Source organism: Rhodocyclaceae bacterium, from assembly GCA_020248265.1.
Lineage (GTDB): Bacteria > Pseudomonadota > Gammaproteobacteria > Burkholderiales > CAIKXV01 > CAIKXV01.
The window spans coordinates 1-115,343 of the sequence record JADCHX010000022.1; the positions used below are offsets into that span (position 1 = coordinate 1).

At 68.4% G+C, this 115,343-nt stretch carries 98 protein-coding genes and 1 tRNA gene (1 of these 99 running past the window's edge); 54 read left to right on the plus strand and 45 right to left on the minus strand.

All coding sequences use genetic code 11. The features are described 5' to 3' along the window. The coding region (locus tag ING98_17705) for an AAA family ATPase (GenBank protein ID MCA3103707.1) at positions 1-1,871 on the minus strand (1,871 nt) is incomplete at its 3' end. 115 nt (positions 1,872-1,986) lie between these two features. Here ING98_17705 and ING98_17710 point away from each other — a divergent pair. Next, positions 1,987-2,235 (plus strand): DUF2970 domain-containing protein, encoded by a 249-nt coding sequence (locus ING98_17710; protein MCA3103708.1) that lies wholly within the window; start codon positions 1,987-1,989, stop codon positions 2,233-2,235. Between the two features lie 39 nt (positions 2,236-2,274). On the opposite strand, the gene ING98_17715 is transcribed toward ING98_17710, so the two are convergent. Further along, entirely contained in the window at positions 2,275-3,777 is a 1,503-nt protein-coding gene (locus tag ING98_17715) for an FMN-binding glutamate synthase family protein (protein ID MCA3103709.1), read from the minus strand. A 136-nt stretch (positions 3,778-3,913) separates the two neighbouring features. Here ING98_17715 and ING98_17720 point away from each other — a divergent pair, with 136 nt between their 5' ends. The 6 genes from ING98_17720 to ING98_17745 all read left to right on the plus strand — a co-directional run bounded on the left by ING98_17720 (position 3,914) and on the right by ING98_17745 (position 10,811). Beyond that, positions 3,914-4,759, plus strand: a complete 846-nt coding sequence (locus ING98_17720; GenBank protein MCA3103710.1) for a carboxylating nicotinate-nucleotide diphosphorylase — start codon at positions 3,914-3,916, stop codon at positions 4,757-4,759. An 84-nt stretch (positions 4,760-4,843) separates the two neighbouring features. Further along, complete coding sequence (locus tag ING98_17725) at positions 4,844-5,893, plus strand: tripartite tricarboxylate transporter substrate binding protein (protein ID MCA3103711.1); 1,050 nt, start codon at positions 4,844-4,846, stop codon at positions 5,891-5,893. Between the two features lie 79 nt (positions 5,894-5,972). Beyond that, positions 5,973-6,989, plus strand: a complete 1,017-nt coding sequence (locus ING98_17730) for a tripartite tricarboxylate transporter substrate binding protein (GenBank protein MCA3103712.1) — start codon at positions 5,973-5,975, stop codon at positions 6,987-6,989. A 13-nt stretch (positions 6,990-7,002) separates the two neighbouring features. After that, positions 7,003-7,908, plus strand: coding sequence for an FAD binding domain-containing protein (locus tag ING98_17735; protein MCA3103713.1), 906 nt, complete (start codon positions 7,003-7,005; stop codon positions 7,906-7,908). Beyond that, positions 7,896-8,408 carry a (2Fe-2S)-binding protein gene (locus tag ING98_17740; GenBank protein MCA3103714.1) on the plus strand — a complete coding sequence of 171 codons (513 nt, stop codon included), beginning with the start codon at positions 7,896-7,898 and terminating at the stop codon, positions 8,406-8,408. Before ING98_17735 ends, ING98_17740 begins: the two co-directional genes overlap by 13 nt. Positions 8,409-8,411: 3 nt before the next feature. Next, positions 8,412-10,811: a xanthine dehydrogenase family protein molybdopterin-binding subunit gene (locus ING98_17745; GenBank protein ID MCA3103715.1), complete on the plus strand. Its 2,400-nt coding sequence runs from the start codon at positions 8,412-8,414 to the stop codon at positions 10,809-10,811. A 211-nt stretch (positions 10,812-11,022) separates the two neighbouring features. Here ING98_17745 and ING98_17750 read toward each other — a convergent pair whose 3' ends face one another. The 5 genes from ING98_17750 to ING98_17770 all read right to left on the minus strand — a co-directional run bounded on the left by ING98_17750 (position 11,023) and on the right by ING98_17770 (position 18,662). After that, a complete protein-coding gene (locus ING98_17750; GenBank protein MCA3103716.1) occupies positions 11,023-11,799 on the minus strand; it encodes a sulfite exporter TauE/SafE family protein in 777 nt (258 codons plus the stop codon). Positions 11,800-11,869: 70 nt separating this feature from the next. Beyond that, positions 11,870-13,294 (minus strand): metalloprotease TldD, encoded by a 1,425-nt coding sequence (tldD, locus tag ING98_17755; protein ID MCA3103717.1) that lies wholly within the window; start codon positions 13,292-13,294, stop codon positions 11,870-11,872. A 77-nt stretch (positions 13,295-13,371) separates the two neighbouring features. After that, positions 13,372-14,247, minus strand: a complete 876-nt coding sequence (locus ING98_17760; GenBank protein MCA3103718.1) for a carbon-nitrogen hydrolase family protein — start codon at positions 14,245-14,247, stop codon at positions 13,372-13,374. A gap of 28 nt (positions 14,248-14,275) precedes the next feature. Further along, a complete protein-coding gene (locus tag ING98_17765) occupies positions 14,276-14,692 on the minus strand; it encodes a hypothetical protein (GenBank protein ID MCA3103719.1) in 417 nt (138 codons plus the stop codon). Between the two features lie 10 nt (positions 14,693-14,702). Further along, positions 14,703-18,662, minus strand: a complete 3,960-nt coding sequence (locus ING98_17770; GenBank protein ID MCA3103720.1) for a TIGR02099 family protein — start codon at positions 18,660-18,662, stop codon at positions 14,703-14,705. Positions 18,663-18,859: 197 nt separating this feature from the next. Here ING98_17770 and glnE point away from each other — a divergent pair, with 197 nt between their 5' ends. Continuing rightward, the gene (gene glnE, locus ING98_17775; GenBank protein MCA3103721.1) at positions 18,860-21,655 is read left to right on the plus strand and encodes a bifunctional [glutamate--ammonia ligase]-adenylyl-L-tyrosine phosphorylase/[glutamate--ammonia-ligase] adenylyltransferase; all 2,796 of its coding nucleotides are present in this window, start codon (positions 18,860-18,862) and stop codon (positions 21,653-21,655) included. A gap of 19 nt (positions 21,656-21,674) precedes the next feature. Here the strand turns inward: glnE and ING98_17780 are convergent, their stop codons facing one another. Beyond that, positions 21,675-22,067 carry a methylated-DNA--[protein]-cysteine S-methyltransferase gene (locus tag ING98_17780; protein MCA3103722.1) on the minus strand — a complete coding sequence of 131 codons (393 nt, stop codon included), beginning with the start codon at positions 22,065-22,067 and terminating at the stop codon, positions 21,675-21,677. 119 nt (positions 22,068-22,186) lie between these two features. Continuing rightward, positions 22,187-23,353: an adenylate/guanylate cyclase domain-containing protein gene (locus ING98_17785; protein ID MCA3103723.1), complete on the minus strand. Its 1,167-nt coding sequence runs from the start codon at positions 23,351-23,353 to the stop codon at positions 22,187-22,189. 326 nt (positions 23,354-23,679) lie between these two features. Between ING98_17785 and ING98_17790 the strand changes: the two genes are divergently transcribed. The 6 genes from ING98_17790 to ING98_17815 all read left to right on the plus strand — a co-directional run bounded on the left by ING98_17790 (position 23,680) and on the right by ING98_17815 (position 28,842). Further along, on the plus strand, positions 23,680-24,600 hold the full coding sequence (locus ING98_17790; protein MCA3103724.1) for a branched-chain amino acid transaminase: 921 nt from the start codon (positions 23,680-23,682) through the stop codon (positions 24,598-24,600). Between the two features lie 8 nt (positions 24,601-24,608). Further along, positions 24,609-24,836 (plus strand): zinc-finger domain-containing protein, encoded by a 228-nt coding sequence (locus tag ING98_17795; GenBank protein MCA3103725.1) that lies wholly within the window; start codon positions 24,609-24,611, stop codon positions 24,834-24,836. A 28-nt stretch (positions 24,837-24,864) separates the two neighbouring features. Further along, complete coding sequence (waaF, locus tag ING98_17800) at positions 24,865-25,911, plus strand: lipopolysaccharide heptosyltransferase II (protein ID MCA3103726.1); 1,047 nt, start codon at positions 24,865-24,867, stop codon at positions 25,909-25,911. Then, the gene (locus tag ING98_17805) at positions 25,908-26,348 is read left to right on the plus strand and encodes a nuclear transport factor 2 family protein (GenBank protein MCA3103727.1); all 441 of its coding nucleotides are present in this window, start codon (positions 25,908-25,910) and stop codon (positions 26,346-26,348) included. The genes waaF and ING98_17805 overlap by 4 nt, the downstream gene beginning before the upstream one ends. Continuing rightward, complete coding sequence (locus ING98_17810) at positions 26,345-27,358, plus strand: alpha/beta fold hydrolase (GenBank protein ID MCA3103728.1); 1,014 nt, start codon at positions 26,345-26,347, stop codon at positions 27,356-27,358. Before ING98_17805 ends, ING98_17810 begins: the two co-directional genes overlap by 4 nt. Before the next feature lie 80 nt (positions 27,359-27,438). Then, positions 27,439-28,842, plus strand: coding sequence for a phosphomannomutase/phosphoglucomutase (locus ING98_17815; GenBank protein ID MCA3103729.1), 1,404 nt, complete (start codon positions 27,439-27,441; stop codon positions 28,840-28,842). A 66-nt stretch (positions 28,843-28,908) separates the two neighbouring features. On the opposite strand, the gene ING98_17820 is transcribed toward ING98_17815, so the two are convergent. The 3 genes from ING98_17820 to ING98_17830 are packed head-to-tail and all read right to left on the minus strand — an operon-like array spanning position 28,909 to position 32,792. Beyond that, entirely contained in the window at positions 28,909-29,841 is a 933-nt protein-coding gene (locus ING98_17820; protein ID MCA3103730.1) for a tripartite tricarboxylate transporter substrate binding protein, read from the minus strand. Positions 29,842-29,891: 50 nt separating this feature from the next. Further along, complete coding sequence (locus tag ING98_17825) at positions 29,892-30,287, minus strand: pyrimidine utilization protein C (protein ID MCA3103731.1); 396 nt, start codon at positions 30,285-30,287, stop codon at positions 29,892-29,894. A gap of 36 nt (positions 30,288-30,323) precedes the next feature. After that, positions 30,324-32,792, minus strand: coding sequence for a DNA internalization-related competence protein ComEC/Rec2 (locus tag ING98_17830; protein ID MCA3103732.1), 2,469 nt, complete (start codon positions 32,790-32,792; stop codon positions 30,324-30,326). A 77-nt stretch (positions 32,793-32,869) separates the two neighbouring features. On the opposite strand from ING98_17830, the gene ING98_17835 reads away from it, so the two are divergent. Genes ING98_17835 through ING98_17845 form a run of 3 tightly spaced genes read left to right on the plus strand, consistent with a single transcriptional unit; the run spans position 32,870 to position 34,462 of the window. Next, entirely contained in the window at positions 32,870-33,424 is a 555-nt protein-coding gene (locus ING98_17835; protein ID MCA3103733.1) for a DUF2062 domain-containing protein, read from the plus strand. Between the two features lie 9 nt (positions 33,425-33,433). Beyond that, entirely contained in the window at positions 33,434-34,075 is a 642-nt protein-coding gene (locus ING98_17840) for a DNA-3-methyladenine glycosylase 2 family protein (GenBank protein ID MCA3103734.1), read from the plus strand. A gap of 15 nt (positions 34,076-34,090) precedes the next feature. Next, complete coding sequence (locus ING98_17845) at positions 34,091-34,462, plus strand: hypothetical protein (GenBank protein MCA3103735.1); 372 nt, start codon at positions 34,091-34,093, stop codon at positions 34,460-34,462. A gap of 62 nt (positions 34,463-34,524) precedes the next feature. Here ING98_17845 and lolD read toward each other — a convergent pair whose 3' ends face one another. Together lolD and ING98_17855 are read right to left on the minus strand one after the other, a co-directional pair. After that, positions 34,525-35,220: a lipoprotein-releasing ABC transporter ATP-binding protein LolD gene (lolD, locus tag ING98_17850; GenBank protein MCA3103736.1), complete on the minus strand. Its 696-nt coding sequence runs from the start codon at positions 35,218-35,220 to the stop codon at positions 34,525-34,527. Next, on the minus strand, positions 35,213-36,457 hold the full coding sequence (locus tag ING98_17855; protein ID MCA3103737.1) for a lipoprotein-releasing ABC transporter permease subunit: 1,245 nt from the start codon (positions 36,455-36,457) through the stop codon (positions 35,213-35,215). The genes lolD and ING98_17855 overlap by 8 nt, the downstream gene beginning before the upstream one ends. 172 nt (positions 36,458-36,629) lie before the next feature. Here ING98_17855 and ING98_17860 point away from each other — a divergent pair, with 172 nt between their 5' ends. The 4 genes from ING98_17860 (at position 36,630) to lysS (ending at position 42,127) form a co-directional block, all read left to right on the plus strand. Then, complete coding sequence (locus ING98_17860; protein ID MCA3103738.1) at positions 36,630-37,721, plus strand: hypothetical protein; 1,092 nt, start codon at positions 36,630-36,632, stop codon at positions 37,719-37,721. Then, positions 37,714-39,429 (plus strand): single-stranded-DNA-specific exonuclease RecJ, encoded by a 1,716-nt coding sequence (recJ, locus tag ING98_17865; GenBank protein ID MCA3103739.1) that lies wholly within the window; start codon positions 37,714-37,716, stop codon positions 39,427-39,429. The genes ING98_17860 and recJ overlap by 8 nt, the downstream gene beginning before the upstream one ends. A gap of 78 nt (positions 39,430-39,507) precedes the next feature. Beyond that, positions 39,508-40,612 (plus strand): peptide chain release factor 2 gene (gene prfB, locus ING98_17870; GenBank protein ID MCA3103740.1). Its coding sequence is split into 2 segments (ribosomal slippage): positions 39,508-39,588 and positions 39,590-40,612, totalling 1,104 coding nucleotides; the frame shifts between segments, so codons are not numbered across the junction. Continuing rightward, on the plus strand, positions 40,613-42,127 hold the full coding sequence (gene lysS, locus ING98_17875) for a lysine--tRNA ligase (protein MCA3103741.1): 1,515 nt from the start codon (positions 40,613-40,615) through the stop codon (positions 42,125-42,127). Positions 42,128-42,190: 63 nt separating this feature from the next. Here lysS and ING98_17880 read toward each other — a convergent pair whose 3' ends face one another. The 4 genes from ING98_17880 to ING98_17895 form a co-directional block, all read right to left on the minus strand. After that, positions 42,191-42,709, minus strand: coding sequence for a hypothetical protein (locus ING98_17880; protein ID MCA3103742.1), 519 nt, complete (start codon positions 42,707-42,709; stop codon positions 42,191-42,193). Positions 42,710-42,726: 17 nt separating this feature from the next. After that, positions 42,727-43,452 (minus strand): phosphonatase-like hydrolase, encoded by a 726-nt coding sequence (locus ING98_17885; protein MCA3103743.1) that lies wholly within the window; start codon positions 43,450-43,452, stop codon positions 42,727-42,729. A gap of 193 nt (positions 43,453-43,645) precedes the next feature. Continuing rightward, positions 43,646-44,038, minus strand: coding sequence for a DUF2237 domain-containing protein (locus tag ING98_17890; GenBank protein MCA3103744.1), 393 nt, complete (start codon positions 44,036-44,038; stop codon positions 43,646-43,648). 11 nt (positions 44,039-44,049) lie between these two features. Continuing rightward, positions 44,050-44,859, minus strand: a complete 810-nt coding sequence (locus ING98_17895) for a mechanosensitive ion channel family protein (GenBank protein ID MCA3103745.1) — start codon at positions 44,857-44,859, stop codon at positions 44,050-44,052. 182 nt (positions 44,860-45,041) lie between these two features. Here ING98_17895 and ING98_17900 point away from each other — a divergent pair, with 182 nt between their 5' ends. Then, the gene (locus ING98_17900; protein ID MCA3103746.1) at positions 45,042-46,445 is read left to right on the plus strand and encodes an MmgE/PrpD family protein; all 1,404 of its coding nucleotides are present in this window, start codon (positions 45,042-45,044) and stop codon (positions 46,443-46,445) included. 12 nt (positions 46,446-46,457) lie between these two features. Here the strand turns inward: ING98_17900 and ING98_17905 are convergent, their stop codons facing one another. From ING98_17905 to ING98_17915, 3 genes are read right to left on the minus strand one after another with little or no spacing between them, the layout of a single operon-like run. Then, the gene (locus ING98_17905) at positions 46,458-47,606 is read right to left on the minus strand and encodes a PrpF family protein (protein ID MCA3103747.1); all 1,149 of its coding nucleotides are present in this window, start codon (positions 47,604-47,606) and stop codon (positions 46,458-46,460) included. 27 nt (positions 47,607-47,633) lie between these two features. Then, positions 47,634-48,797, minus strand: a complete 1,164-nt coding sequence (locus ING98_17910; GenBank protein MCA3103748.1) for a metal-dependent hydrolase — start codon at positions 48,795-48,797, stop codon at positions 47,634-47,636. A 22-nt stretch (positions 48,798-48,819) separates the two neighbouring features. Further along, positions 48,820-49,683, minus strand: coding sequence for a hypothetical protein (locus ING98_17915; protein MCA3103749.1), 864 nt, complete (start codon positions 49,681-49,683; stop codon positions 48,820-48,822). A 231-nt stretch (positions 49,684-49,914) separates the two neighbouring features. Here ING98_17915 and ING98_17920 point away from each other — a divergent pair, with 231 nt between their 5' ends. After that, on the plus strand, positions 49,915-50,538 hold the full coding sequence (locus ING98_17920; GenBank protein ID MCA3103750.1) for a C40 family peptidase: 624 nt from the start codon (positions 49,915-49,917) through the stop codon (positions 50,536-50,538). Here ING98_17920 and ING98_17925 read toward each other — a convergent pair. Continuing rightward, the gene (locus tag ING98_17925) at positions 50,510-51,367 is read right to left on the minus strand and encodes a patatin-like phospholipase family protein (protein ID MCA3103751.1); all 858 of its coding nucleotides are present in this window, start codon (positions 51,365-51,367) and stop codon (positions 50,510-50,512) included. The genes ING98_17920 and ING98_17925 overlap by 29 nt on opposite strands. Positions 51,368-51,648: 281 nt before the next feature. Here ING98_17925 and ING98_17930 point away from each other — a divergent pair, with 281 nt between their 5' ends. Both ING98_17930 and ING98_17935 read left to right on the plus strand, forming a co-directional pair. Further along, entirely contained in the window at positions 51,649-52,674 is a 1,026-nt protein-coding gene (locus tag ING98_17930; protein MCA3103752.1) for an extracellular solute-binding protein, read from the plus strand. Positions 52,675-52,899: 225 nt separating this feature from the next. After that, a complete protein-coding gene (locus ING98_17935) occupies positions 52,900-53,454 on the plus strand; it encodes a hypothetical protein (GenBank protein ID MCA3103753.1) in 555 nt (184 codons plus the stop codon). On the opposite strand, the gene ING98_17940 is transcribed toward ING98_17935, so the two are convergent. After that, complete coding sequence (locus ING98_17940; protein ID MCA3103754.1) at positions 53,408-55,090, minus strand: iron ABC transporter permease; 1,683 nt, start codon at positions 55,088-55,090, stop codon at positions 53,408-53,410. The genes ING98_17935 and ING98_17940 overlap by 47 nt on opposite strands. A gap of 132 nt (positions 55,091-55,222) precedes the next feature. Here ING98_17940 and ING98_17945 point away from each other — a divergent pair, with 132 nt between their 5' ends. Continuing rightward, positions 55,223-56,392: an ABC transporter ATP-binding protein gene (locus ING98_17945; GenBank protein ID MCA3103755.1), complete on the plus strand. Its 1,170-nt coding sequence runs from the start codon at positions 55,223-55,225 to the stop codon at positions 56,390-56,392. Positions 56,393-57,467: 1,075 nt separating this feature from the next. Here ING98_17945 and mltB read toward each other — a convergent pair. Further along, a complete protein-coding gene (gene mltB, locus ING98_17950; protein ID MCA3103756.1) occupies positions 57,468-58,475 on the minus strand; it encodes a lytic murein transglycosylase B in 1,008 nt (335 codons plus the stop codon). After that, positions 58,472-59,125, minus strand: coding sequence for a transcriptional repressor LexA (gene lexA / locus ING98_17955; GenBank protein ID MCA3103757.1), 654 nt, complete (start codon positions 59,123-59,125; stop codon positions 58,472-58,474). The genes mltB and lexA overlap by 4 nt, the downstream gene beginning before the upstream one ends. Before the next feature lie 115 nt (positions 59,126-59,240). On the opposite strand from lexA, the gene ING98_17960 reads away from it, so the two are divergent. The 14 genes from ING98_17960 to ING98_18025 all read left to right on the plus strand — a co-directional run bounded on the left by ING98_17960 (position 59,241) and on the right by ING98_18025 (position 77,849). Continuing rightward, positions 59,241-61,817, plus strand: a complete 2,577-nt coding sequence (locus ING98_17960) for a DEAD/DEAH box helicase (protein MCA3103758.1) — start codon at positions 59,241-59,243, stop codon at positions 61,815-61,817. Beyond that, complete coding sequence (locus tag ING98_17965) at positions 61,814-63,208, plus strand: ribonuclease H-like domain-containing protein (GenBank protein MCA3103759.1); 1,395 nt, start codon at positions 61,814-61,816, stop codon at positions 63,206-63,208. The genes ING98_17960 and ING98_17965 overlap by 4 nt, the downstream gene beginning before the upstream one ends. Positions 63,209-63,552: 344 nt before the next feature. After that, a complete protein-coding gene (locus ING98_17970; GenBank protein MCA3103760.1) occupies positions 63,553-64,539 on the plus strand; it encodes a tripartite tricarboxylate transporter substrate binding protein in 987 nt (328 codons plus the stop codon). 123 nt (positions 64,540-64,662) lie between these two features. Beyond that, positions 64,663-66,072: an MmgE/PrpD family protein gene (locus ING98_17975; protein MCA3103761.1), complete on the plus strand. Its 1,410-nt coding sequence runs from the start codon at positions 64,663-64,665 to the stop codon at positions 66,070-66,072. Positions 66,073-66,082: 10 nt separating this feature from the next. Beyond that, positions 66,083-67,432, plus strand: coding sequence for an amidase (locus ING98_17980; GenBank protein MCA3103762.1), 1,350 nt, complete (start codon positions 66,083-66,085; stop codon positions 67,430-67,432). Between the two features lie 35 nt (positions 67,433-67,467). Continuing rightward, complete coding sequence (locus ING98_17985) at positions 67,468-68,502, plus strand: tripartite tricarboxylate transporter substrate binding protein (protein ID MCA3103763.1); 1,035 nt, start codon at positions 67,468-67,470, stop codon at positions 68,500-68,502. A gap of 15 nt (positions 68,503-68,517) precedes the next feature. Continuing rightward, on the plus strand, positions 68,518-69,546 hold the full coding sequence (locus tag ING98_17990; GenBank protein MCA3103764.1) for a tripartite tricarboxylate transporter substrate binding protein: 1,029 nt from the start codon (positions 68,518-68,520) through the stop codon (positions 69,544-69,546). 36 nt (positions 69,547-69,582) lie between these two features. Further along, positions 69,583-71,016: an MmgE/PrpD family protein gene (locus ING98_17995; GenBank protein ID MCA3103765.1), complete on the plus strand. Its 1,434-nt coding sequence runs from the start codon at positions 69,583-69,585 to the stop codon at positions 71,014-71,016. Positions 71,017-71,044: 28 nt separating this feature from the next. After that, the gene (locus ING98_18000; protein ID MCA3103766.1) at positions 71,045-72,478 is read left to right on the plus strand and encodes an MmgE/PrpD family protein; all 1,434 of its coding nucleotides are present in this window, start codon (positions 71,045-71,047) and stop codon (positions 72,476-72,478) included. Between the two features lie 23 nt (positions 72,479-72,501). Further along, positions 72,502-73,443: a tripartite tricarboxylate transporter substrate binding protein gene (locus tag ING98_18005; GenBank protein ID MCA3103767.1), complete on the plus strand. Its 942-nt coding sequence runs from the start codon at positions 72,502-72,504 to the stop codon at positions 73,441-73,443. A gap of 171 nt (positions 73,444-73,614) precedes the next feature. After that, complete coding sequence (locus ING98_18010; protein ID MCA3103768.1) at positions 73,615-74,589, plus strand: tripartite tricarboxylate transporter substrate binding protein; 975 nt, start codon at positions 73,615-73,617, stop codon at positions 74,587-74,589. An 8-nt stretch (positions 74,590-74,597) separates the two neighbouring features. After that, positions 74,598-75,575, plus strand: a complete 978-nt coding sequence (locus tag ING98_18015) for a thiamine pyrophosphate-dependent dehydrogenase E1 component subunit alpha (protein MCA3103769.1) — start codon at positions 74,598-74,600, stop codon at positions 75,573-75,575. Beyond that, positions 75,566-76,546, plus strand: a complete 981-nt coding sequence (locus tag ING98_18020; GenBank protein MCA3103770.1) for an alpha-ketoacid dehydrogenase subunit beta — start codon at positions 75,566-75,568, stop codon at positions 76,544-76,546. Before ING98_18015 ends, ING98_18020 begins: the two co-directional genes overlap by 10 nt. A 10-nt stretch (positions 76,547-76,556) precedes the next feature. After that, entirely contained in the window at positions 76,557-77,849 is a 1,293-nt protein-coding gene (locus tag ING98_18025) for an amidase (protein ID MCA3103771.1), read from the plus strand. 37 nt (positions 77,850-77,886) lie between these two features. On the opposite strand, the gene ING98_18030 is transcribed toward ING98_18025, so the two are convergent. The 7 genes from ING98_18030 to ING98_18060 form a co-directional block, all read right to left on the minus strand. Next, the gene (locus tag ING98_18030) at positions 77,887-78,921 is read right to left on the minus strand and encodes a tripartite tricarboxylate transporter substrate binding protein (GenBank protein MCA3103772.1); all 1,035 of its coding nucleotides are present in this window, start codon (positions 78,919-78,921) and stop codon (positions 77,887-77,889) included. Next, entirely contained in the window at positions 78,921-79,331 is a 411-nt protein-coding gene (locus ING98_18035) for a Zn-ribbon domain-containing OB-fold protein (protein MCA3103773.1), read from the minus strand. Before ING98_18035 ends, ING98_18030 begins: the two co-directional genes overlap by 1 nt. Then, a complete protein-coding gene (locus ING98_18040; GenBank protein ID MCA3103774.1) occupies positions 79,328-80,494 on the minus strand; it encodes a thiolase family protein in 1,167 nt (388 codons plus the stop codon). Before ING98_18040 ends, ING98_18035 begins: the two co-directional genes overlap by 4 nt. Before the next feature lie 4 nt (positions 80,495-80,498). Next, positions 80,499-81,674: an acyl-CoA dehydrogenase family protein gene (locus tag ING98_18045; GenBank protein ID MCA3103775.1), complete on the minus strand. Its 1,176-nt coding sequence runs from the start codon at positions 81,672-81,674 to the stop codon at positions 80,499-80,501. Further along, positions 81,655-83,850: an acetate--CoA ligase family protein gene (locus ING98_18050; protein ID MCA3103776.1), complete on the minus strand. Its 2,196-nt coding sequence runs from the start codon at positions 83,848-83,850 to the stop codon at positions 81,655-81,657. Before ING98_18050 ends, ING98_18045 begins: the two co-directional genes overlap by 20 nt. Before the next feature lie 120 nt (positions 83,851-83,970). After that, positions 83,971-85,005, minus strand: a complete 1,035-nt coding sequence (locus tag ING98_18055) for a tripartite tricarboxylate transporter substrate binding protein (GenBank protein MCA3103777.1) — start codon at positions 85,003-85,005, stop codon at positions 83,971-83,973. Beyond that, the gene (locus ING98_18060) at positions 85,002-86,756 is read right to left on the minus strand and encodes a thiamine pyrophosphate-binding protein (GenBank protein MCA3103778.1); all 1,755 of its coding nucleotides are present in this window, start codon (positions 86,754-86,756) and stop codon (positions 85,002-85,004) included. The genes ING98_18055 and ING98_18060 overlap by 4 nt, the downstream gene beginning before the upstream one ends. 261 nt (positions 86,757-87,017) lie before the next feature. Between ING98_18060 and ING98_18065 the strand changes: the two genes are divergently transcribed. Beyond that, positions 87,018-87,821 (plus strand): SDR family oxidoreductase, encoded by an 804-nt coding sequence (locus tag ING98_18065; GenBank protein MCA3103779.1) that lies wholly within the window; start codon positions 87,018-87,020, stop codon positions 87,819-87,821. A gap of 16 nt (positions 87,822-87,837) precedes the next feature. Beyond that, complete coding sequence (locus ING98_18070; GenBank protein MCA3103780.1) at positions 87,838-89,493, plus strand: alpha/beta hydrolase; 1,656 nt, start codon at positions 87,838-87,840, stop codon at positions 89,491-89,493. 34 nt (positions 89,494-89,527) lie between these two features. Here ING98_18070 and ING98_18075 read toward each other — a convergent pair whose 3' ends face one another. Genes ING98_18075 through ING98_18090 form a run of 4 tightly spaced genes read right to left on the minus strand, consistent with a single transcriptional unit; the run spans position 89,528 to position 93,946 of the window. Continuing rightward, positions 89,528-91,147 (minus strand): thiamine pyrophosphate-binding protein, encoded by a 1,620-nt coding sequence (locus tag ING98_18075; protein ID MCA3103781.1) that lies wholly within the window; start codon positions 91,145-91,147, stop codon positions 89,528-89,530. A gap of 40 nt (positions 91,148-91,187) precedes the next feature. After that, entirely contained in the window at positions 91,188-92,687 is a 1,500-nt protein-coding gene (locus ING98_18080) for an aldehyde dehydrogenase (GenBank protein ID MCA3103782.1), read from the minus strand. Between the two features lie 59 nt (positions 92,688-92,746). Continuing rightward, positions 92,747-93,388 carry an aldehyde dehydrogenase gene (locus ING98_18085; GenBank protein MCA3103783.1) on the minus strand — a complete coding sequence of 214 codons (642 nt, stop codon included), beginning with the start codon at positions 93,386-93,388 and terminating at the stop codon, positions 92,747-92,749. Positions 93,389-93,421: 33 nt separating this feature from the next. Continuing rightward, positions 93,422-93,946, minus strand: a complete 525-nt coding sequence (locus ING98_18090; GenBank protein ID MCA3103784.1) for a phosphonopyruvate decarboxylase — start codon at positions 93,944-93,946, stop codon at positions 93,422-93,424. 236 nt (positions 93,947-94,182) lie between these two features. Between ING98_18090 and ING98_18095 the strand changes: the two genes are divergently transcribed. The 6 genes from ING98_18095 to ING98_18120 all read left to right on the plus strand — a co-directional run bounded on the left by ING98_18095 (position 94,183) and on the right by ING98_18120 (position 100,659). Continuing rightward, positions 94,183-95,349 (plus strand): acyl-CoA/acyl-ACP dehydrogenase, encoded by a 1,167-nt coding sequence (locus ING98_18095; protein ID MCA3103785.1) that lies wholly within the window; start codon positions 94,183-94,185, stop codon positions 95,347-95,349. Between the two features lie 13 nt (positions 95,350-95,362). Beyond that, positions 95,363-96,559 carry a CoA transferase gene (locus tag ING98_18100; protein MCA3103786.1) on the plus strand — a complete coding sequence of 399 codons (1,197 nt, stop codon included), beginning with the start codon at positions 95,363-95,365 and terminating at the stop codon, positions 96,557-96,559. A 75-nt stretch (positions 96,560-96,634) separates the two neighbouring features. Then, positions 96,635-98,026, plus strand: coding sequence for an MmgE/PrpD family protein (locus ING98_18105; protein MCA3103787.1), 1,392 nt, complete (start codon positions 96,635-96,637; stop codon positions 98,024-98,026). Between the two features lie 65 nt (positions 98,027-98,091). Continuing rightward, positions 98,092-99,090 (plus strand): tripartite tricarboxylate transporter substrate binding protein, encoded by a 999-nt coding sequence (locus ING98_18110; protein ID MCA3103788.1) that lies wholly within the window; start codon positions 98,092-98,094, stop codon positions 99,088-99,090. Between the two features lie 97 nt (positions 99,091-99,187). Next, positions 99,188-100,285 (plus strand): mandelate racemase/muconate lactonizing enzyme family protein, encoded by a 1,098-nt coding sequence (locus tag ING98_18115; GenBank protein MCA3103789.1) that lies wholly within the window; start codon positions 99,188-99,190, stop codon positions 100,283-100,285. Continuing rightward, positions 100,282-100,659 (plus strand): Mth938-like domain-containing protein, encoded by a 378-nt coding sequence (locus ING98_18120; protein ID MCA3103790.1) that lies wholly within the window; start codon positions 100,282-100,284, stop codon positions 100,657-100,659. The genes ING98_18115 and ING98_18120 overlap by 4 nt, the downstream gene beginning before the upstream one ends. Before the next feature lie 64 nt (positions 100,660-100,723). Here the strand turns inward: ING98_18120 and ING98_18125 are convergent, their stop codons facing one another. After that, entirely contained in the window at positions 100,724-101,659 is a 936-nt protein-coding gene (locus tag ING98_18125; GenBank protein ID MCA3103791.1) for a histone deacetylase family protein, read from the minus strand. Between the two features lie 143 nt (positions 101,660-101,802). Here ING98_18125 and ING98_18130 point away from each other — a divergent pair, with 143 nt between their 5' ends. The 4 genes from ING98_18130 to ING98_18145 are packed head-to-tail and all read left to right on the plus strand — an operon-like array spanning position 101,803 to position 106,732. After that, positions 101,803-102,735, plus strand: coding sequence for a MoxR family ATPase (locus ING98_18130; protein MCA3103792.1), 933 nt, complete (start codon positions 101,803-101,805; stop codon positions 102,733-102,735). 37 nt (positions 102,736-102,772) lie between these two features. Further along, positions 102,773-103,771 carry a DUF58 domain-containing protein gene (locus tag ING98_18135; GenBank protein ID MCA3103793.1) on the plus strand — a complete coding sequence of 333 codons (999 nt, stop codon included), beginning with the start codon at positions 102,773-102,775 and terminating at the stop codon, positions 103,769-103,771. Next, complete coding sequence (locus ING98_18140; protein ID MCA3103794.1) at positions 103,768-105,924, plus strand: DUF3488 domain-containing protein; 2,157 nt, start codon at positions 103,768-103,770, stop codon at positions 105,922-105,924. The genes ING98_18135 and ING98_18140 overlap by 4 nt, the downstream gene beginning before the upstream one ends. Positions 105,925-105,979: 55 nt before the next feature. Next, complete coding sequence (locus ING98_18145) at positions 105,980-106,732, plus strand: hypothetical protein (protein MCA3103795.1); 753 nt, start codon at positions 105,980-105,982, stop codon at positions 106,730-106,732. 24 nt (positions 106,733-106,756) lie between these two features. On the opposite strand, the gene ING98_18150 is transcribed toward ING98_18145, so the two are convergent. The 4 genes from ING98_18150 to surE all read right to left on the minus strand — a co-directional run bounded on the left by ING98_18150 (position 106,757) and on the right by surE (position 111,031). After that, positions 106,757-108,445 (minus strand): hypothetical protein, encoded by a 1,689-nt coding sequence (locus ING98_18150; GenBank protein ID MCA3103796.1) that lies wholly within the window; start codon positions 108,443-108,445, stop codon positions 106,757-106,759. 25 nt (positions 108,446-108,470) lie between these two features. Next, entirely contained in the window at positions 108,471-109,478 is a 1,008-nt protein-coding gene (locus ING98_18155) for a peptidoglycan DD-metalloendopeptidase family protein (protein MCA3103797.1), read from the minus strand. Beyond that, entirely contained in the window at positions 109,475-110,113 is a 639-nt protein-coding gene (locus ING98_18160) for a protein-L-isoaspartate(D-aspartate) O-methyltransferase (protein MCA3103798.1), read from the minus strand. The genes ING98_18155 and ING98_18160 overlap by 4 nt, the downstream gene beginning before the upstream one ends. Before the next feature lie 174 nt (positions 110,114-110,287). Further along, positions 110,288-111,031 (minus strand): 5'/3'-nucleotidase SurE, encoded by a 744-nt coding sequence (gene surE, locus ING98_18165; protein ID MCA3103799.1) that lies wholly within the window; start codon positions 111,029-111,031, stop codon positions 110,288-110,290. Positions 111,032-111,263: 232 nt separating this feature from the next. On the opposite strand from surE, the gene ING98_18170 reads away from it, so the two are divergent. Next, a complete protein-coding gene (locus ING98_18170) occupies positions 111,264-111,944 on the plus strand; it encodes an RraA family protein (protein MCA3103800.1) in 681 nt (226 codons plus the stop codon). A 73-nt stretch (positions 111,945-112,017) separates the two neighbouring features. Here the strand turns inward: ING98_18170 and pdxH are convergent, their stop codons facing one another. The 3 genes from pdxH to ING98_18185 form a co-directional block, all read right to left on the minus strand. Then, complete coding sequence (gene pdxH, locus ING98_18175; protein MCA3103801.1) at positions 112,018-112,671, minus strand: pyridoxamine 5'-phosphate oxidase; 654 nt, start codon at positions 112,669-112,671, stop codon at positions 112,018-112,020. Positions 112,672-113,062: 391 nt separating this feature from the next. Beyond that, positions 113,063-113,139, minus strand: a tRNA-Pro gene (locus tag ING98_18180). Between the two features lie 19 nt (positions 113,140-113,158). Next, on the minus strand, positions 113,159-113,605 hold the full coding sequence (locus ING98_18185; GenBank protein ID MCA3103802.1) for a response regulator: 447 nt from the start codon (positions 113,603-113,605) through the stop codon (positions 113,159-113,161). A gap of 84 nt (positions 113,606-113,689) precedes the next feature. Here ING98_18185 and ING98_18190 point away from each other — a divergent pair, with 84 nt between their 5' ends. Beyond that, the gene (locus ING98_18190; protein MCA3103803.1) at positions 113,690-114,616 is read left to right on the plus strand and encodes a LysR family transcriptional regulator; all 927 of its coding nucleotides are present in this window, start codon (positions 113,690-113,692) and stop codon (positions 114,614-114,616) included. 6 nt (positions 114,617-114,622) lie between these two features. On the opposite strand, the gene serA is transcribed toward ING98_18190, so the two are convergent. Then, positions 114,623-115,343, minus strand: the 3' portion of a protein-coding gene (serA, locus tag ING98_18195; GenBank protein ID MCA3103804.1) for a phosphoglycerate dehydrogenase. Its footprint extends 512 nt past the window's final position; only the last 721 of its 1,233 coding nucleotides appear in the window; the start codon falls outside the window, past its right edge; it ends in the stop codon at positions 114,623-114,625.

Here is a 115,343-nt window from a genome sequence, read left to right on the forward strand (position 1 = left end):
TCGGCCAGCGCCTTGCACAGCTCGGTCTTGCCCACGCCGGTCGGGCCGAGGAACAGGAACGAACCGTATGGCCGCTTCGGATCGGCCAGCCCGGAGCGCGAGCGCCGGATCGCGTCGGACACCAGGCGTACTGCCTCGTGCTGGCCGACCACACGCCGGTGCAGGGCGGCCTCCATCTGCAGCAGCTTCTCGCGCTCGCCCTGCATCATCTTCGATACCGGGATGCCGGTCGCACGCGACACCACCTCGGCGATCTCCTCCGCCCCGACCTGGGTGCGCAGCAGCTTCGGCTTTCCGGTGACCGCGACCTGTTCGCCCTCGGTCGCGTGCCTGAGCTGCGCCTCGAGCGCGGGCAACCGGCCGTACTGGATCTCGGCGACCTTCTCGAACTTGCCCTGGCGCTGCAGGTCATTCAACTCGGCACGCAGGCGGTCGATTTCTTCCTTCACATGCTGCGAGCCCTGCACCTGCGCCTTCTCCGCCTTCCACACCTCTTCGAGGTCGGCGTACTCGCGCTCGAGCCGCGCGATCTCGTCCTCGATCAGGCCGAAACGCTTCTGCGAGGCCTCGTCCTTCTCCTTGCGTACCGCCTCGCGCTCGATCTTCAGCTGGATCAGCCGCCGGTCGAGTCTGTCCATCGACTCGGGCTTGGAGTCGATCTCCATCTTGATCCGCGCCGCGGCCTCGTCGATCAGGTCGATCGCCTTGTCGGGCAGGAAGCGGTCGGTGATGTAGCGGTGAGACAGTTCGGCTGCGGCGACGATCGCCGGGTCGGTGATGTCGACCCCGTGGTGCAGTTCGTACTTCTCCTGCAGGCCGCGCAGGATCGCGATCGTGGACTCGACGCTCGGCTCGTCGACCAGCACCTTCTGGAAGCGGCGCTCCAGCGCGGCATCCTTCTCCACATACTTGCGGTACTCGTCGAGCGTGGTGGCGCCGATGCAATGCAGCTCGCCACGGGCGAGCGCCGGCTTGAGCATGTTGCCGGCGTCGATCGCGCCCTCGGCCTTGCCGGCGCCGACCATCGTGTGCAGTTCGTCGATGAAGACGATGGTGCGCCCCTCGTCCTGGGCGATTTCCTTCAGCACGGTCTTCAACCGCTCCTCGAACTCGCCGCGGTACTTTGCGCCGGCGAGCAGGGATGCCATGTCGAGCGACAGCACCCGCTTGTTGCGAAGGCTGTCCGGCACCTCGCCGTTGACGATGCGCTGGGCGAGACCCTCGACGATCGCGGTCTTGCCGACGCCGGGCTCGCCGATCAGCACCGGGTTGTTCTTCGTGCGTCGCTGCAGCACCTGGATCGCGCGGCGGATCTCGTCGTCGCGGCCGATCACCGGGTCGAGCTTGCCGGCGCGCGCCCGCTCGGTGAGGTCGACCGTGTACTTCTTCAGCGCCTCGCGGCTGCCTTCGGCCTCGGGCGAGGATACGCCTTCGCCACCGCGCACCTGGCTGATCGCCTTCTCGAGATCGGCACGGGCGACACCGTACTGCTTGAGCAGCCGCCCGGTCTCGCCCTTGTCGCCGGTGGCGGCAAGCAGGAACAGTTCGGAGGCGATGAACTGGTCGCCGCGCTTCTGCGCCTCGCGGTCGGTAAGGTTGAGCAGTGCCGCGAGGTCACGGCCCACCTGGACCTCGCCACCGTGGCCCTCCACTTTCGGCAGGCGCGCGATGGCCCCGCGCAGCGCCTCGCGCAGCCCGGTCACGTTGCCTCCGGCCTTGCCGAGCAGCGCCGCAGTGCCGCCCTCCTGCTGCTCGAGAAGTGCCAACAGCAGGTGTTGTGGCTCGATGAACTGACCATCGGCACCGACGGCGAGGCTCTGGGCGTCGGAGAATGCTTCCTGGAAGCGGGTGGTGAACTTGTCGAAGCGCATGGGGTTGGGCCCTCCGTTTTCTCGTCTTCGAGGGAGATTGGGGTTAGTCACCCGCTTTCAAGCCCGGGCGCCGCCGCATTGGCTCGCTGGCCCGAGGCTCTGCTATCCTGCCTCCATGGAAGATCGTGCCCAGGACACCCCTGCTGCAGCGGCCAAGGCCGCCACGCCAGCCCCGCAACGGGCCGGACCGCTGGCGGTGGCGCGCGCCGTGCTGGGCAGCTTCCTCGGCATCCGCAAGGCGCGCGACCTCGAATCCGATGCCAGCTCGATCACGCCGGCACAGGCGATCATCGGCGGCCTGATCGGTGCTGCGGTACTGGTCGCGTCCCTGCTCGGCCTGGTGTTCTTCATCGCCGGCGGCTGAACGCACAAGCCGGCAAGCGCATCGACTGACAGGGCCCGCTCAGGCGCGCAGTATCCCGCGGCCGCCTTCCCCGGCCTTCGGGTAGGGATGCATCATGCTGAGCGCGATGCTGCGGTTGGCGTCCTGCACGATGCGTACATGTTCGCGCCGCAGTTCCCGCGCATGCCTGAGGCCACACGAATGCGCGATCATGTCGATCTCCTTCGCCATGTTCCGCGCATAGTGCGCAACGCGCAGGTATTTTTCCTCGACCACCAGCCCGCGCTGCAGGCGGCGGTTATGGGTTGCCACGCCGCTCGGGCAGGTATTCGTGTGGCAGCGCAACGCCTGGATGCAGCCCAGCGCCAGCATGAAGCCGCGGGCGGTATTCACGAAATCGGCACCGGCGCACAATGCCCACGCCGCCTTCGCCGAGGTCACCAGCTTGCCCGAGGCGACCACCCGCACGCGGTCGCGCAGCCCTGCCTCGATCAACGCGTCCACGATACCGGGCAGGGCTTCGGCAATCGGCAGGGCCATATGGTCGGCGAGTACCTGCGGCGCGGCACCGCTGCCGCCCTCGCCGCCATCGATCACGAGGAAGTCCGGCGCCGCGTCCAGTCCCCGCCGCAGGACGGCCTCGCACAGTTCATTGATGAAGTCCCGGCCACCGACGGCGGTTTTCACGCCGCACGGGCGCCCGGTCAGGTCGCGGATCATCATGACCTGGTCGAGCAGCTGGTCGATGTCCGCGATGTCGAGATGGCGGTTCGGGCTGATCGAGTCTTCATGAGGCGGTATGCCGCGTATGCGCGCGATCTCCTCGGTCACCTTCATCGCGGGCAGCACCCCGCCCTTGCCCGGCTTGGCACCTTGCGACAGCTTGATCTCGAATGCACCCACCGTGTGGCCGAGCTCCCTCAACCGGCTGCGGTCGAGGCTGCCATCGAGGCTGCGCACGCCGTATTTGGCGGTACCGATCTGCATGATGACATCGCAGCCACCCTCGAGGTGGTAGGGCGACAGGCCGCCCTCTCCGGTGTCAATCCAGCAGCCGGCCTCCTTCGCTCCCATCGACAGTGCCCGCACCGCCGGTGCCGAGATCGCCCCGAAACTCATGCCGCTGACATTGACGACCGACCGCCCGGGCAGCGGATACCGGCAATGCCCTTCCCCGATGATCAGCGCTGGCGTGGGCAACCGGTCGGCCTCGAGCACCGGGAACGGCGCATTGACGAACAGGATCGATCCGGGCTGGCGCAGGTCGTAGGTAGAACCGAACCCGACGATGCCACCCTCGTTCTTCGCCAGCCGGTACACCCAGCCGCGCGTGGCGCGGTTGAACGGCATCTCGTCACGATCCCCGGCGAAGAAGTACTGGCGGAAGTACTCGCCGAGGTTCTCGAAAAAGTAGCGCAGGTGCCCGATCACCGGATAGTTGCGCAGGATCGTGTGCCGCTGCTGGGTGATGTCGCGCAGCAGCACGAACACCAGCGCGACCAGGACCGCAAACCCGGCGATGGTACCCAGCCCCCATGACACGACATGCGTGATGTCCGACATCGAGGATTCCCCCTGCGTGCAGTGTCGTCTGCCGTTATCGGCGCGGCCGGCGCACGCTGTTCGCGACCATCGCGCGATCATAAGGGCAATTGGCTAGAATCGACGCCTTCAGTGCCCGGACCCCTCCAGAGAACGCATGAGCTTCCCGCCAGAACTGATCGCCCGCCACGCCGAAGAGGACGCCCGCCGGACACTGGACGAAGACGTCGGCAGCGGTGACCTGACCGCGGCGCTGATTGCCGAAGAGACCCGGTTGCTTGCGCGGGTGGTCGCCCGCGAGGCGGCAGTGCTGTGCGGACGACCGTGGTTCGATGCAGTATTCAGGCTGGTCGATCCGTCGGCTTCCGTCCAGTGGCTGGTCGCCGAAGGCGAGCGCGTGGCCCCCGGGCAGGCACTGTGCCGGGTAAGCGGAGCGGCGCGCTCGCTGCTCACGGCCGAGCGTGCCGCCCTGAATTTCCTGCAGCTCCTTTCGGGCGTCGCCACGCGCACCCGTCAGTATGTCGATGCGATTGCAGGCGCACCGGCACGGATCCTCGACACGCGCAAGACGCTGCCCGGGCTGCGCTTCGCGCAGAAGTATGCAGTGGTCACCGGCGGCGGCGCCAACCACCGGATGGGCCTCTACGACATGGTGCTGGTCAAGGAGAACCACATCGCGGCCGCTGGCGGCATCACGGCGGCGATCCGGGCCGCCGCCCGTGTGGCGCCGGGCAAGCCGCTCCAGGTCGAGGTCGAGACCGAGGCGCAGCTCGCCGAGGCGCTCGACGCCGGCGCGACGCTGATCCTGCTGGACAACTTCTCGGTCGAACGGATGCATGCGGCGGTGGCATTCACCGCCGGCCGCGCACGCCTCGAGGCCTCGGGCGGCATCACCCTCGACACGGTGCGCGCGATCGCCGCAACCGGCGTCGATCGCATCTCGGTGGGCAACCTCACCAAGGATGTGCGCGCACTCGACCTGTCGATGCGCTTCGAGGCTTAGCACCCAGCCGACGGCGCGCCCGGGCTGCACGTCGCCTGTCCGCCAGCCGCCCCTTCCATTCCGTCCATCACAGGCACCGACACCATGCACGTTCGATTCCTTCCCGGCCACGCCGCCCAGCGCGTGGCTTCGCTCGCTGCCAGCGCCCTCTTTGCGGCCTTCGCCGCCGCGGCATTCAGCGCGCCCGCCCTTGCCCAGCCCGGCGCCGCCGCAGCTGCCGCCACGGCGCAGGCATGGCCGACACGACCGGTCCGCCTGGTGGCCACCTTCTCCCCCGGCGGTGGTGCAGACCTCACCGGACGCATCGTCGGTGCCCGGCTGGGCGAACTGTGGAAGCAGCCGGTCATGGTCGAGAACCGGCCTGGCGCCGGCGGCAGCCTCGGCGCCGAGCTGGTGTTCCGTGCAACACCCGACGGCCATACGCTGCTGGTCGTGGCTACCACCCACACGGTCAACGCCGCCCTGCTGGCGAAACTGCCGTTCGACCTGGTGCGTGATTTCAAGCCGGTGGCACTGGCCACCTCGGCACCGGTGGCACTGGTCGTGCATCCGCGGGTGAAGGCGACCACGCTGCAGGAATTCACCGGCCTGCTGCGCGCCCAGCCCGACAAGCTCGACTATGCAAGCTGCGGCATGGCCAGCACCCATCACTTCGCGATGGAGTCGTACAAGTTCGAGACGAAAACCGCCGCGCTGCATATCCCGACCAGTTGCGCGAACGCGGTCGCCATGGTCATGGGTGGACAGCTGGACATCGCCGCGGTCACCCTGGCCACGGCACTGCCGTTCGTGCAGCAGGGCAAGCTGCGCGCGATCGCGCTGGCCAGCCAGGCGCGCTCGCCGCTCGCCCCGGAGATCCCGACGTTCCGGGACTCCGGAATGCCCGAACTCAAGGCATACGCCGTCGACAACTACTACGGCTTCATTGCGCCGCTGGCAACGCCCGATCGCATCGTGTCGAAGATCGAAGCCGACGTCCGCACTTCGCTGCAGGACCCGGACCTGCAGAAGCGGATGGCGGCATCCGGCCTCGATCCGTTCTTCCGGTCGGCTGCCGATACCCGCAAACTGCTGGTCGCCGACATCGAGCGCAACCGGCGCATTGCCGCGGTCGCGAACATCAAGCCGGAGTAACCGCTACGGTCATGCAGACTGATCGGATGCGGGCTGGCGCGCCGGGGCATAATCGCGCCTCATTCAATGGACCGACCCCATGCCCTCCGATCCCCTGCGTCCTTCCTCACGGCAGCGCCCTGCCAGCCGCCTGAACGCGGCGCTGCTGTGTGCCTTGCTCGCAGCCCTGCCAGCCACGGCCGCCGCCCAGCCTTCCTTCCCCACCAAGCCGGTTCGGTTCGTGGCGACTTTCCCGCCGGGCGGCGGCGCCGACCTGACCGGCCGCATCCTGGGCGCACGGCTCGGCGAACTCTGGAAACAGCCGGTGGTGGTCGAGAACCGCACCGGGGCCGGCGGCAGTGTCGGCGCCGAACTCGTGTCGAGAGCGAACCCGGACGGCTACACCCTGCTGCTGGTCGCCGCCTCGCACGCGGTCAACGCGGCGTTGCTGCCGAAGCTGTCGTTCGACCTGCTGAAGGACTTCAAGCCGGTCGCGCTCGCCACCGCCGCGCCGATCGTGCTCGCGGTGAACCCGCGGGTAAAGGCGAACAACCTTCAGGAGTTCACCGGCCTGCTGCGCGCCCAGCCCGACAAGCTCGACTATGCGAGCTGCGGCATGGCCACGACGCATCACTTCACGATGGAACTCTACAAGTTCGAGACCCGGACATCGGCCTTGCACATCCCGCACAGCTGCGCGATCGCGGTCGCCAACGCGGTCGGCGGCCAGCTCGACGTGATCGCGGTCACGCTCGCCAGCGCACTGCCTTTCGTGCAGCAGGGCAAGCTGCGCGCGCTGGCCCTGAGCAGCCAGGACCGATCGCCGCTGGCACCCGACATTCCGACCTTCCGCGACTCTGGCATGCCCGAGCTGAAGAACTTCGCGGTCGAGAACTACTACGGCCTGCTCGCCCCGTCCGCGACACTCGATGACGTGGTGAGGAAGGTAGAGGCGGACGTGCGCGCCGTGCTGCAGGAAACCGACCTGCGCAAAAAGCTCGCGGGTGCCGGGCTCGATCCTTTCTTCCGCTCCGGTGCAGACACGGCGAAGCTGCTGCGCGCCGACGTCGAACGCTACCGGCGCATTGCCGCCGTCGCCGGCATCAAGCAGGAGTAGGCGCGCCAACCGGATGAAAGCCCCACCGTTCCGCTACCACGCGCCGCGTACGCTCGACGAGGCACTGTCGCTCGCCGCCACCCTGCCAGGCCCGCGCCTGCTGGCAGGCGGGCAGTCCCTGATGCCGATGCTCAACTTCAGGCTGGTCGGCCCGGAGAACCTGATCGACCTGAACCGCGTGGCAGCCCTGTCCGGCATCCGCGAAGAGGGCGAAGACATCGTGTTCGGCGCGATGACGCGCCAGCGCGAGATCGAGTTCTCTCAGCTGGTGAAGGCACGCCTGCCGCTGCTGGCAGAGGCCATACAGTGGGTAGGCCATCGGCAGACGCGAAACCGCGGCACGATCGGCGGCAGCCTCTGCCACCTCGATCCGTCTGCCGAACAGCCCACCGTCGCGATGGCAATGGACGCTAGCCTCGCGATCGTCAGCCCGGGCAGGCGCCGCGAGCTGGCGATGCGCGCGTTCGCCGTCGACCTGATGACGCCCGCGCTGGAAGACGGCGAGATCCTGGCAGAGGTGCGTTTCAGGCCGTGGGCACCGGGTCACGGCTGGGCCTTCATCGAGTTCGCACGGCGCCATGGCGATTACGCGATCGTCGCGGTCGCGGTGCTGCTCGAACTGGACGCCGCAGGCCGCGCCAGCCGCGTTTCCATCACCCTCGGTGGCGTCGGCTCGACGCCGATGCGCGTCCCGGACGCCGAAGCGAGGCTGCTGGGCAGCAGTGTCGGCGCGGATGACATCGCCGCGGCCGCCGACTGCTGCGGCAGGGTCGAGGCACTCGGGGACCCGCAGATACCCGCCTGGTACCGGCAGCGGCTGGCAAGCACCCTCGCCGCGCGCGCGATCCCGGTCGCGCTGTCGCGCAGCGCGGCGCATGCCGCCGCAGGACCCACCAGCGATGCAGGATGGACGCCATGAGCCGCGAAGAGCCCGTTCGCACCATCACGGTGATCGTCAATGGCAAGGCATACGTGCGCGACGTTGCCGACCGCAAGAACCTTGCCGACTTCCTGCGCCAGGACCTGCAATTGACGGGTACCCATGTCGGCTGCGAACACGGCGTCTGCGGCGCCTGTACGGTGCTGGTTGACGGCGTGTCGGCCCGCGGCTGCCTGATGCTCGCGGTACAGGCCGATGGCTGCTCTGTCGAAACCGTCGAATCGCTGGCCGGCGAAACGCCGGGCCCGTCCGGGCTCGGCCCGCTCCAGCAGGCGTTCCGCGACCGGCATGCGCTGCAGTGCGGCTTCTGCACCCCCGGCATCCTGATGTCGCTGACCGAACTGCTGCGCGACGATCCCTCGCCCGACGAGGAAGCCGTGCGCATCGTGCTGTCCGGGCACCTGTGCCGCTGCACCGGCTACCAGAACATCGTGGCCGCAGCACTGCAGGCGGCATCGAAAGCCCCCGGAGCGCGCTGATCCATGGACACGATCGTACCAGCCGGCCAGGTCATCGAGCCAGCAACCGCTGCACCTGCGGACGACTACACCGCGCGCCGCATGTTCGGTGCCCGCGCGCCGCGCATCGAGGATCGGGCACTGCTGCGCGGCGAGGGTCGCTACCTCGACGACATCCGCATGCCCGATCCATTGCATGCGGCCTTCCTGCGCAGCCCGCACGCCCATGCCAGGATCACCCGCCTTGACCTGTCGGCCGCCCGTGCACTGCCCGGCGTGGTCGCGGTGTTCGATGCCGAGATGATCTCGCGCGAGCTGACCAGCCTGCGCATGCCGCTGGGCTTCCCCTCGGCCACGCTGCAGAAGGACATCACGCCCTGGGTACTGTCCTGTACTGAAGTCGCCTTCGTCGGCGAGGCGATGGTGATGGTGGTCGCCGAGTCGCGCGCGATCGCCGAGGACGCGCTGGCGCTGATCGAGGTCGATTTCGAACCGTTGCCCGTGGTGCACGACTGCCACCAGGCGCTCGACGACGGCTCGCCGGTCGTGCGCAGCGACGCGGTGTCCAACATCGCCGAGCAACTGCAGGTCGGCTTCGGCGAGGTCGACGCCGCGTTCGACGGCGCCGCGCATGTCTTCACCGAATCGCTGTTCGTGCACCGGGGCGCAGCCCATCCGATGGAAGGCCGCGGCGTGCTGGCCCGCCACGATCCGGTCGAGGACGCGATCACCGTGTGGACTTCGACGCAGATGGCACACGAGGTGATGCACTCGATCGCCGCGATGCTCGGCATGGACCAGCACAACGTGCGCGTGATCGCACCGGATGTCGGCGGTGGCTTCGGCTGCAAGTACCTCACCTACCCCGAGGAAGTCGCCATCCCCGCAGCCGCCCGCTGCCTCGGTCGGCCGGTGAAGTGGGTGGAAGACCGCGCGGAACACTTCGTCAGCGCGATCCATGAACGCGACCAGTACTGGGATGTCGACATCGCGGTGGACGCGGACGGCCGCATCCGCGGGGTGCGCGGCCGGCTGCTGCACGACCAGGGCGCGTACACGCCGCAGGGCATCAACCTGCCGTACAACGCGGCCACCTCGGTGACCGGCCCGTATCGCGTTCCAGCCTACCGGATGGACGTGATCATCTGCCAGACCAACAAGACCCCTGTGATCCCGGTGCGCGGCGCCGGCTACCCACAGGCTGCCTTCGTGATGGAACGGCTGCTGGACCGGGTCGCACGAGAGCTGGCGATCGACCGCGCAGCGTTGCGCCTGCGCAACCTGATCCCGCCGGAGAAGATGCCCTACGACAAGGGGCTGACCAACCGCGCGGGCGTACGCTCCATCGTCGACAGCGGCGACTACCCGGCGACGCAGGCCGCCGCACTGGAGCACATCGACTATGCCGGCTTCCCGGCGCGGCAGCGCGAGGCCCGCGCCCGGGGCCGCTACCTGGGCCTCGGGCTGGCCAATGCCGTGAAGGCCACGTCGCGCGGGCCGTTCGAGTCGGCCGCGATCCGCGTATCGCCTCTGGGCCGCATCGATCTGTACACCGGTGCGCTCGCGATGGGACAGGGGCTTGCGACCGCGCTGGCGCAGATCGCCGCCGAGCAGCTCGACGTGCCGCTCGAGTCGATCCACGTGACCTGCGGCGACACCGGCCGCATTTCCCTCGGCATGGGCGGCTTCGCCAGCCGGCAGACCGTGATGGCGGGGTCGTCGGTCCACCTGGCTGCGGTCGAGGTCCGGAACAAGGCGCTGAAGGTCGGCGAGCAGTTGCTCGGCGTACCGATGGATGCGCTGCGGCTGCGCGACGGTCGCGTCGAGGTGATCGCGGCGCCAGACCGCTTCGTCACGCTCGGCGACATCGCGCGCAAGCTCAAGGGCGCGCCGGGCTACTCGCTGCCGCCCGGCATCACTCCCGGCCTCGAATCGACCGGACTGTTCCAGACCAACAGCCAGGCCCATGCCAATGCCTGCCATGCCTGCGAAGTCGAGGTCGATCCCGGCACCGGTGCGGTGCGTATCCTGCGCTACGTCGCCGTGCACGACAGCGGGCGCCTGGTGAACCCGACCATGGCCGAGGGACAGATCCACGGCGGCATCGTGCACGGTATCGGCAACGCGCTGTTCGAGAAGATGGGCTACGACGATGAGGCGCAACCGGTGACCGGCACCTTCGCCGACTACCTCCTGCCGACCTCGACCGAGATACCGCCCATCGAAGTCGTGTTCCTCGAGACACCCTCCCCGACCAATCCGATTGGCGTCAAAGGCATCGGCGAAGCAGGCACGATCCCGGTCGCGCCAGCCATCGTGGCTGCGATCGAGGACGCGCTGTCGCCCTGGAACATCCGGCTCGCCGAAGCCCCGGTATCGCCGGTACGCCTGCTCGAACTGATCGACGCATCGACGAAGGCCTGACGGCTTCCGGCGTGCCCGGTGCAGTGGCCGGGTGCCCGCTGGAGGCGGGCTCGCTGCTGCGGGGTACCCCGCTCAGCGAGGTAAAGGAGGAGGCTTCGGTCTCGTCTTCGAGACTGAAGCCGGAGGACACGAGCGGAGCGGGGTACCCCGCAGCAGCGAGCGAGCACGGCGCGAGACGCCGCGTGCCGATGCGCTGCCGCCGCGCAGGCGCCTAGCCTGCGGCCGCGAGCAGGTGCCAGGTACTCTGCACCGCCAGCCCGATCGCCATCGCCCACAGGAAGACCTTCAGCAGCTTCTTGTAGGTCTTCGCATCGATGCGGTCCTGGATGCGCCAGCCGAGCCACATCGTCAGCAGCGCCAGCGCCGTCAGCGGAAACGAGATCAGGATCGCGGCTCGATCGATCTGGCCCGCCAGTGCCAGGCCGGTCGTCTGCACCATGCGCGCAGAGACGAAGCACAGGTTCATCACCTGGGTCATCACCAGCATCGGCAGCCCGAGCGCCGAGAAATAGATCAGCAGCGGCGGCAGCGCGACGTTGACCGAGCCGGACAGGAAGCCACCGAGGAAACCAGCCACCGCGCCGGCACGTCCGGGATGCGCGCGTACCGTCGACCAGTCGATCCGGTTCAATGCCTCCTGCCTCAGGTAGACGAACAGCGCGACCGCGAGAAACAGCTTCAACCAGTCCTGGGGGGCGAAGATCAATATCTTCGTGCCCAGCAGCGCGCCAGGCAGCGTCCAGAGGGCGACCGGCCAGTAGCGCCCGAGGCTGCTGCGCCAGTTGCCGCCGCGCAGGATGGCGACCACGCCGGTGACGATGTTCGGAACCACCGTGACGACGATAGCGGTCCGGATGTCCATCAGCATCGCGAGCATCGGCGTGGCGATCACCGGGAAACCGAAGCCGATGGCCCCCTGCAGCAGTCCGGCGAGCGCGACCACCGCGAACACCGCAGCCCACAGTTCAAGCGAAAGTTCGATGCTCAAGGCAGCCATCCCCCGGCGCAAGGCGCCGGCATCCCGGCACTGGCGCGGACGACCGGCACCTGCCGCGGCTTCAAGCGGTGCCGCCGACCGTCAGCCCGTCGATGCGCAGCGTGGGCTGACCGACGCCCACCGGGACGCTCTGACCTTCCTTGCCGCACGATCCGACGCCCGCATCGAGTTTCATGTCGTTGCCGATCATCGTGACCCGGGTCAGCGCATCGGGACCGTTGCCGATCAGCGTCGCTCCCTTGACCGGATGCACCAGCTTGCCGTCCTCCACCAGCCACGCCTCGGACGCCGAGAACACGAACTTGCCGCTGACGATATCCACCTGGCCACCGCCGAAGTTGACCGCGTACAGCCCTCGCTTCACCGAGCGGATGATCTCCTCGGGATCCTTGTCGCCGTTGAGCATGTAGGTGTTGGTCATGCGCGGCATCGGCAGGTGCGCGAACGACTCGCGCCGGCCGTTACCGGTCACCGGCATGCTCATCAGGCGCGCGTTGAGCGAATCCTGGATGTAGCCCTGCAGCACGCCGTTCTCGATCAGCACGGTGCGCTGCGTCGGGTTGCCCTCGTCGTCGACGTTGAGCGAACCGCGCCGCTCGGGCAGTGTACCGTCGTCGACGACCGTGACCCCGGGCGCAGCGACCCGCTCTCCGATGCGGCCGGTGAATGCCGAAGTGCCCTTGCGGTTGAAGTCGCCCTCGAGCCCGTGGCCGATCGCCTCGTGGAGCAGCACGCCGGGCCAGCCCGGCCCGAGCACGACCGTCATCGACCCCGCCGGCGCGGGACGCGCCTCGAGGTTGAGCAACGCGGTATCGACCGCTTCCTTTGCGTAGCGGCCGATCACCTCGTCGGTGAAGTACGAATAATCGAAGCGTCCGCCACCGCCCGAACTGCCCTGCTCGCGCCGCCCGTCCTGCTCGACGATCACCTGTACCGACATGCGCACCAGCGGGCGCACGTCGGCGCTCTGCAGGCCGTCGTGGCGCGCGATCATCACGACTTCATATTGCCCGGCCAGCGAAGCCATGACCTGGATAACGCGGGGATCGCACGCGCGCGCCGCCCGCTCGATACGCTCGAGCAGGTCGACCTTCCGGCCTTCGTCCAGGCTGAGCAGCGGATCCTTCGGGGCGTACAGTTCGCGCGCCGCACCGGTACGCACCAGCGGCGCACTCCCCTGCTGGCCGGCGCGGGCGATCGCGCGGGTCGCGGCTGCAGCCGCCTCGAGTGCCGGCAGGCTGATGTCGTCCGAATACGCGAAGGCCGTCTTCTCGCCAGTGACGGCGCGCACGCCGACGCCCTGCTCGATCGAGAAACTGCCGGACTTGACCATCCCCTCCTCGAGACTCCAGCCCTCGGAACGCGTGTACTGGAAATAGAGGTCTGCGTAGTCGACCTGGTGGCTCAGGATGCTGCCGAACACCTTGCCCAGCGCACCGTTGTCGAGCGCGTACGGTGCGAGGAGGCACTGGCCGGCGGTATTCATCAACCGGTCTGCGAGGCCGCGCGCCGCGGCGGGGGAAGCGGCGGCAGGCGCCGGAGTGTTGGCGTTCATCGGTTCCTTCATACGGAATGCAGGGTACGGTGGGTCAGCGCGGGCAGCATGGTACGCACTTCGCGCTGGCTGGCGGGATCGATGTCGGCCAGCACCACGCCAGGGGCCTTCGCGCGCTGTGCAAGGATGCGCCCCCAGGGGTCTATCACCATCGAATGGCCATGGGTCTCGCGGCCGTTCGGATGCACGCCGCCCTGCGCGGGGGCAACCACGTAGGCGAGGTTTTCGATCGCACGCGCACGCAGCAGCGGCTCCCAGTGCGCGGCGCCAGTGGTCTCGGTGAATGCCGAAGGTACGAAGATCAGGTCGACGTCGCCCAAGGCACGGTACAGTTCCGGAAACCGCAGGTCGTAGCAGATCGACAGGCCGATGCGACCGAACGGAGAGTCGACGGCGACCACCCGCGAACCATGCGCGATCGTCCGTTCCTCGGAATATTTCTCGCGCCCGTTGTCGAACCCGAAAAGGTGGATCTTGTCGTAGCGGGCAACCGCATTGCCGCGGTCGTCGTAGACGAGGCTTGCGTTCCAGACCTTGTCCGGATCGTCGCACGCAAGGGGGACCGAACCGCCGATCAGCCAGACCCCGTGGCGCCGTGCGGTATCGGCGAGGAACTGCTGGATCGGTCCGTCCCCGGGAATCTCGCGCGCAGCCACCTTGTCCCGATCGCGCATGCCGATGATCGCGAAGTATTCCGGCAGTCCGACCAGCCGTGCACCACCATCGACTGCCTCGGCAATCAGCGCTGCACAGTCGGCGAGGTTACTGGCGACATCCGGACCGGATACCGTCTGCACTGCCGCTACCCGGAACGGTCCGGACGGCAACTGGCGCAGCGGCGCATCGCGACTGGCGAGCGCGCCTGGCAGGGGTTCGATCGGCATCGATTGCATGACTGGCCTTCCGTTGCGTTCAGCGCGCCAGTTCCAGCACCATCGAGCCCCGCGGCAGCCCTTCGATGACGGCAGCGGTGGCGGGCGCAATCTCCAGCCGCCCGGGCTCGACGGCAAGCGCGACCAGCCAGTGGCGCAGTTCCTCCGCACGTAATCCACTATTCTGCCCGCCCGCGTGTCGAATAACCAGTGATCCGCGCGCTGTCCCGGCGAGCGCCGCGACGGCGGCGCGCACCGCTGGCAGCGTGCGGATCACATCCGCGCTGCGCGGCCGGTCCCATACCTCATCGCCGATCGTCCACGGCCCGGATGCGTTCACCGGGAGCGCCGCAGGGACGCCGGCAATGGCTGGGGCCGGAGCGGCTGCCGGAGCGACGGCGGGTGCCAGCACGGCCATCAGGCCCGCCAGCGCGACCATGAACCGGAACACATGCATCGACACCGCCTCAGCCCGGCGCCGGCGCAATCGCCGACGGTGCGTTGCCAGGGGTGTTGCCGGGCGCGATGCCCGGTTCCGGTCGCACCGTCCGGGAAACCGTCGGCTCCGCCCAGGTGCCGGTCACCGCGTAGTCGAAGGTCGCCAGTTGCGCCAGCGGGTCCTTGAAGGCCCGCTGCACCAGGAAGCTCGCAATCCCTGCCACCGGGCCCCCGAGCAATGCGCCAGCCAGTGCGAGGCTGTCCCCGAGCGCCGGCGTGACCCTGACATGGAGGTTCTGCGTCTCCTTGGCGAGGTTGAGCTCCCCGCTCATCAGCACCCGTGCCGCCGGACCCTGGATGCGGAAGCCATCGAGCCTGCCCGTACCCCGGCTGATCCGCATCGTGCCGACGATCTCGTCAAAGGCGAAGCCCTCACTGAACACATCGCGGAAATCCAGTGCGATGCGACGCGGCAGGCTCTGCAGGTTGAACACGCCGAGCAGCCGGCCGACGCCGGGTTCCAGCGTGAGGAACTGGCCCTTCGACACCTCCGCCAGCAGCGTGCCGCCGAGCGTGGCCACATCGAGCTCCTGCGGACTGCCCGCCCACGACAGCGCACCTTCGATCCTGCCTGCTCCACCGCGCACGCCCTCGGGGTAGCCGAGGCGCGCAAGCAGCCTGCCGCTGTCGACGATGTCCAGCCGCACATTGACCTGGGTGCGCGGCTGTGCCATCCAGCTCTGCCAGAGCCCTTCCATCTGGAACGTCGCATCCGGATTGAGGATGCGCAGGCGATCGATTCGCCAGTCGCGGCCCTCGGGCTGCGCCAGCAGTTCGAGCCGGCCGAGCGCCATGTCGGCGAACAGGAAACTGTCGACCGCAATGTCGAGGGCAGGCAGTTCGGCATCGTCGAACTTCGCCTGCTGCAGCACGGCCTGGGTCGCCCGGGCGGGCGGCAGATTGATCTGCCGCAGCCGGGCGACCAGCCGCCCCCGCCCCTGCGATCTCCACACCAGTTCGCCGGACACTTCCTTCGACGCGATGCTGCCGGCCCATCCGCCTGGCTGCGCCGTCGTCTTGACCACCACGTCGTTGAAGCGGCGACCGATCGCCTCGACCTGACCGATGCGCAGGTCCAGTTCGGCCAGTTCAGGGCCGCCCTGCCCGCCCCCGGGAGAGGCCAGGGCGGCGATGAGCGGCCGCCAGGCATCCACACTCACCTGCCTGAGCGCGCCGCCGACCGATACGCCGCGGCGCTCCGGCACCGGCGCCGGAGCGCCGCCGAGCACCACCGAGGCCCTTTCGACCGTGGCCTGTCCGGCGTCGATCCGGCGCAGCACTTGCGCCGACAGCGCGCTTCCCAGGCTGATGGCGATCCGGTCCCGATCCGTGCCACTGACCTGCTCGACCCGCAGCGGCAGAGTCTCCGCGGCGACCTTGCCAAACGGAGGTGGCAGTTCGATCGCCATGCCCGCCAGCGAGGACTCGACCACCAGGTCGCCGACCTTGCGCCGGTAGTTGACGGTTGCCCGCCAGTCGGTCGCTCCGCGCAAGGACTGCCCGAACGGGGCCGGCAGCTCGCGACGCAGCTGTTCCGCAGTCGCTCTGCCGCTGACCCCGACGCGGACCGATCCGTCGCGCTGCGATGCGACGTTGATCACGGTGGGCCCGCCCAGCATTTGCGCTGCCGCGCCATTGACCCGGAGCGCCGACTCGGTGAACTCGAGCCGGCCGTTGACCGAATCGAGCACCGGCAGGTCGCGGTCGAGCACCAGACGGTTACCGGCGAACTGGAAACTGCCCGTCACCGTACTGTCCACGAGGTGCCGCAGGGGCAGCACGAGTTTCAGGGAGAGCCGACCGCGTCCCTGCGCGTCCATCGAGCGGGTGGCACCGTCGAGCATCCCGTCGACCGGGCTCTGCGCGATGAAACGCAGGAAATCGGACGTCGCAGACTCCGCCTCGCCGACGATCTCGAGCACTTCATCGTGGTGAAGGATGTCGGGCACGAACGCGCGCACCCGCTGCAGCTTCACGCCGGCGATCGTGGCGTTGCGGGGAAGGATTTCCATGCGGTTGGCCCGGAACACGAGGTCGCCATCGATTCCAGTGATCTTCGGCCATCCTGCCGAGTAGTCGAGATCGACGCCCTGCGCCTTCACCGTGACCAGGAACTGTCCGCGGTCGTGCCCGGGCTCGCTGAACGGGAAGTGCTCGAGATCGCCCTTCAGGCGCAGGCGGACGTCTGTCGAGCGTCCGGAGAGCAGCGAGCGTCCCAGCCACCTGCGCGTATCTTCGCCCACCACCAGAGGCATGTAGCGGGCCACCGCCGTCGCCTGCACCCGGCTCAGGGCACCGGTCAGGTCGACCTCGCCACGCTTCGACGCCCACGGCCGGATCTCGCCGGACAGCGTGCCGGCGAGATCCGCATTCGTGAACGAAACGGCACCGAGCTGAATGGCCAGCCGCGGCCCCTGCCCGCTCCAGTTGGCCTGCCCTGTGAACGCATCGAATGCCATCGGGCGCGGAAACAGCGTCGGCAGCGCAAGGCGCAGGTCGCGCGAGTCGATGCGCAGCACGCCAGCCCGCTCGCTGCCATCGATCGATCCAGAGACCCCGTCGATGCCCGGCCAGGTGCCCCAGGGCTCGACCGAGAGCGCGTCGAAGCGCGCCCGCAGTTGCCAGGCCGTCGGGGTCTGGATCGAGCCCTCCCATGCGATCGAGACGTCCGACAGGCGGCCCCGTGGCGACAAGGCAGCCAGCCATTCACGCGCCTTCGTATCGAGCGGCAACTGGCCCGCAAGTGCAACCCATGGCGCGATCTCGAGCGCGCTTGCGGTGAGTTCGGTGCGCTCGGCGTGTCCACCGATCATCGCCGGCGGCATGCCGCCCGACGGCGCCGTGACGGGCTCGCGCCAGCGCAGGCGGGCAACGGTCGGCGCTGTCGTCGGGCGCCCGGCCTGGGACAGCGCAAGCTGGTTCGCGGTAACCTCGAAGCCGTCCGGCAGATGGCGCCAGGACAGCCGGCCACTCATCGTTTCGAAGGCAAGCGCCTCGAGATCCGGTGCCAGCGTGGCGCGGACCGATGTCAGCTCGACGTCGCTGATCAGGGAAGTCAGGCGCCCCCCCCGCCTCTCGGCCCAGAGTCGTACCGCGCCCGTGCCGCGCTGCACACCGCCGGGCAGGTCGATCCACGCCTCCCAGCCGGACAGGCTGGTGTCACGCAGTTCGACGAACACTCGCCCCTCCCAATCAGCGAAGCGCGAAAGGTCGCTGCCGCGCCATTCCGCACGCAGGTCGAGCGGTGCCGCCAGGCCGTCCGGCGGCACTGCGGTCACGCCAAGCCGGTGCTGGCGTCCGCTCGATTCGAGCCGGAGGTTCACCTTCTTCAGCCAGAGCTCCGGTGCGCCGCGCGCTTCATCGATCCAGACGACCGCCGCGTCGCGGATGACGACGCCGCGCTGCGCCAGGACCCAGCGCCCGAATCCGCCCTCATCGCCAGCGCCCGAAACAGGCAGGCCTGCGACCGACAGCCTGCCCGCTGCATCGCGGCGGATGGTCAGGCTCGGCCCGACGACCTCGAGTCTGTGCATGCGCGCGCCGCCGACCAGCATGGATCGCCAGGACAGGGTCGCCTCCACGCGCTGCAGTTCGAGCGCCGGCCGGCCGACCGCATCGTGCACCACCACCTCGCGCATGGACAGGTGCGGGCGGAGGCCATTCCAGTTCGCGGCGATGCTGCCGATCGTCACCTTCTGGCCGCTCGCCTCGCTGATCAGGCCGGCGATACGATCGCGATGCTGATCGATGGTGGGCAGCACGTAGAAGCGCAGGGACAGCACGACCACTGCGGTGCCGAAGCCGGCCAGCAGGACCAGCACCATCAGCAGCCGATAGGTGCCCAGCGATAGCCGCCCAAGAACGCGCAGCGAGCGCAGCTGCGCGAGGCGCTGGAGCGGCGATGCAGGGCGGGGAGCGGGATCGTTCAAGGGCGTTGCGCTAGACTGCCACACCGGTGATGGACATCAGAGCCACCGGAACGGAAATGATTGGGCCCACGCGTGCTCCGGACAAAGAACGTCGAGTGTACTGCCATCGTCAACCTGCGGCTGGGGGTGGCGCCGCTGACATGGCGGCGGACATGCGCGGCACGACCACACGACGGCAGGCGCCAGGAGGCATGGTGATGCCACCGATCCCGTCGTCCGCCGACCCGTACGAGGCTGCGCTCGCGCACAGCCGCTACGTGGCGCGCCTGGCCTCGACAGGCCTCACCGACCGCGAATCGTTCAACGCACTCGCCTCGGCACCGTTCGGCCGCGACCGGATGCGCACCGCGCTGCATCCGGTCGCACACGGCGACTGCACCAGCGCGCCGCTGCCGGTGCGCTTGCGGACGCTGCGCCGCGATTGCCTGCTGGCGCTGATCGGCCGCGACCTCGTCGGCCTCGCCACCCTGCACGAAGTGATGGCGACGATGACTGCGCTGGCAGAGGAGACGCTCTCGGCGGCCTGCGCCAGTGCCACCGACGAGCTCCGACAGGTGTACGGCAACCCGATCGGCGAGGAATCGGGCCGCCAGCAACCACTGCTGGTTATCGGGATGGGCAAGCTCGGTGGCGGCGAACTGAATGTCTCCTCCGACATCGACCTCGTCTTCGTCTATCCCGAGGAAGGCGAAACCCGCGGGGGCACGCGCTCGATCAGCAACCACGAGTATTTCGTCCGCTGCGGCCGACGTATCATCGCGTTGCTCAACGAACCCACCGGCGATGGCTTCGTGTTCAGGGTCGACATGCGCCTGCGCCCATACGGCGACAGCGGACCGCTTGCCTGCAGCCTCGCGATGCTCGAGGAGTACTTCATCGCGCAGGGCCGCGAATGGGAGCGCTATGCATGGATCAAGGGGCGCGTCGTCGCGCGCACGCCGCTGCCGGACACTGACGCAGGCTCACCGGGCTTCGAGGCCGGGCTGACCGGGACCGTACAGCCGTTCGTGTTCCGGCGCCACCTCGACTTCAGTGCGATCGCTTCGATGCGCGAACTGTCCGGACAGATCCGGCGCGAGGTGCGGCGCCGCGACATGCTGGGCAACATCAAGCTGGGCGCCGGCGGCATACGGCAGATCGAGTTCGTGGCCCAGGTCTTCCAGCTGATCCGCGGCGGCAGTGACCTGGCGCTGCGTGCACGACCGACGCTCGATGTACTCGATGCGCTGAAGATGCGGTCGATCCTGGAGGCCCCGGTCGTCGAGCGCCTGAAGCAGGGCTACGACCTGCTGCGCAGGCTGGAGCACCGTCTGCAGTACCTCGACGATGCACAGACGCATGCCCTGCCCGAGTCGGACGAAGACCGCCACCGCATCGCGCTGTCGATGGGACATGCCGACTGGCCGTCGTTCGCGACATCGCTCGACGCACTGCGGGAATCGGTCGGCGCGGTGTTCGAGCAGGCCTGCGCATTCTCCCCCGGCGCGCAAGCGGACCATCCGCTCTCCTCGCTATGGCAGGACGACCTGGAACCCTCTGAGGCGGCGGCCACCCTGGCCGGCATGGGCTACCGCGCGCCGGAGCGGCTGGCCGGACGCCTGCTCGAGCTGCGCGGCAGTGCACGCGTGAAGCGCATGGCCGCGAGCGGCCAGAGCCGCTTGTCGCAGCTCATCCCGCGCGCCCTCGAAGTCGCAGCCGCGCTGCAGGACCCGGACGCGGCGATCGCGCACCTTCTCGACATCATCGTGAGCATCGGACGCAGGGAGTCCTACCTCGCACTGCTGCTCGAGTACCCCCCGGTGCTGCAGCGGCTCGGCGAGCTGGCCTCGGCCAGCCCGTGGGCCAGCGACTATCTGGCGCTGCATCCGATCCTGCTCGATGAACTGATCGATGCGCGCACGCTGCACGCGCCGCCATCCTGGCCCAGGTTGATCGCGGAACTGCGCGACCACCTCGATTCGCACGCGGACAACGTCGAGCGGCTTCTGGACACCCTGCGCCACTTTCGCCACGCGCAGGTGTTCCGCATCGTCGCCCAGGACCTTGCCGGCGACCTGCCGCTCGAACGCGTGTCGGACCGGCTGAGCGAACTGGCCGAGGTGGTGCTCGCCGAAGCGCTCGAACGCTGCTGGAAGCACCTGAACGCCGGCCAGTCACCGGTTCCGGCGGCACGCTTCGGGATCATCGGATACGGCAAGCTGGGCGGGAAGGAGATGGGTTACGGCAGCGACCTCGACATCGCGTTCATTTTCGACGACGCACCGGTAGTCGACGACGCTGCCCGAGGGCCTGCACGCGCGCTCCCGGAGCCGGTACCACCGGAACGTTATGCACGCCTGGCGCTGCGCCTGAACTCGTGGCTCACCTCGATGACATCGGCGGGCGTGCTCTACGCGACCGACCTGCGCCTGCGGCCGGACGGCGAGTCCGGCCTGCTGGCGCCATCGATGACCGCATTCGAGCAGTACCAGCGCGAAAAGGCTTGGGTGTGGGAACACCAGGCCCTGACGCGCGCGCGTTTCGTGGCGGGCGATCCGGCGCTCGGTGCGCGCTTCGAGCGGCTGCGCATCGATATCCTGTGCCAGCCGCGCGACATCGAGCGCCTGCGCGGCGACATCGTGGACATGCGGCGCCGCATGCGCGAGTCGAAGCACAGCGACCACCCCGCCGGCACTTTCGACATCAAGCAAGGGGTCGGCGGGCTGGTCGACCTGGAGTTCATCGTCCAGTTCCTGGTGCTGGCGCACGCCGCACAGGTACCCGAACTCACCGGCAACATCGGCAACATAGCACTGCTCCAGGTGGCTGCTTCCCGCGGCCTGGTCGACCCGACGCTGGCGCAGGCCGCCCAGGTGGCCTACCGGACGCTCAGGCGCACCCAGCATGCGATGCAACTCGCGGGGCGCGACCCGGCCCGGGCACCGGTCGACGCGCTCGATAGCCACGCCGCCGCCGTCGACGCGCTCTGGCAGGCAGCGATCGGCGCGCGCTGAGGCCGGGGATCGCCGCTGCTCAGCCGCGCTCGCCGTCGAGCAGGCGCTGCTTGCGTTCTATGCCCCAGCGATAACCGCCCGCGCCGCCGTCCGCGCGTACCACCCGGTGGCACGGCACGAGCAGCGCGAGCCGGTTGCTGGCGCAGGCCCGGGCAACGGCCCGCGCCGCACCGGGACGACCGATGCGCGCAGCAACCTGACGGTAGCTCACGGTCGCCCCCGGCGGTATCGCGCGCAGTGCAGCCCATACCGACTGCTGGAATACCGTGCCGCGGATGTCCAGCGGCAGGTCGACCGAGGTACGCGGCCGCGCGATCGCATCCACTACCCTGTCGACCCACGTCGCGAGGATCGCGTCCGTCCCGGCAAGGATGGCCTCGGGAAACTGGCGCTGCAGCGACAAAGCGAGCATCCCCGTGCTGTCGCCGAGCTCGACCGTGCACACGCCGCGGTCGGTGGCAGCCACCAGCACATGGCCCAGCACGCATGCACGCACCGCATGGCGGATACGTTCGGTATCCCGCGGCCGACTCAAGCCTGTACCCGCTCGGGCACGGACAGCCGGCCGGCAAGGAAATAGGAGGTGATCTGCCCCTTGCCCTTGGCCGTCGTGAACATCGGCCCCTCGAAGCGATAGCGTCCACGCAGGCGCTTGTAGGTCACCTCGTCCACCGCGACCTGCCCGAGCTCCGCACTGGAGGCCAGGCGCGCGGCGACATTGACGGTATTGCCCCACAGATCGTACGCGAACTTGGTGCGCCCGATCACGCCCGCCCCGACCGGCCCGGTCGCGATGCCGATGTGCAGTCCGAGCGGCGAACCGTTCGGGGAGTGACGGTCGAGCATGAATCGCTGCATCTGCAGCGCAGCCTCGCCCAACGCCGCGGTGTAGTCAGGCGTCGCGGCGTTGAGCCCGCCCGCGGCCATGTAGGCGTCGCCGATCGTCTTGATCTTCTCGATCCCGTTGCGCGCGGCGATCTCGTCGAATCCGGTGAACAGTTCGTTCAGCATGAAGATCACGTCCCCGGGCGCGAGTTCCTCCGACAGCCCGGTGAAGTTGACGATGTCCGCGAACATCACGGTGACGTCGGCGTACCCGTCGGCCACCGTATCCTGCCGCTTGAGCCGCTCGGCCACCCGGGCAGGCAGCACGTTGAGCAGCAGGCGTTCCGACTTCTCCTGCGCGTCGGTCAACTGGTCGTGCGAACGCCTCAATTCGGTCGACAGTCGCTGGCGCTCGCGCACGAAGTAGCTGATCAGGAGATACACGATGGTCGAGATCGCAGCGAAGTTGAGCACGAAGAACACCGCGATCGTGTGCATCGGCAGGGCATACTCTGTGCCGTAGGAGATGAAGTAGTCGAAAAAGCCGGATACCGCGGTCAGCACGAGGTAGGCGATGAACCAGGGTATCGACTCGCGCGGCCCATGGAGAACCATCATCCCGATCGGCGCCAGGAGTGCCCACAGCATCACGGCGGATGCGGTGACGAAGTTGCCCATGCCCCACTGCATCATGAAGGGCACGAACAGGTAAAGGCTGGCCTGCGAGAAACGGAACGCGACGAAGTCGCCGGTCTTCAGGTAATGCACCAGCGTGCCGGCAGAAATCAGCTGGAAGGAGAGCGGCACCAGGATCTCGAAGCGGATGCCCAGCGCCGTGTAGATGACCATCCACAGGCCGGCTGCAAAGATCATCAGACCGCAGGCGAGAATTGCCAGCGTCTTCTGGAGCTTCAGTTCTTCGCTGTCGGTCTCGGAAATGACCGCGTCGCCGGCGCGCTGAAGCAGGTCTCCGAGTCCCTTCAACACATCTCCCCTGATGCTGCATCCATGACGATGGTTGCATCAACCCGAACGGGGGTCAAGGCGTGCCGGCCCGCGCCGGCTGCCGACGGTTCTTCGGGACCGGCAGTTCCGCTACAATCCGGAGTCCGGTCCGGCGGCACGCGCAGGGCCGGGTGCATTCGAGCGGTTGCCCGAAGCAGTTACCCGAATATCCAAAAGAATCCGAAGGAATGGCCATGTCGATGTCCGACCGCGATGGAGTGATCTGGTTCGATGGAAAGCTGGTGCCCTGGCGCGAGGCGAACATCCATGTCCTTACCCACTCCCTGCACTACGGGCTCGCCGTCTTCGAAGGCATCCGCGCCTACAAGACGGACAAGGGTACGGCGATCTTCCGGCTGCACGAGCACATGGAGCGGCTGGCCAACTCGGCCCACATCTACCAGATGCTGCTCCCCTACAGTCGGGAGCAGCTCGCCGAGGCGTGCCGCGAGGTCGTGCGCGAGAACAAGCTCGAGTCGTGCTACGTGCGTCCGATCGCCTTCTACGGCTCCGAGAAGATGGGCGTGTCGCCGAAGGGTGCCAGCGTGCATGTCGCGATCGCCGCCTGGCCGTGGGGTGCCTACCTCGGGCCCGAGGGCCTCGAAAAAGGTATTCGCGTCAAGACCTCGTCTTTCGCGCGGCACCATGTGAACGTGACGATGGCGCGAGCGAAGTTCGCCGCGACCTACGCGAACTCCATCCTCGCCAACCTCGAGGCGACGGCAGACGGCTACGACGAAGCGATGCTGCTCGACGTGGATGGCTTCGTCGCTGAAGGCTCGGGCGAGAACGTGTTCATCGTGAAGAACGGCAAGCTGTACGAACCCGAGCTGACGTCGGCCCTCATCGGCATCACCCGCGATGCAGTGATCCAGCTCGCCGGGGAACTCGGCATCCCGGTGATTTCCAAGCGCCTCACCCGCGACGATGTCTACATCGCCGACGAAGCGTTCTTCACCGGCACCGCCGCCGAGGTGACGCCGATCCGCGAACTCGACAATCGGCGCATCGGCAGCGGTTCCCGCGGCCCGATCACCCAGAAGATCCAGTCTCTGTACTTCGACTGCGTGCACGGGCGGGTCCCGCGCCGCCTCGAGTGGCTGACCCCGGTCTGAACAGCGCGATGTCGACCCGTCCAGCTCCCGCCGCCGAGACCGGCTCGGCCAATCGCGAACGGCTGATCGAGGTGACGGCGGCCGACCTGCCGCTGCATTGCCCGATGCCATCCATGCTGCTGTGGAACGCGCACCCGCGCGTGTTCCTGCCGATCGCGGTCAGCGGAGACGAACTTTGCCCCTACTGCGGCACACGCTACCGGCTGAAGGGCGGGCCGGTCTCGCACGGGCATTGAGCGCAGCCGCTCGCGCGCGGCGGCCATCATGACCCGAAGCGCACTGGTGGTGGCTCCCGCCTGGGTCGGAGACACGATCCTCGCGCAGCCGATGCTGCAACTGATCCGCTGCGCAGAGCCGGATCTGTCGATCGACGTGCTGGCCCCACCCTGGACCGCCGGACTCGCCGCTCGCCTGCCCGGCGTGCGCGACGTGATCGAAGCGCCGTTCCGGCACGGTCAGCTCGGCCTGGGCGCACGGCGCGCGGTCGCACGCACCGTCCGCGCGCGCGGTTACGCGAAGGCGTGGGTATTGCCGAACTCCTTCAAGTCGGCGCTGGTGCCCTGGTTCGCCGACATCCCCGAGCGGATCGGATACGTCGGCGAGTGGCGCCACTGGCTGCTGACCGACGCTCGACTGCTGGACGAGGTCCGGTTGCCCACGATGGCGGAGCGTTTCGCCGCGCTGGCGCTCGGAGCCGGTACGGCACTGCCGCCAGTCCCGCCGCCAGTCCTCGACATCGATGACGCGTCGCGTACGGCAGTACTGGCACGGCTCGGCCTGCACACCGCGCGGCCGGTCGCCGCGTTGTGTCCGGGTGCCGAGTACGGGCCTGCAAAGCGCTGGCCACCGAGCCAGTTCGCCAGCCTTGCCGACCGCCTGGTCGCTGACGGCTTCCAGGTCTGGCTGTTCGGCTCGTCGAAGGACCAGTCGATCACGGCCGAGATCCGTTCCATGTGCAGCGCCCGATCGCAGGATTTGCCGACGGACCTCGCAGGCAGGACCTCGCTCGCCGAGGCGATCGACCTGATGTCGCTTGCCGCACTGGTGGTCAGCAACGATTCCGGCCTGATGCATGTCTCAGCGGCGCTGGACCTCCCGACGGTCGCGCTTTACGGATCGAGCAGCCCGGGCTTCACCCCGCCGCTGTCGCCGCGCGCCGAGGTCGTCAGCCTCGGCCTGCCGTGCAGCCCCTGTTTCGCGCGCGAGTGTCCGTTGGGCCATTTCCACTGCATGCGGCAACTGACGCCGGAGCGGGTACTGGATACGATCGGGCGCATGCGCGCATCTTCCCTCACCCCGATCCGGCCATGAGCACGCTGATCTACGGCAACTCCCGCGACTGTGAAATCGCCTTCTACCGCGCGTTCGAGGCCGCGGATCTCTCCGCGATGATGGCCGTCTGGGCGGAAGAAGACGACATCGTCTGCGTGCATCCGGGCGGCCCGCGCCTGACCGGCATCGAAGCGGTACGGGAATCCTGGCGCAGCATCTTCGCTGGCGGCCCGCGCCTGCGGCTGCGCATGACCCAACCGCTGGTCACATCGACGCTGCAGACGGCCATCCATACCCTGCACGAGACCCTGTCGGCTCCGCACGAAGCACGCAGCCGGGTCTCCATGATCGCGACCAACATCTACCTGCGCACCCAGCGCGGCTGGCGGCTGCACCTGCACCATGCATCCGCGGTGCCCGAGCATCCCCAGGCGACCGAACCGGCCGAGGCCGGCCTGCCGCCGATCCTGCATTGAGCAGAGCACCGGAGTTCACCCCGCCGCGCTGGCTGGCCGGCGCGCACGCCCAGACGATCTATGCGTCGAAGTTGTGCCCGCAGCCGCGGGTCGTCTACCGACGCGAGCGCTGGGACACGCCGGACGGCGACTTCATCGAAGTCGACTTCATCCCGGCACCCGAGGCCGCAGGGCAGGCGCCGTGGCTGGTGCTGTTCCACGGACTGGAAGGCAGTTCACGCAGCCACTACGCGCGCACCCTGATGCAGTTGGCCGGCCACCTGGGCTGGAACGGCGCGGTACCGCATTTCCGCGGCTGCGGCGGGGAAGCGAACCGGCTGGCCCGCGCCTATCACTCGGGGGATACGCCGGAAGTGGACTGGATCCTGCGGCGTTTCGCGGCACGCGCCGGCAGCGCACCTGTCCATGCCGCGGGGATCTCGCTCGGTGGCAACGTGCTGATGAAATGGCTCGGGGAACAAGGCGCCGGCGCGGCCGGCGTCATCGACTCGGCGGTCAGCGTCTGCGCGCCGGTCGACCTGGCCGCGGCAGGTGCCGCACTCGAGCGCGGCTTCTCGCGCCTGTATGCGCTGAGCTTCCTTCAGACGCTCAAGGACAAGGCGCTGGAGAAGCACCGGCGCTTCCCCGGGCTGTTCGATGCAGGCGCGCTGGCACGGGCACGCACCATGCGCGCATTCGACGACCTGTTCACCGCCCCCCTCCACGGCTATCGCAATGTCGATGACTACTGGACACGCGCCAGTTGCAAGCCCGTGCTCGGAGCGGTCGCAGTGCGTTCGCTGATGATCAACGCGCTCGACGATCCGTTCCTTCCGCCGTCGGCGTTGCCGCGACAGGATGCAGTGTCGCCGAGCATCACCCTCGAATATCCGGCCTCCGGCGGACATGTCGGCTTCGTCGGCGGGCACCCGCCTGGCCATACCCGCTGGCTGGCGAGTCGCGTCGCGCATTTCCTCGATGCCCCGGCGATGCCCGGGGATGCGCGCGTATCGGATGCGCCTGTTGTTTGACACCCCGCCGGACCGGCGGTTCTAATCCCGCCGTCAGTCGGGCCGCTTCGGGCCCCGCCCGCTCCCAAGGACGCCACAGCATGCCCCCTGCTTCCAACGCCAGCCCCGCGCCGGCCCCCGCCGCCGAGATCTTCAAGGCCTACGACATCCGCGGCATCGTCGACCATACCCTCACCGTGGCGACGGTCGAGCAGGTCGGCCGCGCGATCGGCTCCGAGGCGCTTGCACGCAACGCACGCACGGTTGCGATCGGCCGTGATGGCCGGCTTTCGGGCCCCGCGCTCAGCGATGCGCTCGCCCGCGGCCTGCGCGCGGCGGGTGTGGATGTGATCGACGTCGGACGGGTCGCGACACCGATGGTCTACTACGCCGCATGGGAACAGGCCGGCGGCTCCGGAGTGATGGTCACCGGCAGCCACAATCCGCCCGACTACAACGGCCTGAAGATGCTGCTGGCCGGCACCACGCTGGCAGGCGAAGACATCCAGAAGCTGCGCGCGCGCATCGTGGCCGGGGACATGGCGAGCGGTGCCGGTGGCTACCGTACGGCCGAGGTCGGCGAGGCCTACCTCGCGCGCATCCTGTCCGACGTGAAGCTTGCGCGGCCGATGAAGATCGTGGTCGACTGCGGCAATGGCGTCGCCGGCGCCTTTGCGCCGGAGCTGTACCGGCGCCTCGGCTGCACCGTCGAAGAACTGTTCTGCGAGGTGGACGGCACCTTTCCCAACCACCATCCCGACCCGTCGCAACCGAAGAACCTGCAGGACCTGATCGCCGCGCTGAAGCGGGGCGATGCCGAACTGGGACTGGCCTTCGACGGCGACGGCGACCGCCTCGGCGTCGTCACCCGGGACGGAAACATCATCTACCCCGATCGCCAGCTGATGATGTTCGCGGAAGACGTACTGTTGCGGAATCCCGGTGCGCAGATCATCTACGACGTGAAGTCGACACGCAACCTCGCGCCCTGGATCACCGCCCGCAAGGGCGTTCCGGTGATGTCGAAGACCGGCCACTCGTTCATCAAGGCACGGATGAAGGAAACCGGCGCCCTGCTGGCGGGCGAAATGAGCGGCCATGTGTTCTTCAAGGAGCGCTGGTACGGTTTCGATGACGGGCTGTACGCGGGTGCCCGGCTGCTGGAGATCCTGTCGCGCACGGACAACCCGTCGGCGGCGCTCGACGGCCTGCCGGATGCGGTCAGTACGCCGGAGTTGAACATTCAGCTTGCCGAGGGCGAGAACCATACGCTGATCGCAGGGCTGCAGGGCTCTGCGACTTTCGAAGGCGCGCTTGACGTCATCACGATCGACGGGCTGAGGGTCGAGTATGCGGACGGCTTCGGCCTTGCGCGCGCATCCAATACCACGCCGGTCGTGGTGCTGCGCTTCGAGGCAGACAACGCGGCCGCACTGGAACGCATCCAGGCAGATTTCCGGCGGATGCTGTCCGCGGCCAGGCCAGGAATCACGCTCGGCTTCTGAACCGCGCCCCCTCCAGCAGCGCGGCGCGGGGTAACCGGGCCGCGGCCCGGTTACCCGCCGCCCAACTCATTCCACCCGGATCTTCGCGTCGGTCACCAGGCGGGCCCATTTGGCCAGGTCAGCCTGGATCTGTGCCGCGAACGCCTCCGGGGTGCCAGCTGCCGGTTCGAACCCCTGCGCGGCGAGCGATGCCCGCACCTCGTTCACCTGCAGCACCTTGGCCACGTCGCCATTGATCCGCATCACCACCGCCCGTGGCAGGGCCGCGGGGCCGAGGATGCCGAACCAGGTCATCGCGCCATACCCGGGCAGCGTCTCGGCGATCGTCGGCAGGGCTGGCATCGCAGCGACCCGCGACGGTCCGGTGGATGCAAGCAGCCGGAGCTTGCCCGATTGCGCATGCGCCAACGTGTTGGACAGCGTATCGAACAGCAACGCCACATGCCCGCCGAGCAGGTCGGTCATCGCGGCGGCGCCGCCCTTGTAGGGCACGTGCACCATGTCCACCTTCGCCATCACCTTGAACAGCTCCCCGGCGAGGTGGGAGCCGGTACCGGTGCCGAACGAGGCCATGTCGAGCTGCCCGGGCCGGGCGCGGAGGAGCGCGATCAACTCCTTCACCGAACGCACGGGCAGCGACGGATGCACGACCAGACCGAGGGGAGCGGCGGCGACATTCACCACCGGCGTGAAATCCTTCAGCGGATGGAAAGAGACCCTGCTGACCGCAGGATTGATCGCATGGGTGGACGCGGTGGCGAACAGCAGCGTGTAGCCGTCGCCGGGCTGCCTTGCCACATGCTCGGTCGCGATCGCGCCCGAGGCGCCGCCGCGGTTCTCGACCACCAGCGTCTGTCCCCAGCCGTCCCCCAGCCGCTGAGCCAGCTGCCGCGCCAGCAGGTCGGTTGCGCCGCCCGGCGGAAACGGTACGACGAGCCTCACCGGCCTGGCCGGCCACGACTGCGCGAGCGACGGCACCGGCAGCAGGACCAGCAGCATCGCAGCCAGCCTGGCGTACCGCCCCCACCTGTTCACATGATCGGCGGGCTTCATTCGGACAGATAGGCGGTGGCCGCCACCTCGACCAGGAACGCGGGCTTCACCAGGTCGGCGCGAATGCAGTAGCGTGCAGGCGGATTGACCGGGAAGTACTCCCGGTAGACTTCATTGAAGGCTGCGTAGTCGGCCAGGTCTTTCAGGAATATCTGGTTCATCGCGATGTCCGCGAGGCTGCCACCCGCCGCCTCGACTACCGAGCGAATCGCCTCGAGCACGCAGCGCGTCTGTGCACGCACGTCCCCGACGCCGACGACGGCGCCGTCGGCGTCCAGCGCGAGCATGCCGGACACATGCACGACACGGCGCGCGTTATCGACGCACACGCCCGGCGAATAGGGCGCCAGCGGGGGTGCGGAACCGGGCGGAATCACGGGCACATGAGTCATCGGATGTTCTCCTCATCGATCGTCTGGATTGCAAGTCTACTGTCCACTGGCCGCCGGCGGCGGCGCAGGCAGCGGTCCTTCCGGAGGCGGCGACCGCCAGTAGCGTCGGGAATGGGCGCGCTCCTGCCGCAGGCGCAGATCGCCAGCACCGAGCGTCAGGCGAACCGCCCCGGACTGGTCGGTGCGGATCACGCGCGCGTCGCGATCCACGTATCGCTCGACGACTTCCGGCCGCGGATGGCCGAACCGGTTGCGATAGCCAATCGCCATCAACGCGAGCCGCGGCGCGACCGCATCGATGAACACGGGTGTCGAAGACGTACGCGAGCCGTGGTGCGGTACGACCAGCACGTCGGCACGCAGCGCATCATCACCCCGCCCCTGCGCCGACCGGAGCAGGCGCGCCTCGCTCGCGGCACTGATATCGCCGGTGAGCAGCAGGCGTTCGGCGCCGGCCTCTATCTGAAGCACGCAGCTGCGATCGTTGTCCGGCAGCGCCATGGCATGGCTGCCCGCCGCCGGATGCAGCATACGGAAGTGCACGCCATCCCAGGTCCAGCCCTGCCCCGCTTCGCAGGCGCGATGGACGCGGGCGGCTGCGCGCGCGGGATGTGCCGCCGGCAGCGACGACAGGAAATCCGCGACAGGCAGCGCGCGCAGCAGCGATCGCGCACCGCCGGAGTGGTCGATGTCGTCATGGGAGACCACCAGCGCGTCGAGCCGGCGCAGGCCCTCGCCCCTGAGGTAGGGCAACACGATGCGTGAACCGGCGTCTGCCTCGCTGCTCCACGCCGGACCGGTGTCGTACACCAGCACATGACGGGCCGTGCGTACCACCAGCGAAAGTCCATGGCCCACGTCCAGCAGCGTCGCCTCGGCGGTGCCATTCTGCACCTCGGACGGCCGCGCGAGCAGCACCGGCAGCAGCGTGGCCAGCCCGAGCCAGCGCGCGGGCCAGCCCGCGGGCATCCGCCACCAGCAGATGCCCGCCAGCGCGAGCAGGCTGGCCCAGGCAGGTGGTGCCGGCTGGGCCCAGACCGCCCAGGGCAGGTCGGCAAGCCAGGCGATCGGGATCATCGTGACCTCGGTCAGCAGATGCGCTGCCTGGAGCAGTCCGGGCACTGGCAGCAGTGCCGCAACGACCGCGATCGGCACCACCACCGACCCGATCAGCGGGATCGCGATCGCATTGGCGATCGGCGACACCAGCGAGACCTGGGAGAACAGCGCCAGGGTCGCAGGGACCATGCCGATCGTGATCGCCCACTGGACACCTCCCCACTCGACGACGGAACGACACGGCCGGCAGCCCTGCGATGCCGGCGGGCGGCCGATACGGCCGGCCGAGACCGTCATCAGCACCGCGACTGCGCCGAACGAGAGCCAGAACCCGGTCGCCAGCACCGCCCAGGGATCGAGCACGATCACCAGCAGCAGCGCACCTGCGAGCACATTGGCGGCGGCGGCCCGACGCGCCCGCCACAGTGCTGCTGCGATCACGGCCAGCATGAACACCGTGCGCCGCGTCGGAACGGAAAAACCGGCTAGCAGCGCATAGCCACAGGCCGCCGCAAGCCCGGCGATGACCGCCGCCTTGCGCGACGGCAGGCGGCGCACGAGCAGACGGCTGCGCCGCCATCCGGCATCCACCAGCCAGAAGGCGAGCGCGGCAATCATCGTCACATGGAGCCCCGAAATGCTCATCAGGTGGCCGATGCCGGTACGGGTGAACAGTTCCCATTGCGCGGCCGGGATACCCTGCTGGTCGCCGATCGCGAGCGCCACCAGCACGCCGAGATATGCCTCGCCCGGCAGCGTCCGCTCGAAACGATCACGGATCGCCTCGCGTGCACGTTCGATCAGGTAGGCCGGCCGCTGCACGAGCGGCTCAAGCCGCTGCAAGCCCCGCCGCACGTACCCGGTCGCGCGCAGGTTGCGCTCGAGCAACCAGGCCTCGGCATCGAAGCCATGCGGGTTCACGCTGGCATGCGGACGGCGCAGCCTGACGACCAGTCGCCAGCGCTCGCCCGCAGCCGGCATCCGACTGGCGACGGCTTCCACCGGATCCTCTTCGGCGGACGCCGAGGTCCGACGACCGGGACGGTTAACGTACCAGGACAACAGCACGCGATCCGGCACCACGGCGCCTTCGGTCACGATCTGCTCGACGTCGAATGCAAAACGGCTGCCCCGCTCGGTACGCTGGACCAGTTCCGCGATCACGCCGACCACCTCGATGTCGCGCCGCTCCCAGGCGTGCGGCAGTGCATCGGACAGCCGGTCCGATGCCCAGCCACCGGACCACGCGAAACCGGCCAGTGCGGCTGCCGGCAGTGCCAGCCATGCCCTTGCGCTCGCCCGGCCGCGCAGGCAGGGGCAAAGCGCCAGGCAGGCCAGCGACAGCGCCGCAGAGAGGCCGATCCAGGCGGCCGACGGCAGCTCCGGCAGGCGCTGCAGACAGAGCGTACCGGCGAGCCAGCCGAGCGCGGCCGGAACCGGGCTCAAGGCCCGTGACAAGGTCGCTGGTACGGACCTTGTGGTTGAGTTAAAGTGCGCGCACTCATGCGTGGCAGGCGTTCGTCGTGCCAAGAAAACTCTTCAAGAAATACCTGCCGAGCCACTCGAGCATCATTGAAAACCGCTTCCTCGCGAAGTTCGGTTCGCTGCTCACCCACCATAATCTGTGGCACCTCCACCGTCGCTCGGTAGCAGGGGGGGTTGCGATCGGATTGTTCACCGGCCTGATACCCGGCCCGCTGCAGATCCTGACTGGCGCGGCGTTGGCGATCATCTTCCGGGTGAACCTCCCATCGATGGTGCTCGGCACCTTCTGGACGAACCCGCTGACGATCGTGCCGATCTACATCGCCGCCTACAACATCGGCAGCGTGGCGATGGGTCTCGGTACGGCAGCCGATGTGCCGCATCCTGAGCCGCTGCAGAACCAGGGATGGCTCGACATGCTGCCCGCGCTCTGGGACTGGTTCTCGGGAATGGGCAAGCCACTCGCGCTCGGGCTGCTGCTGCTGGGCCTGTTCATGGCGGTGGCCGGCTACTTCGCAGTCCGCGGCGCATGGCGCCTGTACGTGGTGCTCGCCTGGCAGCGGCGCGCCCGCAACAGGCGCGTGGCCAGCTGAGCGGGCCTGGTGACAGCCCCGACCGGGCGGCGGCCACGCTGGTGGAGTACCGCCTGCAGCGAACTGGGCGAGCGTGATCCGCTGCTCGCCACGTTGATCGACCGCCATCCTCCGATGCGTATCGGCAGCCGCGGCGATGCGTTCCAGACGCTCGCACGATCCATCGTCGGACAGCAGATTTCGGTGAAGGCAGCGCAGTCGGTGTGGGCGCGCTTCCAGGCGACCCTGGCCTGCCCAGAGGTGGCGCCAGCCGTCGTGCTCGTCGCGGATCCGTCAGTGCTGCGCGCTTGCGGGCTGTCCGGCCGCAAGGTCGAGTACCTGCGCGACCTCGCCGGCCACTTCATGGCCCGCCCGGCGGGCGTGGACGGCTGGACCGGCATGGCCGACGCCGAGATCATCGAGGAACTCACCGCGATACGCGGCATCGGCGTATGGACGGTGCAGATGTTCCTGATCTTCCATCTCGCACGGCCGGATGTGCTGCCGCTGGCCGACCTCGGACTGCGGCGGGCGATCGAACGCGGTTACGGCAACGGCCGGCCATCGGCACCGCGCCAGCTCGACCGGCTGTCCGGGCTCTGGCATCCCTGGCGCACCGCAGCGACCTGGTACCTGTGGCGCAGCCTCGATCCGGAACCCGTGCTTCACTGACGCGGCCTGCGCACCATGACCAGAGACGAGACGCTCGCAGACGGCAATCCGGGGCAGGTGGCCATGGACCATGCAGCGTATCGCGAGGCCTGGGCGCAGGGCGGCATCCGCGTCGACATCGATCCGAAGGGCGCCTATCGATACCTCGCAGCACAGATGCTGCTGCCACTGGTACAACTGGCGGCAATGGGTGCAGGGGTCGGCATCGCGTTGCTGCTGCACTGGTTTCCCGGTGTGCTGGTGATCATCGCCGCGTTCCTGCTGCCGCGGCTGTCGCGCGCGAGCGCGCCGGCGTTCATGCTCAAGCGCTCGCTCGAAGACCCTGCCGTATACGACGATCTCGTACGCCTCGGCATCCTGCGCGTGGTGGAACGAGATCAGCCGTGACGCTGCCGCAGGTTGTTTCCGCCGGGATGGGCGCCCGGCAGCCGGATACTGTGCGCAGCGCGTCAGTGCGACTGCAGCCGTCCGTCCTCGAGACGCAGCACGCGCTCAGCCTTTGCGGCCAGCCGCTCATCGTGCGTCACCATCACCAGGCTGGTACCGCGCACACGATTGAGTTCCAGCATGAGCTCGAACATCGCTTCTGCGTTGGTGCGATCGAGGTTGCCTGTCGGTTCATCGGCAAGCACGCACGCCGGCTCTGTCACCAGCGCCCGGGCGAGCGCGGCACGCTGGCGCTCGCCGCCGGAGAGCTCGCCCGGCCGGTGCGCGAGCCGATGCCCGAGCCCGACCGCCTGCAGACCTGCGGTGGCTCGCTGCAGGGCATGCGCGCTCGGCATCCGGCGGATCAGCAGCGGCATTGCAACGTTCTCGAGTGCGGAGAACTCGGGCAGGAGATGGTGGAACTGGTACAGGAAACCCAATGCGCGGTTGCGAAGGGCCGCCAGAGCCCCCTGTCCAAGCGTGTCGACCCGCTCTCCGCAAAGGCTGACCTGGCCCGCAGTGGGCGCGTCGAGCCCGCCGAGCAGGTGCAGCAACGTGCTCTTGCCCGATCCGGAACTGCCGACGATCGCGATGCGCTCGCCGGCATGCACCTGCAGGTCGACGCCGCGCAACACCGATACCTCCCCAAGCGCGGCACCCTCCCGGTATATCTTCGAAAGGTCCGTGCATTCGAGCACCAGCGGGCGCGCATCACTCATAGCGAAGGGCCTGCGCGGGATTGATGCGGGACGCCCGCCAGCTCGGGTAGAGCGTGGCGAGGAAAGACAGCGCCAGCGATATCGAGGCGACGAAGGTCACGTCGCCCATCCGGACTTCCGACGGCAGTTCGCTGATGAAATAGACGTCCTTGGCCAGGAACTGGACGCCGAACGTACGCTCGATGAACGGCACCACGACGTCGACGTTGGATGCCAGCAGCACGCCGCCGCCCACGCCGAGCAACGTGCCGAGGATGCCGATCAGAGCCCCCTGGATCACGAACACCGCCATGATGCTCGAAGGCGTCGACCCGAGCGTGCGCAGGATCGCGATATCCGCACGCTTCTCGGTCACCACCATCACCAGCGTAGACACGATGTTGAACGCGGCGACCGCGACGATCAGCGACAGGATGATGAACATCATCCGTTTCTCGATCTCCACCGCCCTGAACCAGCCGGCATTCAGCCTCGACCAGTCGGCCACCATCGTGTCGCTGGTCATCGTGCGGGCGATCTCGCGCGCGACCCGCGGTGCCTGGAACATGTCGGCAAGCTTCAGGCGCACGCCGGTCACGGCATTACCCATCCGGTACAGCTTCTGCGCGTCCTCGATATGCACCAGAGCAAGCCCGGAGTCGAACTCGAAGTGTCCGGCCTCGAAGATGCCCACTACCGTGAACTGTTTCAGCCGCGGGATCACCCCCGCTGGCGTGATCTGGCCCTGGGGGGCGATCAGCAGCACCTTGTCACCGACGCCTACGCCGAGCGCACGGGCAAGCTCGATGCCGAGCACGGTGGCGAAGCTGTCCGGCGCGAGCGCCTCGATCGAGCCGGCGCGCAGGAAGGTCGCGAAGTCGGCCACGCGCGCCTCGCGCTCCGGCAGGATGCCGCGGATGATCGCGCCGCGCACCACCTGGTCGTTGCCGAGCAGTCCCTGCGCAAGCACGTAGGGGGCGCTGCCACGCACGGCAGGGTTCGCTTCGGCAGTGGCAGCGACGGACTGCCAATCGGCGAGTCCGCCCTCGAGCCCTGAGATCTGCACATGCGCGAGCACGCCCAGAATGCGGTCGCGCACCTCCTTCTGGAAACCGTTCATCACCGATACCACGGTGATCAGGACGGCGATGCCCAGCGCCATGCCGAGCATCGACACGAACGAGATGAAGGAAATGAAGTTGTTGCTGCGTTTGGCGCGCGTGTAGCGCAGCCCGACGAACAGCTCGTATGGGGACACGTGTCGGTCTGTTTCCGGTGCAGCCGTTTGCGGCGCGCGAAGTGTGCCACAAGCTGAACCCCGCCAAGGAGAACCGGCAGTTGCACCGGACGGGACCGGTGCTAGACTGCGCTCGCCGTGCCGGCTGCGGCACTCGGCGCCCACCGCTCACTGCCCACCGCCGGACGCCCCCTTGCACCTGGAAGTCCTGATTCCCGACCTGTCCTGGCCAGGCCGCGACGCCGCCGAGACGATGCATGGGGCCGTCGCACCGACACTCGCTCGCTGGCTGTCGCGATCGACGCGCCAGCCGCCCATCGGCGCCTCGGCAGACGACTGGCTCTGGCGGCGGTTCACTGCGCCTGCGGCGGACGATGCCCGAGCCGTCCCTCGGGACGGCCCCGCCGCGAAAAGTGCCCTGCCGATCGCCGCGGTGACGCTCGCCTTCGACGGTCACGCGCCGGGCGAACGCTGGTGGATGCGCGCAGATCCGGTGCACTTCATCGTCGGGCGCACCGGCCTGCGCCTGGCGCCGCCCGCCCATCTGCAGTTGCTTGCCGAGGAGTCGGAGGCTCTGGCCGGGTCCGTGCGTGCGCACTTCCCTGCACTGGCCACGGATTTCCTGGCGCCGGGGCCGGCGCGCTGGTACCTGGGCGCAGACCGCCCGTTCGAGATCGACACGACCGATCCGGCCGATGCCATTGGCGACGACGTCGACCGCAATCTGCCGCGCGGGCCAGGACGCAAGCAGTGGCTCGGCTTCGTGAACGAGGTGCAGATGCTCTGGTTCGAACATCCGGTGAACCAGGCGCGCGAACAGCGCGGCGAGCCCACGGTCTCAGGACTCTGGCTGCATGGGCCTGGCCGCATGCCGGGCCCGGGGTTGCCGGGCTGCAGCGGTGCTGCCGGCGGCGGCGAACGGCTGGCAGGACTGGCCACCCTCGCCGGCTGCCGCTGGATCGACACCGACGCCGGCGCGCAGCACTGGCTCGGCCAGGCCATCGACGGCCACTGGCTGCTCAGCCTCGATGCGCTGACCGCGCATCGCCAGGCGGGCGACCCCTCCGGATGGCGCGCGGCCCTGGCCCGCCTCGACGCGGCCTGGCTGGCCCCGCTCGATCAGGCGCTCCACAGCGGTCGCATTGCCACCATCGACCTGCGCTGGCCGTCGCGGGGCGGGCTGTCGGCCGCGCACATCGTGCCGGCGGATCGCTTCCGATTCTGGCGCCGGCGCCTCCCCCTTGCTGCCTTGCTTGCCGATCCGCACGGCCGATCCGATGCCTGAACTGCTGACCCGCTCCGTGCCGGCCGACGCCCGTGCCGCCCTCGAACAGGCCGGCATCGCGCCGGTACTTGCGCGGGTATTCGCCGCGCGCGGGCTGCGTGCCGCGGACGAGTTGTCCGATGACTTTGCACGTCTGCTGACGCCCGAGCGGCTATCGTGCTGCGAGGCCGCCGCGTCGGCACTGGCCGATGCGATCGGGCGCAACGAACGCCTGCTGATCGTCGCGGACTACGACTGCGACGGCGCCACCGCCTGCGCGGTCGGCATCCGTGCGTTGCGCGCGTTCGGCGCCCGCGTCGACTTTCTCGTCCCGAACCGGTTCGAGTACGGCTACGGCCTGACGCCTGAGATCGTCGACCTCGCACATCAGCGCCGTCCGGACTGGCTCATCACCGTGGACAACGGTATCGCCAGCGTCGAGGGCGTGGACCGCGCGCGCGCGCTCGGCATGCGCGTGCTCGTGACCGACCACCACCTGCCCGGCAGCCAGTTGCCGGCCGCGGAGGTGATCGTCAATCCCAACCAGCCGGGCTGCGGCTTCCCGAGCAAGCACCTCGCCGGTGTCGGGGTGATGTTCTACGTGATGCTTGCGCTGCGCGCCGAACTGCGTCGGCGCGGCCGGCTGCCAGGCGGTAGCGGGCCGAACCTGGCCCAGTGGCTGGACCTGGTGGCGCTGGGTACGGTCGCCGACGTGGTACGGCTCGATGCGAACAACCGCATCCTGGTGGCGCAGGGACTGAAGCGGATCCGTGCCGGGCGCACGGTACCTGGCATCGCAGCGCTGCTGCGAGTCGCAGGCCGTGCGATCGAGCGCTGCACGACGTACGACCTCGGGTTCGTCGCGGGTCCGCGCCTGAACGCGGCAGGCCGTCTGCAGGACATGTCGCTCGGCATCGAATGCCTGGTGACCGACGACGTCGCCCGTGCCGGCGCCATCGCGGGCCAGCTTGACCAGCTGAACCGCCAGCGCCGCGAGATCGAAGCCACGATGCGCGAGCAGGCACTGGCGGCAATCGACGTCGATGCGGCCGGCGACGGATGGTCCGTCGCGCTGTTCGACCCGGCCTGGCACCAGGGCGTGATCGGAATCGTCGCGGCGCGCCTCAAGGACAGGCTGCACCGGCCGGCGTTCTGCTTCGCCCGCGGCGACGGCGGCATGCTGAAGGGTTCGGGACGTTCGATCGCAGCGTTGCACCTGCGCGATGCGCTCGACCTGGTTGCCAAGCGCGAACCCGGCCTGCTGGTGGCCTTCGGCGGCCATGCGGCGGCGGCCGGCCTGAGCCTGCGCGAACCTGACCTGCCCCGGTTCAGCGAAACGCTGGAAGCCGTAGTGCGCTCGCTGCTCACGCCGGCCGACCTTTCGCGCGTGATCGAGACCGACGGCAGCCTCGATGGCGAGACCCTCGACCTCGACCTGGCCCGCTCGATGGACGAAAGCGTCTGGGGCCCCGGCTTTCCGCGCCCGGAATTCATGGACCGCTTCGAGGTCACGGCGCAGAAGGTCGTGGGCGAGGCGCATTCGAAGCTGGAGCTGCGCGGCGGCTGCGGGCGCTTCGCGGCCATCCGGTTCAACTCGATAGAACACCTGCCATCGCGCATCGAGGCGGTGTACCGCGTGGACATGAACAGCTGGCAGGGACTGCAGAGCGTGCAACTCACGATCGAGCACTGGCGCGACGCCGGCGATCCGTCTTCGGCCTGGCGCTGATGCGCCGGCGCTTTTCGCGCCGGCACGGACTGCACTGCCGCGGACCGCTATAATCGACGGTTTACCGCGGGAATATCCATGGAAGCTGAACGCCTGAATTCGCTCTCCGACAGCCTGGCCGGTTTCGGCCGGCGTACGGACGAGCTGCGGAGGTATCTTTGACTTCGATACCAAGCTCACCCGCCTGAAGGAGGTCAGCCGCGACCTGGAAGACCCCTCGGTCTGGGCCGACACCAAGCGCGCACAGGAACTGGGGCGCGAGCGCAAGCAGCTCGAGGATATCGTCACCCGGATGCAGGACACCGAACAGATGATCGCGGACACGCGGGAACTGTTCGAGATGGCGCGCAGCGAAGACGATACCGGCACGCTCGAACAGCTCGCCGGGGATATCGAACAGATCGAGAAGGCCATCGCCCGGATGGAGTTCGAGCGGATGTTCGACGATCCGCTCGATCCCGCCAACTGTTTCATCGACATTCAGGCCGGCACCGGCGGCACCGAGGCGCAGGATTGGGCGCAGATGCTCGAGCGCATGTACCTGCGATTCTGCGAGCGGCGCGACTTCAAGGTCGAACTGCTGGAAGAATCGAGCGGTGACGTTGCCGGGATCAAGAGCGCGTCGATCAAGGTCAGCGGCCCCTATGCCTATGGCACGCTGCGTACCGAGGCCGGCGTGCATCGGCTGGTGCGCAAGTCGCCGTTCGACTCGAACGCGCGCCGGCATACGTCTTTCGCGAGCGTGTTCATCTATCCCGAGGTGGATGATTCGATCGAAGTGACGATCAATCCCGCCGACCTGCGTGTCGACACGTTCCGCGCATCGGGCGCGGGTGGCCAGCACATCAACAAGACCGACTCCGCGATCCGTATCACCCACCTGCCGACGAACATCGTCGTGCAGTGCCAGAGCGACCGCTCTCAGCACCGTAATCGGGCCGAGGCGATGGCGATGCTCAAGTCGCGTCTGTACGAGCTCGAACTGCGCAAGCGGAACGAGGAGAAGCAGGCGATGGAGGAGTCGAAGACCGACATCGCCTGGGGCCACCAGATCCGCTCCTATGTGCTCGACCAGTCGCGCATCAAGGACCTTCGCACCAACCACGAGGTTGGCGACACCCAGCGCGTGCTGGACGGCGACCTCGACGACTTCATCAACGCCAGCCTCAAGCAGGGTGTGTAAATGACCGACGCTTCCAGCCTCCCACCGGCCGCTCCGGTCGACGCCGACCATATCGTCGCCGAGCGGCGTGCCAAGCTGGCTGCGCTGCGCGCCTCCGGGGTGGCCTATCCGAACGACTTCGAACGCGTGCACCTCGCCGGCGACCTGCAGGCCGCCCATGCCGGCGACGACAAGGCCGCGCTCGAAGCGAACCCGGTCGAGGTGACGCTGGCCGGCCGTATCCTGCTCAAGCGGGTGATGGGCAAGGCAAGCTTTGCCAGCGTGCGCGACGGGTCGGGCATGATCCAGCTCTACGTGTCCGACGACGGGACAGGCGCCGAGGCGCACGAGGCTTTCAAGCACTATGATCTGGGCGACATCGTCGGCGCGACCGGCATACTGTTCCGCACCAAGACCAACGAACTCACGGTACGCGTATCGTCCATCCGGCTGCTGACCAAATCGCTGCGCCCGCTGCCGGAGAAGTTCCACGGCCTGACCGACCAGGAGCAGCGCTACCGGCAGCGCTACCTCGACCTGATGGTGAACGAGGATTCGCGCAGGACCTTCCTCGCCCGCTCGCGCACCGTGCAGGCCGTGCGGCAGTTCCTGCTCGACCGGGGCTACCTCGAGGTCGAGACGCCGATGATGCACCCGATCCCGGGAGGCGCGAACGCGCGGCCTTTCGCGACCCACCACAATGCCCTGGACATGGAGCTGTTCCTGCGTATCGCACCCGAGCTCTACCTGAAACGCCTGGTGGTGGGCGGCTTCGAACGGGTGTTCGAGATCAACCGCAATTTCCGCAACGAGGGCATCTCGACCCGGCACAATCCCGAGTTCACGATGCTCGAGTTCTACTCGGCCTACACCCGCTACCGCGAGCTGATGGCGCTGACCGAGCAGATGTTCGCGCAGGTCGCGCGCACCGTCACAGGCAGCGAGAAGATCACCTACCAGGGGCGCGAGCTCGACTTCGGCAAGCCGTTCGCGAAGCTCACGATCCTCGAGGCGATCGCGAAGTACGCGCCACAGTACACGCCGGCGCAATTGTCCGACCGGGGCTGGCTGGTTGGAGAGCTCGCGCGACTGGGCGAAACGGTGCACCCAGACGACGGTCTGGGTGGCATGCAGCTGTCGCTGTTCGACGCGACGGTCGAGACGCAGCTGTTCGAACCGACCTTCATCATCGACTACCCGACCGAAGTTTCGCCGCTGGCCCGACGCAACGATGCCGACCCGTCGATCACCGAGCGCTTCGAGCTGTTCATTGCCGGACGCGAGATCGCCAACGGCTTCTCCGAGCTGAACGATCCCGACGAACAGGCCTCGGTGTTCAGGCAGCAGGCCAACCGGAAGGAGTCCGGCGATGCCGAGGCGATGCACTACGACGCCGACTACGTGCGCGCGCTCGAATACGGCCTGCCGCCGTGCGGCGGCGAAGGCATCGGTATCGACCGGCTGGTGATGCTGCTGACCGACAGCAGCACGATCCGCGACGTGATCCTGTTCCCGCAGATGCGTCGCGAGGACTGACGTCACGATCCGCGCGGCCTGCTTCCGCGCGGACGCCGCCGACGCCTTGGGTGCGCGGTCGCGTTACGCGGCCACGCTGGTGTCGAAGCCGAGATCCCAGCGATACGGCTGCTCGGTCCCTTCGATGTCGGTCGCACCCGCGCGTCGCACCCGCCCGAGCAGGCGAGCGCCGACCCTGGCATCCCCGGCCAGCTCGATGCCGCCGTCCTTCACCCAGTCGCGGCTCTGGCGATTGAAGGTGACCGGCGTGCCGCCCATGTTCGCGAACAGCACGGAATAGCGCACCAGGTTGTCGAACCCGGCCTTGCCTGGCGCCTTCAGTCGCAGTTCCAGCACCAGGAAAGGCGCGGTGCGCCTGGCCAGCGCCTGCACGACCGAACGCATCCGGCGGACCTCTTCGATCGTCGCCGCCGGTAGCGGTTCGGGGAAGAATCCGACGGTCGCGAGCAAGCCATCGGGCGAGGTGAACGCAATGCCCGCGCCGAACGCGAAGTCGGCGCCGAGCCAGTGCGCGGTCGCCTCTACGCGATCGCCACGGCTGCAGCCGGGCAGCGCCAGCGCAGCGCCGGCAACCAGCAGCATCCCGCGTCGGCAGGCATTCAAGTGCCGCCGCCCGCGATGCGCTCGAGCAGTGCCGGCAGGTGCGACACATCCTCGATCAGGTGCGCGCCGGGCTCGCGTGCCAGGGTGTCCCTGCGGTGCGCGCCCGTCCACACCGCCACGTTCACGCCGCAGCCGGCGTTGCGGCCCGACTGGATGTCGAGCACCGTGTCGCCGATGTTGAGAACGCGAGCCACGTCGATGGTTCCGGTGCGTTCCATCGCGCGAAAGATCATGTACGGAGCAGGGCGGCCCTTCGGCACGTCGTCGCTGCACACCAGCGCGTCGGCGACGCCGCGCTCCCAGCCGACCGCAGCCAGCACCAGCGCCTGGGTATCGCGGTCGAAGCCGGTGTTCAGTACGATCGCGACCCCGCGGCTTCGCAGCCAGTCGAACACCTGCACGGCACCCTGCACCGCGAGTGCTCCCCCCGCACGGAAGCGTCGGTCGAGTTCTCCGCGGAAGGCCTCGTAGACCGCATCCGAATGGCGTTCGAGGTCGGCCACGCCGAGGCGTGCCTTCACCAGGTGGCGGATCGCCTCGCGCTTGCCCGCCCCCCGGATCGCGACGAGTTCGTCCGCCGTCGCGGACAGGCCATGGGACGCCAGCGCGGCATCGAAGGCCAGTGGCACGACGCCGGTGTCCTGGATGGTGGTACCAGCCATGTCGAACACGGCGAGGCTGATCGGCAGCGCCCTGGCTGCCCGGGGTGGGTCGATGCTCATCGGTACGTTCTGCACGGGTCGATCCCGATGGTATCCCGCCAGCATCCGGTGCATCCGGTTTGCGGCTGCATCCCAGCGCCAGCTGGAAAGCCCTTCCAGCCGCACGCCGCAAGGCATCGCCGTCGGTGAACGCGAGCCATCCTTCGACTGCTGGCGCCAGGGCGGACAGTCGCGCCTCGCAGCACCGGGCGGGTCATGCGTCGATCGCGTGCGCCATCAATTGCTCGAGCGTCACCACCGACAGCGCGGCCCGATGGGTCGCCGCGAGCACCACGCCCGGCGCCATGCCTGCATCGAACGCTTCCTTCCAGCGCGTCACGCACAGGCACCAGCGGTCGCCGGGCTTCAGCCCGTCGAAGCCGTAGGCCGGCATCGGCGTGCTGAGGTCGTTGCCGCGCGCCTTCGAGAATGCGAGGAACTCGGCAGTCACCCGGGCACACACGGTGTGGCTGCCGAAGTCTTCGACCGCGGTCTCGCAGCACCCGGAGCGGAAGTAGCCGGTCAACGGCTGCACCGAACAGGTTGCAAGGGGCGCGCCCAGCACGTTGAACTGGGACGATCCTCCACCGCCGTGTGATCCATCCATGGAGCCCCCCGTCAGCCCGCGTTGCGCAGCACGACCGGCATTTCGGGAACCGGGAAGCCAGCCTCGCCGAACGACTCGCGTATGGTGCGGTTCGTGTCGAAGTACACCTGCCAGTAGTGGTCATTGTTGCAGTAGGGCCGCACGGCCAGCACCGGCCCGCTCGGTGTGAATTCGAGGATCTCGACGTCGGGCGCAGGTGCCGCCAGCACATTGGGGATCTTCGCGATGCGGTCGCGCAGCAGCGCGATCGCAGCGGCATGGTCGGCACCCTGCGCAAGCTGCGCCTTGAGGTCGACCCTGCGATAGGCGTTCGCGGAATAGTTCTGGATGCTGTCGCCGAATATCCGGTTGTTGCCGACGATGGTCAGCACGTTGTCAGGCGTATTGATCGCAGTGCCGAACAGGCCGATCTCCTTCACCGTGCCGGTAACGCCGCCGGCGGTGACGAAGTCGCCCACCTTGAACGGCCGCAGCACGACCAGGAAAGCCCCGGCCGCGAAATTGGCGAGCAACCCGCCCCAGGCCGCACCGATCGCCACGCCGACGCCGGCGACCAGCGCCGCGAAGGTGGTCGTTTCCACACCGAAGTAGCCAAGGATGGCGACGACCAGTGCGATCTTCAGCACCACGGCGACGAACGAACCGATGTAGCGCAGGATCGTCGGCTCGACCTTCTGCCGCTCGAGCGCAGCGCTGAGCACGCGAACAGCCAGGTTGATCAGCCAGGTGCCCACGACCCAGAACGCGATCGCGGCAGCGACCTGGAATGCGCCATGGATCAGGATCGGCTGCGCCGTCGTCCAGAATTCACCGATGTTCATTTTTCCAAGCCCCGTCCCCGTTATCGAATCGCGAATGGTGCAGGATAGGAACGCGCAACTCAAGGACTGCACTCCGGCCCGGTCGCGCACGGCGCGGACGCCCCGGAACCGCGGTAGCATCCCGGCCCCGGCCCGGGCAACCCCGCGGCCGGCCTCCGGAACCCGTGACTGGAAGCCCGTTCATGAGCCAGAACAGCCCTGCCCCCGCCCTGCCCGACGTGTCGGTCGCCGAACGCCTCGTGGACCTCGCGCTGGCGATCGACCCGAAGACGCTACCCGCAGCCGTACGCGCCCAGGCCGAGTCGCTGCTGCTCGACGTCGCCGGCCTGTGCGTGGCGGCACGCGACACCGATTACATCCGGGCGCTCGTGGCCTCGGTCGACAGCGGCGGGACGGCGACGGCGATCGGACATGCCGGACGCTTCAATGCCGAGGATGCCGCGCTGATCAATGGCACTGCCGCGCATGGCGAGGACTTCGACGACACGTATGAAGGCGGCCCGGTGCACAGCGCCACGGTGATCGTGCCTGCCGTGCTCGCCGCATGCGAGCGCTTCGGACGCGACGGGCAGTCGGCGCTCGCCGGGATCGTGGCCGGCACCGAGGCGCTGTGCCGGATGAGTCGCGTCGTACCGAAGGCGATCCACCGCTCGGGTTTCCATCCCACGGCGATCCTGGGCACAATGGCCGCCACGCTGGCTGTATCGGTCGCGCTCGGGCTCACCCGCCGGCAGGCCGTCGACGCGCTGGGTACGGCCGGCAGCATGGCCAGCGGCATCATCGAGTACCTCGCCGAAGGCTCGTGGACCAAGCGCCTGCATGCCGGATGGGCGGCACAATGCGGCGTACGCGCCGCGCGCATCGGGCAGCAGGGGTTCTTCTCGCCGCGCACCGTGTTCGAGGGCACGCATGGCCTGTACAACGGCTTCGCGCACAGTGCCGAGGGCGACTATGCCGCGCTGCTGGACGGCTTCGGTACCGACTGGACGATGCTGTCGATCACCTTCAAGCCGTATGCAACCGGCACGATGAACCAGCCCTATATCGACTGCGCGCTGCGCCTGGCGCGCCGGGCGCAGGCCGAAGGATTCCGCGCGGAGGACGTTGTCGACGTGCTCTGCGAAACCGCCGAGGGCTACGTGCATCGGCTCTGGGAGCCGCTCGCCTCGAAGCACCGGCCGGCGACCGAATACGGCGCGAAGTTCAGCGCACCGTTCAACATCGCGGTCGGCTTCATCACCGGCGCAGCGGGCCTGGACGCCTTTACCCCGGCCACGGTGCGCGACGAGCGCATCCTCGCCCTCGCCTCGAAGGTACGCTACGTCGTCGACCCGGCGAATCCGTATCCGCGCGCCTACACCGGCCATGTCCGGTTCACGCTGGCCGACGGGCGCGTGGTCGAAGAACGCCAGCCCTTCATCCGAGGCGGCGTGCACGCCCCGCTGTCGCGCGAAGAACTGGAGTCCAAGTTCCGCGGCAATACCGCCTACGGGCAGTGGAGCGACAGTGCATCCGCGCGCCTGCTCGCGGCGACGCGCTCGCTGTACGACGGGCCGGTGGAACTGTCCGCCTTCCGCCCTGACTGAGGAAAACCAGGCTCAGTAGTACACCTTCCCGTCGAACAGCCGCCGCGCGGTTCGATAGAACGAGCCGCGACGCGCGGACCACTGTCCGGCCTCGCAATCCACCTCCGCACCCACGGTGAGCACGCCAGAGGGCATTGCAATGCGCAGTGCCCCGCCGGCAGCACCGTCGCTGCCATCGGTGCGCCGTGCGCGCCAGGCCGTCGTACCCTCGATGGACGCCGCCACCGCGATGCACAGCGATGCGGTCAGCGGCAGTGCACGGTGCGGCTGGCCGTTGGACAGCATGCGCGCCGTCAGGTCGACCGCATCGGCCATGATCGACTCGCCCGACAGCGTATGCGCAGCCTTCGGTGGCGCCACGAAGCCGACGAAAGGCACCACCGTACGGCTGCGCGCCTCGTCGATGGTGCGGGCGAGGCCCATCGCGACCGATGCCTGCAGGCGGATCGCGGACAAACGCTCCATCGCCACCGCATCGGCCTCGAGGTCTGCGGGCATCTCGAGCCCGGACAGCCCGAGCGACGACGCCGCCACCAGCACACAGGCATTGGCCGCATCGACCATCGACACCTCGACCGGCCCGAGGCCGGGAACGTCGATGCGGTCCACCACGTTGCCGGTCGGCAGCAGTCGGCCCGTGCTGGCGCCGCCGGGCGACAGGAAGTCGAGGCGGATCGGGGCACCGGTGCCGGCCACGCCAGGGATCGCCAGTTCGCCCGCCTCTACCGCCTGGCCACCCTGCACCGGGAACGTGGAATGGATGATCCTGTCGGTATTGGTATTGTAGATGCGCACCAGCGCCTGCCCATCGGCCGCCTCGACCAGTCCTTCGTCCACCGCGAAAGGCCCGACTGCCGACGACATGTTGCCGCAGTTGGCGCCGTAATCGACGTGCGCATCCTTCACCATCACCTGCGCGAAGGTGTAGTCGATGTCCGCATCGGCACGCGACGAGCGCGAGAGCACGCACACCTTCGACACCGACGAAAGGCCACCGCCCATGCCGTCGAGCTGGCGGCCGTTGGGGTCGGGCGATCCCATCGCGCGCAGGAATATCGGGGCCCAGTCGCCCCGCGCGGCGGGCAGGTCCTGCCGATGCAGAATCAGGGCCTTGCTGGTGCCGCCGCGCATGAATACGGCGGGCAGTCGATGACGGTTCATCTCGGGGTCTCCACGGATCGAGGGGGGCTATAGCAGGGGCAGCGGCCCTGGGGCACGCTGCACGCTCCATGTGCTGTCGTCCATGTGCTGGCAGGAACCGAAGCGGTAGGACGGCGCAACGCCGGGCCATGCAAACCGGGCGTCGTAGAACCACGCACAGACCTGGCGCACGTCGGCACGATACTCGATATGACTGAGCACGGTGTAGACGCTGAACCGGCGGAATCCGGCGAACTCCGGCCGGCTCCAGGCCGTGCGCGCGAACTCGGCCCGACCACCCTCGTCGCCAAAGCGGAATACCTGGATCCATCGGGCCTGCGCGGGCTCGGCATACGCTGCGCTCAGCCTCGCCAGCGCCGAGCGGGCAGACAGCGACTCGACGACGCTCGGGCCGCCCGGGATACCCGGGATGGCCGCGACATTCGTCGGCGTCTCGGGAACGCCGTCGCGCAGCTCGGCCGGGGCCGTCCCGAAGCGCGCGGACGGTCGTGGGCCGACCTTCAGCCAGGCGATGTCGAAGGCATCACCGTGGGCCACCAGCACCTGCCAGTTGCGTGGCGAGAATGGCTGCGGAAATGCATGGACATGCGCGTCACCGGATGGAAAGCGTGACGCGATCGCTGCACCGGCGTCCAGTGCCTCCGCACGCCACTGCCAGAGCAGCACGAGATAGCCGGTCGTGGCCGCGAAAGCCGCGATGGCGGCCCGCCGCCCGAGCATCGGCCAGCGCCACGCGACCATCACGAAACCGGTCGCCAGGGCAATGACCCACAGGTCCAGCGGGAACAGCAGAGGAATCGCGTAACGGCTTTCGGCAACCGGATGCCAGGGCCGGATGCCGGACGCCGTGACCAGGTCAAGGCAGAGGTGGACCAGCAGCGCGGGCCCGGTGACGAACAGGAACACCGGCCACTGCTCGGGCCGGCGGGCGATGCACGCGAACAGCGCAGCAAGCGCCAGCGCCAGCACCGGCAGCACCAGCACGGAATGCGTCCACAAGCCTGTGGACGCGAGGACGGCCTGAGGGTCACTGACGCGCGACAGGTACGCGAGGTCTGGCAACACGCCGGCCACAGCGCCGGCAGACAGCCACGACGGACGGCCGACGGCGGCTGCCCTGGCGCGCACCGGTTCGACCGCCAGCGCGACCAGCAGTCCGGCCAGCAGATGGGTCAGCGGATCCAGGGGCACTCGCCCCGCCCGACAAGGGCGTTCACCGCAGTTCCTCCACCCTTACCTGCACCCGTCGCTCTTCCGCGGTAGAAGACGTGGCACGGCCCAGCAGCACCGACTGACGGTCGCCCGAGGTCCGCACCGTCCCGCCGAGATCGATCCATTCGCCCAGGCGACCGCGTGCGGTCGTGGAGAGCTGCTGCGTATCGACCGTCCCGGGTCCGGCACCCTGCGCGATCGACTGCCGCTGCGGCAGGATGTCGAGCATCACCTCGTCGCCGGACAGGCGCACGACGACCTGGAAGCCGGTGGACGCCTCACGATACTCGACGGTGTCGATCGCCTGCAGGCCCGATGGCCCCCTTACGATCTGCCGTACCGGCACCGGGATCGACCGCCCAGCGTGGATCATGGCCGGCTGTCCTTCGAGAGCCTGCACCTGCTGCGTCGCCCGGTCGGTCCCGCTGCGTGTGGTGGAATAGGCCCGTACGCCTGCGGCCGCGCCGGGCGGCACGCTGCCCACTGCGATGTCCGCCTGCCCCACCCCGGCGCGTACGCCGGCGACGACTCCATCGGAACCGGACGCCTGGTCGACATCCTGGCGGACGCTGATCAGAAGGCGACGCGGCATTGTGTCGATGCGCTCGAGCACCGCGCGGATCTCGGCCAGGTTCTGCGGTGTGGTGTGCACGATCAGCTGGTTCTGGATGCCGCTCACCGTGCCAGGCGCAGGCACCAGCGGGCGGATCAGCGGCACCATCTGGTCTGCCGTGCGGTAACGCAGCGGCAGGATGCCCATCACCAGCGACTGGGCCAGCGCCAGGGGTTGTAGGGCCAGCAGCAGCAGCAGCGCCAGGATGGCGTACTGGCTGGAAATGAGACGACCGTACCTGAGCTTTCTCATCGCATCCTCCCTGCCGTGCCGTATCGGGCGCGGCCTGAACAGAAGGCCCGGTTCATCGGGGGCGGAATTGCCATCGACGACAGGCTGTGGCATCCTGCGCCGCGTTCGGAAATGCACGGAAGGCTGAACGGCAGGTGGGGGATGTCCCGGGGGCGCAAGTTCTATCCGATAGTGCCGTAAAAATCAGACTTCTGCTTGGTAATCAAGCATCTCTGAAAGGATCTTCAGAACATGCCTTATCTCCCCGCTCGATCCGCCAGGTCTGTTGCAGCACTGTCGACCGCCCTTGCCGCATCCCGATCGCTCGTACAGCGCAGCCTGATCCTTTCCATCGTCGCGGCCAGCGTCCTTCTGTCGCTGCAGGGTATCGACAGCGCGCGCGCGCAGGAATTGCGCCCTGATCCGATCGTCGCGGGCGGAACCGAACCAGCCGCTCCGTCGCCATCGGCCGTGCAGAGTCTCGCCGACCGCGCGCTGAACTCGGCACAGGAAATGGCCATGCAGGCCATGGGCATGATCGGCATCCGCTATACCTTCGGGGGGCGCAGTCCCGATACAGGGTTCGATTGCAGCGGCCTGGTACGCTACGTTTTCGACCGGGTGACCGGACGATCGCTGCCGCACAATTCGTACGAAATGGCCCGGATGGGTACCAGCGTCGGCCAGGGGGAACTGGAACCCGGCGATCTCGTGTTCTTCAATACCCGCGGCAGGCGGTTCTCGCACGTCGGCATCTATGTCGGCGACGGACGATTCATCCATGCACCCAGCCGTGGCGGCCGGGTGCATATCGTGAACATGGGCGAGCGGTACTGGGTCAGCCGCTTCAACGGAGCGCGTCGGCTGGCGGGCTGAGCCGCCGGGTGGCTGCCTCGATCCGGCGCCGGATCTCCGGCAGGGCGGAACGGGCGGCACGCTGCCCCTGCTCGATTGCCAGTTGCCGGCTTTCGAAATCGGTGGCGGAGATCTGCCCGATCGCGGGACGTATCACCACGTCAGCCTCGGCCAGTTCGGAAGCGCCCAGCGCGCGTCCCATGATCGTGAACGCCTGCAGCAGGATATCGATCGAACCGGCGATCCTGGAGTACTGCGGCTGGCTGGATATGTCGACCGCAATCACCAGTTCCGCGCCGAGAGCACGCGCAGCCCTGACCGGGATGGGATGGGTAAGGCCACCGTCCACCATCTGCCGGTCGCCGATCAGGACCGGACGGAATACTCCGGGTACCGCGCTCGACGCCCGCACCGACAGGCCGGTGTCGCCCCGGCGGTAGACGATACCCTCGCCGGACTGCAGGTCGGTGGCTACCGCGGCAAATGGAATGTTCAGCTTCTCGATCGGCCGGTCCTGCACCGCCCGGTTGATGAACGACTGGAGGCGCTCGCCGCGCACGAAGCCGCGGTCGGGCAGCGCAAGATCGCGTACGTCCGCTTCCGCCAATTGCCTGGCGATGCGCAGCAGGTCGGCCGATCGATAGCCGGCCGCGTAGATCGCGCCGACGACCGCACCGGCGCTGGTGCCCGTCACATAGTCGGGCACGATACCGGCCTGCTCGAGGGCCATGATCACGCCGACATGGGCGAAGCCGCGCGCCGCCCCGCCGCCCAGCGCGAGCCCGATCCGCGGCGCCGTGGCGACCGGTTCGGGTCGAGGCTGCTGTGGCAACCCGCCCGGCGGGCGCATGGCTGGTGCCACCGACGGGCCCGATACGGCAGCGTCCTGCGTCGGCGCAGGCGGACGATATGCACACCCGGTCGCCAGCAGACAGAGCGCCACGACGCAGGCGGAACACCGCCAGAACAGCCTTCCAATGCGAATATTTATCATTTACAAACGAGAATTCTTCTTGTTAAGATCCTGTCGTCCAGGCATCTGACCGACGCTGTTTCGCCCCTGCGTAGACCCGTCCACAGCCCGAGATCGAAAACGCCATGCAAGACAACTCACTCTACCGCCTGCTGACGATGCCTCTGGCAGGCGCCCTCTGCGCGGCAGCGGTCGTCCTGGCCACGGCGCCCGCCGCGGCCCAGACCGACAAGGTCCTGAACCTCTACACGGCTCGCCATTATCAGACAGACGAGGCGCTCTACACGGGCTTCACGCGCAAGACCGGGATCAAGATCAACCGCATCGAGGCGGGCGAGGATGCGCTGCTGGAACGCGTGCGCAGCGAGGGCCGCAACAGCCCGGCCGATGTGTTCATCACGGTGGACGCCGGGCGCCTGTGGCGCGCCGAACAGCTCGATCTGTTCCAGCCACTGGATTCGCCGGTGCTCAATGCGCGGATTCCCGCCCAGTTGCGCACGCCCGCAGCAACCTGGTTCGGATTCTCGACGCGGGCACGCGTGATCGCATACAACCGCAAGACGGTACGACCGGAAGAGGTCGCGAACTACGAGGATCTCGCACATCCCCGGTTCAAGGGTCGACTCTGCATCCGTGCCAGCAACCACGTCTACAACCTGTCGCTGATGGCCTCCATGATCGAACGCCTGGGCGAGGCGAAGGCCGAGGAATGGGCCCGCGGCGTGGTCGCCAACCTCGCCCGCCCGCCGCGCGGCGGGGATACCGACCAGTTGCTCGGTGTCGGCGCCGGGGAATGCGATATCGCGGTGGTCAACACGTACTACTATGTGCGGCTGATGAAATCGGCCCGTCCGCAGGACCGACAACTGATCGAACGGGTCGCCGTGTCGTTCCCGAACCAGGCATCTTCCGGTACACATGTAAACGTATCGGGCGCGGGAATGCTTCGTACCGCACCGAACCCGTCGGCCGCCCGGCTTTTCCTCGAATACCTCGCCAGCGATGAAGCGCAGATCTATTTCGCAGACGGCAACAACGAGTGGCCGGTGGTCTCTTCCGCCATCGCCCGGAATCCGGAGCTTGCCTCGCTCGGCAAGTTCAAGGCGGAGTCGTTCAACATCGGCGTGCTCGGCCGTAACCAGGCCCTGGCCCAGAAGATCCTCGACCGTGTCGGCTGGAAGTAGCCTGGCCGTCCTGCGGCAGTGACTGCGACCGGTCGCGGCGCCGCCCGGCCACGGCGCCGCGCCCTGCTCTGGGCGGCCGGCCTCGTCCTGCCAGCCTGCGTCGGCGCGATCGCCCCGAGAGCCGGCGCAGCGCGCGTACATTCAGCGACGGCGGCCGGCGACACGACGACGGGTCCTGCTGGCGCGCCGGCCCGCGCCCCCGAGATGATGGGGCTGGCGCTCGGCATGCCGATCGAAGCCGCAATCCGGATCGTCCAGTCGAATGCGCCAGCGGGCTACGTGACACTGCCGCCACTTCGCCGCGATCCGGTCAGCATCGTGCGCATCGAGGTGCCGTCGGCACTGGCCGCCCCAGCGGCTGAGGTCGCGAAGGACTCGAACTTCTACATCATGCTAAACAGCGCGCCCCGTATCCTGAAAACCCAGTCCTCGCGCTCCAGCCACGTGCCGTTCGTGACCCTGGTGGCCGGGGACCGCGACCGCCGGCTGGTACGGATCGTGTTCGAGCCAGCCTTCGTCCACTGGCCCGATGGTTACGATGCGGGCCGTCGCACTGCATGGAGCCTGGCCGAACTGCTGCGTGAACGCCATGGCGTCGACGTCGAACTGACGCCGGGTGACGCCGGGCGCCGCCCCCCTGCGGGAACCGGCAGCATCAGCCAGGCCACCGGCGCGCAGTCCGGCTGGGTGTTGCGGGTGAACGCCGCCCGCAGGTCGATCGTGCTGTCCGACGTCAGGCAGTTGCCGGACGCGATTGCGACCCGGCTGCAACTGGACTGATCGGGGCGATGCGGATGCGCATCGTGCGGGTCAGCAGCATCACCGGCAGCATGCCGACCGCCACGATGACCAGCGAGGCGACTGCCGCCTGCCCCAGCCTTTCATCCGAGGCGAAGGTGTAAGCCTGTGTAGCCAGCGTGTCGAAGTTGAACGGGCGTATCACCAGTGTCGCCGGCAGTTCCTTCATCACGTCGACGAACACCAACAGCGCGGCGGTGAGCACGCTGGTCCACATCAGCGGCCGATGCACCCGCCACAGCGTGGCCCCAGCTCCGAATCCGAGCGACCGCGCGGCATCGTCCATCGAGCGCGTGATCTTGCCCAGTCCCGCGTCGATGGCCTCCTGGGCCACGCCGAGGAAGCGAACCAGGTACGCATAGACCAATGCCGCGACCGTTCCGGTGAACAGAAGGCCGGTGGCGATACCGAACCGGTCGCGCATCAGGGCGTCGAGCCAGTTGTCGAGCGTCGCAAGCGGGATCAGGATGCCGACCGCGATCACCGCGCCGGGCACCGCATAGCCGAGCCCGACCACGCGGTTCGCCGCCAGGGTGAGCCGGCTGCGATGCAGGCGCAATGCGTACGCGAGGCTGGTTGCGATCGTGACCGCCAGCACGGCCGTGATTCCGGACAGCGTGAAGCTGTTGAACGCCAGGTGCGCGTACAGTTCGAACGAATGGTCGGCACGGGCATCGATCGCCAGGTGCAGCAGGGTCGCGGCGGGCAGCAGGAAACCGATGCTCACCGGCACCAGGCAGGCGGCGATGGCGAGCACTGCTGCGCCCCCGGACAGGCGCAACGCCATCACCGGCCGGCTCCGGCTGCCGACCGTCGCGTAGCTCGCGCGGCCCCGGGTCGATCGTTCGACCAGCAGCACGACCAGCACGAACGACAGCAGCGCGCATGCGAGCTGTGCGGCCGCCAGCCGGTCGCCCAGCGAAAGCCACGCGCGATAGATGCCGGTCGTGAATGTCTGCACGGAGAAGTACGACACGGTCCCGTAATCGGCCAGCGTCTCCATCGCAGTGAGCGCAACGCCGCCGGCGATCGCCGGCCGCGCCAGCGGCAGCGACAGCCGGAAGAACGTGGCCCAGGGACCGAAGCCGAGGCTGCGGCTCACCTCGAGCACGCTGGCCGAGCGTTCGGCAAACGCGGTGCGAGCGAGCAGGTAGACATAGGGATACAGCACGAACACGAACATCGCGGCGGCACCACCCAGCGAACGGATCTCGGGAAACCAGTAGTCCTGCCGTCCCCATCCGAAGGTCTCGCGCAGCAGGGTCTGCACGGGCCCGGTGAACTGGAGCAGGTCGGTGTACGCGTAGGCCATAACGTAGGCCGGCATCGCGAGCGGGAGCACCAGCAACCATTCGAACAGGCGCCGGCCCGGAAAATCGAGCATCGTCACCAGCCACGCCGTGCCTACCCCGATCGCCGCGACGCCAATGCCGACCGCGACCAGCAGCGCCAGCGTGTTCACGACGTAGTCGACCAGCACCGTGTCGATCAGGTGCCGCCACACGCCGGCGGTACCGCTGGCGGACAGGCTGGACACGACCGACAGCACGGGTATCGAGGCAACCAGCGCAAGCAGCAGGGCAAGCAGGACCAGCGGTGACTTCAGCGCGCGCGGCATCGGTGCGGCGGCCCGCCGATTGCAGCTGGCTGCGCGGCGGGGCGGCAAGTGGTTACTGGACGCGGATTCTGCCCCAGCTCGGCTATAATGAAAAGCGAATCGTTCTCATTCAAACTTGGTCATTGCCACCTGATGGATCCCGTCCTCCGCCTCGACAAGGTCAGCCATGCCTACGGCGCCGTCGGTGTGTTCGACGACCTGTCGTTCTCGCTCGCGCGAGGTCAGATCGGTTGCCTGCTCGGCGCCAGCGGCTGCGGCAAGACCACGGTCCTGCGCTGCATCGCGGGGTTCGAGCCGGTGGCGGCCGGGCGGATCCTGATCAACGGCATCGAGGTGGCCAGTGCCGGGCGCCAGGTGCCGCCCGAGAAACGCCAGGTCGGCATGGTATTCCAGGACTATGCGCTGTTCCCGCACCTGACGGTCGCCGGCAACATCGGCTTCGGGCTGCGCACGATGACGGCCGCGCAGCGAGCGGCACGCGTTGCGGAACTGCTGGAGGTGATCGGCCTCGCAGACTCCGGTGGGCGCTTCCCGCATGAACTGTCGGGCGGCCAGCAACAGCGGGTGGCGCTAGCCCGGGCCCTCGCCCCGCGGCCGGAACTGCTGCTCCTGGACGAACCGTTCTCCAACCTCGATGTCGAGATGCGCGAGCGGCTCGGCCAGGAGGTTCGCGAGATCCTCAAGCAGCAGGGAACGACCGCGATACTCGTCACCCACGACCAGTCCGAAGCTTTCGCAGTGGCAGACGAGATCGGCATCCTGCACCACGGTCGCCTCGCGCAATGGGACACTCCGTACAACCTGTACCATCGACCCGCCAACCACGTGGTAGCCGATTTCATCGGCAAGGGCGTGTTCCTGCCGGGCACGGTGCTCGAAGACCACCGGATCGACATCGGCATCGGCAAGCTCACCGGCGACCTGCCGAGTGAATGCGGCAAGGGCTGCGCGGGCTGCGTGAACGACTGCGACGTCGAAGTGCTGCTACGGCCCGATGACATCGTGCACGACGACGCCAGCCCGCTGAAGGCCCGCGTCGTCCACAAGGCGTTCAGGGGCGCGGACATCCTCTATACGCTGGCGCTGCCGGACGGGCGCGAGGCACTGTCGGTCGTGCCCAGCCACCACGACCATGCCATCGGCGAGCAGATCGGCATCCGGGTGGAGGCCGATCATGTGATCGTGTTCCGGCGCGAGGCACGCGACCGCGGGTCGTCCCAGCCTCGCACCATCGATTCGAGCGGACCGCGCCCCGCCCGGGCGAGCCAGACCGGGGCGAGCAGCACGGCGGCACCCCAGTAGGCAATCCCGAAGGCGAACAGTCCGACCGAACCGAAGGTTGGGCCGAGGGCACCGGCCGGCCCGGCGAACAACGCGGTGCAGGCCAGCGTGTGGGCGACGTAGAACGACATCGTCATGCGCCCGAGGGGCGCGAAGATGGCCAGTCGGCGCGCCCTGCCCGCATGCCATGCCCGCGCGAGCGCGCACACCACGCCCGCCGCAAGCAACGGCCCGGTGAACTGCGTCGCGAAGTCCACCGCCGATACGTCCCCGTCGGGATGCAGTGCGCCCCGCCAGACGGCCAGTGCAACGTTGAGCACGAGCCCCGTGGGCAGCAGCACCCGGGCACCGATCGACCACAGGCGGGCGCCGCAGCGCGCGCGCTCGAGCAGGCGCAGCCGGCCGGCGACCACGCCGGCGATACCGAGCGCGATCATCATCGGCAACTGCCACGGCAGCTGGTAGAAGTAGGACGCATAGCCGATCCGGTTGAGTTCGAACACCTCGGGCCAGCTGCCCGCGTGAGTGAGCCAGTGCGCGGTGACCGGCGATTGCGCGGGGGCGGGCAATGCCAGCATCAAGGCCAGCGTCGTGCCACCGACGACCAGCCAGAGGCCTGCCCACGCAGCACCGAGCAGGCACAACCGCCGCAACCGGCGCCTCGGCGTGGCCAGGAGCAGCAGCCCGAGCACGGCGAGCCAGGACAGGATGTCTCCGTAGTAGATGAACAGGCCGTGCAGGACGCCGATCACGCCCTGCCGCATCATCTGGCTGCGCCTGGAAGCGACCACGCCGGCGTCCGGCCTGCGCCCCTGGCGCCGCGTGCGCATCGCCCAGCCATAGCCGACGAGGAACATCAGGAGCGGGTAGCTCTTGGCCTGGAACAGCGCGATGCAGATGCCCTGGACCACCAGCGCAAGCATCGACTCCGACGGCTCGACCACGCCGACAGGCGAGGTGAACAGATGCGGGAACGACATCGTGTTGACGACCAGCACGCCGCACAGCGCCAGGCCGCGGATGCCGTCGATCAGCGTATCGCGTCCTGCGGCGCCTGTCTCCGGCGGTGGACCGGCGGGACCCGCCAGCGACGGCATCAGGGTGCCGCGGTCGAGCCAGGCCGCGCCGCGCGGATCTCGCGCGCGAGTTCGAACACCGCCATCGCGTAATGGATCGCGCGGTTGTAGCGGGTGATCACGAAGAAGTTGTCGAAGCCGAACCAGTACTCGGTGCCTTCCTTCGTGATCAGCGGGAACACCATCACCGGCAGCGAAGGATCGAGTTCGGAGGCGGGCACGAAGCCGAGCGCGGTCAGTGCGCCCACCGTGGTGTGCGGGCGGATGCCGAGCTTTGTCTGGGTCTCGGCGAGTTCTGCAGGCGCTGAAACCCGGACCGCCACGGGGCCGCCGGTGACCCAGCCGAACACCCGGTAGTAGTTCGCCACGCTGCCGATGGCGTCCGGCGCACTGCGGAACAGGTCGATGCGGCCGTCACCATCGAAGTCCACCGCCCACTTGCGATAGCTGGTCGGCATGAACTGCGGGATGCCCATCGCGCCGGCGAACGACCCCCGCGGCTGCGTGGGATCGATCGAAAGCTCACGCGCGAGCAGCAGGAACTGCTCGAGTTCGCCGCGGAAGAACTCGGCGCGCTTGGGGAAATCGAAGGCCAGCGTGGACAGCGAATCGAGCACCGGATGCGTACCCATCATCTTGCCGAACAGGGTCTCGGCGGCGATGGTCGCGACCACCAGTTCAGGCGGAACGCCGTACTGGGCCTGCGCACGCTCGAGCGCCGCGGCATTGTCCTGCCAGAAGCGCACGCCGCCGGCGATGCGAGGGCGGTTGACGAAGGCCGGCCGATACTCGAACCAGGGCCGTGGCCTGGACTGCGAATGCATTGCACCAAGCACCTGCTGCTGGACGCGAACCTGCGCGAAGGTGGCACGAAGGGCCTCACGGTCGAACTGGTGCCGCGCGACCATCTCTTCGATGAATGCCTCGGTCTCCGGCGAAAGGTTCCTCGGGCCGGGCGCGGGTTGCGCTGCCACCCTGCCCACCATCGCCGAATTGGCGATTGCTGCAATCAACGTTCGGCGATTCATCCGTACCTGCGTATGAGCCCTTTGACCACACCCCTGATCGTAACCCGTGCGGGTGCGAACACCAACGGCTGGAATGCCGGATTTGCCGGGTGCAGCACGACCTGGCCGGGACGCTGCTCGATCCGCTTCAGCGTCGCGGCCTCGCCATCGATCAGCGCCACCACGATCTCGCCATTGCGTGCCGAGGTACGGTGCTCGATCACCACCACGTCGCCATCGTGGATGCCTTCGTCGATCATGGAATCGCCGCGCACGGTGAGCGCGTAGTGGTCGGCGCGACCGGCCCAGCCAGCGCCGACTTCGATCACGGCATCTTCCTCGAGCGCATCGATCGGCTGTCCGGCGGCGACCCGACCCAGCAAGGGCAGCGTCTGGCCTTGCGCAAGCACCGGGACGACGGGTACGACCTGGTGCGGCGCAGGTTGTTCAGGGCACAGCACGATGCCGCGCTGCCTGCCGTTCATCGGCTCGACCAGCCCGGCTACGACCAGCGCATGTACATGCTTGTGCAGCGATCCGCGCGAACTCAGGCCGAGCGCCGCGCAGACCTCGTCTAGCGTCGGCGGATGATCAAGTTCGGGAAGCGTGTCGCGCAGCCATGCCAGGATCTGTGCCTGCCGGCGTGTCAGGGAAGGCGGCGCGTTTGGCATCTGGTCTGCATGCTGGTTGATCGATCGGGCGCGGGTGGAGGTGGAGGAGGTGGACGCCGACCGCGCATATCCCATAGTATCGCAGGGAGAACGAATGGAGAACAGCGTGCCCGACATGACGATTCCCGCCCGGGCGCACGGCCCCGACACCCCGGGCTCGGCGCGCGCGCTGCGCCGCCGCTCGAAGGCGGACCACCGGACGCAGGTCGCGCCACGCGCGCAGGCGCTCGAGCCCCTGCTGTCCCGGCTCGAGCGCCGCTACGGCGACCGCATCACCGCGCACCGGGTCGCGCCGGCCCGAGCGGCGAAGTTCGCGCCATTCCCGGACGACCTCGACCCGGCGCTGCGCCAGGCCCTGGGCGCGCGCGGCATCGAATCGCTGTACACGCACCAGCGCGCGGCCTGGGACAGCGTGCGCGCCGGGGCCCACACGGTGGTCGTCACGCCGACGGCGTCGGGCAAGACGCTCTGCTACAACCTGCCGGTACTGCAGGCCGTGCGCGAAACCAGCGCGAAATCGCTCTACCTGTTCCCGACCAAGGCGCTGGCCCAGGACCAGGTAGCGGAGCTGCTGGCCCTCAACGAAGCGGGCGAACTCGGCGTACGCGCATTCACCTTCGATGGCGACACACCCGGCGATGCGCGCCAGGCGATCCGCACCCGCGGCGACATCGTGGTGTCGAACCCCGACATGCTGCACCAGGCCATCCTGCCCCACCACACGAAATGGGCGCAGCTGTTCGAGAACCTGAAGTACGTGGTGATCGACGAGATGCACAGCTACCGCGGCGTGTTCGGCTCCCATGTCGCGAACGTGATGCGCAGGCTGCGGCGAATCTGCCGCTTCCACGGATCCGACCCGGTGTTCATCCTCTGCTCGGCGACGATCGCCAATCCGGTCGAACTGGCGGCAGGGCTGGTCGGCGCACCGGTGCACGGCATCACCGACAATGGCGCGCCGGCCGGCGAAAAGCATGTGCTGCTGTGGAACCCGCCGGTCATCAATGCCGATCTGGGCCTGCGCGCGTCGAGCCGCTCCCAGGTCACCCGGCTCGCCCGGATCGCGTTGAAGCAATCGCTGTCGACGATCGTGTTCGCCAACAGCAGGCTGGCAGTCGAGGTGCTGACCAAGTACCTGAAGGACGTGTTCGATCCCGATCCAAGGCTCGCCCCGCGCGTCGCGGCCTACCGGGGCGGCTACCTGCCGACCGAACGGCGCGACATCGAACGCCGCCTGCGCGCAGGCACGCTCGACTGCGTCGTGTCCACGTCCGCGCTCGAACTCGGCGTGGACATCGGTGCGCTCGATGTCTGCCTGCTCAATGGCTATCCGGGCACCATCGCCGGCACCTGGCAGCGCCTCGGGCGCGCCGGCCGTCGCCAGCGCACCTCGCTCGGCGTGCTGGTCGCCAGCAGCGAGCCGCTCGACCAGTACATGGTGCGCCATCCCGAATTCTTCTTCGGCGCGTCGCCCGAACATGCGCGTATCGATCCGGACCAGCTCCTGATCCTGATGGAACACCTGCGCTGCGCCGCGTTCGAACTCCCGTTCCACGCCGGCGATGCGTTCGGCGCTCCACCCCTCGCGGAGATGCTCGATTACCTGGCCGGCGAGCGCGTCGTGCACAGGGAGGGCGACCGCTGGCACTGGATCGCCGACAGCTACCCGGCCAGCACCGTGAGCCTGCGTGCGATCGCGGAGGGCAACTTCGTCGTCATCGACACCACCGACGGCGCCCGCAACGTGATCGCCGAGGTCGACTGGTCGAGCGCGCCGCTGACACTGTACGAAGGGGCCATCTACATGGTGCAGAGTCGGCCATGGCAGGTCGAACGCCTCGACTGGGAAGGCCGCAAGGCCTTCGTCACCCGTACCGATGCCGACTACTACACCGATGCGATCGACTTCACCCGGCTGAAGGTGCTCGACGAGTTCGAACAGGAAGGCATCGCCGGCGCGCTGGCCGTGCGCGGAGAGGTCCACATCGTGCGCCGCGTCGCCGGCTACAAGAAGATCCGCTACTACACGCACGAGAACATCGGCTACGGCGAGGTGCGCCTGCCCGACAACGAGATGCACACGACCGCTGTCTGGTGGCGGCTGGAGCCGGGGTTGCTCGAGCGCGCATTCGAGCGCCGCTGGCAGGCGCTCGACGGGTTCCTCGGCGCTGCCCACGCGATGCACCACGTCGCCGCGCTGCTTTCCATGGCCGAGGTGCGCGACCTCGGGCGTGCCGTCGGCGATGCGGAAGGCCGATGGCATGCGACCGTCGACGCCGACGGCCGCGGAAGGCTGCGCGGCCCGGACGACCAGCCGCTCGACACCGGCGCGCTCGAGCAGGATGTCGACCATGCGTTCTCGCCGACCGTGTTCCTGTACGACAACCATCCCGGCGGGGTCGGCCTGTCCACGCCACTGTACGACCTGCGCGCGCAGGTGGTCCGGCAGGCGGCCGACATGATCCGCGGCTGTACCTGCCAGCAGGGCTGCCCGGCCTGCGTCGGCCCGATACTGCATTCCGACGAGAAACCGGGACGCGATCCGAAGCGGCATGCGCTGGTCGTGCTCGACCTGTTGGGCGCCGCGCAGCCGCGCACGCTGCAGCCGGACGACAGCGGCGACACGCTGCCTGCCGACCGCGCGGCGGCGGCGGACGCGTCGCTGATGCTGCAGGGCATCGACGGGCTGTGAGTGGCAGTCTGGCCAGCCGGCTCGCACTCCTGTCGCGCCAGGCCGGACGACTGCCCTCGGGCAGCAACGCGCGCCAGGCCCCCGGCCCGGCCCGGCCGGACGTCCCGCCAGGCGGCGCTGAAGTGCCGGCCGTGCACACGCAGGCAGCTGCAGCCGAAACCGTGGTGCAGCCCGATACCGGCGCATCGTTCACCGAACGGATGCAGCGGATCGCGACGCGCGCGGCGGCTTTCGCCCGCCCGACCGATGAAGAACTTGCCGAGCGCCTCGGTGGCCGGCCCTGCGTGCCGGGCCTGATCGAGATCGAGTATCGGCACCCACTGTCCGAGCCGCATGGCTGTCGCGCGTTCGAGGCGCTGGTAGCACCCGACCTCGACTGGCTCACCGGCCCACGCCCGGCCGGGGTCGGCCGCGCCCCCCTGGTCTTCATCGATACCGAGACGACTGGCCTTGCCGGTGGCACCGGCACCCTCGCCTTCCTCGTCGGCATCGCAAGGGTGAAGGGTCCGGCACTGGTCGTCACGCAATGGCTGATCACCCGATTCTCCGCAGAGCCAGCCCTGCTCGGCGCTTTGCTCACGGCGCTCGGGCACGACACAGCCGACAGCATGTCCGCACAGGATGCGGTGGAGCTGGTCAGCTACAACGGCAAGTCTTTCGACCTGCCGCTTCTGTGCACGCGCCTCAAGATGGCCCGGATGGGCGCCGGACTGGCCCGGCTGGCGCACCATGACCTGCTGCATCCGGTGCGCACGGCGTTCGCCCGGCGCTGGCCCGATTGCCGACTGCAGACTGCAGAGCGCCTGCTGCTCGGCATCGAGCGAAGCGATGATCTGCCGGGACACCGCATCCCGGCCGTATGGGCCGATTTCGTGCAGTTCGGTGAGACTCGCGAACTCGACGCGCTGGTGCTTCACAACCGCATCGACCTGCTGTCGCTGGCCGCCCTGCTGCCAGCGCTGGCCCAGGTGTTCGTCGATCCGGCGGCGCCCCTGTCCGCGTCTGTCGAGCACCCTTGGCAGGCGATGCCCGACTCGGCGGCGATCGCGCGCATGCAGCGGCGCCGGCGCAGGCCCGACTGCGCCCGTGCACACCTGCTGGCGGCACAGGCCGCGATGGATGATCGCGCCCTGCTGGAGCTTGCCGACCTGCATCGCGCACGCGGCGATTGGGGCCTCGCCCTGCCGATCTGGCAGGCGCTCGCCGACACCGGTTCGCTGGACGCTGCGGAATCGCTCGCGAAGTACCACGAGCACGTGAGCCGCGACCTCGCCGAGGCGCTTCGCTGGTGCGAAGTACTCTGCCGCGCGGCACCTGCAGACCCTGCACACGCCGGCCGCCTGCGAAGGCTGCAGCAGCGCCGCCAGCGCCATGGCGCCTTGTTCGGTTGAACCAGCTGCGACAGAAAAAAAACCGGACGGTAAGTCCGGTTTAAACCTCGTCGGAGAGATTCACACGCATCGGCCGGGGGAGGAGCCCGTCCGACCCGCCTATTAACGCACATTGTTTGCGCGCGTTGACATTTTTTTGTGTCATTTATTTCTTACACCTTGAACGCTCCGGTACGCGCTGCAGGCATTTCGCGGCCGCGAACCGATGGCGCGGCGCATACCGCTGCTTGCTCGAATTCACAGGAACGCGCGTTTCGATTACTTTCCGGGCTGCAAGGTCGTCCGTCCCGCATCCGGCGAGGCGACCGGATTGCCCTACAGGTTGCGCTACCGAGGAGAGTCCCATGCAACACCATCGCCGTCGCCTGATCGTCGCTGCCGCAGCAGCGCCGCTTGCGTACCTGCCAGCCGCGCAGGCCCAAGCCTTTCCTTCGAAAGCGATACGCATCGTGGTTCCTTTCCCTGCCGGCGGGACCACCGACGTCATCGCGCGACTGGTGGCGCAGCGCATGACCGAGTCGATGGGCCAGCCGGTGATCGTCGAGAACCGCAGCGGCGCAGGCGGCACGATCGGCGCGGAGGTGATGGCCCGGGCGAATCCCGACGGCTACACGATGATGATGCACAACCTCACCTTCCCGCTGGCCTCGACGGTGCAGGCACTGCAGGGCAAGCCTCTGTACAGCCTCGACAACGATTTCGCCGGCGTCTCGCTGTCGGCCAACGTCCCGTTCATGCTACTCGCACACCCGTCGGTGCCGGTGAAGAACCTCGCCCAGTTCGTCAAGCTGCTGCAGGGCAATCGCAAGCTGTCCTACAACTACGGTTCGACCGGGCCGGGTTCGGTGATGAACGTGCTGGGAGAAATCCTGAAGCAGGAAGCGCGCATCGACATGACCCACATTCCGTTCAAGGGTGCCAATCCGATGCGCCTGGAACTGCTGGCCGGCCGCCTGGACTTCGGCGGCGATCAGTTGTCCACCTGCCTCGAGAACATCCGCAAGGGCGAACTGCGCGCATTGGCCACCACCGCTCCGGTCCGGGTGAAGGCCCTGCCCGATGTGCCGACGGTGCGCGAACTTGGCTTTCCGCTGCTCGAGATCGAGGGCTGGAACGGGCTGTTCGCGCCGGCAAAGACCCCGCGCGACGTACTCGACCGGCTGTCGAAGGAATCCGCTGCGGCGGCACGGCACCCGGATGTCGTCAAGCGCCTGGTCGAGATCGCCGCCGAACCAGTCGGCTCGAACGGGCCTGAAATGACCGCCCTGCTGCGCCGGCAGGTCGAGCAGTTCACGCCCATCCTGCGCAAGCTGAAGCTGGTGGTCGAGTAGCGAATCGCGACTGCTGGACCGGCCTGAAGCCGACCGGGGGCGCTTCGGGCCGGGGGGCGGCTGGTGGCGCTTTGGTACACTCGGCATCTTCCATTTTCTTCGCCGCACCTTCAGGAGAGCCGAATGGCAGCCAGCCCCGCCCCCACCGATTCGCTGACCGGCTACGTCGCCGATTTCATCGTCGGTACGCGTTATGAAGACATCCCGGCGGACGTGCTGGCCGTCGGCAAGAAGTCGATCCTCGACGGACTGGGTCTGGCGCTGTCGGGTTCGGTTGCCCATTCTGGGGAGATCGTGCGCGACTACCTGGCGGCGCAGGGATTCTCCGGTGGCCCATGCTCGGCGATCGGCATGTCGCTCAAGCTGCCCCCCCGGTTCGCGGCGTTCGCCAACGGCGTCGGCATCCATGCCGACGACTACGACGACACCCAGCTCGCGGTAGCCAAGGACCGGGTCTACGGCCTGCTGACCCATCCGACCGCACCCTGCCTGCCCTCCGCGCTGGCGATCAGTGAGCGCGATGGCCGGAACGGCCGCGACCTGATGCTCGCGTACCATCTCGGCGTCGAGGTCGAGTGCAAGATCGCCGAGGCGATCAACCCGCGCCATTACCAGGAAGGCTTCCACGCCACGGCGACCTGCGGCACGTTCGCCTCCGCCACCGCCGCCTCGAAGCTCTATGGCCTGCCGAAGGAGGCCGTGCTGCGCGCGCTGTCGATCGCTGGTAGCCAGTCCGCCGGGCTGCGCGAGAACTTCGGCACGATGACCAAGCCGTTCCACGCCGGCAAGGCGGCCGAGTCGGGCGTGTTCGCCACCGACATGGCGAAGATGGGCTGGACCGCCGCGCCGAACATCCTCGAGGCCGGCCGCGGTTTCTTCAAGGCCGCAGGCGGCGGCTGGGACGACGGCTCGATCCGCGGCATCCTCGGCAAGCCATGGACGTTCGCGAACCCGGGCGTGTCGATCAAGCCGCATCCGTCCGGCTCCCTCACCCACCCCGGCATGACGAAGATGCTGGAACTGATCAGGGCGAACGATATTCGCGCCGACCAGGTGGAGCGCGTGAAGGTCGGCACCAACCACAACATGCCGAACGCACTGATCCACCATCGTCCGCGCAACGAACTCCAGGCCAAGTTCAGCATGGAGTTCTGCATGGCGATCCTGCTGCTCGACGGCCGTGCGAATCTCCCCGAGTTCACCGACGACGTGGTGCTGCGCGCGGACGTACAGGCGATGATCGAGAAAGTCGACTTCGGCGTGCATCCCGAGGCTGAAGCCGCCGGCTACGACAAGATGACCACCATCATCGAGATCCAGATGAAGGACGGGCGCGTGATCAAGGGCTCGGCCGACTTCGGCAAGGGCAGCCCGGCCAACCCGATGACCTACGAGGAAGTGGCCGACAAGTTCCACGGCTGCTGCGATTTCGCGAAATGGCCGACAGCGAAGGCCAGGCAGATCGTGGAAATGGTACGCAACCTCGAGCAACTGGACGACGTGCGCGAACTCACCGCCCTGCTGGTCAGGTAGGCGCGCGGCAATGCAGCGCTGGCGCAATCCGCAGTCCATTTCGTTCACTGCGGCGCGGTCGCATTTCCGCGACGGCAGCGATACGCCCCGGGATTTCCTCGAGCGATGCATCGACACGATCGAGGCCCGTGAGTCGGCGGTCAAAGCCTGGGTAGTGCTGGACCTCGAGGCTGCCCGCAGGGCGGCCGACGAATCGACCGCGCGCTATCGAGCGGGACGGCCGTTGTCGCCGGTGGACGGCTGCCCGATCGGCGTCAAGGACATCATCGCCACGCGCGACCTGCCGACGCAGATGAACAGCCCCGCATTCAAGGGCTGGCAATCGCCTTGCGATGCAGCTCCTGTGCATGCGATGCGCAAGGGTGGCGCGGTCATCGTGGGCAAGACGGTCACCACCGAGTTCGCGGTGGGCTATTCGGGCCCGACCACGAACGCATTCGATCCGGAGCGTACTCCGGGCGGATCGTCCAGCGGCTCGGCTGCGGCAGTCGGTGCCGGCATGGTGCCGCTCGCGTTCGGCACCCAGACGCAGGGCTCGACGATCCGGCCGGCGTCGTACAACGGCGCGGTCGGATACAAGCCCACGCTCGGCATGCTGCCGCTGGGCGGCGTGCATCCGCTGTCGCAGACGCTCGACCATCTCGGCGTGATCGGCGCGACGCTCGACGACGTATGGTGCGCGGCCTCGCAGGTGTCCACCGGGCTGGGCAGCCCCGGCCATCGGTCGCTGCCGGCAGCGGGCGAGCTTGCGCCACAGCCCGTACGCCCCCGGCGCATGGTCCACCTGCACACGAAAGGCTGGCCGGAGATCGATGCCGCGACGGCAGCGGCGTTCGGTTCGTTCACCGCCGCGCTCACCGACCAGAGCGTGGAACTGATCAGCCGGGACGACGATCGTCGGATCGCCCGACTCGAGCAGCAGCTCGACGCCTGGGTGGACGAAGGGCTGGACCTGCTCGCCTACGAGATGCGCTGGCCGTTCGAGGCCTACGTGCAGGCGCACGGCACGCTGATCGGCGAGCGCATTCGCGGCTTCATGCAGCGGGCCCAGGAAATCTCGCCCGCCCGCTACGACGAGATGCTCGCGACGCGCCTGCGCATGCAGGCGGAGGTACGCGCGGTCGCCGCGGGTACCGACGGCTTCGTCACGTTGCCCTGTTCCGGCATCGCGCCGCGCGGGTTCGAGTTCACCGGCAGCCGCACCTTCCTCGCGTACTGGTCATGCCTCGGTTTTCCGACGTTCAGCCTGCCTCTGCTGGCCGTCGATGCGATGCCGCTCGGGGTCCAGTGGATGGGCGTGGACGGCCAGGACGGCGCGCTGGCCGCCAGCGCCAGCTGGTGCATGCAGGCACTCGCCTGAAACCCCATTTCGCAGCGTCCCGGAAGGAGTTACCGATGTCCCTGCCCCAGATACTCGATACCGTGCGGCGCGCCGCGCCTCGATGCGTCCGCCTTCCGGTGCCCCCACTCGCGTTCGCGGCATTGCTCTGCCTGCCCGTAGCCTCCGGAGCGCAGCCGAAGGACCCGGCAGCGGGATGGCCCGATCGGCCGATCCGCCTGATCGTGCCGTTCGCACCGGGCGGCAGCACCGACGCCGCCGCCCGCATCATCGGGCTGAAGGTGACCGAACTATGGGGACAGCAGGTGCTGATCGACAACCGCCCGGGCGCGACCGGCATCATCGGCTCCGAGATGGCGGCCAAGGCGACACCCGACGGCTACACGGTGCTGTTCGGCACGATCGGCTCGCATTCGGTCAACGTCAGCCTGTTCAAGCTCAGCTACGACCCGCTGAAGGATTTCGAACCGGTGACGATGACCGCCGCAGTCGGCAACGTGCTCGTCGTCAACGCGAAGTCGCCGCTGAAGTCGGTCAAGGACCTGATCGCGCTCGCGCGGCAGAAACCCGGCGAGCCGACCTTCGCGTCGTCCGGTATAGGCGGCGCTCCGCACCTGACCGGCGAGTTCTTCGCGCTGCAGACCGGGACGAAGATGACGCATATCCCGTACAAGGGCGGCGGCCCGGCGATGGCCGACCTGGTCTCGGGCAACGTGACGATGAGCTTCGCGTCGATGACCTCGGCACTGCCGTTCATCAAGGACGGCCGCCTGCGGCCACTGGCCGTGTCCTCGCGCGCTCGTTCGGGGCAGTTACCCGACGTGCCGACGATGATCGAGGCGGGGCTGCCCGATTTCGAGGTGCGCGACTGGCAGGGCCTGTTCCTGCCGCGCGGGACGCCACGGCCGATCGTGGACAAGCTGGCCAGGGGAGTCACCTCGGTGCTCAGGCAACCGGATACGGTGGAGCGTTTCACCGCCCAGGGCATGGAGATCATCGCCAGTTCGCCGGACGAGTTCCGCAAGTCGATCGCAGCCGAGATTGCGCGCTGGGCAAAGGTGGTGAAAGAAGCGAACATCAAGGCCGAATAGCCCGGAAGGCACACGATGGCACGCAACAGTCCCGCAAGCTCGTTCATCGGTCGCGGCCCATCCGCGAGCAGTTGCCGGATAGCCGCCGCGTGCGCCCTCGGCGTCATTGCAGCCTGCGCCCACGCCACCGTGCAGGCGCAACCGCAGGACTATCCCTCGCGGCCGGTGCGCAGCGTCGTGCCGTTCGCGGCCGGCGGGCTGAACGACACGCTGTCGCGACTGTTCGCGCAGGCGTTGTCCGAACGCCTGAAGGCGACCTTCGTGATCGACAACCGCCCCGGTGCGGGCGGCACCACCGGTACTGCCATCGTCGCCCAGGCGGTCGCCGACGGCTATACCCTGTTGTTCAGTTCGTCGACGACCATCGCGGTCAGCCCGCACCTGTTCACCAAGCTGGCCTATGACCCGGTACGCGATTTCGCGCCGATCACCAGCCTGGCCACGGTCGAGAGCGTGCTGCTGGTCAACCCGGCGACCCCCGCGAAGACGGTGAAGGAAGTGGTCGCGCTCGCCCGCGCGCAGCCAGGTCAGATTCGCTACGGGTCGGTCGGCATCGGCTCCTCGCAGCATATTGCCGGCGCGCTGTTCGGCACGCTCGCCAGGGTCGAACTGCTGCATGTGCCCTACAAGGCTGCGGGCCAGGTGCTGGCAGACCTCCTCAATGGCTCGATCGCCCTCGACTTCGAACCGATGCCGACCGCCCTGCCACACATCCGGGCGGGCCGCCTGCGCCCGGTGGCGGTCACCTCGACGAAGCGTTCGCAGGTGCTGCCCGAGGTGCCGACGATCGCCGAGTCGCTTCCAGGATACGAGATGAGCCTGTGGACCGGCCTGCTCGCCCCGCGCGGCACGCCTCGCCCGATCGTCGATCGGCTCAACGGCGCAATCGCCGAAGTACTGACCTCGGCCGACATGAAAGAACGCCTGCTCGGACTGGGCGCCGCGCCGCTGGGTGACACGCCGGAACGCTTCGCAGCCTTCATACGGCGCGAAGTCGAACGGATGGGCGAGGTCGTCAAGGCCTCCGGCGCCACCGCGCAGTAGATCACCGACCCCATCCGACTCAGGAACCGCAACCCGATGCCCAGCCGCAAGACCTCCGCCGCGCCTGTTCCCGCCAAGGCGCCGCGTTCGCCCGCTGCCCGTGCCGTCAGCCCAGCGATCTCGCCGCTGACGGCACGCCTGTCCGGCTACATTGCCGCCGCCCGGCGCACGGCACTGCCGCCGGTCGTCGCCGAAAAGACGAAGCACCACCTGCTCGATACGCTGGCGGCGATGATCAGTGGCTCGCGCCTGGCGCCTGGCGAAATCGCGGTGTCCTACGTGCGCTCGCTCGGCGGTACACGCGAAGCCTGTGTACCCGGCACTGCGCTGGTCACTACCGCCTTCAATGCGGCACTGGCCGGCGGCATGCTCGCGCATGCGGACGAGACCGACGACTCCCACCAGCCGTCGTTCCATCATCCCGGCTGCTCCGTCGTGCCGGCAGCGCTGGCGATGGCCGAACGTGAAGGACGTGGCGGTCGCCAGCTGCTGCGCGCGATCGCGCTCGGCTACGACATCGGCGCGCGCGCGAACTTCGCGCTCGGCGCCATCCGGTTCCATCTCGCCGGACATTCGACCCACAGCTTCGGCGCCCACTTCGGCGCAGCCGCTGCCGCCAGTGCGATGGCCGGGCTGGACGCGACGCAGGTGCGCCATGCGTTGTCGTACGCGGCACAGCAGGCCTCCGGCATCTCCACCTGGATGCGCGACCCGGACCACATCGAGAAGGCCTTCGACTTCGGCGGCATGCCGTCCAGCCGGGGCCTGGCCGCCGCATCGATGGCCGCTCACGGCTTCACCGGCGTGCCGGATGTGTTCGCCGGCGAGCGCAACTTCTTCGTCGCGTTCTCCTCGCCGCATGTGCAGCCCGACCTGCTGGTGCATGAACTCGGCTCGACCTTCGAGATCATGAATTCGAACATCAAGAAGTGGTCGGTCGGTTCGCCGATCCAGGCCGCGCTCGATTCGACCGAGACGCTGGTGAAGGAACACGGCCTGAAGGCCGCAGACGTCGCGCGCGTAGTGGTGGAGATACAGGACCACGAAGCGGCGGTCGTGAACGACCGCGACATGCCCGACATCTGCCTGCAGCACCTGGTGGCGCTCGTGCTGCTCGACGGCACCGTCACCTTTGCATCCTCGCACGATACCGCGCGCATGAAGGACCGGCAGGTAATGGCCGTGCGCAGGCGCATCGAACTGAAACCGTCGCCAGAACTGACCGCTGCCGGCGGGCGCCAGGCCATCGTCACGCTGCACCTGGCTGGCGGCCGCACGCTGCAACACCACACCGAAGTGGTCAAGGGCACCTGGCAGAACCCGATGTCGCGCACGGAAGTCGAGGCGAAATGCCTGGACCTGCTGCAACCGATCCTCGGCCGCCGCCGCACCCGCAGCCTGATCGACCACGTCTGGAACATCGAAAAGATCGACGACGTGCGCGCGCTGCGTCCGCTGCTGCGCGCATGAACGAAAGAACGCAACCGGAGCATACCCGATGACGACCCGATACCCGACCACTGCCACCGCTGAAGCGGCCGCCTTCATCGAAGCGCTGACCCCGGCAATGATCCCGCGCGAAGCCGCCCGCATCGGGCGCCGCTGCGTGCTCGACGGCCTTTCGGTGATGATTGCCGGGCTGGCGGAAGAGACCTACGTGCTGCTGGCCGACGACGCACTGGAACAGGGCGGCCGCAAGGATGCCCTGCTGTTCGGGCGGGGCCGCACCAAGGTGCCAGCCCCGATCGCCGCGCGCGTGCTCGGTGGCGCAGGCCATGCGCACGACTGGGACGACACCCAGGTGTCGAACGACCCGCGCCACCAGTACGGCCTGCTCACGCATCCGACGGTACCGCCGCTCGCCGCAGCGCTGGCGGTGTCGCAGTTGCGGATCAGCCAGGGGCACAAGGTCAGCGGCGCCGAACTCTTCACTGCATTCATGGCCGGCTTCGAGGTCGAGAGCAAGCTGTCCGAATGGCTGCTGCCCTTCGTCTACAAGGAGCGCTCGTTCCATTCGAGCGGGGTCGTCGGCCTGTTCGGGGCGGCGGCGGCGAGCGCGAAGCTGCTCGGCCTGACCGGCGACAAGCTGCGCATCGCACTGTCGATCTGTGCCAGCATGGCCGCCGGCTGCCGCGTCAATTTCGGCACCATGAGCAAGCCGCTGCAGGTCGCACGCGCGGCAGAGAACGGCGTGACCGCCGCATTGCTCGCGCAGCGTGGCTTCACCGCCGACCTCAACGGTCTCGATGGCGAATGGGGTTTCTTCCGCGTCTATGGCGATGGCTGCTTCCCCGAGAAGCTCGCGCAGGGGTTCGGCGGCGAGAAGAAGCAGCAGTGGTCGATCGTCAGCCCCGGCGTCTCGGTCAAGCCCTACCCGTCGGGAATCCTCACCCACCAGACGATGGACGGCATGCTGGAACTGCTGCGCGGCGAGTCGATCCGTCCGGAGATGATCGAGCGCATCGACATCCATGCCGGCAGCAACGTGCTGAACCCGATCCGCTTCGCGGTCGCGAAGACCCACCTGCAGGCGAAGTTCTCGATGGCCGGCCTGCTGACGATGATCATCCTGCGCCACCGTGCCGGCCGACAGGAGTTCACCAACGAGTTCATCGGATCGCCGGCGGCACAGGAGATGCAGGGACGCATCCACACCCATGTCGATCCGCAGATCGAATCGCAGGGCATGGAGATCATCCGCTCCCGCATCGAACTCACGACGAAGGACGGACGCCGCTTCGTGCACTGGGCACCGGAGGCCTACCGCGGCGGGCCGCTCAATCCGCTGTCCGAGGACGACCTGGCGGCCAAGCTCGCCGCCTGCGCGGACGGTCTCCTCGACCGCGAGCGCCAGGACAAGCTGCTGCGCGCAGCCAGGCGCGTCGACAAGCTCGCCAATGCAGCGATGATCGCGAAGCTGATGCAGCCATGAGGTGCTTGCCTGCCGTTCGCGCCGTGGCCGCTGCCGTCCTGGCCGCAGCGGGTTCGGCGGTGCTCGCCCAGGCCTGGCCGGCCAAGCCGATCCGGATGATCATCCCGTTCCCGCCCGGCGGCGCGACCGACCTGATCGGCCGTTTGTCCGCGCAGCGCCTGACCGAGTCGCTCGGCCAGCCGGTGCTGGTCGAGAACCGCGGCGGGGCGGGCGGATCGATCGGCACCGAACTCGGTATGCGTTCGACGCCGGACGGCTACACGCTCACCTTCAGCGTGGCGAGCTATGCGGTGAACCCCAGCCTCTACAAGCTGTCGTTCGATCCGGTGAAGGACATCCAGCCGATCATCCAGCTGTCCCAGGGGCCGATCCTGCTCGCCGCCCATCCGACGCTGCCGGTGAAGTCCACCCGCGACCTGATCGCGCTGGCGCGCAAGAACCCGGGCGGCGCGAACTTCTCGACCACCGGCCAGGGCACCATCAGCCACCTTGCTGCCGAACACTTCATGTCGCTCGCCGGCGTACGTATGACGCACATCCCCTACAAGGGCACTGGTCCGGCGCTCGCCGACACCGTGGCCGGGCACGTGAGCCTGACCTTCGGCAACGTGTTCGCGACCCTTCCGCTCGCGCGTTCCGGCAAGCTGCGCGCGATCGCGCTCACCAGTGCGCAGCGCATCGCCGGCGACCCATCCATCCCGACACTCGCCGAGTCCGGCGTGCCCGGCTACGAGATCGTGCTCTGGCACGGTCTGCTCGGGCCGCGCGGGCTGCCGCGACCGATCGTCGACCGCCTGAACGGCGAACTTAACCGGTCGCTGAAGACGAAGGAGATGATCGAGCGCATGGAAGGCGACGGGCTGAGTCCTGCCGGCGGTACGCCGGAGATGTTCGGCGAGCGCATCGCAAAGGACATCGAGCTCTACCGCAGGATCGTCGCAAAGGCAGGGATCAAGGCGGATTGACCGGGTCCGGCGTGCGAGGACCACGCATCGACCCTGTCCCTGCCGGCGGCGGCGCCATCGTGAGCCCGGCCCGCGTTGACGTGCCCGGCCCCCATCGGTACAAGGTCATGCAGCCTGCCGGAACGCAGGACGGCAGGCAACGCCCCTGAAGACGCACCGGAGGATGAACCGATGACAAGCACACGCTCCCTCTTGCTGTCGCTCGCGGCGTTGCTGCTGCTGCCGGCAGCCGCGCCGGCCCAGGATGCCTGGCCGTCGCGTCCGCTGCGCATGGTGGCACCGTTTCCGCCGGGCGGCACCACCGACGTGCTTGCGCGGATCATCGCGCAGCGGCTCTCCGATGCACTCGGCAGGCAGGTGCTCGTCGAGAACCGGCCAGGCGTCGGTGGCAACCTGGGCAACGAGTTCGCCGCGCGCCTGCCACCGGATGGCTACAACATCCTGCTGAGCAGCAGTGCGCAACTGGTGACCAACGTGCACCTGTACAAGCGCCTCGGCTTCGATCCGCTGAACGACTTCTCGCCAGTTTCGCAGGTGGCCTCCTCCGGGCAGGTGCTGGTGGTGCACCCGTCCATACCGGTGAAGACGGTGCAGCAACTGGTGGCGATCGCACGGGCGAAGCCGGGCAGCCTCAACTTCGGCTCAGGCGGCCGCGGCACGCCGGCCCATGTCGCCGGCGAGGTGTTCCAGGTCGCCACCGGTACGAAGCTGGTGCACGTGCCCTACAAGGGCGGCGGCCTCGCGGTGGTCGACCTGGTCGCAGGCCAGATCGACATGGTGCTGTCCGACATGGCGCCAGCGGTGCCGCAGGTGAAGGCGGGCAAGCTGCGTGCCCTGGCGGTGACCAGCGAGCGCCGCTCGCCCGCGCTGCCCGACGTGCCGACGCTGGCCGAGGCAGGCATCAAGGGCAGCATCCGGGACGTCTGGTGGGTGCTGATGACTCCGCGCGGCACCGCGCCGGCCGTTGTCGCACGTCTCAACGCCGAGATCGGCGCGATGATGAAGAATCCCGAGCTGCAGGAGCGCTTCGCCCAGCTCGGCATCACGCCGCTGCACTCGACGCCGGAGCACGTGACCGAACTCATCCGCCTGGAGACGCCGGCCATCGGCAAGGCGCTCAAGGCCGCGGGCATCGAACCGGAATGAGCCTGCCGATGGGCCTTTCCGTGGAGCGCATCCACGCGATGTACCAGCGCATGCTGCTGATGCGCGCGTTCGACGAGCATGCCGGCACCGCGCGGCGCGACAACCGCCTGCGCGGTTCGGTGCACGAGTACACCGGGCAGGAGGCGATCGCTGCTGGCGTGTGCGCGGCGCTCACCGACCGCGACTACATCAGCAGCTACCACCGGGGACACGGGCACTGCATTGCCAAGGGCGCCGATCCGGTGGCGATGATGCTCGAGATCCACGGCAAGGCCGGAGGCGTCTGCGGCGGCAAGGGCGGGTCGATGCACGTGGCCGACTTCTCGCGCGGCATCCTCGGTGCCAACGGCGTGGTCGCCGATGGCGTGACCATCGCGGTCGGTGCGGCGCAGGCGGTACGGCTGCTCGGCGAGGACCGCATCGTGGTCGCCTTCTTCGGCGACGGCGCGCTCAACCGTGGACCGATGCTGGAAGCCCTGAACTGGGCGAAGGTCTACGACCTGCCGGTGCTGTTCGTCTGCGAGGACAACGGCTATTCCGACCATACGCGCACGCCGTCGGTGACCGCCGGCCCGGGCATCGTCGCCCGCGCCGAGGCGTTCGGCATACCGGCCGACAGCATCGACGGCAACGATCTGCTGGCCGTCGCCTGCTCGGCCGCGCTGATGGTCGGCGAGGTGCGCGCCGGCAAGGGACCCCGTTTCCTGCATGCGACCACCTGCCGCTGGCGCGGACACCTGGCGCTCGACCGCGGTCTGTACCGTGACCCGGCCGAAGTAGCGGGCTACGCGGCGCGCGACCCGCTGGTCTCGACCGCACGACTGCTGCTCGACAACGGCGTCGCGCAGGCCACGCTCGACGAGGACGCCCGATCCGCCCGCGAGCGCATCGCCGCCGCCGCCGCGATCGCCGAGGCAGCGCCCAGCCCGGGCCCGGGCGAACTGTTCACCGACGTGCAGGACACGGGAGCGCCGTCATGGCCCTGATCACCTATGCACAGGCGGCGCAGCTCGCGCTGAAGCAGGAGATGCTGCGCGATCCGCGCGTCTGGGCGCTGGGCGAGGACATCGGCCCGGAAGGCGGCGTCGCCGGCCAGTACCTCGACCTGCAGCGCGAGTTCGGCCGCCACCGCATCGTCGACACGCCGATTTCCGAATCCACGATCATGGGCTCGGCCATCGGCGCTGCGATCTGCGGCACGCGCCCCGTGGTCGAACTTCGCTATGCGGACTTCGGCCTGTGTGCCGCCGACGAGATCGTGAACCAGGCGGCGAAGGCGCGCTACATGCTGGGTGGGCAAGTGCGCGTTCCGGTCGTGATCCGACAGCCGATCGGTTTCCGGGAAGGCATGGCGGCACAGCACTCGCAGTCGACCGAGGCCTGGTGGATACACATCCCGGGCCTGGTCGTGGTGGCCCCAGCCACGCCGGCGGACAACCATGGTCTGCTGAAGGCGGCCATCCGTTCCGACGACCCGGTGGTCTACATGGAGCACAAGGAGCTGTGGACTTCCACCGGCGAAGTCGACGAAAGCGCCGGGCCAGCCGTGCTCGGCAAGGCCGCGATCCGGCGCGCGGGCAGCGACCTCACCCTGGTCACCTGGTCCGGGCAGCTCGGCGACTGCCTGCTGGCTGCGGAGGCGGCGCAGGCGTACGGCCTGTCGATCGAGGTGGTCGACCTGCGCACGCTGTGGCCCTGGGACCGCGACACCGTGTTCGACTCGGTCGCGCGTACCGGCCGGCTGCTGGTGGCCCACCAGGCAGTCACGGTCGGCGGCTTCGGCGCCGAGATCGTCGCCGAGGTCACCGAACACCTGTTCGCTGCCCTGCGCTGCCCCCCGCGCAGGCTCGGCGCGCCGCGCACGCCGGTTCCTTACGCGCAGCCGCTGGAGGCTCTCTGCCGGGTCGCACCGGCGCGGATCGTTTCGTGCGTGCGCCAGATGTGCGCGCAGGCCTGAAGGAAAGACCATGAAGGACCCGAACACACTGGGCGCGGTCGAGGCCGTCCGTGCAATGGCCGCAGGAACGCTCACCTCGGAACAGCTGGTGCTGGCCTGCCTCGAGCGCATCCATGCGCGCGACCCGGCGGTACTCGCCTGGGCGCACCTCGATCCGGCCCTGGCGCTGTCCGAGGCACGCGAGCGCGACCGCGAACGCAGCGAGGGTCGCCTGCGCGGCGCTTTGCACGGCCTGCCGATCGGCGTGAAGGACATCATCGAGACCGCGACGCTGCCTACCGAGTACGGCACGCCGATCTACCGCGGCCACCGCCCGGTGGTCGACGCTGCCTGCGTCGTCGCCGCGCGCGAACAGGGCGCCGTGGTGCTCGGCAAGACGGTGAGCACCGAGCTGGCGAACCGGCATCCGGCGATCACCCGGAATCCGCACGACCTCGCGCACACGCCCGGTGGCTCTTCGAGTGGCTCGGCGGCAGCCGTCGCCGACCACATGGTGCCGCTCGCCTTCGCCACCCAGACCGGCGGATCCCTGGTGCGGCCGGCGGCCTACTGCGGCGTGGCCGGCTTCAAGCCGACCTACAACTCGATCAACGGTGCCGGCATCAAGCTGCTGGCCCCGTCCCTCGACACCGTCGGCGTGTACGGACGGGACGTGCCCGACGCGGCGCTGTTTGCCGCCACGCTCATCGGCTTCGTGCCGCCGTCCTTCGATCGACCCGCGGCACCGCCACGCATCGCGCTCTACCGCACGCCGCAGTGGTCGCTGGCCGAACCGTCGATGGTCGAGGCCTTCGAAGCGATGCCGGCACGGCTGGCCGCCGCCGGGGCCTGCGTGCAGGAACTCACGCTGCCCGCAGCGATGGACGCGATCATCGATGCGTCGAACATCGTCAACGACTACGAGACACGCCGCTCGCTCGCCTACGAACGGGTGTACCACCTGCCCCAGCTGAGCCCGACGCTGGGCGGCAAGCTGGTACAGGCCGGACGCTGGACGCGCGACCAGTACCTCGAGGCGCTGCGTACCGTCGACGACTGCCGCCGGATGCTCGAGGACGGCCTGCGCGGCGTCGACGTGCTGGTCACGCCGAGCGCCGAGGGAGAGGCCCCGCGCGGCCTGGAGAACGTCGGCAAGACGGCGTTCCACCAGATGTGGACGATGCTGCACGTACCGTCGGTCGCGGTGCCGGTGTTCACCGGGCCATCCGGCCTGCCGATGGGCGTGCAGGTGATCGCCGCACGAGGCGGGGACGAGCGCGCGCTTCAGGCGGCGCACTGGATCCAGCAGGTGCTGCGCGGCTGACCCGGCCGCGTGCCGCCTGCGTGCGAGCCGGGCGGCGCTACTCCGGCCTCACACCCAGTTCCTTGATCAGCCGACCCCACTTCAGGATCTCGGACTGGATCAGGGCCGCGAACTGTTCCGGCGTGTTGCTCGCCGCCGGGTCGGCACCCTGGTCGGAGAACTTCGCGCGGATATCCGGCAGGGCGATCGCCTTCACGATCTCGGCATGCAACCGCGAGATCACTTCCTTCGGCGCGCCGGCCGGCGTGAGTACGCCCCACCAGGACACGACATCGAAATCGGGAAAGCCCGATTCGGCGACGGTGGGCAGGCCAGGCGACGACGGCGAACGCTTCAGGCTGGTCACCGCCACCTGCCGCAACCGGCCCGACCGGGTGAACGGCTGGGCCGAGATCGGCGAGGTGAAGTACAGGTGCACATGGCCGGCGACCAGGTCGGTCAGCGCGGGTGCCGCGCCCTTGTACGGGATGTGCACCATCTTTACGCCAGCGGCGCGGTTGAACAGTTCGCCGGCAAGGTGGCCAGCGGTGCCCGTGCCGGACGATGCATAGTTGAGCGCGCCCGGTTTCGCCTTCGCCAGCGCGACCAGGTCCTTCACCGTCTTCACCGGCAGCGACGGATGCACGACCAGCAGGTTGGGCGTGCTCGCGACCAGCGTCACCGGCGCCAGGTCCTTCACCGGGTCGTAGGGCATCTTCGCCATCAGGCTCACGTTGATCGTGAGGTTGCTCGCCTGCCCCATCAGCAGCGTGTAGCCGTCGGGCGCCGCACGCGCGACCAGTTCCGCGCCGAGGTTGCCGGCGGCACCGGCGCGGTTCTCGACCAGGAACGGCTGCCCCATCGTCTCGCCCAGCTTCTGCGCAAGGATGCGGGCCAGCACGTCGTTGGCACCGCCGGGCGGATAGGGCGACACGAAACGCACCGGCTTTACCGGCCAGGCCTGGGCCGCCGCCGGCAGCGGGATCGCCTGCAATACGGCAGCGGCAACCGCCATGACGAATGCCAGGGATGCCGGCGATGGATCGGGTGCGGCTGGTGCCCACGCGGAAGCAGACCGTTGCGATCTATTCATCATTCCTCCCCCGCCGGCTCGAACACCGGCAACGTGATCTCTGCGGACGCATCATCGAAGGCGACCCGGACTGCCATCCCGATACGTACAGCCTCCGGCGCGCAACCCCTGATGCGCGTCATCAAGTGCGGCCCTTCCTGCAGCTTCACGGTCGCCACCACATAGGGCACTTCCGCCGCGAAGGCTGGACCGGGCGCGCGATGCACGACCGTGTACGAGTAGACCTCGGCACGACCACTGCACGGGGTCCACTCGAGTTGCGCCGAGCTGCAGTGGGGACACAGCGTGCGCGGATAGAAGTGGAATGCCCCACAGTCGTTGCACTTCGGCATCACCAGCCGGTGCTCGTGGGCCGCATCCCAGTACGGCGCGGTCGCCGCGTCGGGCACCGGCAACGGACGCTCGCTCATGTCCTGCCCTCCTGGCCGAGGAGGAGCGTGCAATGCACGCTGATCACTCCACCATTGCCATGCACCAGCGCGACCTTCGCATCCGGCACCTGCCGCTCGCCGGCGTCGCCGCGCACCTGGCGAACCCCCTCCAGCACGTGGAAGAACCCGCCACCCAGGCCGGGATGGCCGCCCGACAGCAGGCCGCCGTGGGTGGTCACCGGCAGCGCCCCGCCCAGCCCGATGCGTCCGCCCTCGACGAATGCACCGCCCTCGCCCTTGGCGCAGAAGCCGAGGTCCTCGAGTTCTACGATCACCGTGATCGTGAAGCAGTCGTAGATCTGCGCAACATCGACATCCGATGGCGACAACCCGGCGGTGCGGAACGCATCGCGGCCGGAATCGACCGCGCCGGTGGTGGTGAGCGACGTATCCCCGATATGGCTGTGGCGCAGCCCGTAGCCCTGCCCCAGCAGGTGGGCGGGGCGCGAGCGCAGGTCGCGCGCACGTTCGGCACTGGTGACGATCGCCGCCGCCGCGCCGTCGGAGACGATCGCGCAGTCGAGGATGTGCAGCGGCGATGTGATCATCTTCGAGCCGAGCACGTCGGCCACGGTGATCGGCTCGCGCTTGTGCGCGTTGGGGTTCAACGACGCATGCCGGCGGATGGCCACCGCCACCTCGGCCAGTTGCTCGGCGGTAGTGCCGTACTCATGCATGTGCCGCTGCGCAACCAGCGCATAGAGCGAGGGCACCAGCGGCCCGTACGGCACCTCGAACTGCGGGTGCGCGCTGCCGCCCTCGGCCATCTTGCGCACCGCGGTCGACCGGGAGCCATGGCTCAGCAGGTTCTGGCCGGCCACGCACAGCACCGTCGTGCACTGCCCGGAAGCGATCGCCATCGCCGCCTGGTGGATCATCGCCGCGCCCGATGCCCCCGCGAGGTCGACCGTGGACAGGAAGGCCGGGCGGATGCCCAGGTGGTGCGCCACCACGCCGGCCGGCATGTTCCAGTGCTCCACCCGCACCGGGGTGGTGAGCAGTCCGTCGATGTCGGACATCGACAGCCCGGCGTCGGCGAGCGCGGCCTGCGCAGCGTCGGCCTGCAACTGCAGCGCCGAGCGGTCCGGTACCTTCCCGACCCGGCTCTCGCCGATGCCGACGATCGCAGCGTTCGTCTTCACGTCGTCAGTCCTCGATCTTCACGCCGCGCAGCAGGTCGCGCGCGATCACGATCCGCTGGATCTCGGAGGCGCCCTCGCCCACCCGGTAGTGCCGCACATCGCGATAGAAGCGCTCGACCGGGAAACCGCGGATCACGCCCATGCCGCCGTGGATCTGCACCGCGCGGTCGGCGACCCGGCCGACCATCTCGGAACAGAACAGCTTGCACATGCTGCCGGCCGAACCCACCTTCTCGCCCCGCTCGATCCGGCGCAGCACGTCGTAGCAGAGGGCGCGCGCGGCGGCGATGTCCACCGCAGAATCGACGAGCATCCACTGGATCGCCTGCCGTTCGGCAAGCAGCTTGCCGAAGGTGCGCCGGGTCTTCGCATGCTCGATCGAGCGCTCGACCAGCGATTCGGCCGCCCCGACGCAGGAACACGACACCGACATGCGACCGTCGTTCAGCGAACCCATCGCCACCTTGAAGCCGTTGCCGACCTCGCCGACCACCGCGCTGTCGGGCAGCACGCAATCCTCGAAGGTCAGCTCCGCCAGGCGGATTGCATCGGTCGCGATCGTGGTGTCCACCCGGGTCACCGAGAACCCCGGCATGCCCTTCTCGACCAGGAAGGCAGTGATGCCGCCGCGAGCGCGCTTCTCGGGATCGGTGACCGCCATCACCATGATCACGTCTGCGACATGGCCGCCGCTGATGTAGTGCTTGCGCCCGTTCAGTACCCAGCCGTCGCCACGCCGCTCGGCGCGGGTACGCATCGAGGCGGCGTCCGAGCCGGCCTCGGGTTCGGTCAGGGCGAACCCGGATTTCAACCTGCCAGCAGCGAAACCGCGCAGGAACTTCTCTTTCTGCGCCGGCGTACCGTGGCGGGCGATGGCCATCGGCGTCATGCCGCTGGTGTAGTTGGCCGCGATCGTGAAGGCCCGGTGCAGCCGGCTGAATTCCTCCAGTGCGATGCAGTACTGGAACAGCGACAGCCCGCCCCCGCCGTACTCGACCGGCAGGCGCATGCCGCAGTAGCCGTTGCGCTGCATCAGTTCGATCAGGCCATCGGGGATCTCGCCGCTGCGGTCGATCTCTTCTGCCCAGGGGCCGAGCTCACGGTCGACGAAGCGGCGCACCGCCTCGCGCATCGCACGCAACTCGTCGGTGAGTTCAACCTCAAGCGCCGGTGTTTCCATCGCTTCCTCTTCCCACGATCAGCGCATCGACGACCTTCGCGCCAGCGCCGCGCTCGTACAGCACGAGCGGATTGATATCGAGCTCCGCCAGCGAAGCCTGCTGTTCATGCGCCAGCCACGAGAGTCGGACCAGTGCGTCGCGCAACGCCTCGATGTCGCGCGGTGCGGCACCGCGTACGCCTTCCAGCAGGCGGTAGCCGCGCAGCTCGCGCAGCATGGCGTCGGCCTCTGCTTCCGAAACCGGAGCGACCCGGAACGCGATGTCGCGCAGCACTTCGACATGGATGCCGCCGAGCCCGGCCACCACCACCGGCCCGAACACCGGATCGGTGACGACACCGAGCATCATCTCGAGGCCCGGCGGCGCCATCTCCTGCACCAGCACACCGTCGATGCGCGCATCCGGACGGAACCGCTCCGCTGCGGCCATCACCTCGGCGAAGGCGATGCGTACTGCAGCCTCCCCCTGCACGCCAAGACGGATCGCGCCGGCTTCGGTCTTGTGCGGGATGTCGGCCGACTCGATCTTCATTGCCACCGTGCCACCGATGGCGGTGGCTGCCGCCACCGCCTCGTCCGCGTCGCGCGCGAGCCGCTCGGCAGTCACCGGCAGGCCGCAGGCGGCCAGCACTGCCTTGCTCGCGCGCTCGGTCATGTTGCCGCGCAACCCGTCGAGCAGGCGCCCCACCGTGTCCGGGTCGACGCCCGGAGGCCGCGCTGGCGCCGTCGAGCGACGTGCACTGCGCAGGAAGACCGCATAGTCCACCGATGCGCGCACCGCCTTCATGCACGACAACGTGTTGCGGTAGACCGCCACCCCTTCAGCCGCGAGCACTGCCGGCGTGAGCGACGGGTCATCGTTGCAGCCGCCGGTCCAGAGCAGCGCGACCGGCTTGTCGGTCTCGCGTGCCGCCTGCACCGCCTGCCGGATGTCGCTGGCCGCAGCCAGCGTGAAGATCGGAACCACCACGTCGATGTTGTGGTCGGCCGCGATCGTCGAGATGCAGCGATGAAACAGGCCAGGCTGGCCGAGCGCCGCATTGGTCACGTCGGTCGGGTTCGCGGTGGTCGCATGCTTGGGCAGCAGGGAGGCCAGCGCAGCCTCGGTGTCCGCGGTGTACGACGGGAACTCGATGCCCACCGAGGCACCGAGGTCGACCAGCAGTACGCCGTTGCCACCGGAGATGGTCGTGGCTGCCGCACGCCGGCCGCGCGGCAGCCGCCGCGTGCGCAGCAGCATCGCGGTCTCGTACAACTCGTTGCAGTCGTCGACGCGGATGATCCCGCACTGGCGCAGCGCTGCATCGCAGATATCGTCGGCCCCGGCCATCGCCCCGGTATGCGAGGCCGCTGCATGGCTGCCGGCAGCGGTGCGCCCGAGCTTGACCATCACGATCGGCTTTGCCTTCGCCGCCGCGCGGCCTGCGGCTTCGATCAGCCGCGCCCCATCGGGGATGTGCTCTGCCAGCACCATGATCACGTCGGTCGACTCGTCCTCGACCATGAAATCGATGAAGTCGATGATGTTCAGGTCGGCGGAATTGCCGCAACTCACCTCGTAGCTGATGCCGATGCCCGCTTCCTGGGCGCGCCACATCACGTTCACCTGGCCGGCGCCGCCGCTTTGCGCGACCACGGCAACGTTGCCTGCCGCCCGGCGCCTTGCCACGGTCGCCGAAGTGGTCATGGTGAACCCATCGACGAAGTTCACCATCCCGTTGCAGTTCGGTCCCATCACGCGCAGCCCGGTGCGCCGCGCAAGGGCGGTGATCTCCGCCTGCAGCGCCCGCCCCTCGGTCGTGCCGGTCTCGGCGAAGCCGCCGGAGTAGACGGTCGCGAAGCGCGCGCCGCGGGCCGCGCAGGCCTCCAGGATCGGCAGCACCTGCCCGGTCGGTACGACGATACCCACATGGTCCGGCGCCTCGGGCAGGTCCGCCACCGACGGATGGCAGCGCCGCCCGCCGACCTCGCTGAAGCGCGGGTTGACCGGGTACACCGTGCCGCCATAGCCGAAGTTGGCGAGCCGCATCAGCACCTTGCCGGCAAAGCGCGAGCGGTCGTCGGTGGCGCCGACAAGCGCGACCGAACGCGGCGCAAAGAAGTGCGCGAGGTCCGCACGCGGCGCCTGCGCGCCGGGTGCCGGCGCATCGGGTGCGACCTGCGTCTGCTTCGACATGAACGCTCATCCTCCGTCGGGCGGCCTGCCGGCGCATGTATTCTTGCGTCCCACGCCGTGCTCGACCCGCCTTGCCGAGCGTACCGCAGCGCGGGACCCGCCGCAAAGATGCTCCGCCGCTCAGCCTTCGGGCTTGATGCCCGCCCGCTTGACCACGCGGCCGAACACTTCCAGGTCGCCGCGGATCTGCTTCACGTAGTCCTCGGGCGAATTCGGGGCCACCGCCTCGAAGCCCTGGGATTCGAACCGCTGGCGGAAATCCGGAGATTTCAGTGCAGCGTTGACCTGCGCATTGAGACGCACCACGACATCACGCGGCAGGCCAGCCGGACCGACCAGCCCATAGCTGCCCTCCACCGGATGCACCTTGAGCCCCGCTTCGAGCAGGGTCGGCAGTGCCTTCGCACCTTCCGGCCGCGTCGCGCCGGTGGCAGCGAGCAGGCGCAGCCGGCCGGCCTTTGCCGAACTCTCAGCCTGTGGCAGCGTGAGGAAGGCAAGGTCGATCTCGCCGCCGATCAGGGCTGCGAGTGCCGGGGCGATGCCCTTGTAGGCGACATGCACCATCTCGATGCCCGGGGTCGCGCTCTGCAGCGCCTCGGCGATCAGGTGCGAGATCGATCCTACGCCGGATGAACCATAGTTCAGCTTGCCGCGGCGCTCGCGTGCGATTCGCACGAGGTCCTGCGCAGTCTTCGCCGGCACCGATGGATGCACAGCCAGCACGTAGTGGGTCACCGCGACCGAGGCGATCGGCGTGACATCCTTCAGCGGGTCGTAGCGCAGCTTCGGGTCGATCACCGGCGACAGCACCAGGCTGCCGAGGCTGCCCACGCCGAGCGTGTAGCCGTCGGGCACCGCGCGCACCATCACCTCCATGCCGATCGAGCCACCGGCTCCGCCCCGATTGTCGATCAGAACCGGCTGGCCCAGCCCTTCGGACAGCCGCTGACCGAGCGTGCGCCCGACGGCGTCGACCGGCCCGCCGGCCGCGAACGGAACCACGATGCGTACCGGCTTGGCCGGATAGGCAACCGGCTGGGCCAGCACCGCGCCGGCCGACCACGCCAGGCCGGCCGCGGCCGCGGCCAGCCCCAGCCGTGCCGCCGGGCGCCACGCCTGAACAGCGCGCGCGCCACCGACACCGCCGATCGTCATTCCGCGTCGTACCCGGGCAGCACCCGCATGTCGATCACGCACACCCCGCCTGCCTTGACATGCGCAAGCCCGCGCTCGATCGCAGGACGCATCTCGGCGAAGTCCTTGACCGGGCCGATGCCGAGCGCCCCCTGTGCGGTACCCATCGCGGCGAGATCGATGTCCGGATCGTCGATGCGCTGGCCGATCCAGCGGTTCTCCGGGGGGCGGCCGCGCTTGACCGCGATCGCCTCCTGGTGGCGTTCGTCGTTGAAGTACGACCGGTTGTTGCAGATCACGAACAGCGCCGGAATCTTGTAGTGGGTCGCGGTCCAGATGGCGGTGTTGCCCATCAGGAAGTCGCCGTCGCCCATGATGCCCAGAGCGATCCGGCCGCTGTCCTTGATCGCCAGCGCACCGCCGACGGTGATGCCGGGGCCGGCGCCCACGCCCGCGCCGCCGTCGACGCCGATGTAGTCGAGCGGATGCTTGAACGGCAGATACGAACCGTGCCAGCCCAGCGGCAAGCGGGTCACGCAATAGTCGACACCCTCGAGCGCCGCGCGCAGCGCATCACCCACGCCCTGCAGCGTGACGGCACTGGTCGATGCAACCTTGCCCGCTGCCGCCTTCGGCACCGGTACCGTCGACTTGCGCGGCTGCACCGCGTCCAGCAGCAGCGGCACGGCAGCGTCCGGCTCGCACATCAGCAGCAGGTCGACCGGAGGCAGCACGTGGTAGTCCATGCTCCAGCCGCGATGGTTGTGCTGGTCGCAGGACACCTGGATCACCTTGGCACCGACCGGCTTGTCGCCGAACGCCTGCTTGAAGGTGCCGCCGAGGTCGAGCCAGTCGAGCGACAGGATGACATCCGCGTCGCGCAGCGCCTCGGCCGCCTCGGGCCCGAGGCGGTTTCCAGGCGGGCCGACGTGCAGCGGATGATCGGTCGGGAACGACGCAGCCAGCTTGATGTGGCTGACCGATTCCATCTGCAGTTTCTCGGCCAGTGCGACCCGTGCGTTCCAACCGTCCAGGCTGCGCGACACGCGGCCGGCGAGCATGACCGGGCGCTTTGCGTTCGACAGCAGCGCCGCAGCCTGCTTCACGAGGTCCGGCGACGGATGCACGTCCTGCGGTGCCGCGAAGCGATCGAAGTCGGGCATCGGCGGCATCGCGGGGATCCTGTCTTCCTGCAGCGCCACGTCGAGGTTCACATAGACCGGACCACGCGGGGCCGTGAGCGCGATCTGGCGCGCGCGCAGCAGCGCCTCGACTGCAGCGGGCACCGAAGCCGGCTGGTTATCCCACTTGGTGAAGTCACGTACCAGCGAAGCCTGGTCGGCACAGGTGTGGATCCACTCGATCCACGGCCGGCGGCGGGCGGCATCCATCGGACCGTTGGCGCCGAGGATCAGCACCGGCGTGCGGTCGCACCAGGCGTTGAAGATCGGCATCGACGCATGCATCAGGCCGACGTTGGAATGCAGCGCAGAGGCCATCAGCCGGCCCGAGGCCTTCCAGTAGCCCTGGGCGATGTGCACCGCATGTTCGTCGTGCAGGCACAGGATCATCTGCGGCGTGCGGTTGCCCAGGTAATTGACGATGCTGTCGTGCAGGCCGCGGTAGCTCGCGCCCGGGTTGAGTGCGATGAACGGGATGTCGAGCCGCCGCAGCGTCTCGGCGACCGCATCACTGCCGAACAGGACGTCGCTGGGCGCACGCGCGACAGGTGCGTCGTGCACGATAAGGTCGTGGGGAATCGGGTCGTTCATCGGTGACGGGCCTCGGCTGTTGATCGGGTACTTTCATGCCGGCGCTTTCAGCGCGGGATACGAGATGATACCGATCATTCGAATCGCTGCAGCGGTCGCGGCAGCCATGCCGTGCTTGGCTGCGCCCCGGGCCTCGGCTGCGGCGCGCTCCTGCCGCAGCAGCACGAGATCCAGGGCAGGGGCGCCGGCCTGTCGGGGACACGCCCGGACTGATACCCTGCAACCTCGCGGGCAATCCGAAACAACTGCAGGAGCAAAGGCATGGACTTGGGCATCGCTGGCGAACACGCACTCGTGGTCGGCGGCTCGGAAGGCATCGGTTTTGCATCGGCACGCACCCTGCTCGAGAACGGTGCCAAGGTCACGATCGTGTCGCGCAACCCGGAAAAGCTCGCGCGCGCGGCCGACCAGCTCGAGACATCCGTCGGTCGGCCCGTGCGTCACTTCGCAGCCGATATCACCCAGACCTACGACGTGGCCAAGCTCACGGACTGGCTGCGCTCGGACGACAGCGATGGCGGCCCGCGCCTGGACATCCTGGTCTCGGCGGTCGGTGGCAGCCAGCGCGCCCTGTTCGAGGAACTCACCGATGATGCGTGGTTGGCCAACTACGAGTTCAACGTGCTGTCCGCGGTCCGCTCGATCCGGCTCGCATTGCCGATGCTCAAGGAGGCGGGCACCGGCAGCATCGTGCTGCTCGGCGCCGCCGGTGCCCGCATGCCGTACGAGCACCAGGTCGTGTCCAACGTGCACAAGGCCGGCCTGATCGCGCTCACCAAGACGCTTGCCGCCGAGCTGTCCCGCTTCGGCATCCGGGTGAACTCGGTGTCGCCCGGCCGCACCCGCACCGCGCTCTGGGCGAAGCGCGCCGCGCAGCTTGCAGCAGAGCGCGGCGTCGACGCGGAGGACGTGATCAGCGAGTTCGCGCGCGATATCCCGTTGCGGCGATTCGGCCGCCCGGAAGAGATTGCCTCGATGGTCGCGTTCCTCGCATCGCACCAGGCGAGCTACATCACGGGGCAGTCCGTGCTGGTCGATGGAGGCATCGCGCGCGGCCTGCTCTGACCGGACGCGCACTGTGATGCGTGGGCTGCCATCCACCATCGGGATGACCCTCGTTGCGTTGGCCGCGCTGCTGCTGGCAGGCCAGTCGCTGCGTACCCTCGAGTCCGCCCGGCGGGGACTCGAAGTCACCCGCAGCCACGTGGATGCCATCCCGGTCACGGTGTTCCGTCCGGCCGGCGGCCGGCCCGCTGACGACCGCGCCGTGGCACGGCCGGTAGTCGTCATCGCGCACGGCTTCGCCGGCTCGCAGCAACTGATGCAGGCCTTCGCGACGACCACCGCGCGCAATGGAATGATCGCCGTCACCTTCGACTTTCCGGGCCATGGCAGGCATCCGCAGCCTCTGCCCGGCAGCCTGCAGGAGCATGACGCGCTGCTCGCGGCACTGCTCGGAGCGCTCGATCGTATCGTCGGCTTCGCCCGCACGCTGCCCGGCGCAGACGGGCGGGTCGCCCTGCTCGGGCATTCGATGGCGTCCGACCTCGTGGTGCGGCAGGCACAGGCCGACCCGTCGATCGTCGCCACGGTGGGCGTTTCGCTGGTCTACGGCGGTGCGCGCATGGTCGCCCCACGCAACCTGCTGTCGGTCTACGGGTCGATCGAGCCGGCGATGGTGCAATCGTTCGGGCGCCGGCTGGTCGCCGGCCCGGACGCCACCGACGAGGACGCGCAAGGCGTGGTGCCGGGCCGGACCTACGGCCGCTTCGAGGACGGCAGCGCACGGCGCTTCATGCTGGCAAACGGCGCGGAGCATATCGGCGTGCTCTACCACGCGACCAGCCAGCGTGAGTCGCTCGAGTGGCTGCGCCAGGCCTTCGATGACCCCGGGCACACGGCGCCACCGTCAACGGACAGCAGGTTCATCGATGCCCGAGGCCCCGCGCTTGCCGGCCTGCTGGCAGGTGCCCTCCTGCTCGCATGGCCACTGTCGACGCTGCTCGGTCGGCGGGCGGCTGGCCACACGCGCAGCCAGCCTGCGCCGTGCGCACCGTCGGCGCAGGCGGCACCGGGCCTGCCGCTGCGCGCGCTCGCGCGGCGCGACTGGCTGTGGCTGACGGTCGGGCCCGCGCTCGCCACACCACTGCTGCTGCGGCTGGTGCCCTCGCATTTCCTGCCGATCCTGCTCGGCGACTACCTGCTGCTGCATTTCGGCCTCTACGGCCTGCTCACCGCGGTCGGCGGTGCATGGCTCGTGCACAGCGGCCGGCTGGCGCCCCCAGCGGTCTGCGTGCCTTCTCCGGCCACGGCGGCGATCGCGCTCGCGATGATCGCCTGGGCGACCCTGGCCGTCGGCATCCCGATAGACCGTTACGTGTTCAACCTCTGGCCCGCCGACGGGCGCGGCGCGCTGATCCTGGCGATGCTGGTCGGGACGCTCGTCTGGGCGCTGGCCGACGAAGGGCTGGCCCGGCATGCGCAGGCGCCGCGCTTCGCCTACCCGCTCACCAAGGCACTGTTCCTGGGGTCTCTGGTGCTGGCCGTGGCGCTCGACCTGTCGCGGCTGTTTTTCCTGGTGATCATCATCCCGGCGATCCTGCTCATGTTCATTGCCTACGGACTGCTCAGCCGATGGTGTTTCAGGGCTACCGGCCATCCTTGGGCCGGGGCGCTGGTGTCGGCACTGGCCTTCGCGTGGGGCATCGCCGTGACCTTCCCGGCAATCCAGCGCTGAGGCGGCCGGGACGGTGTATCGGCGGCGGCCGTCGTCAGAAGTGGCGCGCCGCCATCACCGGCGCGATCGAGGGATCGAACCTGAGTTCCAGCAGGGTCGATGCCTCGACGCGGCCACCCGACCTGAGCAGGAAGTCGGCCAGTTCGGCTTCGGAGTCGCAGCGGGAAAATGCCAGCCCGTGGAGCTTCGCGAGGCCGCTGAAGTCGAGCACTGGCGGCTCGAGCGAAAACAGGTCGATCGGCCCGTCGGCGAGCCGCCCGGCGGCCTCGTTGAGCGTGGCGTAGCGCCGGTTCGACAGCACCACCAGCAGCAGCCTCGCCCCGCGATGGACGGCAGTCCACAACGCTTCGGAGGCGTACAGCGAGGAGCCGTCGCCGACCACCGCAAGCACCTGCCGCTCCGGGCGGACGAGCGCACCGCCGACCGCAGCAGCCAGCGCCCAGCCGATACCGCCACTGCCGTTGATCAGGTACTCACCGGCGCGCGCGTCGATGAACTGACGCACATCGGACGTTGACAGCCCGGATTCGTCGAACACGATCGCATCGCCGAACGCGCGCAGCAGTGCGACGATCGCACGGGTCGGATGGAAAACGGCCGCAGCAGCCTCGGGGAGCGCGACCTCGGGCAGCCAGCGGCGCCGGGTGGCACCCTCGCCCGCGACCGAGGCTGCCACCAGCGCCGTACCGATCGCCAGGAGTGAGGAATCGAGATCGGCCAGCCGGGCCAGTTCGAATTCGCCGTCGGCCGCCAGCACCGCGGGATCGTGGCCCAGCCATGCCTTGGCCTGGCGCAGCGCGGGCTCGGCATACAGCGTCGTCCGGAAATTGCGAAAGCCCACGAACAGAAGGGCATCGTGCTCGCGCAGCCGTTCGCCGATCGCCCTGAAGCCTGGCGACAGGTATCCGGCATGGCTCGCAGATCGAGTATCGAGCGGCAGCACCGCCGTATAGGGGCCGCTGTACACCGGTGCACCGATGGACTCCGCGAGTTGCCGCAGGGCGCCCGACGCACCGGCCCAGTGGACATCCTCGCCGGCGATCAGTGCCGGGGAGCGTGCGCCCTGCAGGAACGCCGCGAAGGCTGCGGCGTCGCCCGCAGCGAGTCCGGCCAGCCGCGGTGGCTGCACCACCACCGGCTGGGCATCGATCTCGAGCTCCAGCAGGTCGGGCGCGCAGATCAGCGCCACCGGTCCGGTCGGCGGTGTCAGCGCCACACGGATCGCCTGTCGGACATGGAACGCGATGTCCCCGGGGGAAGCGAGCGTATACACCGCTTTCACCAGCGGCCGCACCATCTGCTCCAGCGGGCCATGCAGGATCGGCCCGGTATGCAGGAACCGGCTGTCCTGACTGCCGACCAGCACCAGCAACGGCGACTTCGCGATGCCAGCCGTGTAGAGGTTGCCCATGCCGTTGCCGAGGCCCGGAGCAACGTGCAGGTTCACCACGCCCAGTCCGCGCCGCAGCCGCGCCTGCGCATCGGCCATCGGCACCGCCGAGACCTCGGAAAGTGCGACGACGTAGGAAATCCCGTCCGGCCCGCGCCCCGCACAGGCCCGGACCAGCGGGATCTCGGTCGTACCGGGATTGCCGAAGATGTGCCGCACACCGACGGCCTCCAGCGACTGCAGCAGGAACTCGGCGACCTTCATTCGTATCGTGCTCCGATGGCGCGCACGGCGAACGATGCGCTCAGCGCATCACGAACGGGTTCGGCACTTCCGTCGCCGTGGAAATCCAGACGCTCTTGGTCTGCAGGTACTCGTGGATCATGTCCTGCCCGTTCTCGCGCCCCAGGCCGCTGCGCTTGTAGCCGCCGAACGGCGACAGGTAGGACACGGCCCGATAGGTGTTCACCCAGACGGTACCGGCGCGCAGCCGCTCGCTCATCGACAGCGCGCGGCGGATGTCCTGCGTCCACACGCCCGCAGCCAGCCCGAACCGCACGTCGTTGGCGATGCGCACCGCGTCGTCCTCGTCCTCGAACGGGATCACTGACAGGACGGGCCCGAACACTTCCTCCTGGGCGATGCGCATCTCGTTCTTCACGCCGACGAAGATGGTCGGCTCGACGAACCAGCCATCGCCGCATTCCGGCCGCACCGCCCTGCCGCCACCGAGCACCGGGACCGCCCCCTCGCCGCGGGCGATGTCGATGTACTCGAGGATCTTGCGGTACTGCGGCTGGTTGGTCACTGGCCCCACCTGCGTACTGGAGCTCATCGGATCGCCCATGCGCGCGGTCTTCGCGAAGTCGACGAGCCGCTGCACGAACGCGTCGTGGATCGATCGCTGGACCAGCAGCCGGGAACCCGCGATGCAGGTCTGGCCAGTCGCGGCGAAGATGCCGGAGATCACGCCCTTCACCGCATTGTCGATCTGCGCGTCGTCGAACACGATGTTCGGCGACTTTCCGCCGAGTTCCATGCTCACGGGCTTCAGCCCCTTCGCGGCACCCTCGTAAATCAGCTGGCCAGTGCGGTCGGAGCCGGTGAAGGCGACCTTCGCCACCTTCGGGTGCCCGGACAGCGGGGCCCCGACATCCGGCCCGAAGCCGGTGACCACGTTTACCACCCCGGGCGGGAATCCCGCCTGCTCGACCAGCGCCATGAACTCGAGGATGGATGCCGAGGTGTATTCGGACGGCTTGATCACCACCGTGTTGCCGGCAGCCAGCGCCGGCGCCAGCTTCCAGGCCGTGAGCAGCAGCGGCGAATTCCACGGCACGATGGCCGCGACCACGCCGAGCGGCTCGTGACGGGTGAAGTTGAGCACGTCCGCCTTGTCGGTGGGGATCACTGCCCCTTCGATCTTGTCGGCGAGGCCGCCGTAGTAGCGGTACCAGTTCGCCATGTACGCGGTCTGGCCAGCCATTTCGGAGAGCAGCTTGCCATTGTCGCGCACCTCGATCGCGGCAAGCCGTTGCGCCTCGGGCCCGATCAGATCGGCGAGCTTGAGCAGCAGCGCACCGCGCTGGGACGCATTCAACCTGGACCAGGGCCCGCTGGTGAATGCCCGATGGGCAGCCTCGACCGCGAGGTCGACATCGCGTGCGTCGCCCTGCGCGATCATCGCCCAGGGCTTAGCGGTGAAAGGGTTGTGGCTCTCGAAATGGCGGCCACCGGACGGCGCCGCCGGACGGCCGTCGATGTAGTGCTGGTAGACCTTCAGTGTCTCGCCGCTGGTATCCATCGTCTGCCTTCCTCCACCCGGGTCTGGCGCAGCGGCCGCCGCGTCCGATGCCGCTCGCGCTACGGCTGCTTCGATGCCGGGATCATCACCGGGTGCGCGACCGCCGGCCCGAGCAGCGCGTCGCGGAACCGGCTGCGGATGTAGGGGCCGTCGCGCATCGGCAGCGTCATCGGCGGCTGGGCGGGGTCTACCTTCAGGTTCATGAACACCGGGCCGGGCCCGTAGATCGCCTCGAGCGCAGCCGGGAAGGCGTCCTGCACGGTCACGCAGCCGGCGACCGGGAAACCGGCGGCGCGGGCGATTCCGGCGAGGTCGACGCCACGCCCGGTGTGGGTGCCCTGCATGCCGGTCTCGACGTAATGTTCATTGTCCATCACCACGATCGACAGGTTGGCCGGCTTCTCGCACGCGATCGTCGCGAGGCTGCCGAGCCCCATCAGCATCTCGCCGTCGCCAGTGATGCAGAGGACCCGCCGCTTCGGCTGCGCCAGCGCCAGGCCGCAGGCGACCATCGCCGCGCCACCCATGCCGGCCCAGTTGTAGAAGTTGAGCGGGTTGTCCCCGGCCGAGAACACGTCGTAGCAAGTCGTGCCCAGCCCGGTGATCACCAGCGCATCGGCGCGCCGCGCGAGGATCGCCTCGATCAGCGGCCGGCGCAGCATCGCCGCCGACGAATGGGAAGGAGGGTTCGCACTGGCCATGGAAGGAATCGTTCCTGCAGATGTCGGGGGCTGCTACTTGTTCCAGTTCTTTGCGCCGATGGCCCGCTGACCGATCAGCACGGCGACCGCGCGGCCGGTGTTGAAGGCCATCGTCGCGGCCGCACCGACGGTCGGCGCGATCTCCGCCGGCTGGTCGACCGGGTAGACCAGCGTGCCGACGCTCTCGAGCGCCGCGCGGGTACCCTGCCCCATCGGCAGCTGCCACGGATTGAATTCGGCCCACTCGCCGCGCATCGTCACCAGCATCAGCAGTGGCACCCGCAGCTCGATCGGCGCCGCGAGCATGTTGATCGTATTGCCGACCCCGGAGGACTGCATCAGCAGCACGTGGCGAACGCCACCGAGCCACGCGCCCAGCCCCATCGCGACGCCTTCCTCCTCGGTCGTCAGAGAAACCGTCCGCATCGCAGGGTTGGCCCGGCAGCGCTGGATCAGCCGGCTGTGGCCGGCATCCGGCACGTAGGACACCTGGCGGATACCGGCGGCTTCGAGCTCCGCGTACACATCGTCCGGCCAGCCGGAGGTCACTTCTGCCACGTTTTCTTTCCAGTATCTGGGCGTCTGCCGGGGGCGTGCCGCGCGGCTTGTGCGCGGGACTCGCGGGACGCAGGTTGACGGAGTGCTGGCGACGACGGACGTCGAACGCGGACGATCATAGGATTCGCTGTCCCCGGTGGTCAAGCATGCCTATAATCCGGCGCGCCCTGGATGCCGCCCGCCGACGACGCGCAGACGATCCTCGGCGACACTGCCCGGACCGGAGCCGACCGCCGATGAATGCCCCTCACTCGACCGACACCCACCAACCCCTGCGCCAGGCCGTACGTGACCTGTGCGGTGCCTTCGACGGCGAATACTGGCGCCGGATCGACGAAGAGCGCGGTTACCCGGAAGCATTCATCAAGGCACTCGAGGAGGCTGGCTGGCTCGGGGCGCTGATCCCGGAGGAGTACGGCGGATCGGGCGTGACCCTGACCGAGGCATCGATCATCCTCGAGGAGATCAACCACGCGGGCGGCAACTCCGGCTACGTGCATGCGCAGATGTACACGATGGGTACGGTGCTGCGCCACGGATCTGAAGAGCAGAAGCGCAAGTACCTGCCCGGCATCGCGTCCGGCAAGCTGCGCCTGCAGTCGTTCGGCGTCACCGAGCCCTCGACCGGCACCGACACGACCAACCTGAAGACGACCGCGGTGCGCAAGGGCGACCGCTACATCGTCAACGGCCAGAAGGTCTGGATCTCGCGGGTGCTCTACTCCGACCTGATGCTGCTGCTTGCGCGCACCACGCCGAAAGACCAGGTCAAGCGCAAGTCCGAAGGGCTGTCGGTGTTCATCGTCGACCTCAAGCAGTCGATCGGCAACGGGCTGACGGTCAAGCCGATCCGCAACATGATGAACCACCAGACGAACGAACTGTTCTTCGACAACCTCGAAGTGCCGGCCGAGAACCTGATCGGCGAGGAAGGACGCGGCTTCAAGTACATCCTCGACGGCATGAACGCCGAGCGCCTGCTGATCGCCGCCGAGTGCATCGGCGACGGCCACTGGTTCATCGAGAAGGCGACCCAGTACTCGAAGGACCGCGTCGTGTTCGACCGCCCGATCGGCCAGAACCAGGGCATCCAGTTCCCGATCGCGCGGGCGCACGTGAACGTCGAGGCCGCCGACCTGATGCGCTTCAAGGGCTGCCGGATGTTCGACGAAGGGCTGCCCTGCGGTGCCGAGGCGAACATGGCCAAGCTGCTCGCCGCCGACGCATCCTGGGAAGCGGCCAACGTCTGCGTCCAGACGCACGGCGGCTTCGGCTTCGCCGCCGAGTACGATGTCGAACGCAAGTTCCGCGAGACGAAGCTCTACCAGGTTGCGCCGATCTCCACCAACCTGATCCTCTCCTACATCGGCGAGCATGTCCTCGGCATGCCACGTTCGTTCTGACCGGCGGGCCGCGATGAACACTTCCGTGCAACGCCGGCCACTCGCAGGCATCACCGTCGTGTCGGTCGAGCAGGCCGTCGCAGCGCCGTTCGCCGCGCGCCAGCTCGGTGACCTGGGCGCACGCGTGATCAAGGTCGAACGGCCCGACGGCGGCGATTTCGCACGCGGCTACGACAAGGCGGTCGACGGACAGTCGGCCTATTTCGTCTGGCTCAACCGCAACAAGGAATCGCTGTCGCTCGACCTCAAGCAGGAGGCCGCACGCGAGGCGCTGCACCGGCTGGTGGAGCGGGCCGACGTGTTCATCCAGAACCTGGCACCGGGCGCGGTCGAACGGCTGGGCTTCGGTGCGGCAGCGCTGCGCGCGAAACATCCCCGGCTGATCACCTGCGATATCTCGGGATACGGCGCAACCGGCCCGTATGCCGACAAGAAGGCCTACGACCTGCTGATCCAGAGCGAATCCGGCGTGCTCTCGGTCACCGGCACCGCCGACACCCCGTGCAAGGTCGGCGTGTCGATCGCCGACATCGCCACCGGCATGCATGCCTATTCGGCGATCCTCGCAGCGCTCTATCGGCGCGAGCGCGACGGCTGCGGTGCGCACATCGAAGTGCCGATGTTCGACTGCCTGGTCGAGTGGAACAGCCACCCGGTGTACTACACCCACTACTCCGGCAATGCACCGCGGCGCAGCGGGCCCGACCACGCGACGATCGTTCCGTACGGCAAGTTCGACTGCGCCGACGGCCGCAGCGTGATGCTCGGCCTGCAGAACGAGCGCGAGTGGGCCGTGTTCTGCGACAAGGTGCTCGATCGCCCGGAACTTGCACGCGACGACCGCTACGACAGCAACACCAGACGCACCGAGCGGCGTACCGAGATGATGGCGATCTTCCAGTCCGTGTTCTCGCAGATCACCGCGGCGGAACTGGTCGCCCGGCTCGACGCGGCGGGTATCGCCAACGGACGCCTGAACACCCCCGCCGATGTGTGGGACCACCCGCAGCTGACGGCGCGCGAGCGCTGGCGCGAGGTCGAGCATCCCGGCGGCACCATGCGCGCCGTCCTGCCGCCGGCCTCGTTCGACGATTTCGAGGCGGCGATGGCGCCGGTGCCGACGCTGGCCGAGCATACCGACCGGATCCTTTCCGAACTCGGCTACAGCGCGGAATCCATCCGTTCGCTGCACGCGTCCTGCGCTGCCTGAGCGCGGCATCGGCCGGACTATCCCCGGATGCATCGGATCGCATACCGGGCCGGCACACTGGAGGAGCAACCGAAGATGACCAACCCGTCCACCCCACCGGCGGCAGGTGAGACTGCCGTACTCTCTGCATTCCTGGCTTCGCTGCGCTACGAGCAGATCCCGGCAGCCGTGGTCGCGCGCTGTGAAGACCTGTTCCTCGACTGGTTGGCGTGCACGATCGCCGGGCGTACGGCGCGCCCGGTGACGATCCTGGAATCTTTCGCGGCAACGATGGGGCCGGCCGGTGCAGGCTCTGCGACCGGGGCGCAGGTGCTGACCAACCGCACGTTCTCCTCACCCCTGTTCGCGGCGATGGTCAACGCGGCAGCTTCGCACGTCGTCGAGCAGGACGACCTGCACAACAGCTCGGTGCTGCATCCAGCGACCGTGGTGTTCCCGGCCGCTCTGGCGACCGCGCAGGCGATCGGCGCCTCGGGCCGTGACTTCATCGCCGCCTGCGTCGCAGGATACGAATGCGGCATCCGCGTCGGCGAGTTCCTCGGTCGTTCGCACTACCGCGTGTTCCACACCACCGGCACCGCGGGAACGCTGGCGGCCGCCGCGGCAGTCGGACACCTGCTGAAGCTCGACGCCGACCAGATGCAGCATGCGCTGGGGTCGGCCGGCACGCAGGCCGCCGGTCTGTGGGAGTTCCTGCGCGATGCAGCCGACTCCAAGCAGCTGCACACCGCCAAGGCGGCTTCCAATGGCCTGACTGCGGCCTGGCTGGCCCGTGACGGCTTCACCGGCGCGCGCCGCATCCTCGAGGGCCCGACCGGGATGGCGGCCGGCATGTCGACCGACGCCGACCCCGCTTTCCTCGTCGATCGGCTCGGCGAGCGCTGGGCGCTCGCCGAAACCTCGTTCAAGTTCCATGCATCGTGCCGCCATACCCATCCGGCGGCCGATGCGCTGCTCGAGCTGATGCAGTCGCACGCACTGCCCGCCGATGCGATCGCGTCGGTGCGCTGCCACGTGCACCAGGGCGCGATCGACGTGCTCGGCCCGGTGACCGATCCGCGCTCGATCCACCAGTCGAAGTTCTCGATGGGCTTCGTGCTCGCCCAGATCGCCCTGCACGGGCGCGCCGGCCTGGGCGAGTTCACCGACCCGGCGCTGCGCGACGCGAAGGTGCGCTCGTTCCTGGAGCGGGTCACGATGGTGCTCGACCCCGAGGTCGACGCCGCGTATCCAAAGCGCTGGCTGGGTCGGGTCGAAGTGACGACCACCGACGGGCGGCACTTCGAGCAGCGGATCGATACGCCGAAGGGCGATCCCGGCAACACGCTGTCGCGCCCGGAGCTCGAGGACAAGGCCCTGCGCCTCGCAGCCTATGCCGACGGTGCCTCGCCCGAGGAGATGCGTACGGTGATCTCGCGCTGCTGGCGACTGCACGATGAAGCCGGCGTCCGCGACTGGCTCGCCTGACCGGCATGCGCTGCCATGCTGACGCGCGGCACCTGTCTGACCGACTTTCCCGGGAGATCCCTTCGATGAACGATATGAACCGGCTGCCGAGCATGGTGGTCCTGGCCGCGATGGTGGTCATTGTCGGGCCGCTCGCCGCGCGGTCGCCGGCCGCGCTGGCCCAGCAGGCATGGCCGGTGAAGCCGGTGCGCATGCTGATTCCGTGGCCGCCAGGCGGCTCGAACGACGTCGCGGGGCGTATCGTCGCGCCCCGGCTGTCCGAGGCACTCGGCCAGCAGGTGACCATCGAGAACCGTGGCGGCGCGGCCGGCACCGTGGGTGCCGACGTGGTCGCCCGCGCCGAGCCGGACGGATACACGCTGATGCTCCACTCGGTCACGCATCTGTCGAACGCAGCGCTCTATCCGAAGCTCTCGTACGACACGGTGCGCGACTTCACCCCGATCGGCATGGTGTCGACGCAGCCGACGCTGCTGGTCGTGCATCCTTCCTTCCCCATCCGTTCGGTGAAGGACCTCATTGCCCTCGCGCGCGCGAAGCCGAAACAGGTGCTCTACGGCTCGGCCGGCAACGGCAGCGCGCCGCACCTGTCGATGACGCTGTTCTCCTCGATGGCCAAGGTCGAACTCGAGCACGTGCCCTACAAGGGTGGCGGCCCCGCCCTCGCAGGCCTGCTCGGCGGCGAAGTGCCTCTGATGCTCGCGACCGTGCCGTCGGTGATGGGCCAGGTCAAGGCGGGCAAGCTGCGCGCGGTGGCGACCACCTCCGCCCGGCGCCTGCCGATGCTGCCCGACATCCCGACCGTCTCGGAGTCCGGCCTGCCCGGCTACGAGATGAGCCCCTGGATGGGCATGTGGGGGCCGGCGCGGCTGCCGAGGCCGATCGTCGACCAGGTCAACCGCGCGCTTGCGAAGGTGCTGACCACCCCCGACGTGCGCGACCAGTTCCTGCAACAGGGGCTCGAGCCGATGGCGATGTCCGTTGACGACTTCGCCGCCCTGATCCCGCGCGAGATCGAACGCTATGCACGCCTGATCAAGCTGTCCGGCGCCCGCGTCGAGTAGCCCACCGGAGCCCGCCGTGCCGAAGATCGTCGCCATCCACCAGGGCACCGCCCCGATCGCCTCGGCGATCCGCAACGCCTACATCGACTTCACCAGGATGGATGCGAGCATCGTCGCGGTGGTCACCGACGTGATCCGCGACGGGCACCCGGTGATCGGCTACGGTTTCAATTCCAACGGCCGCTATGCACAGCAGGGCCTGTTGCGCGAGCGCTTCATCCCGCGCCTGCTGGAGGCCACCCCGGCCTCGCTGCTCGACGATACCGGCGACAACCTCGACCCGCACAAGGCGTGGGCATGCATGTTCGCCAATGAAAAGCCCGGTGGCCATGGCGAGCGTTCGGTGGCGATGGGCGTGCTCGACATGGCCCTGTGGGATGCGGTCGCGAAGATCGAGCGCAAGCCGTTGTGGCGGCTGCTGGCCGACCGGTACCGGGGCGGCGAGGCCGATCCACGCGTGTTCGTGTATGCGGCGGGCGGCTACTACCATCCGGGCAAGGACCTCGGGGCCCTGCAGGACGAGATGCGCGGTTACCTCGACCTCGGCTATTCGGTGGTCAAGATGAAGATCGGCGACGACCTCTCCGAGGACCTGCGGCGGATCGAGGCAGTCCTCGCGGTGGTCGGCAGCGGCGACCGGCTTGCGGTCGACGCCAACGGACGCTTCGACCTCGCCACCGCGGTGGCCTATGCGAAGGCGCTCGCCCCGTACGGCCTGTTCTGGTACGAGGAGGCCGGGGACCCGCTCGACTACGCGCTGCAGGCGGCGCTGGCGGAACACTATCCCCATCCGATGGCCACCGGGGAAAACCTGTTCTCGATGCAGGACGCGCGCAACCTGGTCCGCTACGGCGGCATGCGTGCCGACCGCGACTGGCTGCAGTTCGACTGTGCCCTTTCGTACGGCCTCGTCGAATACCTGCGCACGCTCACCATGCTGCGCGAGCATGGCTGGTCGCCGCGCCGCTGCATCCCGCACGGCGGCCACCAGATGTCGCTGAACATCGCGGCCGGTCTCGGCCTCGGCGGCAACGAGTCCTATCCCGGCGTGTTCCAGCCGTTCGGCGGCTTTGCCGACGGTATCCCGGTCGAGGACGGCCATGTCCGCCTGCCGGACGTCCCCGGCGTGGGCTTCGAAGCAAAATCGAAGCTGTTCGCGGTGCTGTCCGCACTCGGCGATCAGGGTCGGCGATGAAGTTCCATCTCGCCGATACCGCCGGGCTCAACACGATCACCGGCCACGGTCCGGATCACGTACTCGTCAACGGCGTACGCCATGATTCGCCGCTGCTGGTCGGACCCGACGTCGGACCGCTCCCCTGGAGCGTCCTCGACTTCCCGTCGCTGCAGGCTGCGCACTTCGAAGCACTGCTTGCGCACGAACCCGAACTGGTGCTGCTCGGCACCGGCCGGCGACTACGCTTCCCCTCCCCGGCGCTGACCCGGTGCCTCGCGTCGGCACGGGTGGGCATCGAGGTGATGGATACGCCAGCGGCCTGCCGCACCTACAACATCCTGGGCGGCGAAGGCCGCCGCGTGCTGGCCGCGCTGCTGTTCGATCCCGCCTGACCCCGGTCCGGCCTCCGGCCGCCGCCACCGGGATGGGTCCCGCCGCCCGAACCGGCGCGCAACGTCAGCCGGCGGCAACGCCTGCCAGGCGCCGTACATGCGCGAGGACGCTGCGCGACAATGCCGGAAGGCTGTAGCCACCCTCGAGCACCGAGACGATCCGCCCGGCACACAGGCGGTCGGCGACCTCCATCAGGCGCGCGGTGACCCAGTCGTAGTCGTCCTCCAACAGGGCCAGCGAGGCAAGCCGGTCGTCGCGGTGGGCGTCGAAGCCCGCCGAGATGAACAGCATGTCGGGGGCGAACCGTTCGAGCGCGGGGATCCACGCCTGCTCGACGGCGGCCCGGAACGCACGGCCGTCAGAATGCGCCGGCAACGGCACGTTGACCATGCGCTCGGAACGACCGTCGATGCCGCTGTACGGATACAGCGGATGCTGGAAGGTCGAGACCATCATCACGCGCGGATCGTCACGGAAGATGTCCTCGGTACCGTTGCCGTGGTGCACGTCGAAATCGACCACCGCGACACGGTCGAAGCCCTGTGCCTCGAGCGCATGCAACGCCCCGATCGACACGTTGTTGAACAGGCAGAAACCCATCGCACGCGCACGCTCGGCATGGTGACCCGGCGGGCGCACCGCACAGAACGCGTTGTCCACCTCGCCGGTGGCCACGAGGTCGGTCGCCCGGACTGCCGCACCCGCGGCATGCCGGATCGCCTCGAGCGTGTACGGATTCATCGCGGTATCGGGGTCGATCTGGCGCAGGCCGGTGGCCGGCGACGCGCGCTCGATCGCGTCGACCAGCCGCGAATCGTGGGCGCGCTCGATCTGTTCGCGCGTGGCTGCCGGCGCAATCTCTCGGCGCAGCAACGCACACAGCTCAGGATCGCGCGCAAGCCGGTCTTCGATCGCCGACAGACGGTCGGGACACTCGGGGTGGCCATCACCCATGTCGTGCAGAAGGCAGCCGGGATGGGTCAGCCAGACGGTGGTCATGGGAGTCGCCAGCGTTCGATGGGGCAGGAACGGTTAGTCTACCGCGTCGGTAGACGATGACGCTCCCGCGTTCCCGCGTTCCCGCGTCCCTGCGTTCGTGCCTCGGTCAAGATGGGGTACGCCTTGCCGTAAATGCCTAAGCCATGAACGACGCCTCCCTCCTCCCCGCCATCCACCGGGTCATCGACCAGGTGGGTACCGTCATCCTCGGCAAGCGATCGCAGGTCCGGCTGGCGATAGCCTGCCTGCTCGCGCGCGGCCACCTGCTGATCGAGGACGTACCCGGCGTCGGCAAGACCACGCTCGCACATGCAATCGCGAAATCTCTGGGCCTTGACTTTCACCGCATCCAGTTCACCAGCGACCTGCTGCCGAACGACATCCTCGGCGTGTCGGTGTTCGACATGAACGCGAAGACGTTCGCCTTCCATCCCGGCCCGATCTTCGCCCAGCTGATCCTGGCCGACGAAATCAACCGGGCCACGCCGAAGACGCAGAGCGCGCTGCTCGAAGCGATGGAGGAACATCAGGTGACGATCGAAGGTGCCACGCGTCGGCTGCCCGAACCGTTCTTCGTGATCGCTACCCAGAATCCGTCCCACCAGATCGGCACCTTCGACCTGCCGGAATCGCAGCTCGACCGGTTCCTGATGCGCATCCGGCTCGGATATCCCGATGCCGAGGCCGAACGCGCGCTGCTGGCCGGTGCCGAACGGCGCGCGATGATCGATGACCTGCCTGCGTGCATTGACGTCGCAGGACTGGTATCGCTGCAAGCCCGGGTGCGCAGCGTATTCGTGGCCGATGCACTCATCGACTACGTGCAAGCCCTGCTTGCGCATACCCGGCGCGCTGCCGATCTCGCTGGCGGACTGTCACCGCGCGCCGGCCTTGCGCTGCTCAACGGTGCGCGGGCCTGGGCACTGATCGACGGCCGCAACCATGTCGAACCAGAGGACGTACAGGCGATCCTGCCGTCAGTCGCCGGCCATCGCCTGCATGCACAGGTGCTCGCCGGCGCAGTCTCCGGGCAGGAACTGGCTGAACGGCTGATGGCCGAAGTCGCCGTGCCCTGAAGCCTGGCGTGCCCGGCCAGCGACGGAACCTGCACCGATGAACGCGACAGACGCGGCGCCAGCGGCCGCCAGCAGTAGCGGCCGGCCCTGGCGGAGGTTGTCGGACTGGCTGTTCAATCGCCGCGGCCGCGAGCCCGCGCCGGTCCGCCTGACCCAGCGCAGGATCTTCCTGCTGCCCACGCGCTACGGCCTGTTCTTCGCGCTCGTCCTGCTCGTGATGCTGGGCGGATCGATCAACTACGCCCTCAGCCTGGGCTTCGTGCTCACCTTCCTCCTCGCCTCGATGGCCGTCGTGTCGATGGTGCACGCGTTCCGCAACCTCGTCGGACTGGAGGTGTCGATCACCCCTGCCGGACGCGCATTCGCCGGCGACATCGCGCGCTTCGATGCCACGTTCGTCAACCCGCGCCGGCTGCCTCGATACTCGGTCGCGATCGCGCACCCGGCAGGCTCAGTACAGTCGACCGATTGTCCCGGATCGGGCGCAGGGGTATGCACGCTGCGCATCCCGGCACCCTCTCGCGGCCGTCTGTTCCCGGGGCGACTGACTGTCTTCACGAGGCATCCGCTGGGCCTGTTCTATGCCTGGTCATATGTCGAGCCGGACCGCGCCGCAGTCGTTTATCCGCGTCCTGAAGCCGTGGCCGCGCCGCTGCCCGCCGGCGGCGCGGGCGAAGACGGGCAGCGCACCGGCTTGGCGGACGGCCAGGACGACTTCGAAGGCCTGCGCCGTTGGAAACCCGGCGATGCTCCGCAGCGCATCGCCTGGAAGGCAGTGGCGCGTGGCCAGGGTCTGCTCACCAAGCGGTTCGTGGCAGATGCTGGCGCCCGCGCATGGTTCGACTGGAACGACACGCCGGCATCGCTGGGCGAGGAAGGCAGGCTGTCGAGGCTGGCCCGCTGGGTGATCGACGCGGACGCCGCCGGCATGACGTTCGGACTTCGGCTGCCCGGCCGGGTCCTGGCGCCAGCCAGCGGCGAGGCACAGCGCGAAGCCGCGCTTGAGGCGCTCGCGCTGCACGGGAGTCACCGGTGACCGCTGCGACGGCCTCGCCGCAGTCCCCCTGGCTGCGCGAGGCGCTGTGGTGTGCGGTGATCGTGCCGCTGGTCGCAGCACCGCTGCTCGCCGATGCGCCCCACGCACTACTGATCCTCGGCAGCGCCCTGGCCTTCTGGCGCGCCTTCGTGATCGGCCGTCGCTCCATCGGGGCGCGCCAGCACGACGCGGTGCTGCCGGTGTCGCTGCACAGCAACTGGATGCTGCTCGCGTCGCTTGCCGTAGTACTCGCACCGCACGCCTGGCGGCTGCCACCTTGGCTGACCCTGCTGGTCGCCCTGTTCGTCGGCTGGCGCATCGCCGTGATGCGGCGGCGGCTGCAGCCACCGCCGCGTGCGCTGCTGGTCGCGATGGTCAGCGCAGCCAGTGCAGGTATCTTCCTGCAGTATGGCACCCTGTTCGGGCGTGAACCGGGCGTCGCGCTGCTGTCGGTGATGATCGCGCTGAAGTTGCTCGAACTGAAATCCAGGCGCGATGCCACCGTGCTGGCGTTCCTCGCCTGTTTCCTGGTGATCACGAATTTTCTCTATTCGCAGACCCTGCCTACCGCACTGCTGATGCTGGTCGCCGTCGTGATGGTGACCGCGACGATGATCGGATTCCACCAGCGCCAGCCTGCGTTGCGGCAGACGACGGCGCTCGCCGCGCAACTGCTCGCGCAGTCCATACCGCTGATGGTGGTGCTGTTCGTATTCTTTCCGCGGCTGCCCGGCCCTCTCTGGGGCCTGCCGCGCGACAGCGGCCAGAGCGTCACCGGGCTATCGGATTCGATGAGCCCCGGCAGTTTCAGCCAGTTATCGGCCTCGGCCGATGTCGCGTTCCGGGTCGAATTCGCGGGTGCCGTGCCGCGCACCGCCGACCTGTACTGGCGCGGCCCGGTTTTCTGGCAGTTCGACGGGCGTACCTGGAGCCCGGGCAGCGCGTCGCCCGGGCCGACCGCAGCACCGGTCGTGCGGGCGATCTCCGAGCCGATCGCCTATACGGTCACGCTGGAGCCGCATTTCGAACGCTGGCTGCTGGCCCTCGACATGCCGAGCGCGCTACCTCCCGAGGCGCGTGCAACCAGCGACTTCGCCCTGCTCGCAAACGCTCCGGTGCGTACCCGCGTCCGATACGAAGGCCGGGCGGCGCTGGACTACCGGGCGAACGAGAACGAAACCGAGGCGAACCTGCGCCGCGCCCTGCAACTGCCGGCGGGGCTGAACCCGCGCAGTCTCGCGCTGGCGGCCGGTTTGCGCGATGCCGGCCTCGAACCGCAGCAGGTCATCGAGCGCTTGCTCGCCAGGTTCCGTAACGAACCGTTCTTCTACACGACCAATCCGCCGCTGCTCGGCTCCGAACACACGGTAGACCAGTTCCTGTTCGAGTCGCGACGTGGCTTCTGCGAACACTATGCTTCGGCGTTCACCTTCCTGATGCGCGCAGCGGGCGTGCCTGCGCGCGTGGTCACCGGCTACCAGGGCGGCGTGGTCAATCCGGTCGGCAACTACCTCGTCGTACGGCAGGCCGAGGCGCATGCGTGGAGCGAGGTTTGGCTGGCGGGGCGCGGCTGGGTGCGCATCGATCCGACGGCCGCCGTGTCGCCACTGCGGATCGAGTCCGGCATCGCAGCGTCCATCGCCAGCGACGATCCGCTCCCGATGCTGGTCCGCGGCTCGCTGCCGATGCTGTCACGGGCAGGCTTCGCGATGGATGCGGTCGCCAATGCATGGAACCAGTGGGTGCTATCGTACAACACGCAACGCCAGCAGCAGTTGCTGCGCAACCTGGGGATCGACGCTGCCGACTGGAAGGCAGTGTCCGTCATGCTGCTCGCCGCAGCCGCTGCGGCGACCCTGCTGGCCACGCTGCTGACGCTGCGCGGCATCCTTCCGGGCAGGCGCGATCCGTCGGTGGCCGCATGGGAACGGCTTTGCGGCAAGCTTGCCCGGGCAGGCCTCGTACGTTTGCCCTCCGAAGGACCGACCGCCTATGCCCGCCGTGTCGCCGACATGCGCCCCGACCTCGCGGAGCCTGTGCAGCAGATCGCCGACGCCTACGTGCGGCTGCGCTACCAGCCGCCGGATCCGCACCGGCCAGCCGCGGCGCTGGCCGCCGACCTGCGGCGCCGGGTACGGCAGCTAAAGACCTGAACAGACCTGCCGTTAAGAGATTCCACGTTCTCGGCCGGCGGCACCCTCCAATGCAATGACCGACAACCGTGCTTCACCCCACGCAGACGCGTCCGGTCCGACCGAAGACGCGGAGAGTGCACTCGCCGATGCCGTGGACCGGCCGGGTGAGCCGGACATGGCACCGACCGTCGATGCCTTCGACGCTCCGGCGCTGTTCGACACGCCCGTCGTCGGTGAGGTGGACCGTGACGACCGCATGCTGAGAGCCGCGGCTGGCGGCTGGCTTGCACGGCTGCCCGGCGAGCGGCGTTACTGGATCATGGGTAGCGTGCTGACCGGGGGAGTGCTGCTGGGCGGACTGCTCAGTGGAGGTATCGCCTGGAAAATGATCGGTAGCCGCGATGCCGAGGTGCTGGCCCGTGCCGCCCGCATCGACGCGCAATCGAGCCAGCTTGCGCAACAGGCCGATCTGATCAAGGTCCTCACGCGTGCAATCGATGAACGTCCGTTGCCCGACAATCTCGCCACGGATCCAGCCCCGGCGCCCGTGGCGGGATCGGCAATGCCTACTGCTGCACCCGCTCCCGCCATACCCGCTGCCCCCCCTGCCGCTGCAGCCGCCGACAGTGCGCCTGGGTCGTTCCGGGAAAGACCGGCTGCGGAAGTGGCGCCGGCAAGGACATTCCCAACGGCAGGCGTCTCGCCAGGCTATGCTGGCAGTGGCATCTGCGACATCCCCGGCGGCAGCGAAGGGCCAGCCCGGATGCGCAAGTGCATCGAATGGTTCGCGGGCCGGGATACGGGTGCTTCGCGTGCCGCACCCTGACAACGCTGAGGCCTTGCTGCGAGCTCAGCCGGGCGCGTCGGTCTCGACCTCGAAACGTACGTGCTCGAAGTTAAGGCCGCTTTCAAGCAGTTGCAGGAACTTGATGTTGGTTCGTTTGCCTTCGATGACCAGCCGGAAGCGTGCGTTTTCGATGTACACGCCGGGTTCGACCAGGACAGAATTGTCTTCCAGCAGGGCAATCGCATCGTAGTAGACAGATACTCCCGGATCGAGCGAACGCTCGAACACTGACACCTGCCGGCTGTCGAGCGCACCGATGCGTCCGCATTGACCGAAGCCCGGGAATCGCTGTATTCCGACGGTCGCCTGCCCTTTAGGGTCGCGCGACAGACGGCGCACGACGCCCGCGGTCCAGTCGTTGTCGCCGGGGCGGCGCAGGCCGAGCAGCAGGCCGACCTGCAGCCACTGCACAGGACCGTGCGCGAACACACCGCAGCCGAACTCGGAAATGTCGAAGAGCGTCCATTCGAGCATGACCTGCCGGTTCTGCGTCTCGATCATCGTGCGTATACGCGCGATCTCTTCGGCCGCGCTCTGCTCCGGATCGCGCGGCTCGCCGACGAACCCGTAGCGGCTCCATTCCTCGCGCTGCTGCTTGCTCAGGTCTTCCACCGACGAGGCTTCGATCATCCGAAGGTAGGCAACGCCGGCCATCATCCGGCGTATCTCGCGGTATCCATGGACGACCTCGAGCCGTTCCCGCAACGCGGCACGATCGTGCGCACGCCTAGGCGGCGTGCTGGACCAGTTCACCGCCAGCTTTCCGAGCAGGCTGATCGCGCTCTGAATCCCCTGTACCCGGTCCAGGATCAGGTAGTCAGGCAGTGCGCGCAGACGGCGAGCCTCGCGCACGAGACTGACGAGCTGAGGATAGACCTGGCCAGGCCCGAAGAAACGCTGCGTCAGGGTCCGCGCGGAGTCGGGACTCCAGCGCTGCGGCGGGCTGGTCATCGCGAGGTCGGCCACGAAGGGGGTATCGTCGTCCGGCGCTTCGCGCGTTGCGAAGAAACTGAGCAGTTCGCGCACCACGCGATCGAGGTACTCCATCTGCAGATGATCGAGGTTACCGATCGGTGCGAGTTCGAACCAGACCGCCACGAGGAATTCGCGATACACGCTGGTGTCGACGCTCGCGCCGGGCAGGCGTACCGGCTTGCGGGCGATACCCAGTTGCTCGGCGAGACGGTAGGTACCGTACAGATCGGCCCACATTGCGCCATCGACTGTCCGGTAGCGCATCCGGAGCAGCTTCTTGCGCTCGGTTATCGCTGCCATCGCGCGCGTGGCGAACAGCGTCGCGGCGGACTTGTCGTTCGCCATCGGCTGGTCGACGTCGAACAGATCGCGCAGCGCGCTCTGGCAGGCGCCGAACATGCTGCCGTGGTAGGTGGTCAGCGCGAACCAGAACTGCTCTGCGGTGTGATGGGTCGGCACGGCAGAAAGGTAATCGAGCATCACCTCGAAGGTGAACTTCGCGCCCTCCGCATCGAGCGTGCGGATGGCAGAGAGCCGATCGGCGGGACGCAGGTCCGACTCTCCGGTCAGCGAGAGCCAATCCGCAAGGTCTTGCAGCGACTTCATTGGCGTAGCGCGCGGGAGGTCGTCGATGATCTCGCGCAGCGACTCGGCGCTCGCAAGCGGGTTGGACGACTTCCTGCGACCGTCGCGTTTGCGTCGTAGCCACTCTAGCATGACCGTACCCTCTCGCCAGTGTCGATCACGAGGCCCCCTCGCCGGACAGGTACCGCAACGGGTCGACAGGACGACCCATGCGGCGGATTTCGAAATGCAGTTTCACCCGGTCGGCATCGGTACTGCCCATTTCTGCGATGCGTTGGCCGCGGGTGACCGCCTGACCTTCCTTGACCAGCAACTCGGCAGCGTGTGCATAAACGCTGACGTACAGGTCATTATGCTTGACAATCAACATCCTGCCATATCCCCGAATGGCAGATCCACTATATACCACGCGGCCATCGGCACTGGCGAGAATCGGCTGCCCTGCCTTGCCACCGATATCGATGCCGCGGTTGGTATCGGAAAAACGCTCGATCACGGTGCCCGACGCAGGCCATGCCCAGTTGATCGCCACCGGATCGACCGCGACCTCCGGGCGGGGTGGAAGGATCGGCTCCGGACCGGTAACCGCCGTCGGCTCGGTGCGCGCAACGGCCGCTTCTCCCGGCCGGCGCCCGGCGGCGATAGCCTCTGCCAGCGCCCGCTCCGAAAACGGCTGACGCAGGGCGCGCGGCTCGGTACGCACGCCTTCCGGATCGGCCAGCGGCACCGGCTTGGGCAGCCCGCCTCGTGGGCGAACCTCAACGGGGCGGGCGACGGCGCCTGCCGCCGGCACGCTGGGACCGGCATCGCCCGGTGCGCGCAGCCGGAGCGTCTGGCCGATCCGGATCAGGTTGATGTTCTCGATCCGGTTCCAGGTCGCGACATCGCGATAATCGAGCCCGTACTCCAGCGAGATGCTCACGAGGGTGTCACCCTTGCGGACCACGTGTACTTCGGGTCTGGTGTCACGCTCGGACACAGGCGCGCTGCCCGGCGAAGTATCGATCCGCGCCGGCGCGGTAGCCGAAGGCGCGCGCTGGGCAGACGCTTCCGCCGGCGGCGGTGGCCGCTGCGCCACCGGCGCAGGCGCGGGCGCCGCGCAGCCGACGATGGCCAGGACCACCGAGAGCACCACCAGCGCCCGATGGATCGAGCCGCAGCTCATGCCTTGCCCAGCAGCGCTGGCACGAAGCGGACCGGGTCGAACTCGGTCGGCCGGAAACGGTTGCCGATACGTTCGATCAGGCACAGGCGCTGGGCAGCGCCTGCGCTGCCCTTCGGCAGGACCAGCCGACCGCCGGGGGCGAGTTGGGCCAGCAACTCGTCGGGGATATGCGGAATCGCCGCCGAGATCACGATTGCGTCGAACGGGGCGGCTTCCGGCAGACCGCCGAGGCCGTCGGCATGGCGCAACCGTACATTACCCATCTTGAGTTCGCGTACGAGCAGGTGGCGTGCCTTGGCCGCCAGTTCGGCGATGCGCTCGAGGGCGAACACCTCCTTCGCCAGGTACGACAGGACGGCCGCCTGGTAGCCACTGCCGGCACCGATCTCGAGCACGCGCCCCATCGGTGCACCATTGCGCAGCAGTTCGGCAACCCGGGCCACCGTCATCGGCTGCGAAATGGTCTGGCTGAAGCCGATCGGCAGCGCGAGATCGTCGTACGCGCGGCTGGCGAGCGCCTCTTCGATGAACAGATGCCGGGGCACGGCCCCCATGGCACCCAGCACCACTTCGTCCTGGATGCCAGCCGACCGAAGACGTTCCACCATGCGCAACCGGGTACGGTCGGAGGTCATGCCGACGCCGCTCGCGCGCGGTTTGCGGATCACCGGCATCGGCAGGCGCTCCACGCTCGAGTGGGCCCACTGGCAGGCGCGGCGCCCCGATTCGTCACCCGAGATATCACGCCGCCCGGCCCCACGTCGCTCGCTGCATCGCTCGTCTTCCTGTCACCGCCATCCAGGCCGCGCTCAGTCGCGCAACCAATCGTTGAGCATCGGCAACTGATCGAAAAAGGTCAAGTCCATCTGCAGCGGCGTCACCGATACGCCGCCGTGCTCGACCACATGGAAATCGGTGCCTTCCCCCGCATCCTGGGCGCCGCCGGCCGCGCCCACCCAGTACACCGTCTCGCCGCGCGGATTTCGGGTCGGGATTGCGGGCTGGGCCTTGTGCCGCTTGCCCAGCCGGGTGACCTGGAGCCCGGCCAGCGCTTTGTATGGCCTGTCCGGTACGTTCACGTTGAGCAGCATCGGGCCTGTCGGCGGACGGCGCATGACCCGCTCGACCAGTTCGGCGGCCACGCGGGCGGCGGTGGCGAAATGCCCCTGGGAGCGGCTGACCATCGACACCGCGATCGAAGGCAATCCGAGCAGAAACCCTTCGGTCGCGGCTGCGACCGTACCGGAGTAGATGGTGTCGTCGCCCATGTTGGCGCCATCGTTCACGCCGGACACGACGATGTCCGGCAGATGTTCGAGCAACCCGGTCACGGCCAGATGCACGCAATCGGTCGGTGTGCCGTCCACGTAAAGAAAGCCGGTGTGCGACCGACGGACGCGCAGCGGGCGGTCGAGAGTCAGGGAGTTGCTGGCACCACTGCGGTCGCGCTCGGGCGCGACCACGGTGACATCGCCAACAGCGCGCATTGCATCGGCAAGCGCGGCAAGCCCGGGGGCGAAATAGCCGTCATCGTTACTCAGGAGGATGCGCATGGCGCTCCAAGATTGTTTGCCGATTATAACCGCCAGCGCTGCAAAGCTGCGCTGGCACCGGTGCCTCGCAAGGCTCCCATGACAGGGCCTCGACGACAGCGCCTCGCGCGCCGATGCTACGATGAACGGGTGCAAGGCGACGTTTCCATCCGCGCTGCTCCACACCGGCCGTACCGCCACTGCGGCGTATCGCACGGTGCCCATTCCCCGCCACCTTCCCGAAAGTCACTTCATGTCGATCGGCTTCTGTATCCATCCCCGCCCGTCCCGCCCGTCCCGCGCGCTGGTCTCGAAGTTCAAGGGCGTGGTCTGCGCACACCTGTCGGACAACATGTCCCGGCTCGCCGGCAGCGACGCGGCACTGCGCCCCTGGCACCGGAAGGGCCAGTTGCTCGGCGTCGCACTCACCGTGCGCGTGCCTGCGGGAGACAACCTCATGGTGCACAAGGCGATCGACATCGCCCAGCCCGGCGACGTGATCGTCGTCGATGCCGGGGGAGCCACCGCGCAGGCGATCATCGGAGAGATCATGTCTTCGATGGCGGCCGCGCGCGGTGCCGTAGGCATGGTGATCGACGGAGCGATCCGCGACGCAGGCGCGCTGGCCGCGGGCACCTTCCCGGTCTACGCCCGCGCGGCCACGCATCGCGGCCCGTACAAGAACGGCCCGGGCGAGATCCATGTCCCGGTATCGATCGGCGGCATGATCGTGTACCCGAACGACATCATCATCGGCGACGAGGATGGACTGGTCGCATTACGGCCTGAAGAAGCGCCGGCCCTTCTCGCAGCGGCACGCGCCTGGTGCGACAAGGAAGACAGAATGCTGAAGTCGATCCGCGCGCGCAAGCCGATCGACCGCACCTGGGTCGACGAAACCCTGCGCAACCGGGGCTGCAGCGGCGTCGACTGATCCGTGCCCGCATTGCCGGCACTGCCGTCGCGTGGCGGCAACATGCCCGCGCCGGCACCTCTGCCTCCGAGGGCTAGGGCGCGAGCCTGTCGATCAGCCAGGCCGACGAGCCGTCCGGTGCCGTTACACCGTCGCGCCGGTACCGGATCCGATCGTGCAAGCGGCTGGGCCTTCCCTGCCAGAACTCGAAGGCTGTCGGCACGAGCCGATAGCCCCCCCAGTGCTCCGGCCGGCCCGGCCGGTCGCCGTGCCGGTCGGCCGCCTCGGCGTAGCGTTGTTCGAGGACGCTCCGGTCGGCGATGACCTCGCTCTGTGGCGAAGCCCACGCACCGATCCGGCTCCCGAGCGGACGCTGTGCGAAATACGCATCGGATTCGGATGCCGGCAAGCGGTCTATCCGGCCTTCGATGCGCACCTGCCGCTCGAGTTCGACCCAGTGGAACAGCAGCGCGGCCCGCGGATTGACGGCCAGGTCAAGCCCCTTTCGGCTCAGGTAGTTGGTGAACAGACTGAAGCCGCGGGCATCTGCCCCCTTGAGCAGGACCACCCGTGCCGACGGCTGTCCGGACTGATCGACGGTAGCCAGCGTCATCGCTGTCGGCTCCGGCACCCCGGCATCGACGGCCTGCCTGAGCCAGAGATCGAACTGCCTGAACGGATCGCCATCGACGTCAGAGGCGTCGAGGCTGGCTTTCGTGTAATCCTTGCGCAGATTGGCTATGTCCATGGTCGCGACGATACCGCAACACCGCATGTACGGCGAGCAGGTCCGTATCGATCCGGGTACCGCTTGCGCATGGCGCCTGCCGGTGAGCGTTCAGGCTGTCCCGGGGGCACCCTGTGCCAGGGCTGTCCCAGGGCTGTGCCAGGGCCTCGGGCCGTTCGCTCGTGGCCCGGTTACCCTCCGCGGGGATGAACGCGATGTCACTGTTCCTGATGACGAAGCGCATCCCCTTTCGGATGAATTCGACCTGCCGTGCGAGATTGCGATCGCCGCCGACCGAACGACGGCCGACCGGCGGGAACCGGCAACGATCGACCGCGCGCCGTTCCGGGGGCGGCCGTCGTCATCGCGGGCCTACCCTTGCGGGCTTCCGGTCGGTGCCGGGTTCAACCGCTGGTCAGGGAGACAGGATTCGAACCTGCGACCTCGTGCGCCCAAGGCACGCGCTCTACCAGGCTGAGCTACACCCTGACGGTAGGCCGGAGTGTAATCAATTCGGAAGCCGGGCGGCATCCCCAGGCTGCGCGTAGCCCGAAATGGCTACCAGCAGCGGGACGCGAACCATGCGCCGCGCCGCCCGCGCCGCTTCGAACCCGTCAAGGCCCGGCAGTCCGATGTCGCACAGCACCACGTCGGGCCCGACCGATTCGATCAACGCGAGCCCTGCAGCCCCGTCGCAGGCGACCTGCACGGCGTGACCTTCCAGTTCAAGCAGCATCGACAGCGCATCGACCGAATCGACATTGTCGTCGATGAGGACCACGCGGAGGCCAGCGCCGCCCGCAGGCGCATCCAGGGATTCGTTCGCAGGGTCCACGATTTTCCGAATGAGTTCGACCAGCCACGACGACGCAGGAAATGCGCCTGTCCGTGCACCCTGCGCGTGTCCGGGCGCACACGCAACCGCGCAGGTGTTTCTCGCGGGGATTGCAGCCATTTATATAGCCATCACCTATGCCTGTTTTACTTTTGATTGATCTTGATTACGCTCACGACTTTGCCCGCCGGACGGTGCCTGCCGATGACCCTGACCGAACTGCGCTATATCGTCGCACTCGCCCGCGAGCGCCACTTCGCTCGTGCCGCTGCGGCATGCTTCGTATCGCAGCCGACCCTCAGCGTGGCGGTCAAGCGGCTGGAGGATGAACTGGGCCTGCCGCTGTTCGAGCGCGGCACCGGCGAGGTCACCACCACCCCGATCGGCGAGCAGATCATCGCCCAGGCGCAGCGCGTGCTGGAACAGGCGACGGTCATCCATGAACTGGCACGCTCGGGCAAGGACCCACTGTCCGGCCCGCTCCGCCTGGCAGCCATCCACACGATCGCGCCTTATCTGCTGCCGCTGCTGGTCCGGGTGCTGGTGCGGCGCGCGCCGCGCATGCCGCTGATCCTGGAGGAAGGCTACACGCACGAACTGCTCGAGCGGCTTCGCCATGGCGACATCGACGCCGCCGTCGTGGCGCTGCCGATCCATGAGTCGGGCCTCGTCCAGCGCGACCTGTACGACGAGCCTTTTCAGGTCGCCATGCCGGCAAGCCACTCGTGGGCCAAGCACAAGCGCATCGACGCCGCGCGTCTGAAGGAGGAAACCATGCTCCTGCTCGGCGCCGGACACTGCCTGCGCGACCAGGTTCTGGAGGTCTGCCCCGAGGCGGCTCGTTTCTCGAGCAGCGCCGAGGGCATCCGTCGAACGTTCGAAGGTACCTCCCTGGAAACCATCCGCCAGATGGTCGCCTCCGGGCTCGGCATCACCGTGATACCGGCGAGCGCGCTGCCGGCGCAGACGAGACGCGACGACCTCATCGTCTATCGTCCATTCCAAGCCCCTGCGCCCATGCGCCGGATCGTCATTGCGTGCAGGCGCAGCTATGCGCGCACGGCCGCGATCGATGCGGTGGCCAATGCCGTGCGCGAAACCGAACTGCCCGGCGTACGGATGCTGGCCTGACGGGGCTCAGTGCAGCAAGCGGCACCGGATGGTGCCAGGGATGGCCTGCAACTCCTCGAGCGCCACGTTGCTCGCTGCGATCTCGACGTCCATCACGCAGTAGCCGATGGCAGGCGTGGTCTGCAGGTACTGCCCGCTGATGTTCACCCCGCGTACCCCGAAGCGCTCGTTGATCCGCGCGAGCACGCCAGGTACGTTCCGGTGGACGTGCAGCAGCCGGCACATCCCCGGATGCTCGGGAAGGGTCACCTCGGGGAAGTTGACCGCCGTCAACGTGGAGCCATTATCGCTGTAGCGCACCAGCTTGTCGGTCACCTCGATGCCGATGTTGGCCTGGGCCTCCGAGGTGGAGCCGCCGATATGGGGGGTGAGAATGACGTTGTCGAAGCGCGTGAGCGGCGATACGAAACGGTCGTCGTTGCCCTTCGGCTCGACCGGAAACACATCGAGGGCGGCGCCGCCCAGATGGCCACTGTCGAGCGCAACCGCCAGCGCATCGATGTCCACCACGGTACCGCGCGAGGCATTGATCAGATGGCTTCCCTTGCGCATCGCCGCCAGTTGCGCGGCGCCGATCATGTTGAGGGTCTGGCTCGTCTCGGGCACATGAAGAGTGACGACATCGCTTTCGGCGAGCAGCCCATCGAGCGTCGCCACCTGGCGCGCGTTGCCCAGCGGGAGTTTCGCTTCCGTGTCGAAGAAGCACACACGCATGCCGAGATGCTCG

Bases quoted from the DNA above. Each gene is read 5' to 3' on its own strand.
- ING98_17710 (MCA3103708.1), top strand. From the start codon at position 1,987: ATGGAAGATCGTGCCCAGGACACCCCTGCTGCAGCGGCCAAGGCCGCC.
- ING98_17715 (MCA3103709.1), bottom strand. From the start codon at position 3,777: ATGTCGGACATCACGCATGTCGTGTCATGGGGGCTGGGTACCATCGCC.
- ING98_17720 (MCA3103710.1), top strand. From the start codon at position 3,914: ATGAGCTTCCCGCCAGAACTGATCGCCCGCCACGCCGAAGAGGACGCC.
- ING98_17725 (MCA3103711.1), top strand. From the start codon at position 4,844: ATGCACGTTCGATTCCTTCCCGGCCACGCCGCCCAGCGCGTGGCTTCG.
- ING98_17730 (MCA3103712.1), top strand. From the start codon at position 5,973: ATGCCCTCCGATCCCCTGCGTCCTTCCTCACGGCAGCGCCCTGCCAGC.
- ING98_17735 (MCA3103713.1), top strand. From the start codon at position 7,003: ATGAAAGCCCCACCGTTCCGCTACCACGCGCCGCGTACGCTCGACGAG.
- ING98_17740 (MCA3103714.1), top strand. From the start codon at position 7,896: ATGGACGCCATGAGCCGCGAAGAGCCCGTTCGCACCATCACGGTGATC.
- ING98_17745 (MCA3103715.1), top strand. From the start codon at position 8,412: ATGGACACGATCGTACCAGCCGGCCAGGTCATCGAGCCAGCAACCGCT.
- tldD (MCA3103717.1), bottom strand. From the start codon at position 13,294: ATGAATACCGCCGGCCAGTGCCTCCTCGCACCGTACGCGCTCGACAAC.
- ING98_17760 (MCA3103718.1), bottom strand. From the start codon at position 14,247: ATGCCGATCGAACCCCTGCCAGGCGCGCTCGCCAGTCGCGATGCGCCG.
- ING98_17765 (MCA3103719.1), bottom strand. From the start codon at position 14,692: ATGCATGTGTTCCGGTTCATGGTCGCGCTGGCGGGCCTGATGGCCGTG.
- glnE (MCA3103721.1), top strand. From the start codon at position 18,860: ATGCCACCGATCCCGTCGTCCGCCGACCCGTACGAGGCTGCGCTCGCG.
- ING98_17780 (MCA3103722.1), bottom strand. From the start codon at position 22,067: ATGCTCGCTTTGTCGCTGCAGCGCCAGTTTCCCGAGGCCATCCTTGCC.
- ING98_17785 (MCA3103723.1), bottom strand. From the start codon at position 23,353: ATGATCTTTGCAGCCGGCCTGTGGATGGTCATCTACACGGCGCTGGGC.
- ING98_17790 (MCA3103724.1), top strand. From the start codon at position 23,680: ATGTCGATGTCCGACCGCGATGGAGTGATCTGGTTCGATGGAAAGCTG.
- ING98_17795 (MCA3103725.1), top strand. From the start codon at position 24,609: ATGTCGACCCGTCCAGCTCCCGCCGCCGAGACCGGCTCGGCCAATCGC.
- waaF (MCA3103726.1), top strand. From the start codon at position 24,865: ATGACCCGAAGCGCACTGGTGGTGGCTCCCGCCTGGGTCGGAGACACG.
- ING98_17805 (MCA3103727.1), top strand. From the start codon at position 25,908: ATGAGCACGCTGATCTACGGCAACTCCCGCGACTGTGAAATCGCCTTC.
- ING98_17815 (MCA3103729.1), top strand. From the start codon at position 27,439: ATGCCCCCTGCTTCCAACGCCAGCCCCGCGCCGGCCCCCGCCGCCGAG.
- ING98_17820 (MCA3103730.1), bottom strand. From the start codon at position 29,841: ATGCTGCTGGTCCTGCTGCCGGTGCCGTCGCTCGCGCAGTCGTGGCCG.
- ING98_17825 (MCA3103731.1), bottom strand. From the start codon at position 30,287: ATGACTCATGTGCCCGTGATTCCGCCCGGTTCCGCACCCCCGCTGGCG.
- ING98_17845 (MCA3103735.1), top strand. From the start codon at position 34,091: ATGACCAGAGACGAGACGCTCGCAGACGGCAATCCGGGGCAGGTGGCC.
- lolD (MCA3103736.1), bottom strand. From the start codon at position 35,220: ATGAGTGATGCGCGCCCGCTGGTGCTCGAATGCACGGACCTTTCGAAG.
- recJ (MCA3103739.1), top strand. From the start codon at position 37,714: ATGCCTGAACTGCTGACCCGCTCCGTGCCGGCCGACGCCCGTGCCGCC.
- lysS (MCA3103741.1), top strand. From the start codon at position 40,613: ATGACCGACGCTTCCAGCCTCCCACCGGCCGCTCCGGTCGACGCCGAC.
- ING98_17880 (MCA3103742.1), bottom strand. From the start codon at position 42,709: ATGCTGCTGGTTGCCGGCGCTGCGCTGGCGCTGCCCGGCTGCAGCCGT.
- ING98_17885 (MCA3103743.1), bottom strand. From the start codon at position 43,452: ATGAGCATCGACCCACCCCGGGCAGCCAGGGCGCTGCCGATCAGCCTC.
- ING98_17890 (MCA3103744.1), bottom strand. From the start codon at position 44,038: ATGGATGGATCACACGGCGGTGGAGGATCGTCCCAGTTCAACGTGCTG.
- ING98_17895 (MCA3103745.1), bottom strand. From the start codon at position 44,859: ATGAACATCGGTGAATTCTGGACGACGGCGCAGCCGATCCTGATCCAT.
- ING98_17900 (MCA3103746.1), top strand. From the start codon at position 45,042: ATGAGCCAGAACAGCCCTGCCCCCGCCCTGCCCGACGTGTCGGTCGCC.
- ING98_17905 (MCA3103747.1), bottom strand. From the start codon at position 47,606: ATGAACCGTCATCGACTGCCCGCCGTATTCATGCGCGGCGGCACCAGC.
- ING98_17915 (MCA3103749.1), bottom strand. From the start codon at position 49,683: ATGAGAAAGCTCAGGTACGGTCGTCTCATTTCCAGCCAGTACGCCATC.
- ING98_17920 (MCA3103750.1), top strand. From the start codon at position 49,915: ATGCCTTATCTCCCCGCTCGATCCGCCAGGTCTGTTGCAGCACTGTCG.
- ING98_17925 (MCA3103751.1), bottom strand. From the start codon at position 51,367: ATGCGCCCGCCGGGCGGGTTGCCACAGCAGCCTCGACCCGAACCGGTC.
- ING98_17930 (MCA3103752.1), top strand. From the start codon at position 51,649: ATGCCTCTGGCAGGCGCCCTCTGCGCGGCAGCGGTCGTCCTGGCCACG.
- ING98_17935 (MCA3103753.1), top strand. From the start codon at position 52,900: ATGCCGATCGAAGCCGCAATCCGGATCGTCCAGTCGAATGCGCCAGCG.
- ING98_17940 (MCA3103754.1), bottom strand. From the start codon at position 55,090: ATGCCGCGCGCGCTGAAGTCACCGCTGGTCCTGCTTGCCCTGCTGCTT.
- ING98_17945 (MCA3103755.1), top strand. From the start codon at position 55,223: ATGGATCCCGTCCTCCGCCTCGACAAGGTCAGCCATGCCTACGGCGCC.
- mltB (MCA3103756.1), bottom strand. From the start codon at position 58,475: ATGAATCGCCGAACGTTGATTGCAGCAATCGCCAATTCGGCGATGGTG.
- lexA (MCA3103757.1), bottom strand. From the start codon at position 59,125: ATGCCAAACGCGCCGCCTTCCCTGACACGCCGGCAGGCACAGATCCTG.
- ING98_17960 (MCA3103758.1), top strand. From the start codon at position 59,241: ATGACGATTCCCGCCCGGGCGCACGGCCCCGACACCCCGGGCTCGGCG.
- ING98_17970 (MCA3103760.1), top strand. From the start codon at position 63,553: ATGCAACACCATCGCCGTCGCCTGATCGTCGCTGCCGCAGCAGCGCCG.
- ING98_17975 (MCA3103761.1), top strand. From the start codon at position 64,663: ATGGCAGCCAGCCCCGCCCCCACCGATTCGCTGACCGGCTACGTCGCC.
- ING98_17980 (MCA3103762.1), top strand. From the start codon at position 66,083: ATGCAGCGCTGGCGCAATCCGCAGTCCATTTCGTTCACTGCGGCGCGG.
- ING98_17985 (MCA3103763.1), top strand. From the start codon at position 67,468: ATGTCCCTGCCCCAGATACTCGATACCGTGCGGCGCGCCGCGCCTCGA.
- ING98_17990 (MCA3103764.1), top strand. From the start codon at position 68,518: ATGGCACGCAACAGTCCCGCAAGCTCGTTCATCGGTCGCGGCCCATCC.
- ING98_17995 (MCA3103765.1), top strand. From the start codon at position 69,583: ATGCCCAGCCGCAAGACCTCCGCCGCGCCTGTTCCCGCCAAGGCGCCG.
- ING98_18000 (MCA3103766.1), top strand. From the start codon at position 71,045: ATGACGACCCGATACCCGACCACTGCCACCGCTGAAGCGGCCGCCTTC.
- ING98_18010 (MCA3103768.1), top strand. From the start codon at position 73,615: ATGACAAGCACACGCTCCCTCTTGCTGTCGCTCGCGGCGTTGCTGCTG.
- ING98_18015 (MCA3103769.1), top strand. From the start codon at position 74,598: ATGGGCCTTTCCGTGGAGCGCATCCACGCGATGTACCAGCGCATGCTG.
- ING98_18020 (MCA3103770.1), top strand. From the start codon at position 75,566: ATGGCCCTGATCACCTATGCACAGGCGGCGCAGCTCGCGCTGAAGCAG.
- ING98_18025 (MCA3103771.1), top strand. From the start codon at position 76,557: ATGAAGGACCCGAACACACTGGGCGCGGTCGAGGCCGTCCGTGCAATG.
- ING98_18030 (MCA3103772.1), bottom strand. From the start codon at position 78,921: ATGAATAGATCGCAACGGTCTGCTTCCGCGTGGGCACCAGCCGCACCC.
- ING98_18035 (MCA3103773.1), bottom strand. From the start codon at position 79,331: ATGAGCGAGCGTCCGTTGCCGGTGCCCGACGCGGCGACCGCGCCGTAC.
- ING98_18045 (MCA3103775.1), bottom strand. From the start codon at position 81,674: ATGGAAACACCGGCGCTTGAGGTTGAACTCACCGACGAGTTGCGTGCG.
- ING98_18050 (MCA3103776.1), bottom strand. From the start codon at position 83,850: ATGTCGAAGCAGACGCAGGTCGCACCCGATGCGCCGGCACCCGGCGCG.
- ING98_18055 (MCA3103777.1), bottom strand. From the start codon at position 85,005: ATGACGATCGGCGGTGTCGGTGGCGCGCGCGCTGTTCAGGCGTGGCGC.
- ING98_18060 (MCA3103778.1), bottom strand. From the start codon at position 86,756: ATGAACGACCCGATTCCCCACGACCTTATCGTGCACGACGCACCTGTC.
- ING98_18065 (MCA3103779.1), top strand. From the start codon at position 87,018: ATGGACTTGGGCATCGCTGGCGAACACGCACTCGTGGTCGGCGGCTCG.
- ING98_18070 (MCA3103780.1), top strand. From the start codon at position 87,838: ATGCGTGGGCTGCCATCCACCATCGGGATGACCCTCGTTGCGTTGGCC.
- ING98_18075 (MCA3103781.1), bottom strand. From the start codon at position 91,147: ATGAAGGTCGCCGAGTTCCTGCTGCAGTCGCTGGAGGCCGTCGGTGTG.
- ING98_18080 (MCA3103782.1), bottom strand. From the start codon at position 92,687: ATGGATACCAGCGGCGAGACACTGAAGGTCTACCAGCACTACATCGAC.
- ING98_18085 (MCA3103783.1), bottom strand. From the start codon at position 93,388: ATGGCCAGTGCGAACCCTCCTTCCCATTCGTCGGCGGCGATGCTGCGC.
- ING98_18095 (MCA3103785.1), top strand. From the start codon at position 94,183: ATGAATGCCCCTCACTCGACCGACACCCACCAACCCCTGCGCCAGGCC.
- ING98_18100 (MCA3103786.1), top strand. From the start codon at position 95,363: ATGAACACTTCCGTGCAACGCCGGCCACTCGCAGGCATCACCGTCGTG.
- ING98_18105 (MCA3103787.1), top strand. From the start codon at position 96,635: ATGACCAACCCGTCCACCCCACCGGCGGCAGGTGAGACTGCCGTACTC.
- ING98_18110 (MCA3103788.1), top strand. From the start codon at position 98,092: ATGAACGATATGAACCGGCTGCCGAGCATGGTGGTCCTGGCCGCGATG.
- ING98_18115 (MCA3103789.1), top strand. From the start codon at position 99,188: ATGGATGCGAGCATCGTCGCGGTGGTCACCGACGTGATCCGCGACGGG.
- ING98_18120 (MCA3103790.1), top strand. From the start codon at position 100,282: ATGAAGTTCCATCTCGCCGATACCGCCGGGCTCAACACGATCACCGGC.
- ING98_18125 (MCA3103791.1), bottom strand. From the start codon at position 101,659: ATGACCACCGTCTGGCTGACCCATCCCGGCTGCCTTCTGCACGACATG.
- ING98_18130 (MCA3103792.1), top strand. From the start codon at position 101,803: ATGAACGACGCCTCCCTCCTCCCCGCCATCCACCGGGTCATCGACCAG.
- ING98_18135 (MCA3103793.1), top strand. From the start codon at position 102,773: ATGAACGCGACAGACGCGGCGCCAGCGGCCGCCAGCAGTAGCGGCCGG.
- ING98_18145 (MCA3103795.1), top strand. From the start codon at position 105,980: ATGACCGACAACCGTGCTTCACCCCACGCAGACGCGTCCGGTCCGACC.
- ING98_18150 (MCA3103796.1), bottom strand. From the start codon at position 108,445: ATGCTAGAGTGGCTACGACGCAAACGCGACGGTCGCAGGAAGTCGTCC.
- ING98_18155 (MCA3103797.1), bottom strand. From the start codon at position 109,478: ATGAGCTGCGGCTCGATCCATCGGGCGCTGGTGGTGCTCTCGGTGGTC.
- ING98_18160 (MCA3103798.1), bottom strand. From the start codon at position 110,113: ATGACCTCCGACCGTACCCGGTTGCGCATGGTGGAACGTCTTCGGTCG.
- surE (MCA3103799.1), bottom strand. From the start codon at position 111,031: ATGCGCATCCTCCTGAGTAACGATGACGGCTATTTCGCCCCCGGGCTT.
- ING98_18170 (MCA3103800.1), top strand. From the start codon at position 111,264: ATGTCGATCGGCTTCTGTATCCATCCCCGCCCGTCCCGCCCGTCCCGC.
- pdxH (MCA3103801.1), bottom strand. From the start codon at position 112,671: ATGGACATAGCCAATCTGCGCAAGGATTACACGAAAGCCAGCCTCGAC.
- ING98_18185 (MCA3103802.1), bottom strand. From the start codon at position 113,605: ATGGCTGCAATCCCCGCGAGAAACACCTGCGCGGTTGCGTGTGCGCCC.
- ING98_18190 (MCA3103803.1), top strand. From the start codon at position 113,690: ATGACCCTGACCGAACTGCGCTATATCGTCGCACTCGCCCGCGAGCGC.